The organism is Saccharopolyspora gloriosae (assembly GCF_014203325.1).
GTDB lineage: Bacteria > Actinomycetota > Actinomycetes > Mycobacteriales > Pseudonocardiaceae > Saccharopolyspora_C > Saccharopolyspora_C gloriosae.
On record NZ_JACHIV010000001.1, the window covers coordinates 2,409,234 to 2,524,576 of the forward strand.

The 115,343-nt window shown below is 71.7% G+C and carries 89 protein-coding genes and 2 riboswitches (2 of these 91 cut by a window edge); of the genes, 54 read left to right on the forward strand and 35 right to left on the reverse strand.

The window, feature by feature from the left end; genetic code table 11:
• From BJ969_RS10730 to BJ969_RS10755, 6 genes are all read left to right on the forward strand, one after another.
• Nucleotides 1-4,343, forward strand: partial view of an SDR family NAD(P)-dependent oxidoreductase gene (locus BJ969_RS10730; RefSeq protein WP_184478798.1) — the 3' end only. Its footprint begins 19,681 nt before the window's first position; the window shows 4,343 of its 24,024 coding nt (coding positions 19,682-24,024); the start codon falls outside the window, past its left edge; its stop codon occupies nucleotides 4,341-4,343.
• The gene (locus BJ969_RS10735; protein ID WP_184478799.1) at nucleotides 4,340-10,231 is read left to right on the forward strand and encodes an SDR family NAD(P)-dependent oxidoreductase; all 5,892 of its coding nucleotides are present in this window, start codon (nucleotides 4,340-4,342) and stop codon (nucleotides 10,229-10,231) included. Before BJ969_RS10730 ends, BJ969_RS10735 begins: the two co-directional genes overlap by 4 nt.
• Nucleotide 10,232: 1 nt before the next feature.
• Complete coding sequence (gene fabD / locus BJ969_RS10740) at nucleotides 10,233-12,659, forward strand: ACP S-malonyltransferase (RefSeq protein ID WP_184478800.1); 2,427 nt, start codon at nucleotides 10,233-10,235, stop codon at nucleotides 12,657-12,659.
• A 36-nt stretch (nucleotides 12,660-12,695) separates the two neighbouring features.
• The gene (locus BJ969_RS10745; protein WP_184478801.1) at nucleotides 12,696-13,712 is read left to right on the forward strand and encodes an NADP-dependent oxidoreductase; all 1,017 of its coding nucleotides are present in this window, start codon (nucleotides 12,696-12,698) and stop codon (nucleotides 13,710-13,712) included.
• A gap of 272 nt (nucleotides 13,713-13,984) precedes the next feature.
• Complete coding sequence (locus BJ969_RS10750) at nucleotides 13,985-14,806, forward strand: methyltransferase domain-containing protein (protein WP_184478802.1); 822 nt, start codon at nucleotides 13,985-13,987, stop codon at nucleotides 14,804-14,806.
• A gap of 341 nt (nucleotides 14,807-15,147) precedes the next feature.
• A complete protein-coding gene (locus BJ969_RS10755; RefSeq protein ID WP_184478803.1) occupies nucleotides 15,148-16,359 on the forward strand; it encodes a cytochrome P450 in 1,212 nt (403 codons plus the stop codon).
• A gap of 124 nt (nucleotides 16,360-16,483) precedes the next feature.
• Here the strand turns inward: BJ969_RS10755 and BJ969_RS10760 are convergent, their stop codons facing one another.
• The 4 genes from BJ969_RS10760 to BJ969_RS10775 all read right to left on the reverse strand — a co-directional run bounded on the left by BJ969_RS10760 (nucleotide 16,484) and on the right by BJ969_RS10775 (nucleotide 21,745).
• Nucleotides 16,484-17,350 carry a hypothetical protein gene (locus BJ969_RS10760; protein ID WP_184478804.1) on the reverse strand — a complete coding sequence of 289 codons (867 nt, stop codon included), beginning with the start codon at nucleotides 17,348-17,350 and terminating at the stop codon, nucleotides 16,484-16,486.
• Nucleotides 17,351-17,570: 220 nt separating this feature from the next.
• Nucleotides 17,571-18,635 carry a hypothetical protein gene (locus BJ969_RS10765; RefSeq protein WP_184478805.1) on the reverse strand — a complete coding sequence of 355 codons (1,065 nt, stop codon included), beginning with the start codon at nucleotides 18,633-18,635 and terminating at the stop codon, nucleotides 17,571-17,573.
• A 170-nt stretch (nucleotides 18,636-18,805) separates the two neighbouring features.
• Nucleotides 18,806-21,010 (reverse strand): DEAD/DEAH box helicase, encoded by a 2,205-nt coding sequence (locus BJ969_RS10770; protein ID WP_184478806.1) that lies wholly within the window; start codon nucleotides 21,008-21,010, stop codon nucleotides 18,806-18,808.
• 213 nt (nucleotides 21,011-21,223) lie between these two features.
• On the reverse strand, nucleotides 21,224-21,745 hold the full coding sequence (locus tag BJ969_RS10775; RefSeq protein WP_184478807.1) for a MarR family winged helix-turn-helix transcriptional regulator: 522 nt from the start codon (nucleotides 21,743-21,745) through the stop codon (nucleotides 21,224-21,226).
• Nucleotides 21,746-21,890: 145 nt separating this feature from the next.
• Here BJ969_RS10775 and BJ969_RS10780 point away from each other — a divergent pair, with 145 nt between their 5' ends.
• The 10 genes from BJ969_RS10780 to BJ969_RS10825 all read left to right on the forward strand — a co-directional run bounded on the left by BJ969_RS10780 (nucleotide 21,891) and on the right by BJ969_RS10825 (nucleotide 34,524).
• Complete coding sequence (locus BJ969_RS10780; protein ID WP_184478808.1) at nucleotides 21,891-22,820, forward strand: NAD(P)/FAD-dependent oxidoreductase; 930 nt, start codon at nucleotides 21,891-21,893, stop codon at nucleotides 22,818-22,820.
• A gap of 222 nt (nucleotides 22,821-23,042) precedes the next feature.
• Nucleotides 23,043-23,414, forward strand: coding sequence for an effector-associated constant component EACC1 (locus BJ969_RS10785; RefSeq protein WP_184478809.1), 372 nt, complete (start codon nucleotides 23,043-23,045; stop codon nucleotides 23,412-23,414).
• The gene (locus tag BJ969_RS10790; RefSeq protein WP_184478810.1) at nucleotides 23,411-24,811 is read left to right on the forward strand and encodes a caspase, EACC1-associated type; all 1,401 of its coding nucleotides are present in this window, start codon (nucleotides 23,411-23,413) and stop codon (nucleotides 24,809-24,811) included. Before BJ969_RS10785 ends, BJ969_RS10790 begins: the two co-directional genes overlap by 4 nt.
• Nucleotides 24,812-24,953: 142 nt before the next feature.
• Complete coding sequence (locus tag BJ969_RS10795; RefSeq protein WP_184478811.1) at nucleotides 24,954-26,144, forward strand: cytochrome P450; 1,191 nt, start codon at nucleotides 24,954-24,956, stop codon at nucleotides 26,142-26,144.
• A gap of 276 nt (nucleotides 26,145-26,420) precedes the next feature.
• Nucleotides 26,421-26,551: riboswitch (cobalamin riboswitch) on the forward strand.
• Between the two features lie 83 nt (nucleotides 26,552-26,634).
• Nucleotides 26,635-27,651 carry an ABC transporter substrate-binding protein gene (locus BJ969_RS10800; protein WP_221315774.1) on the forward strand — a complete coding sequence of 339 codons (1,017 nt, stop codon included), beginning with the start codon at nucleotides 26,635-26,637 and terminating at the stop codon, nucleotides 27,649-27,651.
• Nucleotides 27,648-28,682, forward strand: coding sequence for a FecCD family ABC transporter permease (locus BJ969_RS10805; protein WP_343071332.1), 1,035 nt, complete (start codon nucleotides 27,648-27,650; stop codon nucleotides 28,680-28,682). Before BJ969_RS10800 ends, BJ969_RS10805 begins: the two co-directional genes overlap by 4 nt.
• On the forward strand, nucleotides 28,679-29,437 hold the full coding sequence (locus BJ969_RS10810) for an ATP-binding cassette domain-containing protein (protein ID WP_184478812.1): 759 nt from the start codon (nucleotides 28,679-28,681) through the stop codon (nucleotides 29,435-29,437). The genes BJ969_RS10805 and BJ969_RS10810 overlap by 4 nt, the downstream gene beginning before the upstream one ends.
• A 236-nt stretch (nucleotides 29,438-29,673) precedes the next feature.
• Entirely contained in the window at nucleotides 29,674-30,069 is a 396-nt protein-coding gene (locus tag BJ969_RS10815) for an effector-associated constant component EACC1 (RefSeq protein WP_184478813.1), read from the forward strand.
• A 7-nt stretch (nucleotides 30,070-30,076) separates the two neighbouring features.
• The gene (locus BJ969_RS10820) at nucleotides 30,077-32,035 is read left to right on the forward strand and encodes a caspase, EACC1-associated type (protein ID WP_184478814.1); all 1,959 of its coding nucleotides are present in this window, start codon (nucleotides 30,077-30,079) and stop codon (nucleotides 32,033-32,035) included.
• 461 nt (nucleotides 32,036-32,496) lie between these two features.
• The gene (locus BJ969_RS10825; RefSeq protein ID WP_184478815.1) at nucleotides 32,497-34,524 is read left to right on the forward strand and encodes a caspase, EACC1-associated type; all 2,028 of its coding nucleotides are present in this window, start codon (nucleotides 32,497-32,499) and stop codon (nucleotides 34,522-34,524) included.
• A gap of 149 nt (nucleotides 34,525-34,673) precedes the next feature.
• Here the strand turns inward: BJ969_RS10825 and BJ969_RS10830 are convergent, their stop codons facing one another.
• Entirely contained in the window at nucleotides 34,674-35,570 is an 897-nt protein-coding gene (locus BJ969_RS10830) for an SDR family oxidoreductase (protein WP_184478816.1), read from the reverse strand.
• Nucleotides 35,571-35,655: 85 nt separating this feature from the next.
• Between BJ969_RS10830 and BJ969_RS10835 the strand changes: the two genes are divergently transcribed.
• Complete coding sequence (locus BJ969_RS10835; RefSeq protein ID WP_184478817.1) at nucleotides 35,656-36,210, forward strand: TetR family transcriptional regulator; 555 nt, start codon at nucleotides 35,656-35,658, stop codon at nucleotides 36,208-36,210.
• A gap of 59 nt (nucleotides 36,211-36,269) precedes the next feature.
• Nucleotides 36,270-37,070, forward strand: coding sequence for an SDR family NAD(P)-dependent oxidoreductase (locus BJ969_RS10840; RefSeq protein WP_184478818.1), 801 nt, complete (start codon nucleotides 36,270-36,272; stop codon nucleotides 37,068-37,070).
• A gap of 178 nt (nucleotides 37,071-37,248) precedes the next feature.
• On the opposite strand, the gene BJ969_RS10845 is transcribed toward BJ969_RS10840, so the two are convergent.
• The 3 genes from BJ969_RS10845 to BJ969_RS10855 form a co-directional block, all read right to left on the reverse strand.
• Nucleotides 37,249-37,686, reverse strand: coding sequence for a nitroreductase/quinone reductase family protein (locus tag BJ969_RS10845; protein WP_184478819.1), 438 nt, complete (start codon nucleotides 37,684-37,686; stop codon nucleotides 37,249-37,251).
• 70 nt (nucleotides 37,687-37,756) lie between these two features.
• Nucleotides 37,757-39,115, reverse strand: coding sequence for an MFS transporter (locus BJ969_RS10850; protein WP_221315775.1), 1,359 nt, complete (start codon nucleotides 39,113-39,115; stop codon nucleotides 37,757-37,759).
• Nucleotides 39,112-39,984 (reverse strand): alpha/beta hydrolase, encoded by an 873-nt coding sequence (locus tag BJ969_RS10855; RefSeq protein ID WP_184478820.1) that lies wholly within the window; start codon nucleotides 39,982-39,984, stop codon nucleotides 39,112-39,114. The genes BJ969_RS10850 and BJ969_RS10855 overlap by 4 nt, the downstream gene beginning before the upstream one ends.
• Before the next feature lie 142 nt (nucleotides 39,985-40,126).
• On the opposite strand from BJ969_RS10855, the gene BJ969_RS10860 reads away from it, so the two are divergent.
• The 4 genes from BJ969_RS10860 to BJ969_RS10875 all read left to right on the forward strand — a co-directional run bounded on the left by BJ969_RS10860 (nucleotide 40,127) and on the right by BJ969_RS10875 (nucleotide 44,064).
• Complete coding sequence (locus BJ969_RS10860) at nucleotides 40,127-41,035, forward strand: LysR substrate-binding domain-containing protein (protein WP_184478821.1); 909 nt, start codon at nucleotides 40,127-40,129, stop codon at nucleotides 41,033-41,035.
• 182 nt (nucleotides 41,036-41,217) lie between these two features.
• A complete protein-coding gene (locus BJ969_RS10865; protein ID WP_184486149.1) occupies nucleotides 41,218-41,367 on the forward strand; it encodes a hypothetical protein in 150 nt (49 codons plus the stop codon).
• Nucleotides 41,368-41,472: 105 nt separating this feature from the next.
• Complete coding sequence (locus tag BJ969_RS10870; protein WP_184478822.1) at nucleotides 41,473-43,260, forward strand: gamma-glutamyltransferase family protein; 1,788 nt, start codon at nucleotides 41,473-41,475, stop codon at nucleotides 43,258-43,260.
• A gap of 129 nt (nucleotides 43,261-43,389) precedes the next feature.
• On the forward strand, nucleotides 43,390-44,064 hold the full coding sequence (locus BJ969_RS10875) for a VOC family protein (RefSeq protein ID WP_343071333.1): 675 nt from the start codon (nucleotides 43,390-43,392) through the stop codon (nucleotides 44,062-44,064).
• A 72-nt stretch (nucleotides 44,065-44,136) separates the two neighbouring features.
• Here the strand turns inward: BJ969_RS10875 and BJ969_RS10880 are convergent, their stop codons facing one another.
• Complete coding sequence (locus BJ969_RS10880; protein ID WP_425503543.1) at nucleotides 44,137-45,126, reverse strand: tyrosine-type recombinase/integrase; 990 nt, start codon at nucleotides 45,124-45,126, stop codon at nucleotides 44,137-44,139.
• A 233-nt stretch (nucleotides 45,127-45,359) separates the two neighbouring features.
• Nucleotides 45,360-45,713, reverse strand: coding sequence for a beta/gamma crystallin domain-containing protein (locus BJ969_RS10885; protein WP_343071334.1), 354 nt, complete (start codon nucleotides 45,711-45,713; stop codon nucleotides 45,360-45,362).
• A 523-nt stretch (nucleotides 45,714-46,236) separates the two neighbouring features.
• On the opposite strand from BJ969_RS10885, the gene BJ969_RS10890 reads away from it, so the two are divergent.
• The 8 genes from BJ969_RS10890 (at nucleotide 46,237) to BJ969_RS10925 (ending at nucleotide 54,535) form a co-directional block, all read left to right on the forward strand.
• Entirely contained in the window at nucleotides 46,237-47,352 is a 1,116-nt protein-coding gene (locus BJ969_RS10890) for an AI-2E family transporter (RefSeq protein WP_343071335.1), read from the forward strand.
• A 98-nt stretch (nucleotides 47,353-47,450) separates the two neighbouring features.
• Complete coding sequence (locus BJ969_RS10895; RefSeq protein ID WP_343071336.1) at nucleotides 47,451-48,434, forward strand: glycoside hydrolase family 183 protein; 984 nt, start codon at nucleotides 47,451-47,453, stop codon at nucleotides 48,432-48,434.
• A gap of 140 nt (nucleotides 48,435-48,574) precedes the next feature.
• Nucleotides 48,575-49,444 (forward strand): TIGR03560 family F420-dependent LLM class oxidoreductase, encoded by an 870-nt coding sequence (locus BJ969_RS10900; RefSeq protein ID WP_184478826.1) that lies wholly within the window; start codon nucleotides 48,575-48,577, stop codon nucleotides 49,442-49,444.
• A 74-nt stretch (nucleotides 49,445-49,518) separates the two neighbouring features.
• Nucleotides 49,519-49,890, forward strand: a complete 372-nt coding sequence (locus BJ969_RS10905) for a nucleotide pyrophosphohydrolase (RefSeq protein ID WP_184478827.1) — start codon at nucleotides 49,519-49,521, stop codon at nucleotides 49,888-49,890.
• 67 nt (nucleotides 49,891-49,957) lie between these two features.
• Nucleotides 49,958-50,620, forward strand: a complete 663-nt coding sequence (locus BJ969_RS10910) for a trimeric intracellular cation channel family protein (RefSeq protein WP_184478828.1) — start codon at nucleotides 49,958-49,960, stop codon at nucleotides 50,618-50,620.
• 81 nt (nucleotides 50,621-50,701) lie between these two features.
• A complete protein-coding gene (locus BJ969_RS10915) occupies nucleotides 50,702-51,967 on the forward strand; it encodes an amidohydrolase (RefSeq protein ID WP_184478829.1) in 1,266 nt (421 codons plus the stop codon).
• A gap of 40 nt (nucleotides 51,968-52,007) precedes the next feature.
• A complete protein-coding gene (locus tag BJ969_RS10920) occupies nucleotides 52,008-53,192 on the forward strand; it encodes a TerC family protein (RefSeq protein WP_184478830.1) in 1,185 nt (394 codons plus the stop codon).
• 485 nt (nucleotides 53,193-53,677) lie between these two features.
• The gene (locus BJ969_RS10925) at nucleotides 53,678-54,535 is read left to right on the forward strand and encodes a 3-hydroxyacyl-CoA dehydrogenase family protein (RefSeq protein ID WP_184478831.1); all 858 of its coding nucleotides are present in this window, start codon (nucleotides 53,678-53,680) and stop codon (nucleotides 54,533-54,535) included.
• 57 nt (nucleotides 54,536-54,592) lie between these two features.
• Here BJ969_RS10925 and BJ969_RS10930 read toward each other — a convergent pair whose 3' ends face one another.
• From BJ969_RS10930 to BJ969_RS10940, 3 genes are read right to left on the reverse strand one after another with little or no spacing between them, the layout of a single operon-like run.
• On the reverse strand, nucleotides 54,593-55,495 hold the full coding sequence (locus BJ969_RS10930) for a sensor histidine kinase (protein WP_184478832.1): 903 nt from the start codon (nucleotides 55,493-55,495) through the stop codon (nucleotides 54,593-54,595).
• Nucleotides 55,495-56,241 carry a response regulator transcription factor gene (locus BJ969_RS10935; RefSeq protein ID WP_343071337.1) on the reverse strand — a complete coding sequence of 249 codons (747 nt, stop codon included), beginning with the start codon at nucleotides 56,239-56,241 and terminating at the stop codon, nucleotides 55,495-55,497. Before BJ969_RS10935 ends, BJ969_RS10930 begins: the two co-directional genes overlap by 1 nt.
• Nucleotides 56,242-56,277: 36 nt before the next feature.
• On the reverse strand, nucleotides 56,278-57,624 hold the full coding sequence (locus tag BJ969_RS10940) for a LuxR C-terminal-related transcriptional regulator (protein WP_184478833.1): 1,347 nt from the start codon (nucleotides 57,622-57,624) through the stop codon (nucleotides 56,278-56,280).
• A gap of 216 nt (nucleotides 57,625-57,840) precedes the next feature.
• Between BJ969_RS10940 and BJ969_RS10945 the strand changes: the two genes are divergently transcribed.
• On the forward strand, nucleotides 57,841-60,471 hold the full coding sequence (locus BJ969_RS10945) for an AAA family ATPase (protein WP_184478834.1): 2,631 nt from the start codon (nucleotides 57,841-57,843) through the stop codon (nucleotides 60,469-60,471).
• Nucleotides 60,472-60,544: 73 nt separating this feature from the next.
• Here BJ969_RS10945 and BJ969_RS10950 read toward each other — a convergent pair whose 3' ends face one another.
• A complete protein-coding gene (locus tag BJ969_RS10950) occupies nucleotides 60,545-61,228 on the reverse strand; it encodes a helix-turn-helix transcriptional regulator (RefSeq protein WP_246456740.1) in 684 nt (227 codons plus the stop codon).
• 470 nt (nucleotides 61,229-61,698) lie between these two features.
• On the opposite strand from BJ969_RS10950, the gene BJ969_RS10955 reads away from it, so the two are divergent.
• The 4 genes from BJ969_RS10955 to BJ969_RS10970 all read left to right on the forward strand — a co-directional run bounded on the left by BJ969_RS10955 (nucleotide 61,699) and on the right by BJ969_RS10970 (nucleotide 67,399).
• The gene (locus BJ969_RS10955) at nucleotides 61,699-62,637 is read left to right on the forward strand and encodes a metallophosphoesterase (RefSeq protein ID WP_184478835.1); all 939 of its coding nucleotides are present in this window, start codon (nucleotides 61,699-61,701) and stop codon (nucleotides 62,635-62,637) included.
• 806 nt (nucleotides 62,638-63,443) lie between these two features.
• Nucleotides 63,444-63,926, forward strand: a complete 483-nt coding sequence (locus BJ969_RS10960) for a (2Fe-2S)-binding protein (protein ID WP_184478836.1) — start codon at nucleotides 63,444-63,446, stop codon at nucleotides 63,924-63,926.
• A complete protein-coding gene (locus BJ969_RS10965) occupies nucleotides 63,919-64,899 on the forward strand; it encodes an FAD binding domain-containing protein (protein ID WP_184478837.1) in 981 nt (326 codons plus the stop codon). The genes BJ969_RS10960 and BJ969_RS10965 overlap by 8 nt, the downstream gene beginning before the upstream one ends.
• A gap of 217 nt (nucleotides 64,900-65,116) precedes the next feature.
• The gene (locus BJ969_RS10970; RefSeq protein WP_184478838.1) at nucleotides 65,117-67,399 is read left to right on the forward strand and encodes a xanthine dehydrogenase family protein molybdopterin-binding subunit; all 2,283 of its coding nucleotides are present in this window, start codon (nucleotides 65,117-65,119) and stop codon (nucleotides 67,397-67,399) included.
• 97 nt (nucleotides 67,400-67,496) lie between these two features.
• On the opposite strand, the gene BJ969_RS10975 is transcribed toward BJ969_RS10970, so the two are convergent.
• Nucleotides 67,497-68,618: an oxidoreductase gene (locus BJ969_RS10975; protein WP_184478839.1), complete on the reverse strand. Its 1,122-nt coding sequence runs from the start codon at nucleotides 68,616-68,618 to the stop codon at nucleotides 67,497-67,499.
• Between the two features lie 108 nt (nucleotides 68,619-68,726).
• On the opposite strand from BJ969_RS10975, the gene BJ969_RS10980 reads away from it, so the two are divergent.
• The 3 genes from BJ969_RS10980 to BJ969_RS10990 all read left to right on the forward strand — a co-directional run bounded on the left by BJ969_RS10980 (nucleotide 68,727) and on the right by BJ969_RS10990 (nucleotide 70,790).
• Nucleotides 68,727-69,092 carry a MerR family transcriptional regulator gene (locus tag BJ969_RS10980; RefSeq protein WP_184478840.1) on the forward strand — a complete coding sequence of 122 codons (366 nt, stop codon included), beginning with the start codon at nucleotides 68,727-68,729 and terminating at the stop codon, nucleotides 69,090-69,092.
• 52 nt (nucleotides 69,093-69,144) lie between these two features.
• Nucleotides 69,145-69,984, forward strand: coding sequence for an SDR family NAD(P)-dependent oxidoreductase (locus BJ969_RS10985; protein ID WP_221315776.1), 840 nt, complete (start codon nucleotides 69,145-69,147; stop codon nucleotides 69,982-69,984).
• A 299-nt stretch (nucleotides 69,985-70,283) separates the two neighbouring features.
• Complete coding sequence (locus BJ969_RS10990; RefSeq protein WP_184478841.1) at nucleotides 70,284-70,790, forward strand: hemerythrin domain-containing protein; 507 nt, start codon at nucleotides 70,284-70,286, stop codon at nucleotides 70,788-70,790.
• A 155-nt stretch (nucleotides 70,791-70,945) separates the two neighbouring features.
• Here the strand turns inward: BJ969_RS10990 and BJ969_RS10995 are convergent, their stop codons facing one another.
• The 5 genes from BJ969_RS10995 to BJ969_RS11010 form a co-directional block, all read right to left on the reverse strand.
• Nucleotides 70,946-72,310 (reverse strand): NtaA/DmoA family FMN-dependent monooxygenase, encoded by a 1,365-nt coding sequence (locus BJ969_RS10995; protein WP_184478842.1) that lies wholly within the window; start codon nucleotides 72,308-72,310, stop codon nucleotides 70,946-70,948.
• Nucleotides 72,307-73,530 carry an LLM class flavin-dependent oxidoreductase gene (locus BJ969_RS11000; RefSeq protein WP_184478843.1) on the reverse strand — a complete coding sequence of 408 codons (1,224 nt, stop codon included), beginning with the start codon at nucleotides 73,528-73,530 and terminating at the stop codon, nucleotides 72,307-72,309. Before BJ969_RS11000 ends, BJ969_RS10995 begins: the two co-directional genes overlap by 4 nt.
• Before the next feature lie 93 nt (nucleotides 73,531-73,623).
• Nucleotides 73,624-73,716 (reverse strand): putative leader peptide, encoded by a 93-nt coding sequence (locus BJ969_RS30795; protein WP_343071338.1) that lies wholly within the window; start codon nucleotides 73,714-73,716, stop codon nucleotides 73,624-73,626.
• A gap of 542 nt (nucleotides 73,717-74,258) precedes the next feature.
• Complete coding sequence (locus BJ969_RS11005; RefSeq protein ID WP_184478844.1) at nucleotides 74,259-75,878, reverse strand: APC family permease; 1,620 nt, start codon at nucleotides 75,876-75,878, stop codon at nucleotides 74,259-74,261.
• A 350-nt stretch (nucleotides 75,879-76,228) separates the two neighbouring features.
• Nucleotides 76,229-76,996, reverse strand: a complete 768-nt coding sequence (locus BJ969_RS11010) for a class II glutamine amidotransferase (RefSeq protein ID WP_184478845.1) — start codon at nucleotides 76,994-76,996, stop codon at nucleotides 76,229-76,231.
• A gap of 267 nt (nucleotides 76,997-77,263) precedes the next feature.
• Here BJ969_RS11010 and BJ969_RS11015 point away from each other — a divergent pair, with 267 nt between their 5' ends.
• Together BJ969_RS11015 and BJ969_RS11020 are read left to right on the forward strand one after the other, a co-directional pair.
• Nucleotides 77,264-77,860, forward strand: a complete 597-nt coding sequence (locus BJ969_RS11015) for a DUF3887 domain-containing protein (RefSeq protein ID WP_184478846.1) — start codon at nucleotides 77,264-77,266, stop codon at nucleotides 77,858-77,860.
• Nucleotides 77,857-78,822 (forward strand): CPBP family glutamic-type intramembrane protease, encoded by a 966-nt coding sequence (locus BJ969_RS11020; RefSeq protein WP_221315777.1) that lies wholly within the window; start codon nucleotides 77,857-77,859, stop codon nucleotides 78,820-78,822. Before BJ969_RS11015 ends, BJ969_RS11020 begins: the two co-directional genes overlap by 4 nt.
• Before the next feature lie 50 nt (nucleotides 78,823-78,872).
• On the opposite strand, the gene BJ969_RS11025 is transcribed toward BJ969_RS11020, so the two are convergent.
• Both BJ969_RS11025 and BJ969_RS11030 read right to left on the reverse strand, forming a co-directional pair.
• On the reverse strand, nucleotides 78,873-81,098 hold the full coding sequence (locus BJ969_RS11025) for a terpene synthase family protein (protein ID WP_184478847.1): 2,226 nt from the start codon (nucleotides 81,096-81,098) through the stop codon (nucleotides 78,873-78,875).
• Between the two features lie 280 nt (nucleotides 81,099-81,378).
• Nucleotides 81,379-81,675, reverse strand: a complete 297-nt coding sequence (locus tag BJ969_RS11030) for a hypothetical protein (protein WP_221315779.1) — start codon at nucleotides 81,673-81,675, stop codon at nucleotides 81,379-81,381.
• 788 nt (nucleotides 81,676-82,463) lie between these two features.
• On the opposite strand from BJ969_RS11030, the gene BJ969_RS11035 reads away from it, so the two are divergent.
• From BJ969_RS11035 to asnB, 8 genes are all read left to right on the forward strand, one after another.
• On the forward strand, nucleotides 82,464-83,870 hold the full coding sequence (locus tag BJ969_RS11035; protein ID WP_184478848.1) for a class I SAM-dependent methyltransferase: 1,407 nt from the start codon (nucleotides 82,464-82,466) through the stop codon (nucleotides 83,868-83,870).
• Nucleotides 83,871-84,176: 306 nt separating this feature from the next.
• A riboswitch (cobalamin riboswitch) is annotated at nucleotides 84,177-84,345 on the forward strand.
• 150 nt (nucleotides 84,346-84,495) lie between these two features.
• Nucleotides 84,496-85,338 (forward strand): Rossmann-like domain-containing protein, encoded by an 843-nt coding sequence (locus BJ969_RS11040; protein WP_246456744.1) that lies wholly within the window; start codon nucleotides 84,496-84,498, stop codon nucleotides 85,336-85,338.
• The gene (locus tag BJ969_RS11045; RefSeq protein ID WP_184478849.1) at nucleotides 85,335-86,438 is read left to right on the forward strand and encodes a PLP-dependent cysteine synthase family protein; all 1,104 of its coding nucleotides are present in this window, start codon (nucleotides 85,335-85,337) and stop codon (nucleotides 86,436-86,438) included. Before BJ969_RS11040 ends, BJ969_RS11045 begins: the two co-directional genes overlap by 4 nt.
• The gene (locus BJ969_RS11050) at nucleotides 86,435-87,700 is read left to right on the forward strand and encodes an MFS transporter (RefSeq protein ID WP_184478850.1); all 1,266 of its coding nucleotides are present in this window, start codon (nucleotides 86,435-86,437) and stop codon (nucleotides 87,698-87,700) included. Before BJ969_RS11045 ends, BJ969_RS11050 begins: the two co-directional genes overlap by 4 nt.
• A 66-nt stretch (nucleotides 87,701-87,766) precedes the next feature.
• Nucleotides 87,767-89,161 (forward strand): selenium-binding protein SBP56-related protein, encoded by a 1,395-nt coding sequence (locus tag BJ969_RS11055; protein ID WP_184478851.1) that lies wholly within the window; start codon nucleotides 87,767-87,769, stop codon nucleotides 89,159-89,161.
• A 175-nt stretch (nucleotides 89,162-89,336) separates the two neighbouring features.
• Nucleotides 89,337-89,981 (forward strand): GOLPH3/VPS74 family protein, encoded by a 645-nt coding sequence (locus BJ969_RS11060; RefSeq protein ID WP_184478852.1) that lies wholly within the window; start codon nucleotides 89,337-89,339, stop codon nucleotides 89,979-89,981.
• Between the two features lie 196 nt (nucleotides 89,982-90,177).
• Nucleotides 90,178-91,017, forward strand: a complete 840-nt coding sequence (locus tag BJ969_RS11065; RefSeq protein ID WP_184478853.1) for a patatin-like phospholipase family protein — start codon at nucleotides 90,178-90,180, stop codon at nucleotides 91,015-91,017.
• A 230-nt stretch (nucleotides 91,018-91,247) separates the two neighbouring features.
• Nucleotides 91,248-93,077, forward strand: coding sequence for an asparagine synthase (glutamine-hydrolyzing) (gene asnB / locus BJ969_RS11070; protein WP_184478854.1), 1,830 nt, complete (start codon nucleotides 91,248-91,250; stop codon nucleotides 93,075-93,077).
• A 56-nt stretch (nucleotides 93,078-93,133) separates the two neighbouring features.
• Here asnB and BJ969_RS11075 read toward each other — a convergent pair whose 3' ends face one another.
• The 9 genes from BJ969_RS11075 to BJ969_RS11115 form a co-directional block, all read right to left on the reverse strand.
• Nucleotides 93,134-93,763 carry a hypothetical protein gene (locus BJ969_RS11075; protein WP_184478855.1) on the reverse strand — a complete coding sequence of 210 codons (630 nt, stop codon included), beginning with the start codon at nucleotides 93,761-93,763 and terminating at the stop codon, nucleotides 93,134-93,136.
• Nucleotides 93,742-94,851 carry a polymorphic toxin type 44 domain-containing protein gene (locus tag BJ969_RS11080; protein ID WP_184478856.1) on the reverse strand — a complete coding sequence of 370 codons (1,110 nt, stop codon included), beginning with the start codon at nucleotides 94,849-94,851 and terminating at the stop codon, nucleotides 93,742-93,744. The genes BJ969_RS11075 and BJ969_RS11080 overlap by 22 nt, the downstream gene beginning before the upstream one ends.
• A gap of 10 nt (nucleotides 94,852-94,861) precedes the next feature.
• Nucleotides 94,862-95,233: a hypothetical protein gene (locus BJ969_RS11085; RefSeq protein ID WP_184478857.1), complete on the reverse strand. Its 372-nt coding sequence runs from the start codon at nucleotides 95,231-95,233 to the stop codon at nucleotides 94,862-94,864.
• A 192-nt stretch (nucleotides 95,234-95,425) separates the two neighbouring features.
• Entirely contained in the window at nucleotides 95,426-96,877 is a 1,452-nt protein-coding gene (locus BJ969_RS11090) for a flavin-containing monooxygenase (protein WP_184478858.1), read from the reverse strand.
• A gap of 152 nt (nucleotides 96,878-97,029) precedes the next feature.
• Nucleotides 97,030-98,511 carry a CoA transferase gene (locus BJ969_RS11095; RefSeq protein WP_184478859.1) on the reverse strand — a complete coding sequence of 494 codons (1,482 nt, stop codon included), beginning with the start codon at nucleotides 98,509-98,511 and terminating at the stop codon, nucleotides 97,030-97,032.
• The gene (locus BJ969_RS11100) at nucleotides 98,498-100,294 is read right to left on the reverse strand and encodes an acyclic terpene utilization AtuA family protein (RefSeq protein WP_184478860.1); all 1,797 of its coding nucleotides are present in this window, start codon (nucleotides 100,292-100,294) and stop codon (nucleotides 98,498-98,500) included. The genes BJ969_RS11095 and BJ969_RS11100 overlap by 14 nt, the downstream gene beginning before the upstream one ends.
• Nucleotides 100,295-100,388: 94 nt before the next feature.
• Nucleotides 100,389-101,309, reverse strand: a complete 921-nt coding sequence (locus BJ969_RS11105; RefSeq protein WP_184478861.1) for an SMP-30/gluconolactonase/LRE family protein — start codon at nucleotides 101,307-101,309, stop codon at nucleotides 100,389-100,391.
• A 41-nt stretch (nucleotides 101,310-101,350) separates the two neighbouring features.
• Entirely contained in the window at nucleotides 101,351-102,691 is a 1,341-nt protein-coding gene (locus BJ969_RS11110) for a phosphotransferase family protein (protein WP_184478862.1), read from the reverse strand.
• A 39-nt stretch (nucleotides 102,692-102,730) separates the two neighbouring features.
• Nucleotides 102,731-103,984 carry an acyl-CoA dehydrogenase family protein gene (locus tag BJ969_RS11115; protein ID WP_184478863.1) on the reverse strand — a complete coding sequence of 418 codons (1,254 nt, stop codon included), beginning with the start codon at nucleotides 103,982-103,984 and terminating at the stop codon, nucleotides 102,731-102,733.
• Between the two features lie 270 nt (nucleotides 103,985-104,254).
• On the opposite strand from BJ969_RS11115, the gene BJ969_RS11120 reads away from it, so the two are divergent.
• The 4 genes from BJ969_RS11120 (at nucleotide 104,255) to BJ969_RS11135 (ending at nucleotide 108,568) form a co-directional block, all read left to right on the forward strand.
• Nucleotides 104,255-105,085: a crotonase/enoyl-CoA hydratase family protein gene (locus tag BJ969_RS11120; RefSeq protein ID WP_184478864.1), complete on the forward strand. Its 831-nt coding sequence runs from the start codon at nucleotides 104,255-104,257 to the stop codon at nucleotides 105,083-105,085.
• Nucleotides 105,078-105,851, forward strand: coding sequence for an SDR family NAD(P)-dependent oxidoreductase (locus BJ969_RS11125; RefSeq protein ID WP_184478865.1), 774 nt, complete (start codon nucleotides 105,078-105,080; stop codon nucleotides 105,849-105,851). Before BJ969_RS11120 ends, BJ969_RS11125 begins: the two co-directional genes overlap by 8 nt.
• A gap of 205 nt (nucleotides 105,852-106,056) precedes the next feature.
• Nucleotides 106,057-107,268, forward strand: coding sequence for an AGE family epimerase/isomerase (locus BJ969_RS11130; protein WP_184478866.1), 1,212 nt, complete (start codon nucleotides 106,057-106,059; stop codon nucleotides 107,266-107,268).
• A 274-nt stretch (nucleotides 107,269-107,542) separates the two neighbouring features.
• Nucleotides 107,543-108,568: an NAD-dependent formate dehydrogenase gene (locus BJ969_RS11135; protein ID WP_221315780.1), complete on the forward strand. Its 1,026-nt coding sequence runs from the start codon at nucleotides 107,543-107,545 to the stop codon at nucleotides 108,566-108,568.
• A gap of 458 nt (nucleotides 108,569-109,026) precedes the next feature.
• Here BJ969_RS11135 and BJ969_RS11140 read toward each other — a convergent pair whose 3' ends face one another.
• The 3 genes from BJ969_RS11140 to BJ969_RS30540 form a co-directional block, all read right to left on the reverse strand.
• The gene (locus tag BJ969_RS11140) at nucleotides 109,027-110,523 is read right to left on the reverse strand and encodes an aldehyde dehydrogenase family protein (protein ID WP_184478868.1); all 1,497 of its coding nucleotides are present in this window, start codon (nucleotides 110,521-110,523) and stop codon (nucleotides 109,027-109,029) included.
• Between the two features lie 15 nt (nucleotides 110,524-110,538).
• Nucleotides 110,539-111,681 (reverse strand): acyl-CoA dehydrogenase family protein, encoded by a 1,143-nt coding sequence (locus tag BJ969_RS11145; protein ID WP_184478869.1) that lies wholly within the window; start codon nucleotides 111,679-111,681, stop codon nucleotides 110,539-110,541.
• Nucleotides 111,682-111,941: 260 nt separating this feature from the next.
• Nucleotides 111,942-113,159 (reverse strand): TetR/AcrR family transcriptional regulator, encoded by a 1,218-nt coding sequence (locus BJ969_RS30540; RefSeq protein ID WP_184478870.1) that lies wholly within the window; start codon nucleotides 113,157-113,159, stop codon nucleotides 111,942-111,944.
• Between the two features lie 221 nt (nucleotides 113,160-113,380).
• Here BJ969_RS30540 and BJ969_RS11155 point away from each other — a divergent pair, with 221 nt between their 5' ends.
• A complete protein-coding gene (locus tag BJ969_RS11155) occupies nucleotides 113,381-114,334 on the forward strand; it encodes an oxygenase MpaB family protein (RefSeq protein WP_184478871.1) in 954 nt (317 codons plus the stop codon).
• On the forward strand, nucleotides 114,331-114,927 hold the full coding sequence (locus BJ969_RS11160; RefSeq protein ID WP_184478872.1) for a sigma-70 family RNA polymerase sigma factor: 597 nt from the start codon (nucleotides 114,331-114,333) through the stop codon (nucleotides 114,925-114,927). The genes BJ969_RS11155 and BJ969_RS11160 overlap by 4 nt, the downstream gene beginning before the upstream one ends.
• 72 nt (nucleotides 114,928-114,999) lie before the next feature.
• On the opposite strand, the gene BJ969_RS11165 is transcribed toward BJ969_RS11160, so the two are convergent.
• Nucleotides 115,000-115,343: the 3' end of an aldo/keto reductase gene (locus tag BJ969_RS11165; protein ID WP_184478873.1), read on the reverse strand. 697 nt of this gene lie beyond the right edge of the window; the window shows 344 of its 1,041 coding nt (coding positions 698-1,041); its start codon lies beyond the right edge, outside the window — the gene reads right to left on this strand; the stop codon is at nucleotides 115,000-115,002.

The window sequence follows — 115,343 nt, forward strand, 5'->3', positions numbered from 1 at the left end:
CCCCGCCGTGGCGGGCGGGCGGTACCTACCTGATCACCGGTGGCGCGGGCGGTCTCGGCGCGGTGTTCGCCCGCGAGATCGCGGCCCGAGCTCCCGGCGCGCACCTGGTGCTCGCCGGGAGCTCGCCGGAAGGCCCCGCGCAGCGCGCCCTGCTGGACGAGCTCGTCGACGCGGGGGCTCGGGCGAGCTACCGCGCGCTCGACGTCACCGACCGCGCGGCGGTCGAGCTCCACGTGCGCGAGGTCGTCGCCGAGCACGGCGGACTGCACGGCGTGCTGCACCTCGCCGGGGTGCTGCGGGACGGCTACCTGGCGCAGAAGGACGACGCCGAGGTCCGCGAGGTGCTGGCCGCGAAGGCGGCCGGGTTCGCGCACCTCGACGAGGCGACCGCGGACCTGGACCTGGACTGCTTCATCGGGTTCTCCTCGTTGTCCGCGTTCGGCAACACCGGGCAGGGCGACTACGCGGCGGCCAACGCCTTCCTGGACGCCTACGCCGCGCACCGCCACGACCTGGTCGCCCGCGGGCAGCGGCGCGGACGGACCCTCGTGGTCGGCTGGCCGCTGTGGGACGGCGGCGGCATGCACGTCGACGCCGCCACCGCCGACCGGATGCGCGGCGAGACCGGCATGGTCGCGATGCGGCCGGAGCACGGCGTCGAAGCGCTGCACCGCGCCTGCGGCAGCGGCGAGCCGCACGTGCTCGCCGTCTACGGCGACCGCGCCCGCATCGGCGCCACGCTGCTCGCCGCCCCGGCCGAAGCCCCGGCCTCGGCGGAATCCCGCGCCACCGGCGAATCCCCTGTGACGGAGTCGATTTCCGGAACCGCACCCGACCGGGCGGCGGTCCGCGCGGTCGTGCTCGACCGGCTCACCGCCCACACCGCCGACGTGCTGGGCGTGCGGGCCGAGGAGATCGACCCGGCCGTGGAGCTCGGCGACTACGGCTTCGACCGGGTGTCGCTGACCGCGCTCGCCGGGAAGGTCGAAGCCGAGCACGGCATCGCCATCGCCCCGAAGTCGCTCATCGAACATCCAACCCTGGGAGAGGTCGTGGATCACCTCCTCGATGACCACCCCGCCGAATTCGGGCTGCCGACCACGGAACCCGCCGCGCGTCCCGCGGAGCCGGAGGACCGGCGCAAGGCGCTGATCAAGAAGCTGATCCAGCGGGTGGCGGTGCTGCTGGACGTGCCCGCGAAGCGGATCACCGCGACCGCCGAGCTCACCCGCTTCGGCTTCGACTCGCTGTCGCTGACCGGGTTCGCCAACGAGCTCAACGCCGAGTACGGGCTCTCGCTCGCGCCGACGCTGTTCTTCGAGTACCCGACGCTGGGCGAGGTCGCCGACCACCTGCTGACCGAGCACGCCGACGCGGTCGCCGTCGAACCGGAAGCGGCTCCAGCCGAACAGGAATCGGCTCCCACCGCACCGGCCCCCGCCGCACCGGCCCGGCCCGCCGACCCCGAGCGCCCCGTGAACGAGCCGATCGCCGTGATCGGCATGAGCGGGCGCTTCCCGATGGCCGACGACATCGCCCAGTACTGGGAGAACCTGCGCGCCGGCCGCGACTGCACCCAGGAGGTCCCCGCGGACCGCTGGGACTGGCGGGAGCACTACGGCGACCCGATCAAGGACCCGAACAGCACCAACGTCACCGCAGGCGGCTTCATGAGCGGCGTCGGCGACTTCGACCCGTTCTTCTTCGACCTCTCGCCGAAGGAGGCCGAGCTGATGGACCCGCAGCAGCGGCTCCTGATGCTGCACGTGTGGAAGGCGCTGGAGGACGCGGGCTACTCGGCACAGGACGTCGCGGGCACCAACACCGCGCTGATCGCGGGGACCACCAGCACCGGCTACAGCACGCTGGTCACCCGCTACCAGCCGATGATCGAGGGCTACGACATCACCGGCGCCGCCCCGTCGATGGGGCCGAACCGGATGAGCTACTTCCTCGACCTCAACGGGCCGAGCGAACCGGTCGACACCGCCTGCTCCAGCGCGCTGGTCGCGATGCACCGGGCGATCCAGGCCCTGCACGGCGGCCAATCGGACCTGGCGATCGCCGGGGGCGTGAACACGATGGTCAGCGTTGACGGGCACATCAGCATCTCCAAGGCGGGGATGCTCAGCCCGGAGGGCAAGTGCAAGACGTTCGGCGCCGACGCCGACGGCTACGCCCGCGGTGAGGGCGTCGGGTTCCTGGTGCTCAAGCGGCTTTCCGCCGCCGAGCGCGACGGCGACCACATCTACGGCCTGATCCGCGCCACCGCCGAGAACCACGGCGGGCGCGGCAACTCGCTGACCGCGCCGAACCCGAAGGCGCAGGCCGCGCTGCTGCGCGAGGCCTACACCAAGGCGGGCGTCGACCCGCGCACCGTCGGCTACGTGGAGGCCCACGGCACCGGCACCAAGCTCGGCGACCCGGTGGAGATCAACGGGCTCAAGGCCGCGTTCCGCGAGCTGTACGCGGACGCGGGCGCCGAGGTGACCGAGGCGCACTGCGGAGTCGGCTCGGTGAAGACCAACATCGGGCACCTCGAACTCGCCGCCGGCGCCGCCGGGGTGATCAAGGTGCTGCTGCAGCTGCGGAACCGGACCTTGGTGCAGGGCGTGCGGTTCGACGCGATCAACCCCTACGTCGACCTGGAGGGCAGCCCGTTCTACCTGGTCCGGGAGAGCCAGGACTGGGTCGCCCAGCGCGACGCGGACGGCCGGGAGCTGCCGCGCCGCGCCGGGGTGAGCTCGTTCGGGTTCGGCGGCGTCAACACGCACGTGGTCCTGGAGGAGTACGTGCCGGAGCCCGTGCGGGAGCGCCCGGTGACCGCGCCGGTGCCGGTGGTGCTCTCCGCGAGCCACCCGGAGGTGCTGCGCGAGCTCGCCGCCGACTGGCTGGCGGCGTTGCGCGGCGGCGAGTTCACCGACGCGGACCTGGCCGCGATCGCCCGCACCTCGCAGACCGGCCGCACCCCGATGCGGGAGCGCGTCGCCGTGTCGGCGCGGACCTTGCGGGAACTGCGCGACGGACTGGAATCGTGGCTGCGCGGCGAAAACCACGTCATCGTCCACAGTGGACGAGTGGAGCGCGGTGCCGAGCCTCCGGAGGTCCCGGCGGACCTGGCCGCGCGCACCGGCTTCGATCAGCTCACCGGTACCGACCTGGCGCGGCTGGTGGAACTGTGGGTGCGGGGCGCCGAGGTCGACTGGGAGCGGCTGCACACCGGGCACCGCCCGCGGCGGCTCCCGCTGCCGACCTACCCGTTCCGGCTGCGGCGCTACTGGGTCGACACCACCCGTCCGGCCAACGGCGGGGCACCGGCCCCGCTGCACCCGCTGGTGCACGCCAACACCTCGGAGCTCGCCGAGCACCGCTACACCTCGCACTTCACCGGCCGCGAGTTCTTCCTCGACGACCACCGCGTGCGCGACCAGGTGATGTCGGTGGTCTCCGGCTGGCGGCCCGGCACCGACACCGCCGGTGGCGGGGAGGCCGCGACTCCGGTGCTGCCCGCCGTGGCGCACCTGGAGATGGCCCGAGCCGCCGTCGTCCGGGCCGCCGGTGGTGACGAGCGGACCTGGTCGGTGCGGCTGGCGTCCTGGCTGCGACCGCTGACCGTCCGGGACGGCACCGACGTGCACGTGGCGCTGGCGGCCCGCGCCGACGACGGCGCGGACTACGAGGTGTACGCCGCGAACGAGGCGGGGGAGCGCACCGTGTTCGCCCGCGGTCAGCTCCGCCGCCGCGAGGTGGCCCCGGCGCATCGGCTCGACCTGGCCGCCGAACGCGCGGCTTGCGACGGGACGGTGCTCGACGCCGCGGCCTGCTACGAGCGCTACGCCGGGTTCGGCATGGACTACGGGCCCGCGCTGCGCGCCATCACGACCCTGCACGCCGGATCGCGGCAGGCGGTGGCGCGGCTGGAGCTGCCCGCCGCCGCCCGCGACGAGGCGTTCGTGCTCAACCCGAGCATGCTCGACTGCGCGCTGCAGGCCACGGCCGGACTGTTCCTGGACCAGGGCGACGCCGCCGGTGCCGCGCTGCCCTACGCGCTGCGGGAGCTGGAGGTGCTGCGGGCCACGCCGGACACCGGCTGGGTCGTGGCCCGGTTCGCCGAGGACGACCACGGCGGTGAGGTCCGCCGCATCGACCTCGACGTGTGCGACGACGACGGCGAGATCTGCGTGCGGCTGCGGGGATTCAGCGTGCGCAGGGTCGGCGGCGCCGCCCAGCAGGAACCGGCGGACGCGGCGGACTCCGACGACGACGCCCACCTGCTGGACCTGATCGAAGCCATCGGCAGGCGTTCCCTGAGCGCCGACGAGTTCAAGAGGAGCCTCGCATGAGCACCCCGATCGAATCCCTGGACGACCTGCACCGGCTGATCAGCGAAGGCCGGGTCGGGCAGGACGAGGCGCTCCGCTTGCTCCGCGCCTGGAAGCGGGGCGAGCGGCCCCAGCCCGCCGATGTTCAGCCCGCCGCGGCTCAGCCCGCCGCGGCTCAGCCCGCCTCGGCTCAGCCCACCTCGGCTCAGCCCGCCTCGGCTTCGGGCGGACCGGACGCCGACGACCTCGCGGAGCGGGTGTGCGAGGTCGTGGTGGAGAAGGTCTGCGGGCTGCTGAAGGTGGACCCCACGGACCTCGACGTCGACGTGGAGCTGTCCGAGTACGGCCTCGACTCGCTGATCATCAGCCAGCTGGTGAACATGGTGAACGAGTCCCTCGGCCTGGACCTGGTGCCGACGGTGCTGTTCGAGCACCCGACGCTGCGCGCGTTCAGCGCCTTCGTCGCCGCCGAGCACGCACCGGAGCTCGCGACCGCGTTCGGCGTGGCGCCCGCCGCTGCGGCGGAGCCGGTGAATCCCGTTGCGGCGCAACCGGTTCCGCGCGCTGAGCCCGTGGCCGCCCAGCCCGCCGCTCCCACCCCGGTTCCGGCCGCACCCGCACCCGCTCCGAACGACGACCCGATCGCCATCGTCGGCATCAGCGGGAAGTTCCCGATGGCCGACGACCTCGACGAGTACTGGGCCAACCTCCGCGACGGCCGCGACTGCATCGGCGAGGTCCCCGCCGACCGCTGGGACTGGCGCGAGTACTACGGCGACCCGCTCGCCGAACCGGGCCGCACCAACGTCAAGCACGGCGGCTTCATGGACGGCGTCGCCGACTTCGACCCGCTGTTCTTCGGCATCGCTCCGAAGGACGCGGTGCACATGGACCCGCAGCAGCGGCTGCTGATGCTGTACGTGTGGAAGGCCCTCGAAGACGCCGGGTACTCCGCCGACGACCTCGCCGGGTCGGACCTCGGGCTGTTCGTCGGCACCAACGACACCGGCTACGGCCTGCTCTCCGACCGCAGCGCCGCCCGCGGCCGGAGCGTCACCCCCACGGGCAGCGTCCCCTCCGTCGGCCCGAACCGGATGAGCTACTTCCTCGACGTGCACGGCCCGAGCGAGCCGGTGGAGACGGCGTGCTCCAGCTCGCTGGTGGCGATCCACCGGGGCGTGGCGGCGATCGAGCGCGGCGAGGCCGACATGGCCGTCGTCGGCGGCATCAACACCATCGTCGTGCCGGACGGGCACGTCAGCTTCAGCCGCTCCGGGATGCTCAGCGCGGACGGGCGCTGCAAGACGTTCGCCGCCGACGCCGACGGCTACAGCCGCGGCGAGGGCGTCGGGATGCTGGTGCTCAAGCCCCTGTCGGCCGCCGAACGCGACGGCGACCACGTGCACGGGCTGGTGCGCTCCACCGCGGAGAACCACGGCGGCCGGGCCAACTCGCTGACCGCGCCGAACCCGAAGGCGCAGGCCGCGGTGATCCGCCGCGCCTACGCCAAGGCCGGCATCGACCCGCGCACCGTCGGCTACATCGAGGCGCACGGCACCGGCACCAAGCTCGGCGACCCCATCGAGATCAACGGGCTCAAGGACGCGTTCGCGGAGCTCTACGCCGGTGCGCCGGTCACCGACGCCCACGTCGGCATCGGCTCGGTGAAGACGAACATCGGCCACCTGGAGCTCGCCGCGGGCGTGGCGGGCGTGCTCAAGGTGCTGCTGCAGCTGCGGCACCGGACGTTGGCGCGCAGCCTGCACTCCGAGCAGGTCAACCCGTTCATCGACCTCGAAGGCAGCCCGTTCCGCCTGGTGCGGGAGAGCCAGGAGTGGGTGGCACCGCGCGACGCCGACGGTCGCGAGTTGCCGCGCCGCGCCGGGGTGAGCTCGTTCGGCTTCGGCGGTGTCAACGCGCACGTCGTGCTGGAGGAGTACGTGCCGCGCGCCGAAACCCCGGCGCCCGCCGCCGGGCCGGTCGCGGTGGTGCTCTCCGCCGCCGGACCGGAGACCTTGCAGGCCCGCGCCCGCCAGCTCGTGGAGCGCATCGACTCCGGCGCGCTCGCCGAGACCGACCTGCCGAACCTCGCCTACACCCTCCAGGTGGGCCGGGCGGCGCTGCCGGAACGCCTCGCGTTCCTCGCGCACTCGCTGGCCGAGGTGCGCCAGCGGCTCACCGCCCACCTCGACGGCACCAAGACCCACGGCCTGCACCAGGCCCGCGCCGAACGGCAAGGCCCGTGGGGCGAGCTGGTCGGCGACGACGACATCGCCGTGGCCATCGACAACTGGATCGCCAAGGGCAAGCTCGGCCGGTTGCTGAAGCTGTGGGTCACCGGGTTCGACTTCGACTGGCGGCGCCTGTACGCGGACCGGCCGATGCGGCGGCTGCCGCTGCCGACCTACCCGTTCCGGTTGCAGCGCTACTGGATCGCCGACGGCACCGCCGCGCAGGTGCGGCCCCGCGCGCCGCACGTGCGCGAGCTCAACGGGCAGGACTTCTTCCTGCGCGACCACCGCGTGCAGGACGCGCCCACCCTGCCCGGCGCCGCCTACCTCGAATTCGTCCGCGAAGCCCTCGCCACCACCACGGGCGTGCGGCTGCGCGACGTGACGTGGCTGCGCCCGCTGGCGATCGCCGACACCGCAGCGCTGCACGTCGAGGTGGACGCCGCGCACGCGTTCCGGGCCTACGTCGAGGAATCCGGCACCCGCGTCGTGCACGCCAGCGGCACCGCGCACGTCGATCCCGACCTGACCGCCGACACCGAAGTGCACGACATCGAGGCGCTGCGGGCGATCTGCTCGGCCCGCCACGACGGCGCCGAGATCTACGAGCTGTTCGCCCGCATCGGCATGGGCTACGGGCCTGCGTTCCAGGCGATCGAGGAACTGCACCACGGCGACGACATCGCGGTGTCCCGGCTGCGGCTGCCCGCGTCGGCCGCCGGTTCCTTCGCGCTGAACCCGAGCATGCTCGACGCGGCGCTGCAGACCACGCTCGGCCTGGTCCTCGGCGAGCAGGGCGGCGACCTCTCCGAGGCGGCGCTGCCGTTCGCGGTCCGCGAGGTGCAGGTGCTGGCGCCGACCCCGAGCCAGGGCTTCGCGCTGGTCCGCCGCGCCGCCGACGACCGCCGCGACTCCGGGGTGCGGCGGCTCGACGTCGACCTGTGCGACGACACCGGCGCGGTGTGCGTGCGCATCCTGGGCTTCAGCACCCGCGCCCGGAAGCGGCGCGCCACGGCCCCGGAGGTCACCGCGCCGGAGGCGCCCGCGCTGCTGATCGAACCGGCCTGGAGCCGCGCCGCGGCGCCCGAAGCGGCCGCCGAGCAGGTCAACCACCACGTGGTGCTCTGCGAACTGCCCGCGATCGACGCCGGGGAACTCGGCGGACTGCTCGGCGGCGGCGGTGAGCACTGGCACGGCACCGGCGAGGTCGAGGACCGCTACACCGGTTACGCCGAACGCCTCCTGGAGCTGGTGCGCGATCAAGCGCGCCAGCCCGCGCCGCGCCTCGTCCAGGTCGTCACGCCCGCGGGCTCGCCGTGGCTGGGCGGGCTCAGCGGCATGCTGCGCACCGCGCGGCTGGAACACCCGAAGCTGCTGACCCAGTGGATCGAGATCGACGACGCGCCCTCGGCCGTGGCGCTCGCCGACCGGCTGCGCCGCGACGCCGCCGACTCCGAACAGGAAGTGGTGCGCCACGCCGGCGGCGCGCGGCAGGTCTCGCGCTGGCGCGAGATCCCCGCGCCCGCGCCGGAACTGCCGTGGCGCGACGCCGGTGTCTACCTGCTCACCGGCGGTGCCGGTGGCCTCGGCGCGCTGGTCGCCGAGGAGATCGCCCGGCGCGTCCAGTCGCCCGCGCTGGTGCTGTGCGGGCGCAGCCCCGCCGGACCGGAGCAGGAAGAGCTGCTGCTGCGGCTGCGCGCGGCCGGGGCCAAGGCCGACTACCGCGCGCTCGACGTCGCCGACCGGGACGCGGTGTTCCAGGCGGTGCGCGAGGTCGAGGCCCGGCACGGCGCGCTGCACGGCATCGTGCACGCCGCCGGCGTGCTGCGCGACGGCTTCCTCGCCCGCAAGAGCGCGGCCGACGTCCGCGACGTGTTCGCCGCGAAGGTCACCGGGCTGCGCCACCTCGACGAGGCCAGCGCGCACTCGGCGCTGGAGTGCTTCATCGGGTTCTCCTCGATGGCCGCGTTCGGCAACGTCGGCCAAGCCGACTACGCCGCCGGGAACGCCTTCATGGACGGCTACGCCGCGCACCGCGAAGCCCTGGTGGCGCGCGGGGAACGGTCCGGCCGGACGCTGGTGGTGAACTGGCCGCTGTGGGACAAGGGCGGCATGGGCGGCGCCGCCTCCACGGTGGACCTGCTCGAATCCGTGGGCATGCGCCCGATGCGCGCGGACGTCGGCATCGACGCGCTGCACCGGGCGTGGGCGGCCCGGCTGCCGCAGGTCATCGCGCTCGACGGGGACCACGCGCGGATGCGCGAGCAGTTCGTGCCCGCCCCGGTCGCCGAGCCGGAACCGGTGCTGCCCGCGGTCTCCGCGCCCGCACCGGTCGCTCAGGCACCAGCCGCTCCGGCACCGGTCGCTCCCGCACCGGCGGCTCCCGCACCGGTCGCCGCCGCACCGGCGGCGAGCGACGTGCTGCCGGTCGTCGCGGACCTGATGGCCTCGCTGCTGGAGATCGACCCGGCGGAGCTGCCGCACGACGCGCCGCTGATCGACTACGGCTTCGACTCGATCTTCATGATGCAGTTCCTCACCCAGGCGCAGACGCACGTCGACGCGAACCTCACGCTCGACGTGATCGCCGACTGCGACACCCTCCAGGAGATCGCCGCCGCGATCGCCGGTGCCTCCGCGCCGGAATCCGCGCCCGCGCCCCGCGAACCCGTCGCGGCCGTCCCGGAACCGGTGGTGATCCCGGAACCGCGCCGCGAACCGGTCTCGGCGAACGAGTTCCCCGAACTGGTCAGGATGAACGGCGTCACCGAGGGCCGCCCGGTGTTCTGGGTGCACCACGGCAACGGCGGCGTCGAGTCCTACGCGCCCGTCGCGGCACGCACCGCGCGGCCGTTCTACGGCATCCAGCCCAAGGGGTGGATCGACGACACCGAGATCCTCACCGGGCAGGTCGCGATGGCCGAGTTCTACGCGTCGCTGATCCTCGCCGTGCAACCCGAAGGCCCCTACGACATCGGCGGGTTCTCCCTCGGCGGCCTGTTCGCCTACGAGGTCGTGCGGCAGCTGCAGCTGCGCGGCGCGGAGGTGAACACGCTGGTCATGCTCGACACGCTCGACGCGGCGGCGACGAACAAGGCCAACGACATCATCGTCGGCGGCGACTTCAGCCCCGAGGTGGTCTCGAAGGTCAGCGACTACCGCGCGGTGAACCTGATCCTCGGCAACAACAGCTTCGAGTCGCACGGCGGCAACACGCCGATCCTGACCCGCGAGGAGGTCGACACCACCCTCGACGGCCCGGCGTTCCTGGACTCGCTGATCGAGGCGGCGTTGGAGCGGGGCATCAAGAAGACCGAGGCGCAGCTGCGTTCGCGGGTGCGGCAGCTGTCGCGCTACCTGGAGGCCACCCAGCTGGAGCGCTACGAGCTGCGCCCGCTGCCGAAGCCGGACGGGTTGCGCTGCTACTACCTGCGCAACGCCAGCGGCGAGTTCTTCGGCGCGTTCCGCGAGTTCATGGTGCTGTTCCCGAACCCGGAGCTGCCCGAGGTCGACGGCAGCGGTTACTGGCAGGGCTGGCCGGAGCACATCGACGACTTCTTCACCATCGACGTCGACACCGCGATGCACTCCGAGGTGATGACGGCCCCGGCGTCGCTGGAGAAGCTGATGCGCCTGGTCGACCGGCTCTACGCGCCCGAGACCGAAGGTGGTCGCTGACATGCGCGCGGTGATCTTCCCCGGCCAGGGCGCCCAGCGGCGCGGCATGGGACGGGAGCTGTTCGACACCTACCCGCAGGCGGAGCGGGAAGCCTCCGAGGTGCTCGGCTACTCGATCCGGCAGCTGTGCCTGGAGGATCCGGACAAGCGGCTCGGCGACACCCGCTACACCCAGCCCGCGCTGTACGTCGTCGGGACCCTCGCCTACCGCAAGTGGCGCGAGGACGGCGCCGCCGAACCGGACCGGTTCGCCGGGCACAGCCTCGGCGAGTACTGCGCGCTGCACGCGGCGGGCGCCTTCGACTTCGCCACCGGGTTGCGCCTGGTCCAGCGGCGCGGCGAGCTGATGTCGCAGGCCCGCGGCGGTGGCATGGTCGCGGTGCTCGGGCTCGATCCGGCGCGGCTGCGCGGATTGCTGGACGAGGGCGGGTTCGGGTCGCTGGCCGTGGCCAACGACAACGCGCCCGCCCAGCAGGTCGTCTCCGGCGAGGTCGACACCATCGCGGAACTGGTGCCGCACCTGGAATCCCGCGAGATCCGGTGCGCCCGGCTCAACGTCTCGGGCGCCTTCCACTCGCCGCTGATGCTGGAGGCCAAGGATGAATTCGCCTGCTACCTCGGCGAATTCCGGCTCGGCGACCCGCGCGTCCCGGTGATCGCGAACGCCACCGCCGCGCCGTACCGGGCGGGGGAGACGGCGCGGGTGCTCGCCGAGCAGATCGTGCGGCCGGTGCGCTGGACGGAGAGCGTGCACCACCTGCTCGACGCGGGCGTGGCGGAGTTCGTCGAGCTCGGCGGGAAGGTGGTGGGCAAGCTCGTCGAGCAGATCCGCTCGGCACCGCGCCCGGCACCGGCGGCGGTCGAGGGGACGCCGGATCGTGTCGCCGCACCGAATCCGGTCGTCGCGCCGCGCGCGTCCGTCGTGCCACCCGCGCCGGTGGTGTCGCCGCCCGCGCTCCCGACCGTTCCGGCCGCACCCGCTCCGGCGGTGTCGGGCGCACCGCCGGGCCCGGTCGCCGCGACTCCGGCGAACTCCTTGGGAAGCCAGGTGTTCCGCGACCGGCTCGGCCTGCGCTACGCCTACGCGGGCGGTGGCCTCTACCGCGGCATCGCCTCCCCCGAGATGGTCGTGCGGTTCGGCCGTGCCGGGATGCTCGGCGTCCTCGGCACCGGCGGGCTCCCGCACGCCGAGGTCGAACGCGGCGTGCGGGAGATCCAGCGCGGCCTGCCCGACGGGCAGGCCTACGGCGTGAACCTGCTGGCCGACCACGACGATCCGGCGGCCGAACGCGACGTGGTGGAGCTGCTGCTGCGGCTCGGCGTGCGCATCGTCGAGGCGTCGGCGTTCATCCGGATGACCCCGGCGCTGGTGCTGTTCCGCGCCAGCGGACTGCGGCGCGGACCGGACGGGAATCCGGTGTGCGACCACCGCATCGTCGCGAAGGTGTCCCGGCCGGAGATCGCCGAGGAGTTCCTGGCTCCGCCACCGCCGCGGATTCTGGCGAAGCTGCGCGCGGAAGGCGCCCTCACCGACGAGCAGGTCCGGCTGGCCGCGCAGGTGCCGATGAGCCACGACCTCACCGTGGAGGCCGACTCCGGCGGGCACACCGACGGCGGCATCGCCTCGGTCCTGATGCCCGCCATGCTCGAACTCCGGCAGCGCGCCGCGCGGCGCCACGGCTACGCCGAACCGATCTGCGTGGGCCTCGCCGGTGGCATCGGCACCCCGTCGGCGGTGGCCGCGGCGTTCGTGCTCGGCGCCGACTACGTGGTCACCGGCTCGGTGAACCAGTGCACCGCGGAGTCGGCGATGAGCGGCACCGTCAAGGACGACCTGCAGGGCATCGGCGTCGACGACACCGGCTACGCCCCGGCGGGCGACATGTTCGAAATGGGCTCCCAGGTGCAGGTGCTGCGCAAGGGCGTCTTCTTCCCCACCCGCGCGAACAAGCTGTTCGCGCTGTACTCGCACTACGACGGCTGGGAGGAGATCCCGGCGAAGACCCGCGCGCTGCTGGAACGCACCTACTTCCACCGCAGCGCCGAGCAGGTGTGGGACGAGGTGTGCGCCTACCTGCGCTCGCGCGGCCGCGCGGAGCAGATCGTCCGTCTCGAAGCGGAACCGAAGCTGAAGCTGGCGCAGCTGTTCCGCTGGTACTTCCACTACAGCACGCGCCTGGCCATGACCGGCGACGAGCAGGACAAGGTCAACCGCCAGGTGCACACCGGCCCCGCGCTGGGCGCGTTCAACGAGTGGGTGCGCGGCACCGAGCTGGAGTCGTGGCGCAACCGCCACGTCGACGAGATCGGGCTGCTGCTGCTCGACGGCGCCGTCGAGGCCATCGGCGCCGCGGTCCGGACCTGGCAGCGCACGCTCGGCCTCGAACCGCTCGCCGCCCCCGCCCGCGAACCCGCCGCCGCCGGTTGAAAGCCGCGCCGCACCAACGCTTCCGAGGAGATCGTGATGACCGTCCCGACCACGGGCACCGAAGTCCGGCTGGCCGCCCGGCCCGACGGGTGGCCGACGCCGGAGAACTTCGCCGTCGTGCGAGCCGAAGTGCCCGCCGTCGGACCCGGCCAGGTGCTGGTGCGCAACCTGGTGATGAGCGTCGACCCGTACATGCGCGGTCGGATGAACAACGTGCGCACCTACGTGCCGCCGTTCCAGATCGGCAAACCCCTCGAAGGCGGCGCGGTCGGCGAGGTCGTCGAGTCGCGCTCGCCGCAGCTCGCCGCCGGTGACGTGGTGCTGCACGGCCTCGGCTGGCGCGAGTTCTCCGTCGTCGGCGCCGCCGGCGCCACCAAGATCGACACCGGGGTGGCGCCGCCGGCCGCCTACCTCGGCGCGCTGGGCATGCCCGGTCACGCCGCCTACGCCGGACTGCTGGAAGCAGCGGAGTTCCGGCCGGGCGACGTCGTGTTCGTCTCCGGCGCGGCGGGCACCGTCGGCTCGCTGGTCGGCCAGATCGCCCGGTTGCGCGGCGCGTCGAAGGTGATCGGTTCGGCGGGCAGTCCGGAGAAGGTCCGCTACCTGACCGAGGAGCTCGGTTTCGACCGCGCGTTCAACTACCGCGACGGCCCGATCTGGCAGCAACTGGTGAAGGCGTCGCCGGAAGGCTTCGACGTCTACTTCGACAACGTGGGCGGCGACCACCTGGACGCGGCTTTGCTGCTGGCGAAGATGGGCGCCCGCTTCGCGCTGTGCGGAGCGATTTCCCAGTACAACGAAAAGGGCGAGGTGATAGGCCCGCGGAACCTGATGCAGGCCATCGGCAAAGGAATCACGATGCGCGGATTCCTGGTGGGCCACTACGAGAACGTGAAGGACCGGTTCCTCACCGAGATGGGCGGCTGGCTCGCCCGCGGCGAAGTGTCCTGCCGGGAGACCGTGGTCAAGGGCGTCGAGCAGGCCCCGCGGGCCTTCCTGGACATGCTGAGCGGCGCGAACACCGGGAAAACCCTCATCAAGATCGCCGACTGAGCCGACGCGGAAAAGCAAAGACCAATGATTTCCCCAGTGCCTGTTTCCGCATTCGCGGAAGTGTTCACCGCCGGACCGCGAACGTGTACTTTGCGGGCAGGGGACACGCGCACCCGACTCCCGTATTCGCCCTTTCGGTGAGAATCCACCGCGATTCCGCCGAAAGCGGCCAGCTGATCGCGCAGAAAACCGGCGCCGCGCGATCCCGCGATACCGGCCAGGCCGGTGCTCGCCGACATCCCCGTCAAGCAGCGAACAGAAGGAAGGCCCCCATGTCCGCCCAGAACGCCACCCTGTCCGTTCCCGAAGAGGTCGGTCTGCTCTACGACCGCCTCACCGCCCTCGACACCGAAGGCACCGGCGGCAGCCTGCACCTCGGATTCTGGGACCTCGACAACACCGAGGTGCCGCTCGTGGAGGCCGCCGACCGCCTCACCGACATGATGACCGACCGGTTGCGCCTGGAGGCCGGGCACAAGGTGCTCGACGTGGGCTGCGGCCTCGGCCAGCCCGCCGGCCGCATCGCCCGACGCACCGGCGCGCACGTCACCGGCATCGCCATCAGCCGCGACCAGATCACCCGCGCCACCGAGCTCGCCGAAGCCGAGGGCCTGGCGGGCCAGGTGGAGTTCCAGCACGGCGACGCGATGAACCTGCCGTTCCCCGACGCGTCCTTCGACGCCGTCATCGCCATCGAGTCGATCTTCCACATGCCCGACCGCGAGCAGGTCCTCAGCGAGATCCAGCGGGTGCTCAAGCCCGGTGGGCGCCTCACGCTGACCGACTTCTTCGCCCGCGGCCCGATTCCCGCCGACAAGCAGGAGCACGTCGACCGCTGCCTGCGGGACTTCATCATGACGCTGGCCGACGGCGACGACTACCTGCCGATGCTGCGCCGCGCCGGCCTGCGCATCGCCGAGTTCTTCGACATCACCGAGCAGAGCGTGCGCCCCACGTTCCAGCAGATGAGCCAGGCCAACGACCAGCTCGACCCGGTCTTCGAGGAAGAATCCGACAAGAAGTTCAGCCCCGCCGACATGGTGGACGTCGACGAGTTCGGCTCCGTCCTGCTGACGGCGGAAAAGCCTCGGTGAGGTCGCTGTGATGGTCGGGTAGCGGAACCTCAGCGGATTCCTCGCCGCGGGATCTTTACCCCGAGTGGCTCAGCCACGAGGGGAAAATGCCGTCCTCGCGGGGAATCCGCTGAGCACCCGCCGGTTGTCGGCCCGGTGACGTGGGCTGTGCGCTTCGCGCATCCAGGCACGGCCGCAGGGCGGGTTTCGCTTCGCTCGCCCCGACCGCCTGCACGACCGACAGATCTCGCGCACGCGCTGCGGCGGTCTTCTCACGGCGGGATCGACTTCGCCGGTTTCCTTCCGCACACCCGATCCCGCCCCGGCGCTGCCGCGCCTCGTACTGAACAGGAACGATTTTCGTGGCCGAACTCGTCGAAGAAGACACCGCACTGTCCTTCCCGCCGCCGCGCAAGTGCCCGTACCGGTTGCCCGAGCAATACCCGGACCTGCGGGAGAACGCGCCGGTGCGGCGGGTGCTGCTGCCCACCGGGCGGCACGCGTGGATCGTCACCCGCTACGAGGACGTCCGCAAAGCGCTCATCGACCCCCGGCTGAGCTCCGACCGCGGTGACCCGGACTTCCCGCACATGGTCGAGCTAGCCAAGAGCGACAACGACTCCACGCTGTCGCTGGCGGGCATGGACCCGCCGGTGCACACCCGTGCCCGCCGCGCCGTCGTCGGCGAGTTCACGGTGCGCAAGACCGAGGCGCTGCGCCCCCGCATCCAGCAGATCGTCGACGAGGCCGTCGACGCGATGCTGGCGGGCCCGAAACCGGCCGACCTGGTCAAGGCGCTGTCGTTCCCGGTGCCGTCGCTGGTGATCTGCGAACTGCTCGGGGTCTCCTACGACGACCACGAGTTCTTCGAGGACCGCACCTCGACGATGCTCAACACCACCGAACCGCCGCTGGCCCGCCAACAGGCGTTCTTCGACCTGCAGTCCTACTTGGACGAACTGGTGACGAGCAAGGAGAAGGAACCCGGCGACGACCTGCTCAGCCGTCAGGCCGCCAAATCCCCCGAGGAACGCTCCTACGACCACGCCGAACTGGTCGACCTGGCGTTCCTGCTGCTCACCGCCGGGCACGACACCACCGGCAACATGATCTCGCTGGGATCGCTGGCGCTGATGCAGAATTCGCAGCTGCGCGACCGGATCGTCGGCGACACGAGCAGCACCCTCGACGTGGTCGACGAACTGCTGCGCTACTTCAGCATCACCGACCTGATCACCGTGCGGATCGCCAAGGAGGACTTGGAGATCGGCGGCCAGCCGATCAAGGCGGGGGAGGGCGTGTTCGCCCTCGGCGGCGCCGCCAACCGCGACCCGGCGGCGTTCGACAACCCCGAGGAGATCGACGTCGAACGCGGCGCCCGCCAGCACGTCGCCTTCGGCTACGGCCCGCACCAGTGCCTCGGCCAGAACCTCGCCCGGATGGAACTGGAGATCGTCTACGAGACCCTGTTCCGCAAGGTCCCCGACCTGCGCCCGGCGTCGTCCCTCGACGAGATCCCGCTGAAGAACGACGCCGCCATCTTCGGCCTCCACGCCCTGCCCGTGACCTGGTAGGCCGGTGCCCCCGGCCCATCGTCATAGGCGACGGTGGGCCGGGGAGCGCGGTGGCACCAGTGCAGCGCTTCTCCGTTGTCGGTTCTGCGGGTGTCCTGTTCGTGCCTCTGTTGTGTGCATGCCATCAGGTGTCCCAGCTCAATGCGGTGATGTCCAAGTGCACTCCGAGCGGCCGGTTCTCGGACACCCGGGTGATCTCCTCTGCGTCATCGGCGAGACCCGTTGTGAAACTCGGGACCACGTGGAAGGCGTTCTCACTGGGAGCCAACGTGACGAGCTGCCCGTAGTCGCCCGCTTCTGCGGCGGCTTGCATCATCTCCAGCACGTAGCCGTACGAGAAGAGCTCGTGCTTCGATGTGAAGTATTTCTGCGGAACTCTGATCAGCTGTGGCCAGTCTCGGTATCCGCACCGTTCCAGCACCGTCCAGAACTTCCGCCACGGTACGGGATTCGGTTTCGGGGTCGCCGCGACATGCCACCGTGGCGTGGGGTCGTTCGGCGCGAAGCTGACGAGCGTGCGGGTTGCGTCGCGGCGGGTTCGAGCGTAATCACGAAGCTCCGGCCGGAACACGTTGGCCACCTGGGCGGCGGTGAGTACCACCATCCACTCGGCGAACCACCACCGGCGACCGCTGCGGGAGAATCCCAGCTCGGTGACCTTGCGATGTGCGGCGGAGGCTGCCTTGTGCAGTTCACCTTCCCAGAAGGGGCAAGGGAAAACGTAGAAGGGCTGATGCCCTTGTGGAAGCTGCTGATACTTCCAGAGTTGGCGAATATCGATCTTCACGGCGTGCGAGCCCGATGGGCTGAGCGTCGTCGTCTTCAGTTCCAGCCGTACGCTTTTTCCCGGTTTCGGGGGTAACCATCCCAGTTCGAGATCTTCGCCGGTGGTGGGCCACCACAGTGCTGCTTTGGACGCGTACCGGTAGGTGACGTACTGGCTCGCCCAATGTTCAAGCGTCTTTTCGGGAACTGATACCGACGATGACATGGGTTCATCATAAGGTCAACGCGGTGATCCGTGTGAAAGTTGGATCTCTTGTTCTTCAGCCTAATTCGAACAGAATCCTTTGTGGACGAATTCGCGCAAGAGGGCGCGAGAACCGGCGATCGCTCCACTGCGGTGTGCGGGAAGTACGCGGGGAGGTCGGTTCGAGACGCACCACCGGTCCAGCGTTCCGGGCGGAACGCTGGACCGGAACGGGCGGGTGTCACTCGTGGTAGGTCGCGGTGTACGGATTCAGCGCGTCGCCGGAGCCGGTGTAGCCGACGCCGAGCACGGCACCGTCGTCCTGCACGGCCGCGCCTTCGACGCGGACCATCGGCGGTGCGAGCCGGCCCAGCCACTCGCCGTCGGTCCACGCGTACCAGATCGGTTCGAGGTTCGGGCCGATCGCGAAGAGCTGTACCTCGTCGCCGACCTGGATCAGGTCGGTGACGTGGCCCGATTCGGGGAGCTCGAACACCTCCCAGCCGGTGCCGTCCCAGTGCGCGGTGTACGGGATCTGGTGCTGCGACTCGCCGGTGTGGCCGCCGACCCACACGTCGTCCGCCGCGAGGGCGAGCACGTTGGTGAGCGCCTCCGGAACCTCGGGGTTCGGATCGAAGTCCGGGGCGGGCACCTCGGTCCACGCCGCGCCGTCCCAGTGCAAGGCGACGCCGCGCGAGGTCGACGGGACGCTGCCGACCGACCACAGGTCGTTCGTCGCCGCGCCGTCCACGTCCACCAGGGAGTAGCCGCCGCTCTCCAGCACCGGGACCGGGACGTCGGTCCACTTCGCGCCGTCCCAGTGCTGCGCCAAGCCGCGCGTGGAATAGGCGTGGCCGACCGTCCACACGTCGTCCGGGGCGAACGCCTTCAGCGCCAGCGGCCGCACGTACTTGCCGGGCAGGGGATCGAGCTCGATCGGAGTCCACTCCTGGCCGTTCCAGTGCGCCGAGCTGCCGGACCCGGTGCCGGGCGACGTTCCGATCGTCCAGGCATCGCCCGGTGCGAGGACCGCGCCGTCCGTCAGCGGCCCGATGTCGTCGAGCGGCACCGCCTGCCAGCCCTGCTCGTCCTTCCGGTACACCGCGCTGGTCTGGAACTTGGGGTTCGCGCCGTCGTAGCCGAAGGCCCAGGATTCGCCCTGGGCGCTGCCCGCGGCGGTCAACGTGGCGCTCTCGGCCGTCGTCGGCACCGGTTCCTCCGTCCAGCTGCCGACCGCCGCGGCCTGCCCGACCGAACCCGCGAGGAGGCCGGTGGTCGCGATCAAGATCGCTGCTGTTCGTCTCATCTGCTGTGGCTCCCAGCTCGTTCAACGGGTCAGCCGGTCGACGTGATCAGTGCGCTCGCGGTTGTCCGGCAGGCGCCGAGCCGGGACGGGAGGGCACGAAGCGGTGCGCCAAGGACTCCTGTTCGGCCGAACGGGTAACGCGGCCTTCCGGGCCCGCGAGCCGTTCGGGCTCAGCCGAGGCCGAGGCGGTGGCGTTCGGCCGCGACGATGCGCCGTTCGGCGGCCGTGCCGTCGTGCTGCGCTTCGGCGAGCGGTGCGGTGTTCAGCGCCTCAGGATCGGCGAGCTTCGCGGTGCTCTCGCGGGCGTAGGCGTCGAAGATCTCGGACTTCGCCACCAAGGTCTCGGTGAGGCGTTCGTCCACGCTGTCCTTGGCGAGGATGCGGTGCACGTGGACCTTCCGCGTCTGGCCCATGCGGTGGCACCTGGCGATGGCCTGGTCCTCCGTGCTGGGTTTGAGCTGCGGCTCGGCGAGGATCACGACGTTCGCCGCCTGGATGTTGAGCCCCGTGCCACCGGCGAGGATCTGGGCGAGCAGCACGGCGTGACCTTCGCGTTCGGTGAACTCGTCGATCAGGTCCTGCTTGCCGCGGGCGGACAGCGCACCGGTCAACGCCAGCGGCATCACGGCCGGTCCGAGGGCGGCGCGCACGGTGTCGATGACGTCGAGGAAGTTCGTGAACACCACGACCTTCCACTGCTCGGCGGCGGCGTCCTCGACGATCTCGCGCAACCGCTCCAGCTTCGCGGAACGCGAGGACGCGTAGGCGGCGCGGCGCATCGCCATCATGTTCCCGTCGCGCACCCCGGCCAGGTAGGCGCGGGATTCGGCGGTGCCGCCGAGCTCCACCCAGTCCTCCAGCTCGATCAGCTCGGGTAGTTCGGTGAGCACGTCCTGCTGGTTGCGCCGCAGGTACGCCGGTGCCACCGCTCTGCGGAAACGGTTGGGGGACAACGCATCCCGCGCGTCCAGCTGCCGCGCCACCTCCGGTTGCAGGTAGCCGACCAGGGTGCGGAACTCCTCCACCCGGTTCTCCATCGGCGTGCCGGTGAGCAGCAGCGCGCGGCCGGCTCCGGCCACGACCGAGACGACCGCCTGGGACCGCTTCGCCTGCGGGTTCTTGATGTAGTGCGCTTCGTCCACGACGACCATCGCCAGCGGCGCCGAGTCCAGCCGCAGCCGCTGCAGGGTGTCGAACGTGGTCACCGCGACACCGCCGTCGCGCAGCCACTCGCGCGCGTCCGCGTCCCGGGTGGGGCCGTGCAGCGGGTGCGGGACGAGCGCGCTGTGCCGGGCCGTCTCCTCCACCCAGTTGATCAGCACGCTGGCCGGGCACACCACGAGGAAGTGCCGCGCGCCGCCGGCCGCGAGGTGGGCCATCGCGGCGAGCGCCTCCACGGTCTTGCCCAGCCCCATCTCGTCGCCGAGGATGCAGCGCCGCCGGGCGAGCGCGAACTTCGCCCCGAACGCCTGGTAGCCGCGCAGCGCGACCCGCATCAGCCGGGTGTCCAGCGAGGTCGAGGTGACCTGCCGTTCCTGCTCCGGCGGCAGGTGACCGGTCGCCGACCGCGCGTCGGTGCTCGCGTGGCCGGTCAGCTCGCTGAGCAGCGTGTTGTACGTGGCGGCACGCCGCTGGTAGTCCCGCCACAGCTCGTCGGGAACCTGCCGCGCCTCGGCGCCGACGGCTTCGTCCGCGGCCGCGCGCACCCGGTCGGCGCTCGGGTCGGCGAGCAGGTCTTCCAGGCGCCCCAACGCTTCCCGCGCGGTCGCCTTGCCGCGACGGCCGGTCAGCAGCATCCGGAACCTGCTGCCGGTGCGGTGCGCGACCGGTTCCAGCTCGTCCAGCTCGCCGACCCCGCGGCGCGCCGCGTCCCGCTGGGCCGACGCCTGCTCCCCGGCGACCTCCCACGCCCGCAGCGTCGCGAGCAGCCCGGTGTGCGCCGAGTCGCGCCGATCCGGGTCGAGGCGCACCACGGTGTCCTGCGCCGTCACCTGCGAGATCCGTTCGGCGGCGGCCACGGCGTCGCGCGCGGTGGCGGGGCCGACGCCCGGCACGGCCCGCAGCCGGTCCGGCCCGGCATCGGCCACGTCCGCGACGGTCCGGAACCCGGACCGCTCCAGTTCGCCGAGCCGCAACCGGCCGGTAGCGGCCTCGCGGAGCCTGCTCACCGGCATTTCCCGCAGCCGCCCGCGGACCTCGTGGCGCCGCGCGGCCTCGTACTGCTCCCGCGCCGAGTCGCGCAGCCGGTCCGGCTCCGCCAGCAGCGCCGTCGCCGCCGCGCGCCACGACCGCGCGGCCCGCAGCACCGCTGCCGCCGCCCGCGCCGTCCTCGGCTCGATCGGCACGGCACGCTCGTCGGAGCCCGTCGGTCCCATGCGTCGCCTCCCCAGAACGTCGGCGCCCGTCACCGATACCGGCCTCGGCACCCGCGAACATCCGCCGGACGGGTGGTCATCTCGGGGTGCTGCTCGCGCGATCGTCCAGGACAGCTTGCCGGACGATCGACGATCACCGGTACGGGGCTCGGCGCTGCGTGTCGGACGGCGGAAGGTCGTAAGGCTCGCCGATCCGCACGGGCGCATCGCTGATCAGGTCGACGTCGCTCGTCGGGGTGCGTCGGAGGCGTGGGATTCCATCGTGTCGGCGAGGCGGTGCAGGGCGGTGAGCACCGCGTCGCGTTCCTGGCCGAGGCCGGCGAGCAACCGCGCGTGGGCGTCGAGCTCGCGGGGGAAGACGTCGTCGATGGTGCGCTCGGCTTCCGGCGTGATGCTGATGTGGGTGGCACGGCGGTCGGCCGGTTTCGCGGTGCGCGTGATGAATCCGCGCCTGTCCAGCTTGGCCAGGGTTTTGCTCACGCCCGCGCGCGACATGCCGAGTTGCGCCGCCAGGTACGCCGCGGTGACGGGTTCTTCGAGGTGGCGCAGCGGTACGAGCAGTTTGACCTCGGCCGGGGTGAGCGCGGCGCTGTCGTAGAGCTGTTCCGTGGCCTGTTCCAGCACGGCGGCGATGCGGTTGATCAGCGCGACGACCGCCATGGGGGAGGTGTCGAGGTCCGGGTTCCCGGCGCTCCACGACTCCTGCGCGCGCTCTTGGAGGAAGGACAAGGCCATCCCATTTCGTTAACCGGTGAACTACTTGTTACGTTTCGAGTGTAACCGCCTCCGGACGGTGAACATCAGGGCGGCCCGCTCCGGAGCGGGCCGCTGACCGCGTGTTCGCCCGGGGCGACGGCGATGGAGATCCGGGAGGGCGAACATGCTGGACGAGGACGTTGTGATCATCGGCGGCGGGGCCGCGGGCCTGGCCGCCGCGATGATGCTGGGCCGATCCCGGCGGCAGGTCGTGCTGCTCGACGCGGGGGAGCCGCGCAACGCGCCTTCCCGCCACCTGCACGGTTTTCCGTCCAGGGACGGTGCGGACCCGGCCGAGCTGGTCGCGGCCGGGCGGGGGGAGGTCCGCCACTACGGCGGCGAGATCCGCGACGCGCGGGTCTCCGGTCTCGAACGCGCCGACGGCGGATTCGCGATCCGCCTCGACGGCGGCGACGTGCTCACCGCCCGCGCGGTGCTGGTGGCCACCGGGTTGCGCGACGAACTGCCGGAGATCGCCGGACTGCGCGAGCGCTGGGGCCGCGACGTGCTGCACTGCCCGTACTGCCACGGTTTCGAGGTGCGCGACACCCCGCTGGCCGTGGTCGGCGGCGACAACCGGCCGTTCTCGCTGCACCAGGCGCAGCTGATCCGGCAGTGGTCCGACGACGTCGTGTTCCTCCCGAACCGGATCGCGCTGACCGACGACGAACGCCACCGCCTGCTGGCCCGCGGAGTGCGGATCGTCGACGGGGAGGTGGCGCGCGTCGTGGCCGAGGCGGACGCGGTGTCCGCCGTGGAACTCGCCGACGGCCGGATCGTCGCTCGCAGCACCGTTTTCGTCGGCCCGAGGTTCGTACCGCGCGACGAGCTGCTGACGTCGCTGGGCTGCGAGGTCGGCGACGACGGCTGGGTCCGCGTCGACCCCTCCGGCCAGACCAGCGTCGCGGGAGTGTGGGCGGCGGGCAACGTCTCGGACAGCCCCGCCCAGCTCGTCAACGCGGCAGCCGCCGGTTCGAAGGCCGCCATCGCCCTCAACCACCACCTCCTCGCCGACGACATCGACCGAGCGATCGCCGCCCACGACGCGAGATGAGGGGTCGCGCTCCGCCTGCGCACGCTCGTGCGGTGGGCAGGTGCGCGCACTGCGAGCGGCATCGGCGGTCCTGGATCTCCGCCGCCGGAATCAGAGAACCCCTACGTGATCGGTGCAAGCCGGGAGAGTGCGTCTGAGAGATCCGGTCTCGAGCAAGCGGCCGCAGCAGGGGCTTTTCCGAATCGGCTCTGCTTTCGGCGTGGGCCGGTGCAAGATGGTCGTATGGCGGAGTCGGCGACCGGGCAGTTGTGGATCAGGACCTTCCAGGATGATGACGAGCTGAGGTCGCTGCTCGACTGGTTGCGTCGTGAAAGCGCGCTGCGCGGTCAGGTGAGCACGTCGCACGCCGATGTCGAACCCGGGCAGATGGGTGGTGCGCTGGACGCGCTCGTCGTCGCGGTCGGTTCGGGCGGCATGGGCGCGGTGCTGGCCGGCGCCCTGTCCACGTGGATATCGCAGCGGCATTCCGACGTGAAGCTGACCATCACCGACGAGGACGGCCGGACGATCGAGCTGGACGCGCATCGCGTCGACTCCCACGCCCTGTTGCAAGACCTTCGGGGGTTTCTCGATTCGCGGGAGCCGCCGCCGTGACGCGTTTCCCCGACCCCGCCGCGTCCAGGGCTGTACTGATCGGGTTCAGCCGGTACGACGATGTGCGCGCCCTACCGGCGATTCCTGCGGTGCGGACCAATCTGGCAGATCTCCGGAAAGCCTTGGTGGGCGCTGCCACCGGCACGATGAAGCACTGCGTCCGGGTCAGCGGGTCGGCTGTGACCACCACCGAGATCGGAAGCACCCTTGGATCCGCCGCGCAGGCGGCGACCGACGTGCTGCTGGTCTATTACGCCGGACACGGACTGGTCGACGATTCCGGGCAGCTCTACCTCGCGCTGCCCGCCACCGACCCGGCCCGCTTGCGCTGGACCGCGCTGTCGTTCGAGCTGCTCCGCTCGGAGATCCTCGACAGCCCGGCGAAAACCCGGATCCTCGTGCTGGACTGCTGCTTCTCCGGTCGTGCGATCGAGACGATGAGCGAGCCGCGGAACGTGATCGCGGGGAAGGTCGACATCGCCGGTACGTACATCATGACCTCGACCACGGCCACCTCGGTGTCGCACGCGCCCGCGGGGCAGCGGCACACGGCGTTCACCGGCGCGATGCTGGAGGCGCTGGGCACGTCCGGCCCCGTGAGCCTCGACGAACTGTTCCGCCACGTCGACCGCCGACTCTCCTCGCACGGACTGCCGCGCCCGCAGCGTCGCGCGGTGAACGCGGCAGGAGATCTGGCGCTGTGCAGGAGTTCGCCGTCGGACGCGCGTGCCGAACTCGCCGGGCGCTCGGAGCCGGAATCTCCAGCAGTGGCGACGGTCAAGCCATCGACGCGGCGGAGCGCCGCGGTGGACGTCGCCCGCCATGAGCACGCTGCCCGGGATGGTGCGGCCACGATCGGTTCGAGGACGCACGATGGGCACAAGAGCTACAAGATCCCCAAGACGTACCGCATCGCGAGGCCGCAGCGCAAAGCGGTTCGAACACCCTGGCAGCGGGTAGGGATCTTCGTGATCCTGGTGCTCGTCCTGATCTTGGCTGCCATCGGTCTGAGGTGGGGCGACATCCCCGCGGAGTGGGATCCCGTCGGGCGAGCGATCCGCTCCGATCCCGATTCCATCGAAACGGGTGTCCAAGGATTCATCCTCCTCCCGTCGGTGTCCGCCGCCATGATGGCTTCGATCGCCTACTTCTTCGTGGGACGAGATGTACTGCTGTCGCGTGCTGGTGCGACTGTTTCCGCGCTGGGGGGAGTCGTCGGGCTCCTAGTTGGTCCGGGTGCTGTCCTGTTCGCGCTCTCCGGAGGAGTGGTCGTGCTAGGTCAGTGGATGTCGCCGCTCATCGCGTTGTGGACTTCCGCGCTGGTGAACTTCGTCTTCATGCTGCTCGTGTTCGGGTGGGATCATGAAAGCGGTCATCACTTCACGTTTCGGCGGTGACCGTCCGGTCCGGATCGAGTGCGGCGTCCGCTGCCGGCGCCGAGGGCCGACCCGCTCCCGCGGTGTGGTCTTTTCCCCAGCGAATGGGGCCTAACGTCGGCGGCACGCCCATGATCGCTGCCCCGCCGCGGAGGACACATCCATGACCGTCGACGAGCTGCCGCTGCTGAAGTCCGAAGGGTCCGTGGTCGGCAGGCTGAGCCCGCTGATGCGGCAGCTGCGCGAACGCGGCCCCGTCGTCAAGGTGCGCACCCGCGCCGGTGATGAGGCGTGGCTGGTGACCCGGCTCGCCGAGCTCAAGCAACTGCTCAAGGACCGCCGCATCGGCCGCTCCCACCCCGACCCGGAGAACCGGCCCCGCTACCTCGACAGCCCGCTGCTGGACACCCTGGTGCGCAGCGACGATCCGGAGGTGGCGCGCGAGATCCACGTGAAGACCCGCGCCGCGCTCACCCCCCACTTCTCCGCGAAGCGGATGGTCGCGCTGCGGGAGCGGGTCGCCGCGCGCGTCGCCGCGCACCTGGACCGGATCACGGCGTCCGCGCCGCCGGTGGACCTGCACGCGGAGCTGTCGCTGCCGCTGTCGTTCGAAGTGCTCTGCGATCTGCTCGGCGTCGCCGAGCACGACCGGTTCATGGCGATGCTGGCCGGGGCCGGACGGCTCGACGAGTCGGAGAAGGTGGCCGTCGGAGCCCAAGAGCTGTTCGCCTACCTGCAGGAACTGGTCGAGGAGAAGCGCCGCGAACCGGACGAGCACCTCATCTCCGCGCTGTGCGAGGCGGAGATCGACGACGGCACGGTGTGCGAACTGATCTCCACGATCAGCTTCTCGTACCTGGTGACGCCGACGAACCTCAGCGCGGGCATCGCCCTGTTCGCCTCGCACCCCGAGCAGCGCGAACGCGTCGTGCGCGACCCCGGCCTGCTGGAGACCGCCGTCGAGGAGGTGCTGCGGCTGAGCAAGGTCGACGAGTCCTTCCAGCCCCGCTACGCCGGCGAGGACATCGAGATCGGCGGTGTCGTCATCAAGGCCGGTGACCTGGTGCTGTGCGACCACTACTCGCCGTCGTTCGACGACCGCGTCTTCGACGACCCGGAGACCTTCGACGTCGGCCGCAGCCCCAACCCGCACTTGGCGTTCAGCCACGGCCTGTCGCACTGCATCGGTGCCCCCCTCGCGCGCATCGAACTCCAAGAGGTCTACGGAGCGCTCCTGCGCCGCCTGCCCGACCTCACCCTCGCCGTCCCGATCGAAAAGGTCGGCATGCCCACCGATTCCGAAGACGACGAACAAATGGGCAACGGAATCGCAAGACTCCCCGTCACCTGGTGACGTCTGTGTCTTGTCAGCGACGAAGTCGCTGAGCAGCGACCACGCACGCAGCCGGAACACCCGCGGGTTCTCAGTGGCTTCCTCGCGAGGACGGCCTTTTCCCTCGTGGCGGAGCCACTCGGGAAAAAAGATCCCGCAGCGAGGAAGCAACTGAGGTTCCGCCACCCGACCACCTATGCAGGCCGCCCACCCCTGCTCACGGCGAGGAACATCACCTTGATGGAGTAGTGGGATGTCCGGTTAGGGTGCTCGGGAGCCTGTCGCGCCCGTGAGGGCAGGGAATCCGGTCGGAAGCCGGAGCTGACGCGCAGCGGTAGGGGCGATGGGCGAGGACGGCCACGGCCGGAACCACTGGACCTCCCGGTCCGGGAAGGGGCCTCGCCCGGTGAGCCCGAGCCCGAAGACCTGGCCGGCTCCCCGGACCGCAGGCGGTTCCGGGTCGCAGCCTGCCGGACTCCGCGCCTGGGTCCGGGGTGAGGAACCTCGTGCCATGCCGTTCTCGCAAGCCCGCTCGTTACGCCTCGGGCTGGTGGCGCTGGCCGCCGCTGTGCTGGTCTCGTGCGCCGCGCCCGCCGACGACACCATCCGCGGCGAGGCCGCGACGACGGTGCGCAACTGCGACACCGACGTCACCGTCGAAGCGCCGCCGCGGCGCGCGGTGTCGCTGAACCAGTCCACGACCGAGATCATGCTGGCCTTGGGGCTGGCGGATCGGATGGTGGGCACCGCGACCTGGACCGACCCGGTCGATCCGGCGCTGGCGGAGGCGAACTCGCGGGTGCCGCGGCTGGCCGACAACAACCCGTCGTTCGAGTCGGTGCTGGGCACCGAACCGGACTTCGTGCTCGGCGCCTACAAGGCCGTGTTCACCGATGAGGGGGTCGCCGACCGCGAGCGGTTCGGTGAGCTGGGCGTGCCGACGTACCTGTCGCCGAGCAACTGCTTCCCGGAGGAGGCGCCGCTGCCGAAACCGGTGGAGCTCGACGACATCTACCGCGAGGTGCAGGAGATCGCCGACCTGTTCGGCGTCCCCGAACGTGGTCACGCGCTCACCGAGCAGCTGCGCGGCCGGGTCGCGGCGGCGCAGCGGAAGGTCGCCGGGCTCGACTCCCGCGCCGAGACCTCGGTGCTGTTCTGGTTCGCCCGCACCGAATCGCCGTACATGGCGGGTTCCACCGGATCACCCGCGGTCATGACCCGCGCGCTGGGCGTGCGCAACGCCTACGCGGACATCAGCTCGATGTGGCCGCAGGTGTCCTGGGAGGACGTCCTCGCGCGCGACCCGGACCTGCTGGTGCTCGGCGACCTCACCCGCGACGGCGAAGGCGACGGGCTGGCGGCGAAGACCCGGTTCCTGCACGAGGATCCGGCGGTGTCCCGGCTCGCGGCGGTGCGAGACGGGCACCTGATGGGCATGACGGGCACCGAGCTCAACGTCAGCATGCGCACCGTGCGGGGCATCGAACGGCTCGCGGATCGGCTCGTCGAGATGGACCGGCAGCGGTGACGGCAGCGCCGTCAGCGGGGAGACTGCCGCCGGTCGCGATCGTGCTCGCCGGGATTCCGGCGCTGCTGCTGTCGATCGCGGTCGCGGTCACGCTCGGGCCGGCGCACCTCACCGTCGGCGACGTCGGCAGCGTGGTCGCCGATCGGCTGGGCCTGCTCGACACCGACGTCTCCCGCATCGGTCAGGGCATCGTGTGGCAGCTGCGGCTGCCGCGGGCGCTGCTGGCCGCGATCTGCGGAGCCGGGCTCGGCGTGTGCGGGGCGGTGCTGCAATCGCTGCTGCGCAACCCGCTCGCCGATCCGTTCCTGCTCGGCGTGTCCGCCGGAGCGTCCACCGGCGCGGTGTCGGTCGTGGTGCTCGGGCTCGGCGCGGGTGCGATCGGGCTCACCGCGGGCGCGTTCGCCGGGGCGCTGGTGGCGTTCGCGCTGGTGATGCTGCTCGCCTCGGTCGCGGGTGGGGCGGCCGGGCACACGGTGCTCGCCGGGGTCGCTGGCACCCAGCTGTTCTCCGCGCTCACCTCCTACATCGTGATCACCTCGGCGGACGCGGAGCAGACCCGCGGGGTGCTGTTCTGGTTGCTGGGGTCGTTGTCCGGCGCGCGGTGGAACGACGTCGCGATCTCCGCGGCGGTGTGCGCGGTGTGCCTGGTGCTGTGCCTGTCGCGGGCGGGGGCGCTGGACGCGTTCGCGTTCGGGCAGGACGCCGCGGCCTCCCTCGGCGTCCGGGTGGCACGGTTGCGGGCGGTGCTGCTGGTGGCGACCGCGCTGCTGGCCGCGACGCTGGTGGCCGCCGCCGGTGCGATCGGTTTCGTCGGGCTGGTGCTGCCGCAGGCCGCGCGGCTGCTCGTGGGTCCGCGCCACCGCGCGCTGCTGCCGGTGACCGCCGTGCTCGGCGCGGTGCTGCTGGTGTGGGTGGACGTGCTGGCCACGACCATCGCCGCCCCGCAGGAAGTGCCCGTCGGCGTCGTCACCGCGCTCGTCGGCGTGCCCGCGTTCGCCGTGCTGCTGGCCAAGCGGGGGAGGGTGTCGTGAGCCTGTCCGCGCACGACGTGTCCTGGTCCGCCGGAGGCGCGCTGATCCTCGACGGGGTGGGCCTGCGCGTCGACGAGGGCCGCACGGTGGGCCTGCTCGGGCCGAACGGGTCCGGGAAGTCCTCGCTGCTGCGGCTGCTGGCCGGACTGCGGCGACCGAGCTCCGGGGCCGTCGAGATCGGCGGGCGCGCGGCGCCGCAGTGGCCCCGGCGCGACCTGGCTCGCCGGGTGGCGGTGGTGGAGCAGCAGGTGGGCACCGACGTCGATCTCACCGTGACCGAGGTGGTCGCCCTCGGCCGCACCCCGCACCGCAACGGCTGGGGCGGCGCGAACCCGGCCGACGCGGAGATCATCCGGCGGGTGCTGGCGCAGACCGGGCTCGACGCGCTCGCGAACCGGCGCTGGCACAGCCTTTCCGGTGGGGAACGGCAACGCGCGCAGATCGCGCGGGCCTTGGCGCAGGAACCGGCGGAACTGATCCTCGACGAGCCGACGAACCACCTCGACATCGCCCACCAGCTGGAACTGCTCGCGCTGGTGCGGCGACTGCCGGTGACCAGCGTGATCGCCCTGCACGACCTGAACCTGGCGGGGATGTTCTGCGACGAACTCGCGGTGCTCTCCGGCGGTCGGGTGGTGGCCACCGGAACCCCGGCGGAGGTGCTGACCGAGCAGCTCGTGGCCGACGTGTACGGCGTGCGGTGCTCGGTGTCCATTGTGGATGGAAATCCGCACGTGCGATTCCGCGCCGGGTGAAAATCGGCGTTCTGTCGGGTTCGAGCTCGAATTGATCACCGTGCGTGTCGTCGAGCTCGACTCCGTTGGTTCGATCGGACGACCCGAACGTGCGCCCATGCGGGTTTTTCGTGAATGTGCGGCGAAAAGGACCCACCGCCTTCGCGCGCGTCGTGACTCGCGCTAACGTGGCTCCGCGGAATTCGCTGATTTCCGGACGCGTTTCGCCGTTTCGAACTCGACAACAGGGGGTCGACGTGGACCTGGAGATCTCGCTGACCGGGGACGATGCGGCGGACGACTTGCGCGCACTGCGGACGTGGCTGGCCGAGGAGCCGGAGCTGCGAGGGCGCGTGCAGCTCGTCGAACGTCCTCCCGAACCAGGTCATCTCGGCACCGTTCCGACGTTGATCCTGGTGGCGCTGGGAACCGGGGCGACGACGTCCGGAGTCGTCACCGCCGTGAGCACGTGGTTGCAGCACCGGGCCGCCGAGGTCGCCTGCACCGTCACCAGGACCGCCGACGGCACCGGTGGCACGTTGTCCGCCGGGCAGCTGCGAGCAGCGGACCTGACCGCTCGCGGGCGGCTCGCGAACGAACTGTCCACGGCGCTCGCCGCGACCACGTCCGATGCGTCGCGCCTGGAGGGATGATCCGGCGATGGCCGAGTTGCGCTCGCCGGGTAGCAGGGTGGTCCTGGTCGGCACGCAGAGCTGCGCGAACGACGTCGCGGCGCCGCCGGTTCCCGCTGTCGAGTCCACTATGGACGATCTGGCGGGCGTGCTGGCGAAGCGGTGCGGGGTGCGTTCGGAGCAGATCATTCGGATCTTGGATTCGGCCGATCCGATGCGGATGGGGCTCGCGGTGGCGGAAGCGGCGGATCAGGCGACGGATGTGCTGCTCGTGCACTACGTGGGGCACGGGTTCGTCAGCGCCGACGGTGAGCTGTACTTGGCGACGAAGGCGACGGACCCCGAGTCGTACCGGCTGGAGCACAGTTCCGTCGCGTACTCCTCGATCCGGCGGAGCCTGCTCAACAGCCGGGCCCGCGCGATCGTCGTGGTGCTGGACTGCTGCTTCTCCGGCCGCGCGATCGGCACGCTCAGCTCGCAGGACCCGATCGATCTCGCAGATGTGCACGGTGGGTACGTGCTGACTTCGGCGGCGCGTGATCAGGTCGCGCTGGCGCCTCCCGGGGCCCGGCACACCGCGTTCACCGGTGAGCTGATCCGGCTGCTCGACCGCGGCGATCCCACCGGTCCGGCGCTGCTGAGCATGCGCGACGTCTTCCGGAGTTTGGACCGGGAGCTGCACCGGCGCGGACTGCCCCGGCCCCGCCAGCGCGGCAGCGAACGCATCGACGACCTGGTGCTGGCCGCGAATGCCGCGCACTCCGCGACCACCGTCCCGCCGCGAACGGCTCCACTGCCTCCTGCGCCGCCGAAGCGGAGTGCTTCCAGGAAGCGGGGTGCTCTCGGGAAGCGGGGTGCTCTCAGGTGGCCTGCCGTGCCTGGAAGACGATTGCTCGTTGCTCTCCTGGCGACTGGAGCGGCGCTTGCGGTGGCGGTGCAGTTCGGGTCCTCCGATCCGGTCTCGCCCACGCCACCGCCGAGCGGATGCGCGAGCCGGTCCGCTCCGGCCGACTGCGACGCCCCCGCGCCGTCGACCGCTCTTGACAGCCAGGGCAGGTTCGTGACGCTGCACCAGGATGCGGCGGGCGTCGTCCGGTACCAGCAGCGGCCTGACGGTTCGCTGGCTCAACCGGAGGAGCTCGGGGACGCGGTCGCCCACGGTGCCGTCATCCTGCCGGATTCCAACGAAAAACTGATCGCGTTCGGGGTCGACGAGAGCGGCAAGCTGGAGTACAACCTGGCGATCGGCGGTGATGTCCGTGCCGCGAAGGGCAACTGGCGGCAGTTGGCGCACGTCGGCGATGCGCGCGGAAGACCTGCGGCGGCCAAGGACGGCACGGGGAAGATCACGGTGTTCTTCCGGGACGCCGGCGACGAGCTCTGGAGCATCAGTCAACTCGAAGCCGGGGAGGACAAGTGGGGCGGCGCCGTCCTGATGGGCGACAAGAACTCGGCCGCGCCGATCTTCGGGGACCCCGAGGTGCACATCGACCGCAACGGCACGCTGCGGGTCTTCGCGTTGGACAAGGAGACCAGGACTCTTCGCGCCTGGGCGCAGAAGCCCGGCCAGAGCTTCAAGGAGAATCCGCAGAACCCGTTCCGCGACAGGCCGCTCAAGGCGGCGCCGACGGTGGCTCTGCAAGGGGACGGGCGGATGCACTTGTTCGCCCTGGACGAATCCGGAGCGCTGTGGCAGACCATAGAGGGCGCCCCCAACAGCTGGCCGGCGAGCTCGAACCCCGTTCCAGGGCTCGAAGGCGTCCACACGGGCTCGCCGGTGGCGGCGACGAACGCCGACGGCGGCGTGACGGTGTTCGCCCAGCTCGCGGAGAAGCCCGGCCGCGTGGTCTACGCCTCCGGCGGCGGCCCGGTGCCGGGAACGCTGGAACGACCCATGGACGTCCTGTGGTCCGTCACGCCGGACGAGTCGGGCCGGTTGACGGTGCACGGGGAGAAGGACGGCGCCATGGTCGCGGACGTGCTGTGATCACGTGAACGCGCGTCCGCGGCGGCTGCGGTGCACCGCCCGTGGCCGGACCCGTGTCCACTGTGGATGAACATCGGAGCGTGCGGCTCCGAGCCTGGCAGTCGGGGTCGGTCGACCGTTGATTTCGAAATGCGCGGAGATACCGTATCTCCGGTGTTGAGGTATCTCAACCGGATTCGCAATGCTCGATCGTCCGAATCAATCCGCATTCTTGCGGAGTGCTCGCGAAATGATGGCAGAATGAGCCACGTCGCCCTCGTGGGGATCGCGTCGCGCGCTAACGTGTCGCCGTAGCTTTCGAAATGCGCCACGAGTCTCGTCGCATCGAACTCGAAAATAGGGGGTTCCTGTGAATTTGGAAATTTCCATCACCGGTGTCGATGCGTCGGGGAAATTACGTGCACTGCGGACGTTTGCCGGCACGGTGAATCCCGGTACTCCACGGCTGGAGGGGCGCGTCGATGACTGAGTTGAAATCACCGGGTAGCAGGGTGGTCCTGGTCGGCACGCAGGCCTGCGCGAACGACGCCGCGCCGCCGGTTCCCGCCGTCGAATCCACCATGGAAGATCTGGCTCACGTCCTGCGGAACCGGTGCGGGGTGCGTTCGGAGCAGATCATTCGGATCTTGGATTCGGCGGATCCGATGCGGATGGGGCTCGCTGTCGCGGAAGCGGCGGATCAGGCGACGGATGTGCTGCTCGTGCACTACGTGGGGCACGGGTTCGTCAGCGCTGACGGTGAGCTGTACTTGGCGACCAGGGCGACCGACCCGAACGCCAACCGGCTGGAGCACAGCTCCGTGCCCTTCACGACGATCCGGCGGAGCCTGCTCAAGAGCCGGGCCCGTGCGATCGTCGTGGTTCTGGACTGCTGCTTCTCGGGCCGTGCGATCGGCACGCTCAGCTCGCAGGACCCGATCGACCTGGCCGACGTGCACGGCGGGTACATCCTGACCTCCGCTGCTCGTGATCAGGTCGCCCTCGCGCCTCCTGGAGCGCCGCACACCGCGTTCACCGGTGAGCTGATCCGGCTGCTCGACCGCGGCGACCCCACCGGCCCGGCGCAGCTGAGCATGCGCGACGTCTACCGCGGTCTGGACCGGGAGCTGCACCGGCGCGGACTGCCCCGGCCCCGCCAGCGCGGCAGCGAACGCATCGACGACCTGGTGCTCGCCCCCAACGCCGCGCACACCTCGGCTCCCGCGCTGCTGCCCGCGAGTCCGGCGGAGCGGGCCGTGATCCGTCAGCGGAAGCGGATGTTCGCCGTCCTGGCGGCGACCGCAGCCGTGCTGGTGGCGGCCGTCGCGACTCCGGCGCTGTGGTCCGGGGACGGGCCTGAATCGCAAGGTCGACCGGATCCGCCGTCTGCTTCGGGCCTTTCCTTGCCCGTGCCCACGAACCCGACGGGCACGGAGGCGTCCGCCTCGCCCGAACCTCCGCCGTCGAGCCCGATGCCTTGCGTGGAGCGCGCCGACGAAGCCGGATGTGATTTTCCAGCCGGCTCCACGGCCCGGGGCGCCGACGGAAGCCTGGTCACAGTGCAGCGAGCCGGGACCGACGTCCACCGATACCGGCAGCAGGCGAACGGCTCGTGGGCCGGGCCGGAGAACATCGGCGGCGGGGTCAGCGAGGTCCCCGTCATCGTGCCGGATGCCAACGGAAGGATGGTGGCGTTCGCGGTCAACAAGGATGGCAAGTTGCGGTACAACCTGTCGGCCGGTGGTGCCGTGCGAGCCGCGAAGAGCGCCTGGAGAACAATGGGGAAGGTCGACAACGTGCAAGGGCGGCCGGCGGCGATCCAGAACTCGGACGGAAAGCTCGAAGTGTTCTTCCGCGGCAAAGCGAACACGCTGTGGCACATCACCCAGCGGAATCCCGGCGAGGACCGGTGGGTCGGTCCGGAACCGATGCACGGCGCGGGGGATGAGATTCCGTCGATCTTCGGAGACCCGAAGGTCCACATCGACCAATACGGATACCTGCGGGTCTTCGCGTTGGACCTGGAGACGAAGCGACTTCGCACCTGGGCGCAGCACGGAAGCGAAAAGGACCAGTGGGGCGAGCATTCGGATCAGCCGTTCGGCGACAAGCCGCTGGCGGCTCCGCCTACGGTGACGCTGGGAGGTGACGGGCTGCTGCATCTGTTCGCATTGGACGAACTCGGCGTGTTGTGGCAGGTCAGCGAGAAGTCCGAGGCTCCCAATACCTGGCCTGGGCGCTGGCTCCCCGTCCCCGGTTTCAACGGTGTCTACACTGGACAGCCGATGTCGGCGACGAACGAAGCCGGTGAGGTCTTCGTGTTCGTCCGGCCGAAGGAGCCGGCGGACCGGGTGGCCTACGCGTCCCTCGATCGCGCAGAGCCGGACGGGCGGAATCCCCTCATGCTGAATCGGCACATGAACGTGCTGTGGTCGGTCACGCCCGACCGGAACGACCGTCTGGTGGTGCAAGGAGAGCTCAACGGCGAGCCGGTCGCCGACTCGCCGTGATGGTTCGGGAAGCGAATCCCGTGCTGTTCCGAGTTGCGGGTCCTTCCGGAATGACCTGTGTAGCTGGTCGCTCAGCGGCTCCGCCACTGACAAGGCAACGATCGCAAGATCATTCCGAAAGGACCCCTCGGAACGGAGCAACGGGGGTGTCACTCCGGTAGTGCGTAGGCCCCGGCGGCGATGTCCTCAAGGAGGGTCGGGCCCGTGGGCGTCCAGTCCAGCAGCTCCCGCGTGCGCTCGTTCGTCGCGTCGGCGTCCATGCCGAAGAAGCCGCCGATCCAGCCGAAGTGGGCCTCGGCGTCCTCAGGGGCGACCGAGATCGCGGGCACGCCGAGCTGTTCGCCGATCGCGCCCGCGATGTCGCGGGAGGGGATTCCGCCCTCGGCGACCGCGTGCAGCCGCGAGCCCGCCGGGGCCTTCTCCAGGCCGAGCCGGACCATGCGCGCGGCGTCGGCGCGGTGCACCGCGGGCCAGCGGGTCGAGCCGTCGCCGATGTAGCCGGCCGCGCCGCGCTCCTTCGCGATCTTCGTCAGCACGGAGGTGAAGCCGGGGTCGCCCATGCCGTGCACGGTCGCGGAGAACCGCAGCGCAACGGCGCGGACACCGCGGTCGGCGTAGGACAGCGCGAGGTTCTCGCTGCCACCGCGAGCCGCGTCGGCGCCGTGCTGCGGCAGGACGTCGTCCTCGGTCAACGGCCGGTCCAGGTCGCCCTTCATGAGGCCGGAGGCGAGCAGGAACGGCCGGTCCCCGCCCATCGCCTCCAGCATCCGCTGGACGGCGGTGCGCTCGCTGCGGCCAGCCCCGGCGTAGTCGGAGAAGTCGTGCTTGAAGGCGAGGTGGATGACGCCGTCGGCCTTCGCGGCGGCCGCGGCCAAGCCGTCCGGGTCGTCGAGATCGCCGCGGTGGGTGGCGGCGCCCTTGGCTTCCAGGGCCGCGGCCGAGGCGTCGGAGCGGGCCAGGCCGGTGACCTCGTAGCCGTGGGCGAGCAGCTCGTCGGTGACGGCCGAGCCGATCCAGCCGGAGGCGCCGGTGATGAAGACGCGCAACGCGATCTCCCTTGTTCGTTATGTCAGTTGCTGACATCAACGGTAGCAGCCGATGGCAGCGGCTGTCATCGCTACTCTTCTGGGCATGGCTCGATGGGAACCGGACGCGCAAGGGCGGATGATCCGCGCCGCCTTGGAGCTCTTCGCCGAGCGCGGCTTCGAGCAGACCACCGCTGGCGATATCGCCGCCCGCGCCGGCGTCACCGAGCGGACCTTCTTCCGGCACTTCGCCGACAAGCGCGAAGTCCTCTTCGACGGCTCCGGGACCATGCAGCGGACCGCCCACGACGCGATCCTCGCCGCGCCGGAGGAGCTGTCCCCGCTGGACGCGGCGTTGGCCGGCGCGGTCGCGGGCGGCGAGCTGCTGCGGGACCGCCGGGACCGCACCGTGCGGCGCTCCGCGATCATCGCGGCGAACCCGAGCCTGCAGGAACGCGAACTGCTCAAGCTCGCCTCGATGACGGACGCGACGATCCGGGCGCTGCACGAGCGCGGGGTCGACGAACCCACCGCGAGCCTCGCCGCGCACAGCGCGGTGACGGTCTTCCAGGTCGCGTTCGCGCGCTGGATCTCCGACGACCGGCCCGGTTTCGCCGACTGCGTCGCCGACGCGGCGGCGGCGCTGCGCGCTCTGGAGTGACCGCGCCGCCACGGCTCGCGTAGGTTCGACGATGATCGACCAGCGCTAGGAGGACGACCGTGGAGACGTTGCGGGACAAGGTCGCGGTGATCACCGGAGCGGCGAGCGGGATCGGCCGGGCCACCGCGTGGTCCCTGGTCGACCGGGGCGCGCGGGTCGTGATCGCCGACATCGACGCGGCGGGCGCCGAGCAGGTGGCCGGTGAGATCGCGGCGGCGGGCGGGTCCGCGCTCGCGGTGCCTTGTGACGTGGCGGCGGAGGGCGCGTTCGAGGCGCTGCGGGACTCCACTGCGGACGCGTTCGGCCGGGTCGACGTGGTGATGAACAACGCCGGAGTGCTGACCAGGGGGCTTCCCGAGCACATCCCGGTCGCGGAGTGGCAGCGGGTGCTCGACGTCAACCTGATGTCGGTGGTGCGCAGCAATTCCGCGTTCCTGCCGCTGCTGGTGGAGCAGGGCTCGGGGCACCTGGTGAACACCGCGTCGTTCGCCGGGCTGTTCACCTACTCCTACGACCGGTTGCCCTACGCGGCCTCGAAGGCGGCGCTGATCCAGCTCTCCGAAGGGCTCGCGCTGTACCTGCGACCGCAGGGCATCGGCGTCACCGTGCTGTGCCCCGGACCGGTGGTGACCGGTATCGCCGGGTCGATCCGCTCGTTCGGTCCGGAGACCACGACGCGCGGGCCCGGCCCGGAATTCGAGGCGCTGCAACCGGAACAGGTCGGCGAGCAGGTGGCGGAGGCGATCCTCGCGAACCGCTTCATGCTGCAGACCGACGACAACGTCCGCCCCCACCTGCGCAACCGAGCCGACAACTGGGACGCCTACCTCAACGACCGCATCACCGCCCTGGACGGATGAGGATCGTTGGTCTTGGCCTGCGCAGGAGTCGGGTGGCGGAACCTCAGCGGTTTCCTCGCTGCGGGATCATTTTTCCCAATGGCTCCGCCACGAGGGAAAAGCCGTCCTCGCGAGGAAACCGCTGAGGTTCCGCACCCGGACTCCTGCGCAGGCCGTTCCGAACGGGGCCTGCGTCAGGTCACTTGGGGTCGAGCACGAAGACCGGGATGTGGCGGTCGGTCTTCTCCTGGTACTCGGCGTAGGACGGGAAGGCGGCTACGGCGCGCTCCCACCACTCGGCGCGTTCGGCACCCTCGACCTCGCGGGCGACGTAGTCCTTGGTCGTGGCGCCGTCCTGGAGCGGGAACTCGGGGTGGGCCTTGATGTTGTAGTACCAGGTGGGGTGCTCCGGCGCACCGCCCTTGGAGGCGACGACCGCGTAGCTGCCGTTGTGCTCGACCCGCATCACGGGGGTGTGGCGCAGCTTCCCGGTCCGGGCGCCGCGCAACGTGAGCAGCACGATCGGTGAGCCCTTGATGTCCAAGCCCTCGGTGGTCCCGGTCTCGCGGATCTTCTTCGTCTGGTCCTGAACCCAGTCGGTCGGGCTCAATTCCACTGCTTCGTCGCTGTTGCCCACTCGCTGCTCCTTGTGCGGTCGGTTCGAGAACCTCGATCGCGATGCCGGCGCACGACCGAGGCTGAAACGTTCAACGTCGCACGCGCAGTGCTATTCCCGCGGTGCACAGGAACACTGCCGCCTCGTAGGCCATGGCGTGCCCGAAGGACTGCCCGGCCGTGAAGTACGTCGCACCGGCCAGCGCCACGCCGAGCGAACCGCCGAGCTGCTGGGCTGTCGGCAGCAATCCTGCGGCCGAGCCCGCCGCCGCGGGCTCCACTCCGGACAGCACCAGGGTGAATGCCGAGGCGGTGAACACCCCGAACGCGGCCCCGGCAGGCACCAGCAGCGCGAGGGTCGCCCAGGTCGAGGAGATTCCGAGGATGAGCGCTGAGGCCGCCGCGGCGAACAACGCCGCCGCCACGGCGAGCAACCGGGGACCGAAGCGGGCGGCGAGCCGGGGAGCGACCCGGCTGCCCGCGATCGCCGCGATCGGATAGGGCGCGTTGAGCAGCCCGGCCGCCAGTGCGCTGTGGCCAGCGGAGATTTGCAAGTGCATCAGCAGCAGGTAGTTGAATGAGGGGAGGCCTGCGTTGAACATCAGCACCAGCAGGATCCCGGTGCGGGTAGTGGGGTCGCGCAGCACGCTCGGGTGCAGCAGGGGATCGCGGGCGCGGCGCTGAGTCAGGGCGAACGCGCCGAGGACCGTCCCGGAAACCGCGAAGCAGGCCCACGTCGACCAGGGCGCGAGATCCCGGCCGAGCGCGACCGGCAGGATCAGCGACCCGAGTCCCGTCGTGGCCAGTACGGCGCCCAGCCAGTCGACGGTGACTCCTGCGGCGGTCCGGCCACGAGGCAGCAGGCGGCTTCCGGCCAGCGCTAGCAGGCCGACCGGGACGTTCACCAGGAAGACGAGCCGCCACCCGAACTCGTGCGGGGCGGCGGCGAGCAGCACGCCGCCCAGCGCCGGACCGATGAGCGAGGCGATGCCCATCGTCGCGGTGAGCAGGCCCAGCGCGTGCGGACGGCGCGCGACGGGCACCTCGGATTGGAGGATCGACAGGACTTGCGGCCCCATCAGCCCGCTGCCCACGCCTTGCACGAGCCGCGCGAGCACCAGCAGCTCACCGGTGGGGGCGGCCGCGCAGGTCGCCGACGCGAGGACGAACAGCACTACACCGGTGGTGAACAGGCGCCGATATCCGTATCGGTCGCCCAGCCGCCCCGCCGGGACCAGCGTGCAAGCGTAGGTGAGCGTGTACCCGGCCAGCACCAGTTGCGCGGCTCCCGGCCCGATTCGCAGGTCGCGTTGGATGGCGGGGAGTCCGACCTGAGCGATCGTGACGTCGAGCAGCTGCATGAACGTCGCGGTGAGCACGATCGGCAGCACCAGCCGGTTCGCGAGCCCTGGCCGGGCCGCGGTGGCTTCGCCGCTACCTGTGGAGATCACTCGGCGGCCCGCGGGCGGCGCAGCACCGACATCAGCGCGGCGGCCAGGTCGTCCGGACGGGCGGCGAACGGGGTGTGCCCGCCCGGCAGCGTGCTGACCGCGAAGGGGTGCTCGGGCATGGCCGCGTCGGCTTCGGCGATCATCAGGTCCTGCGTGGCGGGAGCGAGGGCCCGGTCCGATGCGCAGCGCACGAAGGCGCGCGGCACGGCTCCCCAGCGGTCGGCGGTCACGGTGACCGCGGTGGTCGGAATCGCGATCGGCAGGTCCGGGCTCAACGCGTGCCGCCAGCGGGTGAACGCGGCCGCCGGGGTGTCGCTGTAGTGGGTGCGGCGCAGTTCCTCGACGTAGTCGGGGTCGGTGGACAGCGGGTTGATCCGCATCGCGCCGAGGGCCTCGGAATCGCCGATGTACAGGCTCGCGCCGAGCGCGTCGGCGTTCTCCGGTGCGGTGATGTAGTCGGCGAACCGGGGCCGACCGGCCGGGACGAACGCCGACAAGTAGACCTGCAGGTCCACCAGTTCCGGCGCGAGTTCCGCCGCGAGCGAGGCCGGGCCGCCACCCGCGCTGTGCGAGACGAGCACCACCTGCGAATGCCGGCGCGCACCGCGCAGCACCGCGACGATCGCGGCCGCGGCCTCGTCCATCGTCATGCCGGCCAGCGCGGACTTCTCGGTGTCCAGTCCGGGCTGGCCGGGTTCGGCGTAACCGCTCGGCAGCGGCGCGTCGAAGCCGTGTCCGGGCAGGTCGACGGCGACGCTCGCGGCGCCGCGAGCGGTGAGGGCGCGCTGCGCGGCCGCCCATTGCGCGGACGAGTGCCAAGCTCCGTGCACGAGCACGAACACGGCGTCCACTGTGGATGAATCAGTCATGGTGCTGCTCTTCCTGCTGGGCGTGCGCCCGTGATCCCGAGCGCACGCCCAGTCCAGCCGCCGATCACGCGCCGATCCACCGGGATATCTCGCAAGCGCGTTCGTGATATCTCACCGGAATGAAGGGGCGTAGGCTCGCCAGGTGGAAGCCCGGCACCTGCGCTACGCGCTCGCCCTCGCCGAACACCAGCACTTCGGCCGCGCGGCCACCGCCATCGGCATCGCGCAACCCCCGCTGTCCAAGCAGATCGCCGCCCTGGAACGGGAAGTCGGCGCCCCGCTGTTCGACCGCACGCCGCACGGCGTGTTCCCGACCGCGGCGGGGGAGGCGTTCCTGGACCGGGCGCGGCGGGCGCTGGCGGAGATGACGGCCGCAGCAGGAGACGCCGGACGGGCCGCGCGCGGCGAAACGGGTCGGCTGCGGCTGGGGTTCATCGGCTCGGCGCTGCTGGAACTGCTGCCGCGGCTGCTGGGCCGCTTCGGTCGCGAGCACCCCGACGTGCGGATGCAGGTGCAGGAACTGTCGACCGCGCACAGCGCCGCCGCGCTGCTGGCCGGGGACCTCGACCTCGCCATCGGGCGCGGCGCCCCTCGCGGCGCGGGAGCCGAGAACCTCACCTCGGTCACCGTCGGCACCGACCGGCTCGTCGCCGTCGTCGGCTCCGCCCACCCCTACGCGGGGCAGGCCGCGGTGCGCGCGGAACAACTGCGCGAGCAGGCCCTGATCATCACCCCGGCCGACGAGGAGCCCTACGTCCGCGCCGGCCTGCGCCAGCTGCTCGGCGAGGACGCGCCCGCGCTCCGCCGCGCCACCGAGGCCCGCGACGTGCACACCATCGTCGGGCTCGCCGCGTGCGGCCTCGGCGTGGGCCTCGTCCCGGCCTGCGTGCGCGCCGCCCCCCGCCCGGACACCTGGATCAGCGAAGTGCGCCCGCGCATCGACCTGCCGGAACTGGTGATGTCGTTCCGGACGCGGGACCGCTCCCCGGTGCTCGCCGCGTTCCTGGACACGACCCGCGAACAGTGCCCCGAAGTCGGCGGGAGGATCTGATCTCGTCCGGCGCAGCGGGTCGGGTGGCGGAACCGCAGCGAGAAGAACGCTGAGAACCCGCGGCGGTGCTGGTGGGCATGGTGGTCACTGCTCAGCGGCTTCGCCGCTGACAGGACAAGGATCAACGACGCCGTCCACCTGGAAGGACAGGATCAAAGGTAGGAGGTCAGCGGATTCAGGTCATGGCGGCACTCCGTGAGGAGGCGGTTGCGGAGCACCGAAGTGGACCGAGCCGGTGGCTGACCGCGGCGCTCGTGCTCAGCAGTGCAGCGATCACGGTGCTCGGCGTCTACACCGTGCTGGAGGTCTTCGGCATCTCGCCGGGAGGTTGACCGGCGCGGAGGTCGTGACGGGCGGGGATGCCGGTGCATCCGTGCTTGGATCTCCGACCGGTCGTGGTGTTGACTGTCCCGGACCCGACCGGCGGAAGGACCAGGTTGTTCACCACCCGACCGACCCTGCAGGGCACGCACGGCATGGTGTCCTCGACGCACTGGCTGGCGTCCTCGGCCGCGATGGCGGTGCTGGAGGACGACGGCAACGCCTTCGACGCGGCGGTGGCGGCCGGGTTCGTCCTGCACGTCGTGGAACCGCACCTGAACGGTCCGGCCGGTGAGGTCCCGATCATCTTCGCCCCCGCCGGGGGTGCGCCGACCGTGCTGTGCGGGCAGGGCCCGGCGCCCGCCGGGGCGACCATCGAGCACTACCGCGACCTGGGGCTGGAACTGGTTCCCGGCACCGGGCCGCTGGCCGCGGCCGTGCCCGGCGCGTTCGACGCGTGGCTGCTGCTGTTGCGCGACCACGGCACGAAAACCCTCGCCGACGTGCTCAAGTACGCCATCGGCTACGCCGAGAACGGGCACCCGGCGGTGGAGCGCATCGGGCAGACCGTGCGCACGGTGCGCGAGCTGTTCACCTCGGAGTGGGCCGCCTCCGCCGAGCTCTACCTGCCCGGCGGTGAGCCGCCCGCGCCCGGTGCGCTGCTGCGCAACCCGGCGCTGGCGCGGACGTGGCGCCGCGTGCTCGCCGAGGCCGAGGCCGCCGGGGCGTCCCGCGAGGCGCAGCTCGACGCGGCCCGGCGGGTGTGGCGCGAGGGGTTCATCGCCGAAGCTCTCGCCGACGCCGCCGCTCAGTCCACGATGGACAGTTCAGGGGGGCGGCACGCCGGCACCCTCACCGGTGATGACCTCGCCGGATTCACCGCCACCTACGAGGAACCCGCCACCTACGACTGGAACGGCTGGACCGTCTGCAAGGCCGGGCTGTGGAGCCAAGGTCCGGTGCTGCTGCAGCAGCTCGCGCTGCTGCCCGACGCGCTCGACCTCGACACCCCGGAATACCTGCACACCCTCATCGAAGGCACCAAGCTCGCGATGGCCGACCGGGAGGCCTGGTACGGCGACAGCACCGACGTCACCGTCGACGACCTGCTCGACCCCGCCTACAACGACCAGCGCCGCGCCCTCATCGGCGAGCGGGCCTCGACCGAGCTCCGCCCCGGCAGCCCCGGCGGACGCGTCCCCAAGCTCAGCGCGCACGCCCAGCGGGTGCAGCACGGGCCGCTGGACCTGATCGCGCCAGCGGGCGCGGGCGAACCCACGGTGGCGCGCAGCGGTGAGACCCGCGGCGACACCTGCCACCTGGACATCGTGGACCGGTGGGGCAACATGATCGCCGCGACGCCCAGCGGCGGCTGGCTGCACTCCAACCCGGTGATCGGCGAACTCGGCTTCCCGCTGGGCACCCGCTTGCAGATGGCGTGGCTCGACCCGGACCTGCCGAACTCGCTGGCCCCCGGCAAGCGGCCGCGCACCACCCTGACCCCGTCGCTGGCGTTGCGCGGCGACGAACCCGTGCTCGCGTTCGGCACTCCCGGCGGCGACCAGCAGGACCAGTGGAGCACGCACTTCTTCCTCTCCGTCGCCCTGCGCGAGCAGGTGCGCGGCGGCTACGACCTGCAAGGCGCCATCGACGCGCCGAACTGGCACTCCGAGAGCTTCCCCGGCTCGTTCTACCCGCGCGCCATGCGTCCCGGCGCCGTCACCGTGGAGTCCCGCATCGGCTACTCGGCGATCGCCGAGCTGCGGCGCCGCGGGCACGACGTGGCCGTGGGGGAGCCGTGGTCGGAGGGCAGGCTCAGCGCGGTCGCGCGCGACCCGGAGACCGGCATCCTCTCCGCGGCGGCGAATCCGCGCGGCATGCAGGGGTACGCGGTAGGCCGTTGACGCCGGAGTGTGATCGAAAAGTCCGATCACGCCGAACCATAGGGCCGAATGGAGCATTGTCCGTTCCACGTTCGGAGGACAGGATGGAGCCTCAACGGCTCTTGCCCGACCTCGAAGGACGACCCCGCTGTGCCCCAGCCCACCGCCGTGCGCGGTCTGCGTCGCGTTGAACTGATCACCACCGACCTGGATGGTGCGGCGCTGTTCCACCAGAACCTGCTGGGCTGGCGGGTGTGGGACTCGGCGGCGGGCGGTTTCGAGTGCTGGGTCGGCGAGCGGCACTGCGCCTCGATGCGTCCCGCCACGCACGGTGTGCGCCCCGGCTGGTACGTGGTGTTCGCCGGCGCGCGCCACGACGGTGATCTCGTCGGACCCGACGAGGTCACCGCGCGGATGGTGACCGGCCGCGCCCAGCACGGCCCGTGGGCGCCGGGCCCGCGCCGCGGCGAGCCCTGCTGGTTGGACCTGTGCACGGGTGCCCCGGAACGGGCGGACGCGTTCTGGGCGCCGACGCTGGGCTGGGCGGTGCAGGACGGGCGCTACCTCACCGGTGGCCGCCTGCTCTCCGCGCGTTCCGGGCGGTGCGTCGACGGCCGCTGGGACTGGCTGTGCCACTTCGCCACCGAGGACGTGGACTTCGCGGCGAACCGCGCGGTCCAAGGCGGCGGCCGGGTCGTGGACGGCCTGCACCACCCCGTGCTCGGCGAGGTCGTCGTCATCGCCGACCCGCAGGGCGCGGTCTACGGCCTCGCCACCGACATCGGCCGCTGGGGCGGCTCCCCGGCCGAAGGCTCCGGCCGTTGAGGGCGCTCGCGGACTGATCGTTCGATCCGCTTCGCGCCCGCGGAGGAACCACGGGCACCTGTTCGGGCCGCCTCACCCCTCGCGGGGTGCGAGTTCGCCCAGGACTCGGTGGGTGCGGTTGGCGCGGACCGAGAGGCGTTGCTCCCGGGCCGTGACGTCGATGTAGGTCTGGCTGGAGTTGATCGACGCGTGGCCCAGCAGCTTCGCGATCTCCGCCGCGTTCGCGCCGTCCTCGGCCAGCCGGGTCGCGAAGGTGTGCCGCAGCGCGTGCACCATCGCGCCCCGCTGCACCCGGTCGGAGATTCCGGCGGCGCGCAACGACTGGCGCACCAGGTACTGGAGCCCGCCGCGGCGCAGCGGTTCGCCCCGGTGGTCGACGAACAGCGGCTCGGCACCGGGCAGCCGCTCGCCGAACCGCACGCGCCGCGAACTCAGGTAGGCGCCGACGACCTCGTCGAGCGCGCCTTCGATGGGGATGGAGCGGTTCTTGCCGCCCTTGCCGTGCACGTGCAGCCGCCGGTCGCCGGGCCGCCCGGCCAGGGACGCGACGGTGAGGTCGAGCAGCTCCGCCGAGCGGACTCCCGTGCACAGCAGCACGGCCAGCACCGCCAGGTCCCGTTCCGGCCACGGGTTCCGGGCGCGGCGCCCGCCTTCGGCGACGAGCCGCAGCAATCGCTCTGGGGTGTCCTCGCCCTGCAGCGGTTTCGGCGTCGACGGCGCGCTGCGGGGTTTCGGCACCACCTGCATCGGATTGCCCCCGACGGCGCCTTCGACGACGAGGAAGCCGAAGAACCCGTTCCACGTCGACCAGGCCCGCGTCACCGACGACGCCGAGCGGGCGGCGGCGTGCCGCGCGAACGCGGACCGCAGCTGCGACGCCGTCACCGCCGCCATCGCCAGCTCGCCGACGCGCGCGCCGGTGACCTCCGCGAGCGCCCCGCCCACCGAGTCGAGATCGAGCCGGTAGGCCCGCAACGAGTTCGCGGCGAGCTTCCTGGCCTGCAGGTGTTCCAGGTACACCTCCATCCAGCGCGCCACCGAACCCCCGGTCGCCTCCCGCACGTCCGCACCTCCACCCGAGCAGAATGATCATCCGCCCCCGATGGAACCAGACACCACCGACAACCACGCCCCGACAGGGTCCCGAGCGGAGCGCGGCATCGACGATGCCGGCCACGTCCCGGAAGACGTGGCCGGCGAACGCGGGCGGTGCGGGAATCCGGTTCCCCCGCGAACCGGAGCGGCCGCGATCGGTCAGCCGCAGCGACCGTGCCGCCCGCCGACCCGCCGATCCGTCACCGGATCTCGATCGCGTTGACCTTCGGCTCGTTGTTGAGCTTGACGTTGTTCCACTTGTCGATCTTCAGGACGTCGCCGTTGTCGTCGTAGTAGACGAAGGTGTTGTTCCCCGTGGAGACCTTGCTGATCCACCGGCCGCCGAAGTCCATCTTCCCGCCGTTCGCGTAGCAGGTGACCTTCTCGGGACCGTTGCTCGCGTGCGACCAGATCTTCAGGAAGTTCTCGCCCGGAGCGCAGGCGACCTGGTTGATGGCGAACGCGGTTCCGACCGGCCCGACCATGGTGAAGGCGGCGGCCGCGATGATTGCGGCGGCCGCGCCGCGGGCGGTCTTCTTCGTCTTGGTGATCACGATTTCCCCTTGGGTCGAATGATGGATCCGCTCCGCTGACCCCTCGTTGCGGCGCGTTCCGGAATCATCGCGATCGGCGCTGTTGTTCGGCAATTGTTCTGGTGCTCGCGAGTACGTTGGGGCACACAACAATGCCCGCTCCGAGCTCGGGCGATTTGACGCGATTACATCGGTCACCTGCTGCGTCACCTGCGCGTTCTTCGCGGAGTATGCGGCTGAGGGGAGTTCTGATCGATTTCGTCGAGAGGTTTTCACGGGTCCTGAACGGTCGCGGGAAGTCCGCATTCCCCGCCTGCTGGGGCATTCGGTGCGATGAGGACGTCTCGATGAGGAATATTCAACTTGGGCGGTGGTGATCGTAATTCACGGAGAAGGAATATGACGAGCGCTGTTGGAATTGGGAAACTGCTCCGTCGTGCTTCGTTCGCGAGGGTGGAGCGTTCGCGCGGCACTCGTCACCCCGATCGAGCGGCCGGATGTTTAAACGCGGCACCGTTCGGCCGATCACGTGCTGGTGGAAGAAGTGGGGAAGGAACGGGACGGACCGGCCGTGCCGCGAGGGCTGCGCGTCGCCGGGGCCGTGAGCTGGCGGCTGCTGGCGGTGGCGGCGGTGCTCGTGGTGCTCGGCCGGATCGCGCTGGTGCTGTCCGAGCTGGTGATCTCGCTCGGCATCGCGATGCTGCTCGCGGCGTTGCTCGCGCCCCTGGTGGACCGGATGGACCACGTCGGGGTACCGCGGACCCTCGCGACGGTGCTGGCGCTGCTGCTGGGGCTCGTCGTGGTGGGCGGGGTGCTGACGCTCGTCGTGCTCACCGTGATCAACGGACTGCCCGGGTTGCAGGAGCAGGCCGCGCACACCGTGGAGAGCGTCCACCAGTGGCTCCGGACCGGGCCGCTGCGGCTCAGCCAGGGACAGCTCGACCAAGGGGTGCAGCGCGTCACCGACTACCTGCGCGGCAGCCAGAACAGCCTCACCGCGGGGGCGTTGAACACCGCGAGCACCGTGCTCAGCGTCGGCAGCGGGTTGCTGATCGCCCTGTTCACGCTGATCTTCTTCCTGCGCGACGGCCGGTCGATCTGGCGGTTCGTCCTCGATCTCACCGTGCCCGCGCACGTCCGGGACCGCGTCGACGTGGCCGGGCGGCACGCGTTCGAGTCGCTGGTCGCTTACGTCCGGGCGAGCGCGGCGGTCGCGTTGATGGACGCGGTGGGCGTCGGCGTCGGCTGCGCCATCGTCGGCGTGCCGCTGGCCGCGGCGCTGGCGGCGCTGGTGTTCATCGGCGCGTTCGTGCCCTACGTCGGAGCGATGATCGCGGGCTCGATCGCGGTGCTGATGGCGCTGGTCACCACCGGCCCGCTGCCCGCGCTCATCGTGCTCGCCATCGTCGTCGGCGTGATGCAGCTGGAGGGGCACGTGCTGCAGCCGCTGATCCTCGGGCACGCCGTGCGGCTGCACCCGCTGGCCGTCGTCCTCGGCATCACCGCCGGTTTCCTCGGTGCCGGGGTGGCGGGCGCGGTGTTCGCGGTGCCCGCGATCGCCCTGCTCAACGCCGGAATCCGGGCGCTCATCGACCCCCCGGCGGAGCTCGGCGAAACCGAGGACGCGGGCGAGGAGACCGTCGCCGACGAGCACGCGTGAGCCCGGCTCCCGGCGTGCGATCACTGGGGCGGGCGCACTTACAGTCGGACCCGTGGCGCCGGAACGGCCGGTGCGAACGCGAGAGGACCGTGACGCTGGTGCGCAAGGTGAAGGACCTGACCGGCCCCGGAGTGACCGACCGGTTCGGCATCGGAGGTACCGACCTCGGCGTGATGGCCACCGCGCCGGACGGGCGGATCGTGTCGGTGTTCGGCGACACGTTCGAACGGGCCGGCGTCGGCGGGCCGGGCTGGCGGTCACCCGTCGTGCTGTTCGCGGACCCGTCCACCGCCACCGCGGGCCTCGGGTGGACCGGGTCGATCGGCCCTGATTCCTACGCGGGCCAGGCGCTGCCGTACGAGCACGACACCGTGATCCACGGGCGCCACGTCAGCACCGTCATCCCGACGGACCTGATCACCGTCGGGGACACGATGTACCTGCACGTCATGGTGTGCCAGGGCATCGGCAACGTGCACTGGACCGAGGTGCACAGCTCCACCGACAACGGCGAGAGCTGGCAGCACACCGGCACCACCTGGCCCGGAGACCTGCACGGCGGCCTGTTCCAGATGCTGACCTGGGGACTCGGCGACGACGGTTACGTGTACGCGTTCACCACGGGTTTCCGCCGCGACCAGGGGCTGCTGCTGCACCGGGTGCCCGCGGACCGGCTCACCGATCCCCGTGCGTGGGAGGGCTGGGGGTTCCGCGACGGCGCGTGGGCGTGGGGCAATCCGCCGACGATCGCGCTCACCGGTGCCTACGGGGAGCTGTGCCTGCGCCCGGTCGGCGGCCGGTGGCTGTTATCTCTGTTCAACGCCGGGGACTACCGGATCGACGTGCTGAACATGGACGTGCCCACCGCGAACCTGTACGAGACGCCGCGGGCGACCGCGGTGCAGGGCTCCGCCTGGAACGGCGAGGACCACGCCCGCGGTCACGTGGCGCAGCTCTACGGCGGCTACATCGTGCCCGGCTCCACGCTCGACGACCTGCACCTGGTGGTCAGCCAGTGGAACACCGAGCACAACTGGCCGTACAAGGCGATGCAGTTCGCCGGAGCAGCACCCGGCGCGTGACGGGTCGGTGGACCGCTGATCCTCGGATCGGCGGGGCCACTTCGAACGGCGACGCTCCCGCCCGGGTGGTGTTCTGAACTCGGTGGCCGTCCGCGGACGGCCACCGAGCCGCTCACCCGAGATCCGTGAGGAGTTCCGCCGTGCAGCTCGGCATCCACTTCGCGAACTTCACCCTCCCCGGCGAGCCCGACTCGCTCGCGGAGGCGCTGTCCGCCACCGCGGTCGCCGCCGAAGGAGCCGGGTGCACCCGGTTCAGCCTGATGGACCACTGGTTCCAGATGGAGCACTTCGCGACGTCCCAGGACCCGATGCTGGAGGGCTACACCTCGCTCGGGTTCCTCGCGGGCAGGACCAGCCGGATGGACCTGGGCCTGCTGGTGACGGGCGTGACCTACCGGCATCCCGGGCTGCTGGCGAAGATCGTCACCACGCTGGACGTGCTGTCCGGGGGTCGCGCGCTGCTCGGCATCGGCGCGGCCTGGTACGAGCGCGAGCACCGCGGGCTCGGCGTCCCGTTCCCGCCGCTGGCGGAACGGTTCGAGCGGCTGGAGGAGACGCTGCAGATCTGCCGCCGGATGTGGAGCGACGAAGAAGGTCCCTACACCGGCAGGCACTACGAGCTGGCGGAGACGATCTGCCGCCCGCGCCCCGTCCAGCATCCCGGCCCGCGGGTGCTCGTCGGCGGCGGCGGTGAGCGCAAGACGCTGCGCCTGGTGGCGCGCTACGCCGACGCCTGCAACCTGTTCGCCACCGGCCCGGACGAGGTCCGGCACAAGCTGGAGGTCCTCGCCCGGCACTGTGAGTCGGAGGGCCGCGACCCGGCGGAGATCCAGAAGACCATCATCGCCGCGGGCGATCTCGGCACCCCGGACGAATTCCTGGCCCGGATGGACGACTACGCCCGCCTCGGCGTCGAACTCGTCGAGATCGTGCCCACCGGCCCGGACCCGGCGGCGATGGTCGGCGAGTTCGCGGGCGCGGTCGTCCCCCGCCTCGCCGAGCTCGGCTGAGCGGTGGACCGGCCGTCCGGCTCCGGCCGCCCAGGGGGAAGGCGTCCGCGCCTCCGCCGCTACCGTGACCGGCCATGGACAGCATCGCCGAGCTCCGGTCCCGGTTGCGCGCCTTCGCGCAGGAGCGCGACTGGGGGCGGTTCCACAGCCCGAAGAACCTCGCGATGGCGCTCAGCGGTGAAGCGGGCGAACTGATCGCGGAGTTGCAGTGGCTCGACGACGCCTCCGTCGCCGACGGCCTGGAACAGGGCGCGCTGAAGGAGCGGCTGGCCGACGAGGCCGCCGACGTCCTGCTCTACCTGGTCCAGTTCACCGAAGCCGCGGGCATCGACCTGGTCGACGCCGCCCACGCCAAGATCGACCGCAACGAATCCCGCTACCCGGTCCACCTCGCCCACGGCACCGCCACCAAGCAGACCGAGCTGCACCGACCGCACCAGGACTGACGCCCGCGCAGGCAGGTGCCGCCCAGGGTCGGCCGCTGCGCAGACCATTCGGAAGGACACCGCTGGCATGCCGGAGCCGTCGTCGTTGTTCCTCGTGCTGGACCTGGTCGGGACGTTCGCGTTCGGGCTCAACGGCGCGCTGACCGCGGTGCGGGCCGTGCGGGTCGACCTGGTCGGGGTGCTGACGCTGGGCATGACGACGGCGCTCGGTGGCGGCATCATCCGCGACGTGCTGATCGGCTCGCTGCCGCCCGCGACGTTCAGCGACCTCAAATACCTGGGGGCCGCCGCCGCGGGAGCGCTGGTGGCGTTCTTCCTGAGCATGCCGCTGGAGCGGTTCACCACGATCATCGTCGTGTTCGACGCGGTGGGGCTGAGCGTGTTCTGCGTGACCGGCGCGACGAAGGCGCTGGAGTTCGGGCTCGGCGGGGTGCAGGCGGTGCTGCTGGGCGCCGTCACCGCCGTGGGCGGCGGCACCTTGCGCGACGTGCTCATCCGGCGGGTGCCCGCGGTGCTGGTCAGCGACCTGTACGCGGTGCCGGCGCTGGTGGGCGCCGCGATCGTCGTGGTCGCCTCCTACGCCGGGCTCGGCTCGCTGCTGGGCGTGCTGCTGGCGTCGGTGACGTGCTTCGCGATCCGGATGCTGGGCGTGGTGTTCGAACTCCAGGTGCCCTCCGCGCTGGGCCGGCGGGGCACCGAGGACGACGGTCCGGAGCCGGGCGGGCGGTGACGGGGCGGCTCCTCGACCGAGCGAGCGGGCGCCGGACTCAGCACAATTCCGGTACCGACCGCCGACCCGAGAGGAGCGCACGTGGCGACCGAGTCACCTGCCCAAGCGGTGCTGGACGGCGGAGGCACCGGCTGGCTGGAGGAGTTCTACCAGGACCTGCACCGCCACCCGGAGCTGTCCCACCAGGAGCACCGCACCGCCTCGAAGGTCGCCGAACGCCTCGGCGAATGGGGTTTCGAGAAGCACACCGGCGTCGGCGGCACCGGGGTGATCGGCGTGCTGCGCAACGGTTCGGGGCCCACGGTGCTGCTGCGCGCCGACATGGACGCGCTGCCGGTGCGGGAGGCGACCGGCCTGCCGTACGCCAGCACCGCCACCACCGACGGGGACCCGCCGACGCCGGTGATGCACGCCTGCGGGCACGACGTGCACGTGACCTGCCTGCTCGGCGCGGCGCAGCTGCTCGCGGCGGGCGCCGGGCACTGGAGCGGCACGGTGATCGCGCTGTTCCAGCCCGCCGAGGAGACCGCGGACGGCGCGCGCGGCATGGTCGAGGACGGGCTGAGCTCGCTGATCCCCGCGCCGGACGTGGCGCTGGCGCAGCACGTGCTGCCGCTGCCCGCCGGGCGGCTCGCCACCGGCAGCGGTCCGGTGCTCGCCGCCGCCGACAGCATGCGGATCACCGTGCACGGCTCCGGTGGGCACGGGTCGATGCCGCACACCACGATCGACCCCGTCGTGGTCGCCGCGATGATCGTCGTCCGGTTGCAGACGGTGGTGGCCCGCGAAGTCCCGCCCGGTGAGCAGGTGGTGCTGACGGTGGGGAGCGTGCAGGCGGGGACGAAGAGCAACGTCATCCCGGACAGCGCCGTCATCGAGCTCAACATCCGCACCTACGGCGAGCAGATCCGCACCCAGGTGCTGGACGCGATCGACCGGATCGTCCGCGCGGAGTGCGCGGCCTCGCGCTGCCCGCAGGAACCCGAGTTCGAGATGTTCGCGCGCTTCCCGCTGACCGAGAACGACCACGACGTGACGGAGCGGGTCACCGCCGCGCTGCGGGAGCACTTCGGGGCGGACCAGGTGGGCGAGATGGGCCGGTGGTCGGCGAGCGAGGACTTCGGCGATCTGCCCGCCGCGTTCGACGCCCCCAGCACGTTCTGGGCGCTCGGCGGGATCGACCAGGAACTGTTCGAGCGCGCGGCCCGCGAGGGGCGGGTCGCGCAGGACGTTCCCGGCAACCACTCGTCGAAGTTCGCGCCGGTGCCGCAACCCACGCTCGACGCGGGCACCCGGGCCATGGTGGTGGCCGCGCTGGCCTGCCTGAGCGCGGGGGCGGACCGCTGAGGAGCCTTTCGGAACTCGTCGTCGGCCGAGCGGAGCGATCATGAACGTACCGGGGTTCGTGTGGGTCCTGACGATCATCGCGGTCGTCGGGTTGCTGCTGTTCGACTACGTGTTCCACGTGCGCAAGGCGCACACGCCGAGCATCAGGGAAGCCGCGGTCTGGTCGGCCGGGTACGTCGGCGTCGCCGTCCTGTTCGGACTCGGAGTGTGGGTGTTCGGCGGCACCACGATGGGCACGGAGTACTTCGCCGGGTACGTGACGGAGAAGGCCCTGTCGGTGGACAACCTGTTCGTCTTCCTGATCATCATTTCGAGCTTCAAGGTGCCGCACGCCGATCAGCAGAAGGTGCTGCTGTTCGGGATCGTCTTCTCGCTCATCGCCCGGACCGGGTTCATCTTCCTCGGCGCCGCGTTGATCAACTCGCTGGCGTGGGTGTTCTACATCTTCGGGTTCATTCTGCTGGTGACCGCGGGGAACCTGCTGCGGCCCGCCGGTTCCGAGGACCGCACCGCCGACAACGTCATCATCCGGATCGCCGAACGCCTCTTCCACACCACCGACGAGTACGACGGGGACAAGCTCACCACCTGGGTCGACGGCAAGCGGGTGCTGACCCCGATGCTGCTGGTGATGGTGGCCATCGGCGGGACCGACGTGCTGTTCGCGCTGGACTCGATCCCGGCCATCTTCGGGTTGACGCAGAACGTGTACCTGGTGATCACCGCGACCGCGTTCTCGTTGCTGGGCCTGCGGCAGCTGTACTTCCTCATCGACGGGCTGCTGGACCGGTTGATCTTCCTGTCCTACGGGCTCGCGGTCATCCTCGGGTTCATCGGCGTGAAGCTGGTGCTGCACGCGCTGCACGAGAACAACGTGCCGTTCATCAACGACGGCAAGCCGCTGCACATCGTCGAGATCAGCACCGGGCTCTCGCTCAGCGTGATCATCGGCGTGCTGGTGATCACGGTGATCGCGTCGCTGCTGAGCCCGAAGGGGCGGGCGCAGAACGCGGTCTCCGGTGCGCGCAGGCACGCCACGGCCTACCTGGACGAGGGCTACGAGACCGATCCGGCGGTCCGGGAGCAGACCTACCGGAAACTGCTCTCGGAGGAGGAGCAGATCAAGAAACTCCCGAACCGGTATCGCGCCGCGATCCGCGACGAGTGGGAACTGATGGACCTGCTGCGCCGCGCCCACGACAAGCACCGCGAGTCCTCCGGCTGAACCGCGGATCGGCGTGTGGAATCCGCCCTCCGAAGTCGGCCGTTCCGCTTCGAATCGGAACGCGTCGGCGGTGCGCGCGGAGACGGCGGCGGAATCGGCGTGTGGCAAGACGAACCGGGCGTTTCACCGATCGGTTCGGGGGCGGAGCTCAATGGGGGATCTCCGGCGGTTCCTTCGGGTGAGCCGGTCTCGGGAGTTCTGCGCAACGGGGTTGGGCCGTCCAGTCGTCGCAGATCACCGCTTCGCGATGCGTCCATTGCTCTTTTCGGGTCATGTGCGCGAGGTGCATTCAGGGGTACCTGCTTGATCGCCGACCGAATGGACGGTTAAAAATGGGTGCCTGCCGACGCGAGTGGGCGAGCCGGGCAAGAGGGCCTCCGGATCGCGAGTGCGATCCGGAGAACCGCGACGCCCTCGGTCCGCGGCGGCTGTTCGACGATGCCGATGCCGGGAGCGGACTCCCGGTTCTGGAAGCGGAGGAAGTCATGACCACGTCAGCAATCCCGGCGAAGGTCGCCGTGATCGGTGGTGGCCGAATGGGCTCGGGAATCGCGCAGACCTTCGCCATCGGCGGCGCAGAAGTGTCCATTGTGGAAAGCAGCGAGAGCGCTGCGGGCGCCGCGAGGGAGAAGATCTCGGCCGCCGTCGCCAGGGCCGCCCAGCGGGGCAAGCTGGCCGACCCGGACGAACTGCTCGGCCGCGTGGCGGTGCTGACCGGAATCGCGGCGCTGCCCGGTGATGCGGAGCTGGTCGTGGAGGCGGTGCCCGAGCTGGCCGAGACCAAGGTCGAAGTGCTCTCCGGCGCCGAGCGGGTCGTCGGCCCCGACGCCGTGCTGGCCAGCAACACGAGTTCGCTGTCCATCGCCGGTCTCTCCGCGGCGCTGCAGCGCCCCGAGCGGTTCCTCGGGATGCACTACTTCAACCCGGTTCCCGCTTCGAAGCTGGTGGAACTGGTCGCCGGGCCGGACACCACCGACGCCGTGCTCGGCCGGGCCCGCGACTGGGTGCGGGGGCTCGGCAAGGCGGAGGTGATGGTGCGGGACTCGCCCGGTTTCGCCACCAGCCGCCTCGGCGTGCTGCTGGGGCTGGAGGCGATCCGGATGCTGGAGGAGGGCGTCGCCGACGCGGCGTCCGTGGACAGCGCGATGGAGCTCGGGTACCGGCACCCGATGGGCCCGCTGCGCTCCACCGACCTGGTCGGCCTCGACGTCCGCTTGGCGATCGCCGAACACCTGCACGCGACGCTGGGCGAGCGCTTCGCCCCTCCCCAGCTGCTGCGCGACAAGGTCGCGCGCGGCGAACTGGGCCGCAAGACCGGCCGCGGCTTCCACGACTGGGAATGAGCGGCGGAACTCCGAATTCCACGCGGTGGCGGCGTTTCCGGCTCCACGCCGGTGCCGTCAGGTCCGGGGGAGGCGGATGTGGGAGTGGTGGCCGCGCGGGAGCCGGCGGGCGGTGAGCGCACCGCCGTGGGCGCGCACGATCTCCTCGGCGAGGGCGAACCGGATGCCGTCGCGCCTGCCGGGCGGCTCGGTGTCGTCGGCGGCGGGGCGTTCGGCGTCCACGGACGCGGTCGCCCAGGCCGCGTCGCCGCCGAGGGTGATCGTGACGGAGCCGCCGGGACCGCAGTGGTGCACGGCGTCGGTGACGAGCGTGGTGAGGACTTCCGCCAGCAGCGGCCGGTCGGCGCGCACCAGGACGGGCTCGGCGTCGACCCGCACCGTCGCGGTGCAGGATCCGAACTCGGCGGCGACGTCGCGGGCGAGGCCGGCCAGCTCCACCTGGTCGGGGCGCGGGTGCAGCCCGCCGGACTGGAACCTGGACAGCCGCAGCAGCTCGTCGAGCCGGTCGCCGAGCCGGTCCAGGTCGGCGCTGATCCGACCGAGGTGGTCCCGCTGATCGAGGGGTGCGTCGGCCTGGGCGGACTCGACGGTCGCGCGCAGCCTCGCCAGCGGCGCCCGCAGGTCGTGCGAGGCGTGGGCCACGATGTCGCGCCGCGGGAGGTCGTGGCCGGGCCCGCCGCCGGTGACGCGCGGCCCGTCGGCGCCGTGGATCCCGACGTTGAGCGAGACCAGCGCCGCCACGCAGGCCGCGGACAGCTCTACGGCGGCCTGCGCGGGGGAGAACCCGAACAGCACGACCACCACGCCGGTGCTGGTGATCATCGCGACGAGCGTGATCAGCACGACCCCGAGCAGCGGCTGGGCCAGCGGGAAGCGCCGCAGCAGCACCGAACCGAGCAGTCCGATGCCGGTCGCTTCGCACATCGCGACCAGGATGATCAGCAGCGGGTTCGCGTCCATCACCGCGCGGCGCCCGGCGGGTCGAAGCGGTAGCCGACGCCCCACACCGTCATCAGCATCGCCGGATCCGAAGGATCGTCCTCGATCTTCTCCCGCAACCGGCGCATGTGCACCGTGACGGTGGAGGCGCCGCCGAAGTCGTAGTCCCACACCTCACGCATCAGCTCGTCCCTCCGGAGCACCCGGCCCGGGTTCCGCAGCAGGAACACGAGCAGGTCGAACTCCCGGTTGGTCAAGGTGAGCGGCCGTCCGCCCTTGGTCACGACCCGCGAGGACTCGTTGACGACCAGGTCGCCCGCGGTGAGCTCCGGCGCCGCCGGCGCGGGTGCCGAGGCCGCCTCGGTGCGCCGCAGCACGGCCCGGATGCGCAGCACCAGTTCGCGCCCGCTGAACGGTTTGGTCAGGTAGTCGTCGGCGCCCGCGATGAGGCCGCGCAGCCGGTCCTCCTCCTCGGCCCGGCCGGTCAGCATGATCACCGGGGTGCTGGTCTCCGCGCGGACCCGCTCGCAGAACCGGATCCCGTCCAGGCCGGGCAATCCGACGTCCAGCACGATCAGGTCCGGCCGGGCCCGGTGGAACAGCTCCATGCCCGTCGGCCCGTCGGAGGCGACGATCGAGGTGTAGTCCGCGCGGTGCAGGTACCCCGTGATCACCTCGACGACGTCGGGATCGTCGTCCACCAGCAGGATGCACCGGCGCGCCGCCGTCGGGTCGTCGTGGACGGATGGCAGGTCCGGCGGTGTCACCGGGCCAGCCTATCGACGACCCGATCGCGGCTGCGGTCATGAGGCGCGTCCCAGCCTTTCCTCCGGTGCGGCCCCGCGCAGCCGCGTCGTCACCAGCTCGACGCGGGATCGGCAGCCCGATTTGGTGAACAGCCGGGTCAGGTGCTTCTCCACGGTCTTCTCGCTCACCCCGAGTGCGGTGGCGATCTGGCGGTTGGTGCGCCCGCCGCCGATGAGGTCGACGATGCGGTGCTCGGTGCGGGTCCACGGCCGCGCCCCGGACTTCGGGGGCGCCGCCGCGACCGGGCGCAGCGGCGCGACGGGCGCGGCGGTGCCGAGCGCGCGGATCCCGCGCACCGCGTCCGGGTGGGCCGCCGCCGCGGAGTCGGCGAGCGCCGCGCACAGGCACGACAGCCGCCCGTCGACGTCGGCCACGAGCAGTTCGGCGTCGACGAGCCGGTCCAAGGTCCGGCCGCAGGTGGCGAGCTCGGTGCCGAGGACGTCGGCCACGGCGGGCAGGTCGTCCATGTCGAGCGCGACCACCGCGGCGACGGCCGCCAGCAGCCGCGGCGCCACGTCCCCCAGTTCGCGGGCGCGGTTCACCAGGTCGTGGTCCTCGGGCAGCGGCACGGGAGAACCGGGGTCGCGCAGCCGCGTCCGGCCGGGGCTCGTGGTGAGCCGCCGGTCCCGGTGCAACCGTTCCAAGGTGCCGAGCACCGTGCCCGGGTTCCCGTACAGCGGCCCCAGCGCGGTGCGCAACGAGCGCAGCAGGTCCGGGTGCACCCCGTCGCCGGCGGTGGCGGCGACGGCGTGCTCGTCGAGCGGGCCGAGGTCGATCACCTCGTCGGCCAGCGCCGCCAGCTCCGCGCCCGCCGGGGTGGCGGGGTCGCGCACGGCGGCGACCACCAGGCAACCGGGGCGGCGCGCGGTGATCAGCAGCAGCGCCGGGTCGACGATGCGGTCGACGTCGTCGAACAGCAGCGCCGTCGGCCCGAGCCTGCCGAGCCGGTCGAACACCTCGGTCAGCTCGGCCACCACGGCCGGTCCTTCCGCGGGGTCCTCGGCCGCGCGGGCGCGCAGCCGCGACAGCTTGCTGATCCGATCGATCAGTCCGGGGTCGGCGAAGCGGTCGAAGTGCGCGCGCAGCGTGTGCAGCACCGCGTCGAACCCGTCGATGAGGGTGCCGCTGACCGGCCGCACCGGCGCCGCCCGCACGCCTTCGGCGATCCAGCGCCGCGCCGTGGTGCGCAGCAGGGTGCTGCGCCCGCTGCCGGCTGCTCCTCGCACGACGACCAGCCGCCCGCGCGGCGCGGACTCCCGCAACGCGCCGCGCAGGACGGCCAGCGCGCCCTCCCTGCCTTCGAAGCCCTCCCCGGCTTCGAAGGCCATGTCCTCCCGAATCACGTCCGCTCCCTCGCGTCGCATCCCCCGATGACCAGCTGTTGATCTTCTGTTTAGCACCGATCGCGGGCCTCGTGAGGGCCGGGAAGAATGCCGAACGGATGATTTAAGGAATGCGTAATCAATCGCATAATCCCTGGTGATGGCCTTCACGGATCAATGGGTGATCTCCCCGTGAAATCCGGGAGTGCGACGGGGGCCACCCGCGATAATGGGGGCATGAGCAGTCCTCGATCGCTGTCCGCGTGCTGTCCGGAGCCGCCCCTGCCCACGGGGGCGGACGGCAGGATTCACGGCCGGGCCGAGGTCGTCGCCCGGATCGTCGAGTCCTGCGCGGGGCCCGGCGCGGTGCCGCTGGTCCTGGTCACCGGACCCGCCGGGATCGGGCGCAGCGCCGTGCTCGCCCAGGCGCGCGCCCGCGCCGACGACCTCGGGATGTCCACCGCGGACGTTCCGGTGGTGTTCGCGGGACTGGACGTGCGGGAGGTCGCGGGAGGCATCCCCGGCGCGCTCGGCGCCGAACCGGAATCCGGCGAATCGCCGTGGGCGACCTTGCAGCGCGTGCTGTCGGGCCGGCGGACCCGCGCGGTCGTCTTCCTCGACGACGCGCAGCGGCTCGACGCCCGCTCGACGAGCAGGCTGCTGGGCGCGGTGCGGGGACTGGCCAACGTTCCGATCACCTTCGTCTGCGCGGTGCGCACCCCGGCGGACACGACCGGTCCGCTGGCCGAGCTCGTGGCGGCCGGGCTGGCGCGGGTGGAGCGGCTGCGCCCGCTGCCGGTCGCGGCGGTGCGGGGGATTCTCGTGGACCGGTTGGGCGCGAAACCCGCCGGGGGACTGGCCGAGTCGCTGCGCGACCGGTGCCGCGGCACGCCCGCGCTGGTGCACGCCGCCGTGGACGGCTACCTGCGCGGCGGCGTGCTGCGCGTGGTCGACCAGCACGCGCACCTGGTGGGCGACCGGTTCCCGGCGCGGCCGAGCGGTGAACCCGCGCCCGCGCTGCCGGGCGGCGGTGCCGACGCGGACGGGTCCGCACCGGAAGTGCTGCGCGCGCTGGCGGTGCTGCACCCGCTGCGGGAGGCGGCACCGGGGCTGATCGCGCGCAGCCTCGGGCGCGGCGAGGGGCGGATTCGGCGGCTGCTGCGCGAGTGGTGCGCGCGCGGAGTGCTGCTGCCCGATCGGCGCGGCGGATTCCGGTTCCGCGTTCCGATGCTGGCGGCGGTGCTGGCCGGGCGGCTCGGGCTGTTCGAACGCCGGCGCATCGCGCAGCTCGCGGTCGCCGCGCTGATCGAGGGGACAGCCACCGCGCCGGACGAGCACTACCTCGCCGACCGGATGGCGGAAGCGGGCAACCTCGTCGACCGGGACCGCGCCGTCGCCGAACTGCACCGCCGGGTCGACGAGGTCGCCGCCGTCGACGGCGACCGCGCCGAGCGGTGGTCGCGGGCCGCCGCGAAGTTGTGCGCGGACCCGGCGGCGGGTGCGGTGTTGCTGCACCGCCGAGCGGTGATCTGCGCGCGCCATCGGCGTTTCCGCCGCGCCGTGGAACTCGCCGACGCCGCACTGGGCGCTGAATCGCTGCCCGCCGCGTCGGCGCAGGAGCTGCGGATCATCCGGGGGCTGGGTTGGGCGGGCGCGGGGGAGCTGGCCGCGCTGCGCGAGCTCGCCGACGACGGCGCGGCCGGGGTCGTCGTGCGCGCCGCCGCGCGGTGCCTGCTCGGGCGCTGGAGCGACGCGCACGACCTGCTCGTCGGCAACGCCCCGGAGTGGGAGCGCGATTCCGCGACCATCCATTTAGGACGCTTGTTGCGCGGGACGTCCGGCGCGCTGCTCGGCCGCGCCGACGAGGAACCGCCCCGGCCCGAAGACGAGGTCGCCGAGCTGCTGGTGGACGCGCTCACCTTGCACACCGGAGCGCACCGGACGCCGGCCACGAGCGCGCCCCGGCGGGCGATCAGCTCCGCGCGGGCCGGGAACTGGGACGAGGCGCTCGACCGGTGCCGCGCCACGCTCGCCGCGGAACCGGTGCACGGCGCGGTGCCCGGCCTGACGGTGCTGTTCCGGGACATGGCCACGATGCTCAGCGCCCGCGGCCGGTTGAGCCGCGCCGACGCGGTGCTCGCCGAAGCACGTGCCAGGAACGCGCCGATGCCGCACCTGCTGCTGCTCGCGGAGGCCGAACTCGCCGGGCTGTTCGGCGAGCGCGACCGGGCCCGCGCCTTGCTGGAGGAGGCGTTGCGCAGCGCCGCCGACCTCGGCGTCCTCGGCGCCACCGCGCCGGTGTGGCGCCGGTTGGCCTGCTGGGAAGCGCGCCACGGCAGCCCGGCCACCGCGTCGCGCTGCGCCGACCGGGCCGCGGACGGCGATCCGGTGCCGGTGTCGGCGCGCGGGGAGCGGGAGCTGGCGCGGGCCGTCGCCGACGAGGATCGGGACGCGGCCACCGCGGCGATCACGATCGCCGCGGACCTCGGCGACCCGTTCGGCTACGCCGGCACGGTGCTCGCCGTCGCGGAACACGGCCTGGCGGACCGGGAATCGGCGAGCGCGGCGTACCGGATCTTCGGTGAGCTCGACGCGTTGGTCCCGCGAGCCCGGATGCGCGCGCTGCTGCCCGCGAAGGAGCTCGGAGAGCAGGGGCAGGCGGCGACGGTCGAGGAGAACGAACGGCTGCTGGCCCGGCTGGTCGCGGAGGGGCTGAGCAACCAGCAGCTGGCGGCGGTGCTGGCCACCACCGAGAAGAGCGTGGAGGGACGGCTGTCCCGGTGCTTCAAGCGCGCCGGGTACCGGTCGCGAGCCGAGTTCGCCACCGCCACCGTCAACGCCGAGTTCTTCGGCGCCGGCGCGATGTGAGGCGCCGCTCGGCTCCCGGCGCCGGGCCGATCCCGCACGGCACCTGATCCCGCCGGGCGCCGGCGCCTGCCCGTCAGATGACCCCGGAACGGACCGCGTAGGCGACGAGGTGCGGGCGGTTCCGCATCCGCAGCCGGTTCGTCATGGTGTAGATGATGTTCTTGACGGTGCGCTCCGAGTAGCACAGCCGGTTGCCGATCTCCTCGGTGTCGCAGCCGTCCGCGATCAGCCGCACCACGTCGATCTCGCGCGGGGTGAGCCCGGAGGAGTTCAGGCCGCGCGGGGTCAGCACGTCCTGCTGCAGGGTCTGCACCTGCCGCAGCAGCTCCCCGAGCAGCTTCGACGGGAGCGCGGCGCCCCCGTCGGCGGCGGAGAGGATGGTCTCCTGCAGCCGAGCCGCGGTGGCGACGTTGCGGTGCAGGATCGCCACGACCTGGCACTCCGTCACGCTCAGCAGCTGGGAGCTGTCGAACTCCCCGGTGACGAGCACGATGGGCACGCCGAACTCGCCGGCGGCGCGGCGGAGTCCGGCCGCGGTCGTGGCGGTCACCGCGTCGGCGGCGTAGACGAGCACGTCCACGTCCGCGGCCTGCGACGTCGAGTCCACCTGGAGCTGCGGCCGTCCCATCAGCGTGCAGGTCAACCCGGTGAGGGTGATGGGGTCGGCCGCGCGGACCGCGATCCGCACCGGTTTCCGGGAGGGCCGGCTCGCCTGGTCGTCGACCGGCGGTGCTTCCCGTTCCATCTGTGTGGTCATCGCGCATCCTCCGAACCTGAACTGCGAGTGGTGGACGGGATCCGCGCGGCTGGACGCGGCACCGGATCCGTACGTGCACCACCGAGTCTCCGATGAGGTCGGCGTGGAAGTGGCTCGCGGCGGGGAGGCGGCGGGGTTTCCCTCACAGCTGTTCGGGCAGAGGGGTCAGGCGACAGTGCACCGGTCGCGCGGTGCCCCCGGCAAGGAACCCGCGCCGGTGCGGCCCTTCTGGTCCGGTGGTGTGCCCGTTCGGTCATCCGTCCGAGCCGATGGCGGTTGATCGCGAGGCTCGGCCGCCTGGACGATCCGATCGAGGCCCGGAGCCCGTCCGCATTCCCGGTGGGGCCGCGGAAATCCGGCAATTCACCCGAGTTCAACGGCAGTTCACCGGCCGGACGGTGGGGTGTCGGGTCGACTCCACGCCGCGCGGAAACGATGTCGCCGGTCGAACGTCGAATCGAGGAGCCGTAGTGAAGCCTGACCGTCGCCTGCTGTTCGCACTGGCCGCCACCAGCCTGACCGCCGCGACCGCGATCGCGGCGCCGAGCGCGCTCGCCGGACCGTCGGCCCGTGCGAACGAGCTGCCCGACCCCGCCACCTACGATGCCGCGATCGCTTGGCTGCCGGACACCCAGTACTACTCCGAGAGCCACCCGGAGCACTTCGACGCCCAGACGCGGTGGCTGGTCGACAACGCCGCCGAGCGCAAGATCGGGTACGCGACGCACACCGGTGACATCGTCGACGACTCCGACGACGAGGACCAGTGGAACAACGCCGACGCCAGCATGAAGACGCTGGACGACGCGAAGTTCCCGTACGGCGTCGTCGAGGGAAACCACGACGTCGAGGGCCTCTACGGCGACTACTTCGGCGACGAGCGGTTCGCCGGCTCCCCGGTGCGCGGCGAGTCCTACGAGAACAACCGCCAGCACTACGACCTCGTCGACGTCGCCGGCAAGCAGGTCATGATGCTGTCGCTGACCTGGGACATGCAGGAGGAGGACTTCGCCTGGGCGGAGAAGGTCCTCGCCGAGCACCCGGACACCCCGGTGATCATCAGCGTGCACGCGTACCTGAACACCGACGGCTCCTACAGCGAGCAGGGCCAGGACATCTTCGACCGCGTCGTGGAGCCGCACCGCAACGTGAAGGCCGTGCTGTGCGGGCACAACCACGGCGCCACGCACAACGTGCAGGAGACCGCCGACGGCCGGAAGGTGCCGGAGATCCTCGCCGACTACCAGAGCGCGCCGGAAGGCGGGCTCGGTTACCTGCGGCTGCTGCAGTTCGACATCGACGCGGGCAAGATGATCGTCGACACCTACTCGCCGTCGAAGGACGACTCGGACTACTTCGACGGCGAGGACGACTTCACCGTCGACGTCGACCTGAACACCACGAAATGACCCGCTGATCCGGCAACCCGGATTCCGCCGTCCCCAGGGGCGTCCGCCGTTCGGCGGGCGCCCCTGGCCGTGTTCCGGACACATATCGTGCGCAGGTCCAACGGCCGTGTTCCGCGCGTTCGCCGAGCTCCTAATGTGGAAAGCAATCGCACTGGGCGTGGCCCGACGGCGACCACCCGGCGCGTACGGGGCCGGACATCACGACTCCCTCGAACTCCGCAGAAACGATCGTCGAATCGACCGGTGGACGGAGCGATTTCGCCTGCCGGGTTCATGGGAAGAAGGTGCAGATCATGCGCATCAAGAGCATTTTCGTCTACTCCGGCGGCGGCTGGGGCTGGGGCCACGGCTGGGGCCACGGCTGGGGCTCCGGTTGGGGCTGGGGCAATGGCTGGGGCTGGGGTTGGGGCCACTGGGGCGGTTGGGGCTGGGGCAGGTAACCGGCACCCGTCCGCCACGGCTCCTCCCGGGCACGCGCCACGGCGTGCCGGGAGAACTCCGGCCATGACGGCCCGAAGGTGAACGCATTGTCGAGGTGGCTCCCACCTGTTCGGCGTTTTTTCGTCGCAACGGTGGGAGCCACTGGTGCGCGCACCGGGAAAGGGACTACGGAAACAAGAACGGGAAAACCGACCCGCGAACGGGCTCTGGTGCCGTCGAAGATCACCGATGTATAACGGGGGCGTCGCGACATTTCGGCCCCGGGGCCGCGAACCGGGGTTTCGTTCGCGCTGGAACGCGGGTCGCGGTGGCCCGGCCCGTCGTGCGGGAGCCGCCGGTGATCGCACCGACGAGGATGGAGCCACATGGCAACCACGGCCGACGACCGGGTTTCGGTCTCGCTCACCGTCAACGGCACCGACCACGAACTGGATCTCGATTCACGGGTCACGCTGCTCGACGCGCTGCGCGACGAACTCGGCCTCACCGGCACCAAGAAGGGCTGCGACCAGGGCGCGTGCGGAGCATGCACGGTGGCGCTGGACGGGACGCGCAGGCTGTCCTGCCTGACGCTGGCCGCGCAGTGCGACGACCGCGAGGTCACGACCGTCGAAGGTCTCGGCACCGACGGCGAGCCGCACCCGGTGCAGGAGGCCTTCGTGCGCCACGACGCCTTCCAGTGCGGCTACTGCACGCCAGGTCAGATCATGTCCGCGGTGTGCCTGCTCGACGAGGGGCGCACCGGTTCGGACGAAGAGATCCGGGAGCAGATGAGCGGGAACCTGTGCCGCTGCGGCGCGTACTCGAACATCGTGGCCGCCATCCGGGAGGTCGCGGAGAATGCGTGAGTTCCGGTACCTGCGCCCCGGTGACGTCGCCGAAGCGGTCGCCGCGGTCGGGGCCGACCCGGAGGCGTCCTACCTCGCGGGCGGCACCACCCAGCTGGACCTGATGAAGGACGGGGTGCTCGCCCCGCGGACCCTCGTCGACGTGACCCGGCTGCCGCTGCGCGGGATCAGCCGGGACGGCGAGGTGCTGCGCGTCGGCGCGATGACCACCATGGCCGAGCTCGCCGCCGACCCGCTGGTCGTCGAACGGGCTCCGGTGGTGTCAGAGGCGCTGCTGGCCAGCGCCTCCCCGCAGCTGCGGACCATGGCGACCATCGGCGGGAACCTGTTGCAGCGCACCAGGTGCCGCTACTTCCGGGACCCGTCGGTGGCGGCCTGCAACAAGCGGGCGCCCGGCAGCGGCTGTGCCGCGGTGACCGGTGGTGCGCGGATGCACGCGATCCTCGGCGCGAGCGCGGACTGCATCGCGGTGCACGGCTCGGACCTGGCGGTGGCGCTGACCGCGCTGGACGCCGTGGTGCGGGTGCAGGGCGCGGCGGGGCCGCGTTCGGTGCCGCTCGCCGAGTTCTACCGGGTCCCGGGGGCGACTCCGGACGTGGAGAACGTGCTCGGCCACGACGAGCTGATCACCGGTGTGGACGTGCCGCTGCCCGCTCCCGGCGTGCGCTCCGGCTACCTGAAGGTGCGCGACCGCGCTTCCTACGAGTTCGCGCTGAGCTCCGCCGCGGTGGCCGTGCGGGTGGCGGACGGCGTCGTGCGGGAGGCGCGCATCGCGCTCGGCGGCGTCGGTACCGTGCCCTGGCGCGCGAGCGAGGCGGAACGGGCGCTGCTCGACCAGCCGTCCACAGTGGAGTCCTTTGCGGCGGCGGCGGAACTCGCCGTCCAGGACCCGTTCACCGTGGAGGGCACCGAGTTCAAGGTGGAACTCGCCCGCCGCACCCTGATCCGCGCGCTGCGCGACGCGACGAGCTAGGAGCCTTCGCCATGGTCTGCCCGGCGCAATCCCGGCGGCCGTCGTCCAACCCGGCCGGCGCGGCGGAACAACCGTGGCCCGCTCGCCGCGGGTTCGATGCCTCCCGCCCGTCTTCCCCCTCGGCGTCGCGCAGCGGTGCCGGTCGCTCGAACCGGCCGCCGCTGGGCGGCTGCCCGGTCCACGATCGTTCCGCACGGATTCGTTAGAGAGGCGCTCGATGGAGATCTCCCGCCGTTCCGCGCTGCGCGCGGGCGTGCTCGTCGCCGGAGCCGGACTGCTGCCCGCGACCGCATCCGCTCGCACCGCCACCGCCGCCCCGGCTCCCGCCGCACCCGCGCTGGCCGGCGCCGGGATGAACCGGGTCGACGGGTGGCGCAAGGTCAGCGGTACCGCCGACTACCCGAACGACGTGGCCGAACCCGGCATGGCGCACGCCGCGCTCGCGTGCAGCACCATTGCCTCCGGGCGCATCACCGGCATCGACACGAGCGGGGCCGAGTCGGCGCCCGGCGTGCTCGCGGTGCTCACCCACCTCAACGCGCCGAAGGTGCAACGGCCGCCCGGTGAACCGCCCGCGCCGCTGCAGGGCGACGTCGTCGACCACCACGGGCACTACCTCGCCGTGGTCGTCGCGCGGACCCCGCAGCAGGCGGCGGAGGCGGCCTCGCTGATCGAGGTCGACTACGAGGTGCGCTCGCCGGTGGTGGCGATCGACGATCCGCGGGCGCCGCGCGCTCCGGCGGGCACCGGCACCACCCGCGGCGACGTGCCCGGCGCGCTGGCGGACTCCGCGGTGCGCTACGACGCCACCTTCACCACCCCGGCGAACACGCACAACCCGATGGGCCTGTTCAGCGCGGTCGCCGGCTGGGACGGGCCGCGGCTCACCGTGCACAGCAACAGCCAAGGCCCCAGCGCGATGCAGGAGTCCCTCGCGGCGGCGTTCGAGCTGCCCGCGGCCGACGTCACGGTGGTCGCGCCCTTCGTCGGCGGCGGCTTCGGCTCGGCGCTGCGGACCTGGCCGCACGTGCAGCTGGCCGCGCTCGCGGCGCGCGAGGTGGGGCTGCCGGTGCGGCTGGTGCTGACCCGCCCGCAGATGTTCACCGGGGTCGGGCACCGCACCGGCACGGTGCAGCGGCTGCGCATCGGCATGGACCGGGACGGGACGCTGCGCGCGATCGAGCACCGCTCGACGCAGACCGCGGCCGTGGACGACGACAACGTCGACCCCGTCACCAGCGGCACGGCCGTCCGCTACGCGTGCGCCAACGTCGCCACCCACGACGAACAGGTGCGGCTGACCATCCCCGGCCCGTGCTCGATGCGCGCGCCGGGGGAGGCGCAGGGCAACTTCGCGCTGGAATCGGCCATCGACGAGCTGTCGTACCAGGTCGGCATCGACCCGATCGAGCTGCGGCTGCGGAACTTCGCCGCGACGGACCAGGAATCCGGGCTGCCGTGGTCGAGCAACGCGCTGCGCGAGTGCTACCGGCGCGGCGCGGAGCTGTTCGGCTGGAGCCGCCGACCCGCGCAGCCGCGTTCGCTGCGGGAGGGCGACGAACTCGTCGGCTACGGCGTCGCCACCGCGTCCTTCCCGTTCTTCGGGTTGCCGTGCGAGGCGTCGGTGGCGGTGCTCGCCGACGGCACCGCCGTGGTGCGCAGCTCCACCGCCGAGATCGGCACGGGTTCCCGCACGGTCATCACCCAGCTCGCCGCGCAGCGCCTCGGCCTGGAGGTCGGATCGGTCGGGTTCGAGATCGGCGACTCGCGGCTCCCGACGGCGCCGCTGGCCGGTGGCTCCGGGCTCACCGGGTCGCTCGGAGCGGCCGTGGACGCGGCGGTTCTCCGGCTGTGGCAGGGATTCCTGGACCTCGTCGCCGACGACCCGGCCGCGCCGCTGCGGGGCGCGCGGGTGGATCAGCTCGCCGCCACCGGCGGCAGGCTGCACCTCGTCGACGATCCGGCCACGGGGGAGACCTACGCGGCGATGCTGGCCCGGCACGGGCGCGGCGACCTCGCCGCCGACGGTGCCTTCGACTCGTCGTCGCACGACGTGAACGGCCTCTCCCGCGCGGGGGCGTTCGGGGCGCAGTTCGTGGAAGTCCGGGTCGACGCCGACCTCGGCGCGGTCCGGGTGGCGCGGATCGTCTCGGCCATCGACGGCGGACGGATCCTCAACGAGAAGACCGCGCGCAGCCAGATCATCGGCGGCGCCGTCGGCGGCATCGGCATGGCGCTGTTCGAGGACACCGCCACCGACCCCGGCACCGGTCGCATCACGAACGCCACGTTCGCCGACTACCTGATCCCCGTCAACGGCGACGTCCCCGACCACCAGGTCGCCTTCGTCGGCACCCCGGACCGCTTCAACCCGGTCGGGGTGAAGGGCGTCGGCGAAGTGGGCCTCACCGGGCTGCCACCGGCCATCGCCAACGCGATCCACCACGCCACGGGCAAGCGGCTCCGGTCGCTGCCGATGACGCTGGACCAGCTGCTGTAACCGCACGCGGGCCGTGCGGCGGCCCACCGCGCGGACCCGGGCGAACGCCCCCTCCCGGTCCGCGGTGCGGGATGGAGGAGGCGTCCGGCGGGAGTCCTCAGCGCAGGGTGGTGAGCTGCTCGGAGGTGAACGGGACCAGTTCGTCGTGGCGGCCGTGGAGGACCTTCTCGGCCCATTCCGGGTCGGCCAGCAGCGCGCGGCCCACGGCGACCACGTCGAACTCGTCGCGCTCCAGCCGGTCCAGCAGGTCGTCGATGCCGGTCACCGCGGAGGTCTGGCCGCTGAAGGACTTGAGGAACTCCTGGTCGAGCCCCACCGAGCCGACCGTGATGGTGGGCTTGCCGGTGATCTTCTTCGTCCACCCGGCGAGGTTGAGGTCGGAACCGTCGAACTCGGGCTGCCAGTAGCGCCGGGTGGAGGAGTGGAAGGCGTCGACGCCGGCCTCCACGAGCGGGCTCAGGACCGCTTCGAGCTCCTGCGGGGTGGCGGCGAGCTTCGCCTTGTAGTGGTTCATCTTCCACTGCGAGGTGCGGAACACGACGGGGAAGTCCGCGGCGACCTTCCGGCGCACCGCGGCGACGATCTCGGCGGCGAACCGCACGCGGGACACCGCGTCGCCGCCGTAGCCGTCGGTGCGGTGGTTGGTGCCCTCCCAGAGGAACTGGTCGATCAGGTAGCCGTGCGCGCCGTGCAGTTCCACGCCGTCGAACCCGAGGCGTTCGGCGTCGGCGGCGGCCTCGGCGAACGCCTCGACGACCGCGTCGAGGTCGGCCTGGGTCATGGCGTGCCCGGTCGCGTCGCCCTCCAGGGCGAGCCCGGAGGGGCCCATCGGCGGGGCGTCCGGGAACGGCGGGGCTCCGGCGGTGCGGGCCATGCCGACGTGCCAGATCTGCGGCATGATCTTGCCGCCCGCGCGGTGCACCTCGGTGACGACGTTCTTCCAGCCCGCGAGCGCGTCCTCGCCGTGGAAGCGCGGCACCCGGTCGCTGAGCCCGGCGGAGGCGTGGTCGACGTAGGTCCCCTCGGTGATGATCAGGCCGGTGCCGGCCGCCGCGCGGCGCGAGTAGTAGGCGGCGACGTCGGCGCCGGGAACACCGCCGGGCGAGAACTCGCGCGTCATCGGGGCCATCGCGATGCGGTTCGGCAACGTCGCTCCGCCCAGCGCGAACGGGCGGGACAGGACCTCGGCGGCGCGGGCGGCGGGGTGGGGGCTGGACACGGGGGACTCCTAGCGGCCTGGTGGCGTGCGATGTACTTGCGCTAGGCTAAAACCTGACGTTGACGTCAGAGGCAAGAAATGTGTTCCGGATTACTCGCGGGAGGCGCGATGCGGATCGGGGAGCTCGCCGCGAACACCGGCGTGAGCGTGCGGGCGTTGCGGTACTACGAGGAGCAGCACCTGCTGCGCGCCGAGCGCAGCGCCGGTGGGCAGCGCACCTACCCGGACTCCGCCGTCGACCGGGTCCGCCTGATCCAGCAGCTCTACGGCGCGGGACTGTCCAGCAAGACGATCCTGAGCCTGCTGCCGTGCGTGGAGACGGGCGAGGTCACCCCGGACCTGCTGGGGCGGCTCACCGCCGAGCGCGACCGCATCGACGGGCAGATCGACGAGCTCGTCGCGACCCGCGACCGACTCGACGCGGTCATCTGCCACGCGGCGAAGGCCGAGTCGTCCGGATGTCCCGCCGCCTGATTTCGACGCCCCGCTGACAGGATGCGGGTCGACGCGGGTTCGAGGAGGAGCGGTGTCCGAAGATCTGACCGGCAAGACCGTGGTGATCACCGGGGCGAGCGCCGGGATCGGTGCCGCCGCCGCGCGGGAGCTCGCGGCGCGCGGAGCGACCGTCGTGCCGGTGGGGCGGTCCGCGGACAAGACCCGTGCGGTGGCGGCGGAACTCGGCGTGGAGCCGCTGATCGCGGACTTCGCCTCGCTGCGGCAGGTGCGGTCGCTGGCGGACCGGCTGCTGCGGCGGTGCCCGGTGATCGACGTGCTGGCGCACAACGCGGGCGGCGTCGTTCCGCGGCGCGAGGTCACCGAGGACGGTTTCGAGCTGACCTTGCAGAGCAATTACCTGGCCCCGTTCCTGCTGCAGGCGTTGCTGCACGAGCGGCTCAGCGCCTCGCGGGCCCAGGTGATCGTGACCAGCAGCATGGGGCACCGGTTCGGCCGGATCTCGTTGGCGGACTTGAACTTCGCGCGCCGCCGGTTCTCCTCGCTGCGGGTGTACGGCTCGGCGAAGCTCGCCGACCTGATCTTCGCGCGGGAGCTCGCCCGGCGCGCCCCGGAGACGGGGATCAGCGCCGTCGCCTTCCACCCCGGAACGGTCGGTTCCAGCTTCGGACGCGACAGCAGGGGACCCGTGTCGCTGGTGTACGGCACCGCGGCGGGACGCACCCTGCTGCTCGGCAACGAGCAGGGCGCCGCTCCCCTGGTGCACCTGGCTTCGCTGGCGGATCCGCGCAGCGTCAACGGCCAGTACTTCCACCGCATGCGGGCGAACGCCCCCACCTCGAAGCAGGCGCGCGATCCAGCGCTGGCGCGGAACCTGTGGGACACCACCGAAGCGATGCTCGGATTGACCTGAACCGGGCGGTGATTGCCGGGCGATGCGGCGGCGTTGTAGTCTTTCGCCGCGCCCCGGATGGGCCCGACGCTGGAGGTAGTGGCTTCCGCCATTTCTTGAGTTCGACGCGGTTCTGAGAGTTGCGCGCACGCACGCGCGATCCTCCGTGCTCTCCGGGTCTTCTCGTCACATCGATCGTGGTCGCCCCGTGTGCCGGGGTGCGATCGGCGTGCTCCTCCGCGCGTTCGACCCGGCCTCCGCGCGCCCTCCTCCGGCGGAATCCGCCCCTCCGGTCCGATGGATCGAATGGGAAGGAATCCATGACTCCCGAGAGCGAATCCCCTGCAGACGTGCCCGATTTCCGGCACTCACCCGCCACCGGCGGTGGGACCCGCGGCCTGGGTGATTTCCTGGTCGAGGCGCACGACTGGCTGCGCGCGGAACTCACCGCGCTGCGCGACCGCCTCGACCACGACGCCACCGAGGACCTGGGGGAGCAGCTGCGCGCGCATTGCCGGACGTTCTGCTCCGCGCTCACCGAGCACCACGCCGGCGAGGACGGCGGCGCTTTTCCCCTGCTGGCGCAGCGGTTTCCCGCACTCGCTACGACGCTCACCGAGCTCGGGGAGCAGCACCGGGAAGTGGACCGGATGCAGGCGGAGCTCGGCGAACTGGTCCGCGCACACCGACCGGGGCGGTCCGACTCGGAGGCGCTGCGCGACGAACTGGACCGGCTGGCGGCGGAGCTGGAAGAGCACTTCCGGTACGAGGAGCGGACGATCGTCGCCGCGCTGAACTCGCTGGGACCGGCCCCGGACTTCGGGTGACCCCGGCGCGCGCACCGCGGTCGGCGACGAGCCGAGCTCGCGCTGACCGACGGCTCCGCACCCGGTCGCAGGGACGGTAGGGCTGGTTCCGATTTCACGGGTGACGTGCACGGCCTCTTCGCCCGACCCGCTCGGACGAAGAGGCCGTTGCGCCGTCAGGCCGAGGCCGGTTCGCCGAAGCGCTCGGCGGGCTCCAGGCCGAGGTTGTCGCGCAGCGTCGTGCCGGTGTACTCGGTGCGGAACACGCCGCGGTCCTGCAGCAGCGGCACCACCCGGTCCACGACTTCGTCGAGCCCGGACGGGCTGACGTGCGAACCGAGGATGAACCCGTCCACCGCCTCCTGCTCGACGTACCGCTCGATCTCGGCGGCCACCTTGCCCGGAGTGCCGACGAAGACGTTGCGGTCGAAGACCTTCGTCACGACCTGCCGCAACGACAGTCCTTCGGTGCGGCCGAGTTCCCGCCAGGCTTCGGCCGTGGCGTGCGCGTCCTGGGTGAGCGGTGCCCGCCCCTTGATCCACTTCGGCGCGTCCGGCGTGGGCTCGAGGTCCGGGACCGGGCCGTCCGGGTCCACATCGGACAGATCCCGGTTCCACACCATCTCGGCGAGCACGATCGAGGTCAGCGGGTCCACCTGGCGGCTGCGGACGTCGGCGTGCCGGTCGTGCGCCTCCGCCTCGGTGTCGCCGAGGATGACCGCGGCCGACGGCAGGATCTTCACCTCGTCCGGGTTCCGCCCGGCCTTGGCGACCCGGGCCTTGACGTCGGTGTAGAACGCCCGCGCCTCGTCGAACTGCTGGTACCGGGAGAAGATCGCGTCCGAGTGCTTCGCGGCGAAATCGCGCCCGGCCGGGGATTCACCGGCCTGGAGCACGACCGGATGCCCCTGCGGGGAGCGCGGTGTGGAGAACCTGCCCGCGATGTCGAACTGGTTGCCCCGCACGGCGAAGTCGCCGACGTGCTCGTCGCGCAGGAACCGCCCGCTCTCCCGGTCGGCCACCACCGCGTCCGAGCCCCACGAGTCCCACAGCCGGCGGACCGCCTCCAGCGTCTCCCCGGCCCGCTCGTAGCGCTGCGAAGGAGCCAGGAACCCGCCGCGCCGGAAGTTCTCCCCGGTCGGCGCGTCGAAGCTGGTCACCACGTTCCACGCGGCCCGCCCGCCGGAGAGCAGGTCCAGCGACGCGAACTTGCGCGCCAGCTCGTAGGGCTCGTTGAACGTCGAGTTGATCGTGCCCGCCAGCCCGATGTCCTCGGTGATCGCCGCCAGCGAGGCCAGCACGGTGAACGTGTCGGGCCGCCCCACCACGTCCTGGTCGAAGATCGCGTCCCCGCGGGTGCGCAGCCGCAGCCCCTCGGCGAGGAACAGCAGGTCCAGCTTGCCGCGTTCCGCCGTGCGCGCCCAGTGCTCGAAGGACGCGAAGTCGATGTGGCTGCCCGAGGCCGGGTCGCTCCACACCGTGTCGTGGTTGACGCCGGGGAAGTAGGCGCCCAGGATCACCTGCTTGCGGTCCGCGCTCATCGGGCCACCTCCTCGTTCGTCGCGTACCGGCTGGCCGGGCGGGGCAGCCCGAACCGCTCGCGCAGGCTGTCGGTGTCGTAGGCGGAGCGGAACGCGCCGCGCCGCTGGAGTTCCGGCACCAGGCCGTCGGCGATGGCGTCCAGGTCGGTGGGCAGCACCGCGGGCCGCAGCCGGAAGCCGTCGAGCTCCGGCGAGGCCGCCCGCCACTCCTGCACCAGGTCGGCGAGTTCGGTCGCGGAACCGGCGACCACCGCCGCGTCCGAACGCAGCGGCTGCTCGGCGAGCTCGTCGAGGCGCCGCACCCGGTCCTGCGCTTCCTGCCCGTCGTCGTCGACCGACACCACGAGGTCGGCCAGCACGCGCAGCGGCGCGCCCGTGCGGCCCACGGCCTGCTCCGCGGCCCGCACCTCGGCCACGATCCCCGGAACCTCGGCGGCGTTGCGCGGCGTCGTGAACACCACGTCCGCCGACCTGGCGGCGAGCTCGTAGGCGGCCCGCGCATGCGCCAGCGCCACGACCAGCGGCTGCCCCTGCGGCGGACGCGGCACGATGCTCGGCCCGCGGACCGAGAAGAAGCGCCCGCTGAAGTCGACGTGGTGCAGCTTGTCGCGGTCCAGGAACCGGTTCGTCGCGGCATCGCGGATCTCGGTGCCGTCCTCCCAGCTGTCCCACAACCGCCGCACCACCTCGACGGCGTCGGCGGCCTCCTCGAACAGGTCGGCGACCGCCGCGTCCACCTCCGGAGTGCCGAGGGCCTCGCGCCGGATCTCCGGCAGCGCGCGCCGGCCGAAGTGCGCGGCCTCGTCGGTCCGGACGGAGGTCTGCACCCGCCACCCGGCCCGGCCCAGGCTGTTGTGGTCCAGGGTGGCGAGGGCGGAGGCGATGTGGAACGGCTCGGTGTGCGTGGTCGTGACCGTCGGAACCAGGCCGATCCGGCTGGTCAGCGGCGCGGTGAAGGCGGCGATCAGCTCGGCGTCGAGCCGCCCGCGCACCCGGTCGGTGCGGCGGTCGGTGCGACTGAGGTGGTCGTCGGACTGCAGGCCCAGCGCGTCTTCGATCGTGGCGAAGTCGAGCAGGCCCCGCTCGGCCGCCTGGACCAGCGCGGTCCAGTAACCGGGGGTGAACAGGGCTTCCGGAGTGGCGTTCGGATCGCGCCAGGCGGCGGGATGCCAGCCTGCGCCGTCGAGCGCGACGGCCAGGTGCAGCGGGTTCTCGGACATGCGAGGGCAGACCTCTCCTGCGGTGGGAACGCGCCGGACGGGCCGGGACGAGCGGCCCTCCGGCTGCGCGGCGGTGGACGCGGGGTCTTCCGTTCAGCGCGGACAGCTCGCGCTGCTCACGCGCTGCAGGTCGACGTGGCGCCGCCTGGCACCGCGGAATCCGGGGCCGTGCACCGGTGCCCGCATCGATCCCTCCTCGCCGCCGCGCGGGGAGCCACCGCCACCGGCGTTCGCCGAGGAGGCGGGATTTCTCGCCCACCGCACAGAGAACTCTACGTTCGCGCGGCCATCCCAGGTCAAGCTCGCGCCCCGATGGCCACGATGCGGGACGACGAACGCGAGCCGGGAATTCTCCCGGCCGGCTTCTTGTTCGTCACGTCCCGCGCTCGCGTGCGGGAAGCACCAGGTCGCGAAGCCGGCCACCGGCGAGTGCGCAGCGGCTTCCTCACGGGGACGGCGATTCGTCGTGTATCCCGGAGCTACCTGAGAAATCGATCCCGCGGCGAGGAAGCCGCTGACCGCCTGTCTTTGATCTTGTCGTTCGAGGTGAGCGGCGTTCGTGGTCGCTGTCCTGTCAGCGGCGGAGCCGCTGAGCGGTGACCAGCCAGAGCACAACGACACCGGCGGGTTCTCAGCGGCTCCCTCGCGAGGACACGCTGCTGCACGAGGAATCGATCCCGCAGCGAGGAAGCCGCTGAGGTTCCGCGGCTCGATGATCTACGCGGGCATCAGTCGGTGATCTCGCGCTCGTCGGAGTCGGCCTCGGAGTTCGCCAGATGCCGGACGCCGGAACGGGCTCCCCAGAAGAAGATCAGCAGCGCGACGACCGCGACCAGCGCGGTGTCCACCGGAGCCGGAATCAGCCCGGCGCCGCCGAAGCCGCCCAGCGCCGAGATCGCGAACAGCACCACCAGGTAGGTGATCAGCCACGCGCTCTGGCGCAGCTGACCGAGGTAGGCCCCGCGCTGCTTGGTGACCAGTGCGAACAGCGGCACGGCCAGCACCGCCAGCGGCAGCACCACGCTCAGCTTCTCCCACTCCGACCAGTAGATGATCTCGGCGGAGACCACGAAGCTCAGCGGCGTGATCCAGCGCATCCCCGGCACCCAGCCGGACACGGCGTCGGGGCGAGCCCGGCGGAACGCCGCCGCGGACACCGCCGCCACCGAGTAGTTCAGCAGGAACAGGCTGCCCGCCACGCCGATGATGTCCTGCCAGCCGTCGAACGGCGCCAGCAGCACCAGCGCCAGCAGGAAGTTCACCAGCAGCGCGGCGCGCGGCACCCCGGAACCGGAGTGCACCCGGGTGACCGACTGCGGCAGCACTCCGTTGCGCGCCATCGCGTAGGTGACGCGGCTGTTGCCCGCGATGCCCACCAGCAGCGCGCCTCCGGGCGAGACCACGGCGTCGGCGTAGAGCAGCGCGGCCAGCCAGCCCAGGTTCAGCAGCAGAGCGAGCTCGCCGAACGGGGAGCTGAAGTCGATGCCGTGCCAGCCGCCCGCGGCCAGCGTGCTCTCCGGGACCGCGAACAGGAACGCGAGCTGCAACCCGAGGTAGAGCAGCACCGCCAGGCCGATCGCGGTCAGCACCGCGCGCGGGATGTCCCGGCGCGGGTCCTTGGCCTCGGCGGCCAGGTCGATCGTCGGCGCGAAGCCGTTGATGGTGTAGACGATCCCGGCGGTGGCCACGGCGCTCAGCGCCGCCGACCAGCCGTACGGCGCGAAGCCGCCGCCCGCGTTCACGGTGTCGTTGCCGTCGCTGAACCCGGAGATCAGCAGCGCCACCAGGGTGATCACCGGCACGCTGAACTTGATGGCGGTGAGCGCGAAGTTGATCCGGGCGAACAGCCGCACGCCGAACCAGTTCAGCACCATCACCAGCGCCAGCAGCGCCGCCGAGAGCAGCACGCCGGGCGCGGTCAGCGCGTCGTCCTCGTACAGCCACGGCAGGTAGTGGCTGGCGTACTGGGTGATCGCGGAGGCCTCGGCCGCGGTCGCGCTGCTGGTGGCCAGCAGCACCGACCACCCGACGATCGCCGCGGTGAGCGGGCCGTTGGACAGGAACGGCCACCGCACGATCCCGCCGGCGACGGGGCGGGACGCGCCCAGTTCGATGAGCACCAGCGCGATGAGCGTGAACGCGCCGCCGCCGACGAGCCAGGACAGCACGGACGCGGGCCCGGCGGCCTGCGCGGCGTACTGCGCGCCGAACAGCCAGCCGGAGCCCATGATGCCGCTGAACCCGATCGCGGTCAGGCTCCAGAAGCCGAGATCCTTGCGCAGGCGTGGTTCCGGGGCGGGTGCCTCCGATGTGGATGGTGGGGGTGCTGCGGGCGCGGGGCTGTTCATGTTTCGGCTTCCCGGAAGAGGTGGAGACGCGCGGGGGCACCGCGCTGAGGCGGGGAGGTGCCCGCGGCGTCACGAGCGAGAATCGGTCCACCACAACGATGTTGGCGGGCGCGAGCACTTGCTGATCAAGTGCGTGATCGTTTCTACCGCAGCGCACGATTCGACGGCAAAATCCGCCCAGGACAGTCCGCGCACATGTCCGAATCGTGTCGAATAGTCGGTATTTTCGTATCGCATCGTGAGAACGGGCGAGTTCGCCGGTGCGCGAGCGGAGCGTCCACTCCGGTCAGGACGATGGCGAATCGCCTTGTGGCGCAAGGCAGTGTGCGCCATCCGGCCCATCCCGATGACTACGAGGCGGCGGCGACCGGAGGAAGGGGCGGGTGCGCGGAGACCCGGAGGTCGCCGCGCCGGATCTCCAGGACGTGGCGCTCGGGCAGCTCCGTCCACGACCGCTGCGCGCGCGGCATGCCGCTGGATCCGACTACCACCCGGTCCTCGGTGATCTGGTAGTGCAGCCGGAAGAACTCCGGTCCGCGACGCCGGGCGACCTCCGAGTCCGGGTTCTGCTCGGAGTATGCGTAGAGGGCGTCGTCGGTCAGCAGCAGGCAGTTCAGGCTCGCGAACGCGGTGGCGCGCAGGCGGATCCGCTCGGCGGCCAGCGCGAGCGCCGCCGCCGGTTCGTGCTCCCGCAGCAGGCCGCGCAGCAGCAGGAAGTACCGCTCCGAATCGGTGTCGCCGGTCGCGGTCGCCAGCAGATCGGCCGGGATCAGCTCGTCCAGCGCGTCGCGGGGGCTGAAGAAACCGTTGTGCGCGAAGGCCATTCGCCGGCCGGTGAACGGGTGCGTGTTCTGCGCGGTCAGCGGTGATCCCGCGCTGGCCATCCGGATGTGCAGCAGGCCGGCGTCGGTCGTGGTGCGCCGGACCATGCCGAACCGCGCGGAACGGTGCGCGGCCTCCACATCGCGCGCCACCGCCGGGGCGGTGCCCGACCACGACGCCACGCCCCAGCCGTCGCCGTGCTCGCGGGAGAGCGCGACGAATTCGGGGATTTCCTCCGCGAGCAGCTCGCCCAGCGGCTCCGGGCGCCGAGCGACGACACCGAGCAAACGACACATGAGGACTCCTGATCCGGCCCGAGAACGACGAGGTGCCGGGAATCCTGCTCGGAACTCCCGCTCCGGGAACGAAACTACTGCACACCCCGGTCGTGCGGCGTCTTCGGAGCGCCGCCTGCGTGCCACGTCCTGGGATTCATGGTGAAGATCACGGGAGCGGGAGGGGTGGCGCGAAGTCGTGATCGACGCGGCTCGGGCCGGTGGTCGCGTGCCACCGCCTGGCGTGCGCCGTGCGTGTCAAGGTAAGGTTTACATGTGCAGGAAAACTTGACAGCTGCGCTGCGGGAGTTGGCGGCGCGCACGGAGGCGCTGCTCGCGTCGCGCGTCCTGACGGCTCCCGACGGCGGGGCCGACTCGATCGAACGCGCCGTGCGCATCCAGGCGGCCGCCGACGACGTGGTGCGCGCCGTCGTGCAGCAGGCTCGGCGCGACGGAGCCACGTGGCAGGTCGTCGGCGACGCACTGGGCGTGAGCCGGCAAGCGGCGTTCCAGCGCTACGGCAAGCCGACCGATCCGAGAACAGGGGAACCCATGAACACCACGCCACTGCAGGGCGCCGCCGAACTGGCCGTCGCGGTGATCGACGATCTCGCGGCCGGGAAGTGGTCGCACGTCACCGAGCAGTTCGATCCGACCATGCGAGAGGGCCTGCCGGAGGAGGCGCTCGCCGCCGCGTGGGCGCAGCTCGTCGGACTGTCGGGCGAGTTCGAAGGGCACGGCGAACCGGAGGTCGCCAGGGCGAGCGACGTGACGATCACGAACACGCCGCTCTCGCTGGAGGCGGGCGACTACACGGCGCGGATCACCTTCCGCGACGACCGGACCATCGCGGGCCTGCACATCGTCGAGGGGCGGACGCCGTGAACGTCGAACCTCCCGCCGTGGCCGAGAAGTCCGCGCCCCGAGGACGGGTGAGCAGCAGCGACCTGCGGGCCATCGGCGCGTTCGTCGCCCTCGCCGTCGTGTCGGCCTGGTTGGTCGCGCTCCCGCTCTGGTTCGGCGACGGGCTCGCCGACCCCTGGTTCCCGCTCGTGTCCGTGGCGATGATGACGACCCCGGCGATCGCCGCGCTCGTCGTCGTGCGCTTCGTGGAACGGCGGCAGCGCCCGGCCTGGGCGCTCGGGTTGTGGCCGTTGCGCCCCGTCCGGAGGGTGCTCGGCTTCGCGGCGCTGGGGATCGTCACGTCCATCGCGCTCGTGCTGGCGGCGCTCCCGGTCGGTGCGCTGCTCGGCGTCTACCCGGCCGACTTCGCGAACTTCTCCGCGTTCCGGCAGGTCCTCGGCGAGCAGACCGGAGGGGCTGAGCTTCCGGTGCCGGTCGGTGCGCTCATCGCCGTCCAGCTCGCCGCGCTCCCCTTGGGAGCGTTCGTCAACCTCCTCCCCGCGCTCGGCGAAGAACTCGGCTGGCGCGGATGGCTGCTGCCGAAGCTGATGCCGCTAGGTCCGCTGGCGGCCGTGCTGATCTCCGGCGTGATCTGGGGCGCTTGGCACGCTCCGCTGATCCTGCTCGGGTACAACTACCCGGACGCGCCGGGCCTGCTCGGCGTGGCCGCGATGGTCGGCATGTGCGTCCTCGTCGGCGCGGTCTTCGGCTGGCTGCGGCTGCGCTCGGGATCGGTGTGGCCCGCCGCCCTCGCGCACGGCGCGTTCAACGCCGCGGGCGGCACCTACCTGCTGTTCGCGCAGGCGGGGGAGAACGTCGACACCACGCAGGCGACGATCCTCGGCTGGAGCGGGTGGATCGTGCCGCTCGTGCTCGTCGTCGTCCTCGTCGCCACCGGGCAGTTCGCCGCCGCGAAGCACCCGTCCGGCCCGCCGGAACGCTGAACCTCAGGCCGGGCGCGGCGACCAGCACCGCGCCCGGTCGAACAGGGTTCCTACGCCCGGCTCAGCGTCGTGGCGATGCGCGCCGCCGAGGTGCCCAGGCCGGTCGGTCCGCCGAGCACCGCCGCCGCCACGATCGGAGCCGCCGCGGGCTGGTGGCGCAGCACGGACTCCTCGTAGCGGTGGCAGCCGTCGTGCCACACGAGGATGCCGGAGAGCCAGTTCCGCAGTTCCTCCACGTAGCCGAGCAGCACCTCGCGGGCACCGGCGTCGAGGTCGAACTGCTCGAACAGGGCGGGCAGCTCCTCGGCGACGACGTGCTGGAACTGGCTCATCCGCGCGTTCATCAGGTCCACCACGACGGCGACGGCGCGGTCCTTGTCGCAGTCCAGGAAGTTCTGCACCACGAGGATGCAGTTGTGCAGCTCGCCTTCGAACTCGATCTCCTTCTGGTACGAGAACACGTCGTTGAGCAGGCAGGCGTAGTCGGCGGCCGAGTTCTCGATGGAGCGCAGCGTGCGAGTCCGGTAGATCTCCGGCGGAACCGCGTTGCCGTGCGAGAGGCGGCACAGGCTCATCGTCAGGTCCGAACCGAAGGTGCGCCGCCGCATCTCGATGTAGTCCACCGGGTCCGGGATCCGGTTCTGCACCTGGTTGCCGAGCTCCCACAACCAGCTGTCGATCATCACTTCGATGGTGCGGCGGAAGGTGCGGCGCGCGTCGACGCCCATCGACGCGGTGGTGCGCTGCCACAGGTCGGCCAACGACACCTCCAGCGCGTTCGCCGGCGCCGGTGTCGGCTCGTCCTCGACCGGCATGAACAGCGGCAGCCGTTCCGTGCACACCTTGGCGGCCGCGACATCACCGGTGCGGCCGAACATCACCGGGTAGAAGTCGTCCCCGTAAGTGCCCCACGCCAACCAGCCCGTGCTCAAGTCCAGCTGCTCGGCGGCGGCGTCCGGGTGGATGCCCGCGGCGCACAGCGCCAAGTCGAAGTCGCGGATCAGCCGCTCGTTCCAGACGACACCGTCGAGAATCCCCACGCGGTGCGCCCATTCCACGACGTTCTCGCGGGCCCGCTCCAGGTGCGGGCTGGACTTCGCGGTGAACGGCATGTGCATGTCCTGGCGGGGCACCGGGCCGACCCGCCGGTACGGCTCGTGGCGGAACGAGCGGGCCCGCTGCGGTGCGGTGCGCAGCACCGACGTCGCGATCTGCGCGGCGGAGGTGCCCAGGCCCGTCGGTCCGCTCAAGCCGTTCGCGGGCACGGGTTCGTCGCGCGTCCCGCCGTTCATGTACCTGCTGGACCGCATGTGCCACTCGTGCCCGCCGGACTGCCAGTCCTGCAGGCCCTTGACGTAGGCGAACACCCCGGCGCGCGAAAGCGGGTCCACCTGGTGCTCCTCGAACAGCGCGGGCACCTCGGTGAGCGCGGTGTGCTCGAACTGGTGCAGGCGGGAGGTCAGCAGGTCGTTGACGGCTTCGGCGGCCTCCTGCGTGGTGCAGTCGAGGAACCGCTCGAAGACCAGCACCCCGTTGGAGAGCTCACCTTCGTCGAGCACTTCGCGCTCGTAGGAGAACAGGTCGTTGCGCAGGTGCACCGCGTCGGAGAAGGTGTCGCGCAGCACCTCCATCGGCCGGGACGCGGCGATGCCCGCGGGCACTTCGGCGTTCACCGCGTGCTCCACCAGGTTCGCCGACCACGGCGCTCCGCCGACCTTGCGGCGCATCTCCACGTATTCGATCGGGTTGGACAGCCGGTTGCGGTTGATGTTGTGCAGTTCCCACAGCGACTCGTCGAGCAGGTGGCGGGTGTTCTCGGCGAACCGCCGCCGCCAGTCCTCGGAGCGCGCGGGCACGGTGCGGTTCCACAGGTCGGCGAGCCCGCCTTCGACCGGGTTGCGCGGGGTTTCGGTGATCTCGCCGTCGATCGGCATGAACAGCGTCAGCCGGTCCAGGTGCTCCTGTGCGGCGGCCATGTCGTGGCTGCGCTTGTAGAGCTCCAGGAAGTGGTCGTCGAAGTAGAAGACCCACACGTACCAGTCGGTCACCAGGTCCAGTTCGGGGCCGGGCGAGTCCGGGTGGGTGTAGGCGCACAGCAGCGCGTAGTCGTGCGAGTCGAAGTCCTGCTCGTCCCAGATCGGGACGCCCTGCTGCGGGACGTCGATCATGTCCTGCTCGTAGGCCCATTCCTTGGTGTGTCGACGGGCGCGTTGCAGGTGCTGGTTCAGCCTCGCCGGATGAGCCACGTAGAACTCGGGCAGCTGGAACGGTTGCACGTGCGCACCTGTCCTAACTCCGCCGGTCCGGCGGGGATCGTTCCGCTCGGGCCCGCGATCCGCGGCGGATCGTCCTGACGGCCCAGCGGGGGATGGTCTCGATGGAGCAGGCAACCAGAGTTCGCGGCGGCGGCCAAGATCGCGAACACAGGTGCACTCGATCGAGAGGCACGGCTGCTCGCCCGGCCCAGCGCTCCCTTCGGAGCGTGTCCTGAACCGGACCACCGCTGGGCCGATCGGGTGGCACCGCACGCCTGCGTCGCTGTTTCGAGGTGTCGTGTCAGCGGTCGAGGTTCTGGGGGCCGCCGGACTCGGGGGAGGCGGCGCGGGCGAGGAGGACGGCGAGCTCGCTCAAGGTGTGGTCGTAGACGCCCCACAGGTCGAGGTCGATGCGGTGGCGGCTGCGCAGTTCCAGTTCGAGCTCGGTGATCTCGGCGGGGTCCAGTTCGAGGTGGTCGCGGATGCGGTCCTCCGGGTGGCGCGCCGTCGAGCCGAAGCAGAGGTCGCCGAGGATCGCCTGGGCGCGTTGGATCTCGCTGCTCAGGTCCGCGCCGTCCCCGCGGCCGGCGCCGGTCATCGGACGGCCGCCCGTCGCGCGTTCCGCGTCGACGGCTCGGGTAACCGTTCGCGCATCGTGATCGCTCCCAATCTGTCCACAGTGGAATTGCGGGGAAGTGCTCCGGAGCGACGACGGGCGAGCAGCCTGCCCGCGCAGGAGGCCGCTGAGGTGGATTCCGGAGCGGATGTCGCGCGGTGGCGGCGAATGCCGGCCGCGTCCCGTTGATCGGCTCGGATCCGGGAGAGCACCTGCCGGGAGATCGGGCGTCGGAGGTGCGCGGCCGAGCGTGTCAGCGACGGTCCGCTCCTGACAAGGAAGATCCGGCACCACAACCCGTTGGTGGCGGGCACGTCCCGCCGGTCTCGCGTGGACTCCGATCCGAGTTCGACCGTCCGTGATCGAGTGCGCGCTCGCGATCACTCAACGCGGGGACGCAGGAAAACGCTTTCGGTGGTCGTCGTGGCGGGACCCGCTCGTCCATGATGGATTCATCGCGGTCTTCCCGGACCGGCGTCCGCTGCGGATCGCCGGGCACCGGGTGCTTCCCGTTCGGACGAGGAAGTCCGGGCGTCCCACCGGCGCTGTGCGAATCTCCGCCGGCCGCGATTCGGCGCAACGACGCGCCTGCCGCCGCGATCCCGTCTCGGACTCCGCGGACCTGCCAGTGCCCCGCGCTCGCCGACGTCCTCCAGCGGGACCTGCTTCTCCAGCGGGACCGAGTTCCCCGGTCACCCCGAATTCGACTGCGCCGAGCCGGATTCGCCCGGCACGGCCGGTCCCGGTGCAACAGCGAAGGAGTCGAGCAGATGCGTGCTCAAGAGCAACCGGGCCTCCCGCGGGTCACAGCCCAGCCGGACCCGGCGCCGGATACGGCGAGGTGGGGAGGACTGCGCGCCGCGCTCGTGCACCACGACCCGCAGGTGTCCGACGTCGCCTTCGCCCGGCTCGCCCGCGAGCTGCTCGACCCGGCGGCGGCCGGCCCGGCCGACCTGGTCGGCCCGGTCGAGGTCCTCACCGGCTCCCCGCACCCCAACCGGGCGCGGGTGGCGCTGCTGCTGGGCGTGCTGCTCGGCGACGACGAGAGCAGTTCGTACCTGCCGGGACAGATCAAGGGCGTGCTCGGCGACCGGCTCGACGCGTCGATGCGGCTGCTGGAGCGGGCCGACACCGAGCCGTGCCTGCGCACCGCGCTGCTGCACCTGCTGATGCACCTGCCGGAGCAGCGCGACCGGATCTCGCCGGTGCTGCCGGCGGATCTGGACGAGCACGACGCCGCCCGGCTCCGCCGCTGCTTGACCGTCCCCGACTTCACCGATCCGAGCTGTGCGGCGGGAATCGGCCGGGCCTGGCCGTCCCCGGCGCACTGGGGGAGCCTCGCGCCGATCACCGGTCCGGTCCGAGCCGGTGCGGAGCTCGCCGAGCTGTGGGACGCCGAGACCGCCGCGCTGCGCGCCTACCAGGGCGCGCGCGCCGAGCACGAGATCCACCACGCGTTCGGCTGGCCGGAGCTGCCGGAACCGCCGGAACCCGTCACGCCCGCGTCCGGCGCCTACCGGCGGCTGCTGGAGCAGGAGTCGACGGCGGGCCAGCGCATCGAATTGCTGCGCGCGGAGTCGGGCGCGGTACCGGGCGGGAACTGGGACCGGTCGGTCACGGCGTGGGACGAGGACGCCTACCTGCGGCGGAACCTGCGCCCGGCGCCGGGGCCGGTGCTGGACGTGGCCTGCGGCACCGGGCGCTGGACGCGGGTGCTGGCCGAGCAGGTCGGCCCGGACCGGGTGCTCGGCCTGGACTCGGCGGCGCCGTTGCTGGAGGTGGCGCGCGCGGCGGTCCCGGGCGTGCTGTTCACCGAGGGCGACGCGCGGGCGCTGCCGTTCCCGGACGCCTTCCTCGGCGCGGTGAACTGCTCCGACGCGCTGCACCTGCTGCCCGAGCCGCAGCGGGTGATCGCGGAAGTGGCGCGCTGCCTGCATCCGGCGGGCACCTTCACGGCGACCACCTACCGGCCGGGGACGCGCGCGTTCCAGCGCTACTTCCAGCGCTGCCACGAGCGGGTGTTCGGGCTGCGGTCGTTCGAACCGGAGACGATCGCCGAGGCGTTCGGGTCGGTCGGATTGGACGTGGTGGATTCCAGCGGGCCCGGCTCCTTCCTGTACCTCACCGCCCGCCGCCGGGCCGTCGGACGCGGCGGAATGGGGGCGGTGGCGGTCTGATCCGCGCTCCGGCGGAATTTCGCCCGGTTTTTTCCAGAATTGCCGGGAACCAATCCGGCCGACTATCCGACGGTCTCGGGCGCCTCGTTCCGCGGAGGCTCGGCCGAACGTCGCGCACGGCCCTTGCCGGAACACCGCGCGAGCATCCGCTCCGATGTTCCGGCAAGGGTCATCGACGTCATAGTTCTTTCGGCGGCGCCGGTTTTCCGGCGCTCATACCTGCGCGGACGCAGTTTCCGCGTGTCGTCGCTGCTGCGTTCCGACGTCCGGCGCACTTGACATTCCTCAGCGGGACTGCGAACTTTTCACCCGTTCAAGCGACGGTGTTCAGGAAGCCGGTGTGACTCCGGCGCGGTCCCGCCACTGTGAGTGGGGAGCCCGCCTCCACCCGTGCCACTGCCCGACAGGGTGGGAAGGCCGGAGGCCAGGGTTCTGATCCACGAGCCAGGACACTGGCATCGTCGTACCGATTCGTACGGGGTCGCGGAGCTCCGGAGGAGGTACGTGGTGCTGCGCATCGACGCATCGCGCCCGACGGGCGCAACTTTCCCCTCGGACCCTTGTGGTCTCCCCCGGGCGTAGCCCGCCTTCGATCGTCGCTGACCGGACCGGCTTCGGGAGACACGTGCGTCCTGTTCCTGCCACCACTGATCAGTCCTATTCGGACTCGTTGATCGAGTCCGCTCTGGCCGGCGCGTTCTGCGGCGCCGACGGGGGAACACCGCAGCAGACCACGGCCGCGGTGGCGTTCCTGACCGTGCAGGCCGCCCGGCACACCGGTCGCGGCACCGGCTACGTCAACACCGTGCTCAGCGTGCGGGTCGGCCCGGCCGTCGGTTCCTGCGCCGTGGAACCCGGCGCGCTCGACGAGGACGCGGTGCGCGACACCGTCGGGCGCAGCGTCGCCGAACTGCTGGCGCACCCGCTGCGCCCGGTCCGGGTGGCCGCGCTGGACGCCTACCTCGCCGCGACCACTCCGCACGGCGCGCACCCGCTGGCCCGCCAGGTACGGGTCCCGGCGGGGGATTCGCTGGCGAAGTCGATGGCGCGGGCCCGCGCGGTGGCCGCGATCACCCGGGCCCCCGAGGGCGGCCGGGTGGCGGTGATCGGCGTGGTGAACTCGCTGCTCGCCGCGTTGCGGGAGCGCGGGCTGACCTGCGTTCCGTGCGACCTCAAGGGTGGCCGGACCGAGTGGGACGAGCCGATCCTGACCGACCACGCGGCCGCGATCGAGGGCGCCGACGCGGTGCTGGCCTCGGGAATGGTGCTCGGCAACGGCACGTTCGACGAGATCGCCGCGGCCTGCGCGGCGCGCGACCTGCCGCTGACCCTGTTCGCCCAGACCGGGGCCGCGGTGCTGCGGGAACTGCTCGGCGGCCCGGTGCAGGCGCTATCGGCGGAGCCGTACCCGTTCTTCTGGCTCTCCGGCGAGGAGACCACGATCCACACCTACGAGGCGCCGCGATGACCGGTCGGGCACCGGCCCGGTCCGAGTCGCCGCTGGACCTGATAGGCAACACCCCGCTGCTGCGCGTCACCACCCCGATCGCCTTCGAGCACCCGGGTTTCTGGGCGAAGCTGGAGGGCGTGGCGCCGGGCGGGATGAAGGCCAGGGCGGCGCACGCGATGCTGGCGGGCGCGCGCGAGCGCGGCGAGCTGCGCCCCGGCGGCACGGTAGTCGAATCCACCAGCGGCACCTTGGGGATCGGCCTGGCGTGCGTCGGGGTGGCGTGGGGGCATCCGGTGGTCGTCGTCGCCGACGACGAGCTCGACGACATGACCCGCGCCCTGCTCACCGCCTACGGCGTGCGGGTGGAGCTGGTGCGGTCGCCGCACCCGGTGGGCGGTTGGCAGCGCGCCCGGCTGGAGCGGGTGCGGGAGCTGATGGCGACGCTGCCCGACCCGTACTGGCCGGACCAGTACAACAACCCGGACAACGTCACCGGGTACCACGGGCTGGGCCGCGAACTGCTCGACCAGCTCGACGACGTCGAGGTCGTGGTGTGCAGCGTCGGCACCGGCGGTCACAGCGCCGGGATCGCGCAGGTGCTGCGCGAGCACCGTCCGGAGGCCCGCCTGGTCGGGGTCGACGCGGCGGGCTCCACGGTGTTCGGCGATCCGGCGGTGAAGCGCCTGATGCGCGGTCTGGGCAGCAGCATCCACCCGGGCAACGTGGACTACGCGGCGTTCGACGAAGTGCACTGGGTCGGGGCGGCGGAGGCCGTCGCGGGCTGCCGGCGGCTGGCTGCGGGGTCGTTCGCCACCGGTGGGTGGAGCACCGGCGCGGTGGCGCTGGTCGCGTCCTGGTGCGCGCGCGAACTGGGCTCAGACCGAGTCGCCGCCGTGTTCCCCGACGGGCCGCACCGGTACTGGCGGACGATCTACGACGCGGACTTCCACGCCGCCCAGAACCTGCCCGATCCGGTCACCGAACCATCCGAAACGGACGGAATTCCGTCCGAAGTGGACAGCAAGACGAGTTGGAGGAGGTCGCGCAAGGTGGTCGATCCCTGCGCCCATCGCACCGCCGGTTCGGCGGGCTGCCCGGTCTGCGAGGTGCGGGAATGAACCGCGCCGCGTTCGCCAGGCTGTCCCCGGCCGCGAAGCTGCTGGTGATCAACCAGTTCGGCATCAACGTCGGCTTCTACATGCTGATGCCGTTCCTGGCCGCGTACATGAGCGGGAACCTCGGCTACGGCGCCGCCGTGGTCGGCCTGGTGCTCGGTGTCCGGAACCTGAGCCAGCAGGGCATGTTCCTGCTCGGCGGGACCGCCGCGGACCGGCTCGGCTGCCGCCCGATGATCATCGCGGGCTGCGCGTTGCGGGTGGTGTCGTTCGGCTTGTTCGCCGTGTTCACCTCGCTGCCGGGCCTGTTCGCCGCGGCGATCCTCACCGGGCTGGCCGGTGCGCTGTTCAACCCGGCGGTGCGCACCTACCTGATGCACGAGGCGGGGGAGCGGCGAGCCGAGGTGTTCGCCGTGTTCAACGTCTTCCAGCACGCGGGCACGCTGGTCGGGCCGCTGCTCGGCGCGGCCCTGCTGGCGGTGGACTTCCGCGTCATCGCGCTGGTGGCGTGCGTGGCGTTCGCGGTGCTCACCGCCGCGCAGCTGCTGGTGCTGCCGCACCGGGAGGTCGAGCCGCAGCAGCAGAGCGTGCTGGGCAGCTGGCGGGAAGTGGTGCTCAACCGCCGCTTCCTCGGCTTCACGCTGTCGTTGTCGGCGTACTTCGCGCTCTACAACCAGCTCTACCTGACGTTGCCGCTGGAGGCGCAGCGCGTGTCCGGCGCGGCGTGGTCGATCGCGGTGGTGTTCGGGGTGTCCACCGCGATCGGCGTGTTCGGCCAGGTCCGCATCACCGAGTGGTGCCGCCGGCGGTGGAGCTCCGGGCGGTCGATCGTGCTGGGCCTGTGCTGCATGGGCGGTTCGTTCGTGCCGCTGATGCTGGCGGCCCCGGTGCTGCCGGAGCGCCTCCCGGTGGCGGGCGCGCTCGGCACGGCGCTGGCGTTCGTGCCCGTGGTGATCGCGATCGTGCTGTTCACCGTCGGGCAGGCCATGACGAACCCGTTCGCGATGGAGCTGTTGCCCGAGATCGGCAGCGAACGGCTCGCGGGCACCTACTACGGCTTCTACTACCTGGTCTCCAGCCTGGTGGCGGCCGGGGTGAGCTGGCTGGCGGGTGCCCTGCTGGACGCGTTCGCCGAGCCGGGCGTGCGGTGGTTGCCGTGGCTGGCGCTGCTGCTGGTCGGCTTGGCGGGAGCCGGGGGCACCGCGCTCATGGAACGGCGCGGAGCGCTCGGCCGGGCGCGCCAGGAGCAGCCCACGACCGCGTGACGCGCTGGCGACCTCCCGTGCGGCGGTGTATCCCGTGGGCACCAGCCGACCACGGGAGGTCCCGGCATGACCGATCCGACGTTCTACCGCAGCCCCGCCGACGCGATCGCGGCGCCGCGCGAGGAAGTGGCCTACGTGGCGGCTTTCGACCGTTCCGCGAGCCGCCCGGACGCGATGGCGGTGCTCGACGTGAACCCGTCCTCGCCCGAGTACGGCCGGGTCGTGGGCTGGACCGAGATGCCCGGCACCGGTGACGAGTTGCACCACTTCGGGTGGAACGCGTGCAGCAGCGCGCTCCAGCACGAGGGCCACGACATGGCGGGGCTGGCGCGCCGCTACCTGATCGTGCCGGGCCTGCGCTCCTCGCGGTTGCACGTGCTCGACACCGTCCCGGACCCGAGGGCGCCGCGCCTGGTCAAGACGATCACGGCGGCGGAGCTCTCCGCGAAGGCCGGGTACTCCCGCCCGCACACGCTGCACTGCGGTCCGGACGGCGTGTTCCTCACCTGCCTCGGCGGCCGGGACGGCGCCGACGGGCCGGGCGGCATCGCGCTGCTGGACCACGACTCGTTCGACGTGCTGCGCGCGTGGGAGACCGATCGGGGCCCGCAGCGCCTCGCCTACGACGCCTGGTGGCACCTCAACCGCAACACCCTGATCAGCAGCGAGTGGGGAGCGCCGTCGCTCATCGAGGACGGTCTGGTGCCGGAGCGGCTGCTGGCCCACGAGTACGGCCACGCCCTGCACTTCTGGGACCTCGCGGCCGGCGCGCACCGGCAGCGCGTGGACCTGGGCGAGCAGCACCAGATGGTGCTGGAGCTGCGCCCGTCGCACGACCCGGAAGCGACCTGGGGCTTCGCCGGAGTGGTGGTCTCCACCGAGGACCTGTCGGCGTCGGTGTGGCGCTGGCACCTCGACGGCGAGAAGTGGCGGGCGGACAAGGTGATCACGGTGCCCGCCGCGCCCGCCGACCCGGACGCGCTGCCCCCGGCGTTGCGCCCGTTCGGCGCGGTACCACCGCTGATCACCGACATCGACCTGTCCGTCGACGACCGGTTCCTGTACGTGTCCTGCTGGGGGACCGGCGAGCTCAAGCAGTTCGACGTCACCGATCCCGCGTCCCCGCGCGAAACCGGTTCCGTCCGGCTCGGTGGCATCACCGCCCACCACGAGCACCCGGCCGCGCCCGGCGAACCGCTCTCCGGCGGACCGCAGATGGTGGAGGTCAGCCGCGACGGCCGCCGGGTGTACGTGACGAACTCCCTCTACGGCGCCTGGGACGACCAGTTCTACCCGGACGGCGTGGGCGCCTGGATGGCCAAGCTCGACGCCGACCCGGCGGGCGGGCTCGCCGTCGACACGGGTTTCTTCCCGCACGGCGCGGATTTCCGCGGTCTCCGCACCCACCAGGTCCGCCTCCAAGGCGGCGACGCCTCGTCGGACTCCTACTGCTACCGGTGAGCGCCGCCGGGCACGGGGCGACGCGGGGACGGCGACCTCCCCAGCGTCGGCGCATGACTTGAGCCACTTCCGCGGATCTTGTTCCGGATCGGATTTGACCATGCCGCGTCGGCACGGTTTTGACTGACCTCGTCCACGCCGGGGAACCGCCCCGGCCGAGTCGCGAGGGAACGCCATGAACCTGCCGCTGCCGCACGAGATGTACCTGCTCTGCTACGACGTGGAGAAGGGCCGGATCGAATCCAGCAGCGCCCTGGTGCGCGGTCAGCTCGTGCGCGCCGCCGCTGTGGCCGACCTGGCCCTCGCCGGATGGTTCCGGGACGAGGCGGGCAAAGCCGCCCGTACCAGCACCGAAACCCCGGATGATCCGTTCCTCGCGGAGGTCCTGGACCACGTGTCCCCGGATCGGCCGCGCCGGTGGTTCACCGTCGTGGACCACAGCTGGCACACGGCGGAAGCGACCATGCGAGACCTGCTCGCCGCCACCGGCGTCATCACTGCCGACCGCCGCCGGGCGCTGGGCCTGTTCCCGGTCCACGACATCGCCCTGCCCGACCCCGAGCGGGTCCGCCTCCTGCAAGGGCGGGTGCGCGACGCGGTGCTGGGCGGCCACGACCCGGCCGGGATCGCGATCGAGGACGCGGTGCTCGCCACGTTCGCCCTGCAAGGAGACGTGCGCACCGCGTTCAGTCCGAAGGAGCGCCGCGCGCACCGCGACGTGGTCCGGTCCCTGGCCGATCGCGTCGACTCCGACCTCCCCGGCCTGCGCAAGGCGCTTGACTACTCCATCGCGGCCCGCCGCGCGGGCGCGACGAGCTGAGCGAGTATCGACCACCGCCGAGTACCTGCGTCACCGCCGTGTTCGTCCGCGCGTCGGCGCAGGACGTCGAGCGGTGGCCGGCCGACCAGGACCGGTTGCCCGCCGGCCCGCCCCCGGCGGCATTCGCCTCGCCGGGCTCGTTTCCCGGACCACGACGTCGTTCCGACCGATGCCGAGCGGCGGCTAGATTCGGGGGATGGACGATGGTGGACGAGGTCTTGTTCTCGGTGGTGGCGGGGTCACGGGCATCGCGTGGGAGACGGGTCTGCTGCGGGGGCTCGCCGAGCTCGGCGTGGACCTGTCCGCGGCCGGTCTCGTCGTCGGCACCTCGGCGGGTTCCGTCGTCGCGGCGCAGATCACCAGCGGTATCGGACTCGACGAACTCTTCCAGGACCAGCTGCGCGAGGCCTCCGGCGAGATCGCGGCCCGGATGAGTCCGGCGGCGCTGGCGCGCTTCGCGGCCGCCGCCGCGTGGCCCGGTGATCGCCGGCGCGCTCGGGCCTGGCTCGGGCGAGCGGCGCTGCGCGCCGAGACCGTGCCCGAATCCGAACGCCGAGCCGTCATCGAGCAGCGGCTGCCGCACCACGACTGGCCGCGGCAGCGGTTGTGCATCCCGGCCGTCGACGCGGAAACGGGACGCGTCCGGGTCTTCGAGAACGACGGCGGCGTGGCACTGGTCGACGCCGTCGCCGCCAGCTGCGCGGTGCCGCTGGTGTGGCCGCCGGTGACCATCGACGGGCGCCGCTACGTCGACGGCGGGGTGCGCTCGGTGACCAACGCGGATCTCGCGGCGCACTGCGAGCGGGTCGTGGTCATCGCCCCCACCACAGCGGCCGGGCGCCGCGCGGATCGGCCCGCGGCGCAGGTGGCGGCGCTCGGTGGCGCGGTGCGGTCGGTGGTCGTGAGCCCCGGCCCGGCGGCGAAGCAGGCCATGGGCCGCAACCCCCTCGACCCCGCACGGCGACGGGCCGCCGCGCTCGCCGGGCGAGCTCAGGCTCCCGAGGTCGCCGACCAGGTGCGCGCCGCGTGGACGTGACGGCGACAGGGAAGGTCACTTGTCGTAATCGCGGCTTTGATGTGCGAAGTGGCCGCGCCGTCCCGTTCATCCAGTTCACGGGGTTGCGCAACACGCGCTCAATACCCGCAATCTGTGCGTGACGTCACACTGCGTCACGCTATCGCTCTATCGTTGATCAACAACCCGGGGAATAGCGTGCTGGTGCCTAGTTAGTTTGGGTAGCTATCTACATGGGTTGAGGTGGTCGTATGTGTGGCATCACCGGTTGGGTCTCCTACGCACGTGATCTCGGCACGCGGGACGGCGTGCTGCGGGACATGACGGAGACGATGGCCTGCCGCGGACCGGACGCCGCCGGTACGTGGATCGCTCCGCACGCCGCGCTGGGGCACCGGCGGCTCGCCGTCATCGACCTTCCCGGCGGCGCCCAGCCGATGAAGGTCGACACCCCGGACGGCGCGGTCGCGATGGTGTACTCGGGGGAGGCGTACAACTTCACCGAACTGCGCGACGAACTGCGCAGGCGCGGGCACCGGTTCGACACCGACTCCGACACCGAGGTCGTGCTGCGCGGCTACCTGGAATGGGGCGAGCGCCTCGCCGACGAGCTCAACGGCATGTACGCCTTCGCGATCTGGGACGAGCGCACCGAGAAGCTCGTCATGATCCGCGACCGCATGGGCATCAAGCCCTTCTACTACTACGAGACCGACGACGGCGTGCTGTTCGGCTCCGAGCCGAAGGCGATCCTGGCGAACCCGGCCGTCGAGCCCGTGATCGGCCTCGACGGGATGCGCGAGATCTTCTCGTTCGCCAAGACGCCCGGTTTCGCCGCGTGGGAGGGGATGCGGGAGCTCAAGCCCGGTCACCTGGCGATCGTGGACCGCAACGGGCTGCGCGAACGCTGCTACTGGCAGCTGGAGGTCGGCGAGCACACCGATGATCGCGCGACCACCGTCGGGCGCGTCCGCGAACTGCTCGACGACATCATCGCCCGCCAGCTGGTCGCCGACGTGCCGCGCTGCACGCTGCTGTCCGGCGGGCTCGACTCCTCGGCCATGACCGCCATCGCGGCGCTGCAACTGGCCGAGCAGGGCGAGAACGTGCGCAGCTTCGCCGTGGACTTCCCCAACCAGGCGGAGAACTTCCGGGCCATCGACGTGGCCCCCACCCAGGACACTCCGTTCGTGAAGGCCGTCGCGGAGCACGTCAAGAGCGACCACGAGAACATCGTGCTCGACGGTGCCGCGTTGTCCGACCCGGCGGTGCGCGGTGCGGCCGTCGGCGCGCGGGACCTCCCGATCGGCCTCGGCGACCGGGACAACTCGCTGTACCTGCTGTTCAAGGCCATCCGCGAGCAGTCCACGGTGGCGCTCTCCGGCGAGTCCGCCGACGAGATCTTCGGCGGCTACCCGTGGTTCCACGACGAGCGGCAGCGCACGGCCGACACGTTCCCGTGGCTCGTCGACTCCCCGCTGAACCCCGGCGGGCTGCTCGACGACGGGCTGACCCGGCAGCTCGACCTGGGCGCCTACATCGGTGACAACTACTCGGCCGCGTTGAACGCGGCTCCCCTCAAGGACGGGGAGACCGGGCTGGAGAAGCGGATGCGCCAGGTCAGCTACATGCACCTGACCCGCATGGTGCAGACGCTCCTGGACCGCAAGGACCGGATGAGCATGGCCGTCGGGTTGGAGGTCCGGGTGCCGTTCTGCGATCACCGGCTGGTGCAGTACGTGTTCAACACGCCGTGGTCGCTCAAGACCTACGACGGCAGGGAGAAGAGCCTCCTGCGCGGCGCCACCCGCGACACCTTGCCCGACGAGGTGGCGGACCGGAAGAAGAGCGGCTACCCGGGCAGCTTCGACCCGAACTACCTCGCGGCCATCCAGTCCCAGGCCGCCGAGCTGATCTCGTCGAACCACCGGGTGCTCGACTTCTACGACAAGGGCCAGCTCAGGGCCGCCACCGAGGCCGACGGGAAGACGATCGCCAACGAGCAGCGCAACGCCATCGAGCGGGTGCTCGACATCGCCACCTGGCTCGACCAGCGCAACCCGACGATCAAGCTCGCCTGACGGGCCTCAGCGGTTTTCTCCGCTCTGGCGGGGAAAACCGCTGCGGAACGCCGTCGTCACCGGCCGGCGGTCGTCGTGGTGAACGTCCGGTCCGCCTCGGCGAGGATTCGCTCCAGCCGCGCTCCGGTGCGGTTCGGCGTGGTTCCGTCGTCGAGCGGGTCGGCCGTCACCGACACGATGTACTGGCCGTACCGGATCCACGCGTACCAGCGCGTGCATTCCTCAGGACGCCCGTCGAAGCGGGCGCAGTAGAACCGCGCCTCGTCCGCTTCCGGCGGCACCGGTGCCGGGACCTCGGTGATGCGGTCGTACTTCTCCGCGTACCGGTCGCTCGGATCCCCGAGCCGGAACGTCAGCCACGCCCAGGTGGGGGAGGCGAAGCGGTGCGCGGTCTCGTCGAACCCCGGCTCGTGGCCGTCGGCCGCCGAGTCCTTCCAGACGCGGGTCCAGCGGTCCCGCAATCCCGTCATCGACGGTGCGGCGGGCGCGAAGTCGGCGGATCGCCGCCACTGGCCGGGAGCGCCGGGTTCGGCGGGCAGCAGTTCCGCCGCGGCGCGGGTCTCCCGCCACTGCCCGGCGAACGGCAGATGCCAGCTCGCGACCGCGATCAGGAGCAGCACCACCACCGCGCCCGCGACCAGGGCGAAACGGCGGCGCCGCGCCGTCAGTACTCCCGAGGTTTCCATTCCTGCACCTGTTCGACGTTCTGCGCTTCCATCTCGTCGATGGTCTTCATGACCTCGGTGGGGAACTGCTCCGGCGTGAGGTCGTCGCCGTACTTCTCGTAGATCTCGATCCCGGCGCGCATGGTGAGCTGATCGCCTTGGTCGTCTTCGCCGACGCCCTCACCGATCGACGCGCCCTCGATCAAGGTCTCCGCGTCGATCCCAGCGGCTCGGCCGACGTAACCGTAGTGGATGTTGGACCAGATGTCGTAGCTCGCGGAGCGGTCCTCACCGGGGACCTTGAACTGGAACTCCTCCTTCGCGTCGAGCCCGAACTCGTCCTCCAGCAGGGGTTTGTGGTCCCACTCGGCGCCGGGGCGGACCTGGTTCGCCCACATGGCCAGGGCGGCGATGGTCTCCCCGGCGGGGTCGCGGCCGAACTCCCACCACTCCTTCGGCCGGAGCAGGTCCTTGATCATCGCGACGGTGTCCGAGCCGCTGTTGCGCATCATCTCGTCGTAGATGTACTTCTCCGATTCGCGGAACCGCGCTTCGCTCTCCGCCGCTTCCGCTGCGGCCAGCGTCGATTGCTCCGGGGCGTTGAAGTCGTGCTTCTCGTCGACGTTGGACTTCAAGGCGAACGCCGCGTTCTCGTCGGCCTCGGTGGCCGAGACCAGGGCGCGTTCGATCTCCTTGTCGACCTCATCGATCTGGTCGCGATGCGCGACATCCGCACCGGGTCCTGCCGATTTCGGGCGGACTTCGCCCTTGTCGTTGACGACGAGGTCCTTCGCGGGTGCGTCGACGTCGGCGATCTCGACGAGTCGGTCGCGCGCCTTCGCGATCGCTTCGTGCGCTTCGCGGAGGATGTCGCGGATGCCGGTCGCCTCGGCGGTCGCGTCGCCGAACTCCCTCGCCGTCTCGTCGGCGAACCCGATCGCCACCCGTGCGTCGTCACCCTGCCACCCGGCGGTCTGCACCGGCTTCAGCACCGTTTCGTGAATGTCGTCGTCGAGGGTCTTGAGCTTGCCGATCAGGTCGGTCCAGTCGGACACGCAGCCCGCGAGCGCGTCGAGCGGGGCGTGGCGGACGTCGTCGTAGCTGAGCAACTGCCGCTCCTCACTCGAAGTGCTTCGCGATCTCGGCCATCGTCATCTCGTTCTCGGCTTCGACGGCCTCGTGACCCCGCGCCGTCGCGTGCAGTTCGGCGTCGAGCTTGTCGCAGGCGAGCACCAGCGTGTCGACCTGGGAACGCCAGGTCTCCGTCGCGTTCGTCAGCGCCCGGCCGAGCACGAAGTTCTCCCGGGACAGCGCCGCGCCCGCCGAGGTCCCGCTCGTCTCGACGCCCTCGCGCGCGCCGTCGAGCCGGTCCCGGATGTCGGCCGCCGCGTCACCGCAGGCCTTGAGCACGGCGGTGTTCACCTGCAGCACGCCGCCGTCGTCATCCGGCGAGTCGTCGCCGGGATTGAGCTGTTGCCTGATGCCGCCCACCGCATCCGTCCCCTCCACCGCGTCCGCGCTTCCGCGCCGTCCGACCGGACGGGGAGCGGGGCGGATCTGCTAGGACGCTAGACAGTGGCGGGGAAGTCGCGGAGCGGTTCGGTGCGAATGTGCCCGATCGGATCAATGGTACATCCGATCCGAATCGCGATCCGGTTCGACGGCATCGGCTCCCGAACCGGCTCAGCCGACGGGTTCGTAGTCGGACGGCCGGAAATCGGCCGTGCGCCTGCGGTATTCGACGCCGGTGCCGGGCCAGTTGGTGCTGATCCGGCCGCTGGCGTCGCGGTACCAGCTGGCGCACTTCGTCCAGACGCCGTCGACGAGCCGGCCCTGCACCTCGGCGTCGAACGCCGCCGCCACCTCCGGGCGGACGGCGATCGGACTTCCCACCCGGGCGCTGTGCAGGATCGCGCTCGTGAGGTGCTTCGCCTGCTGCTCCAGCATGAAGACGATGGAACCCGCGCCCACGTTGGTGTTCGGCCCGTACATCACGTAGAGGTTCGGGAAGTGGGGAACCGAGATGCCGAGGTAGGCGCGGGACCCGGTTCTGGACCACTCCTCGCGCAGATCGCGACCGCCGGCACCGGCGACCCGCAGCGGTGCGAGGAAGTCCGACGCGGTGAAGCCGGTGCCGTAGATGATGACGTCGACCTCGTGGAACTCGCCGGAGCCGTCCCGGACGCCTCCGGCGTGGATCGACTCGATGCCGGTGTCGACCACCGCGACGTTGGATTCTCCCAATGCCGGCAGGTAATCGTTGGAGAACAGGATGCGCTTGCACCCGACGGGATACTGCGGCCACACCTTCTCGAACAGGGCCGGGTCGGGGACCTGCTTGCGCATGTGGCGGCGGCTGAACGCGGTGAGGATGCGGGACAGGACCCGGGAGTAGAGGAAGGAGACGGCGATCGCCTCGCCGACGGCCCACCACGCGGCACGTCTGACGCGCAGCAGGCCGGGCAGCGCGCCGAGCACCCGGCGACGCCAGGAGCCGAACTCGGTGTCCGGGCGCGGCACGATGTAGGGCGGACTGCGCTGGAACAGCGTGAGGTGCGCGACTTCGGGCTGTATCTCGGGGATGAACTGGACCGCGCTGGCGCCGGAACCGATGACGGCCACCCGCTTGCCGTCGAGGTCGACGTCGTGATCCCACTGCGCGGAGTGGAACGAGGCGCCCTGGAACGTCTCACGTCCGGGGATGTCCGGCCACGAGGGGCGCGACAGGAGTCCGACCGCCGATACGAGGGCGTCGACCTCCACCACTCCGCCCTGGCCGGTGCTGATGCGCCACTTGCGGGTGGCTTCGTCGTATTCGGCGGCCGTCACCTCCGTCCCGAAGCGGATGTACCGGTGCAGGTCGTACTTGTCCGCGACCTCCCGCAGGTACTGGAGGATCGCCGGTTGGCGGGAGTACCGCCGCGGCCAGTTCGGGTTGAGCTCGAACGAGTAGGAGTAGAAGGGCGACGGCACGTCGCAGGCCGCGCCCGGATACGTGTTCTCCCGCCACACGCCCCCGACGTCCTGGCCGCGTTCGAAGATCACCAGGTCGTCGATCCCCGCGCGGGTGAGTTCGATCGCCGCGCCGAGGCCACCGAACCCGGTTCCGATCACGGCGACTGACGGTTGCCTCATCGCAACTCCTCAGTTCGTCGGGGCACCCCGAGTTCCGCGGTTCCGCCCCTGGGGCCGATGTCGACTGTGGGCGAGCGGTCGTGCCGTTCACAACCGGCCGCACGGGTGGAAATCCTCGATCAGACGCGGTCGACGAGCGTCCGCAGGCCGTGCTAGCGCTCCAGCCACTCCGGCCGCGACGAGCCGCGCGGCACCAGCACCGTGCGGTAGTGGCCCGGTGTCGCCGACATCCGGACCTGGTCGGTGACGCCCTGGTAGTGGCCCAGCGGGGTGTCGGCGGTGAAGATCTCCGGGTCGAGGTAGGCGTGCCGGGCGTCGCTGCCCGCGGTGGCCTGGGCGTACTGCTTGTCGAACACGCCCATGCTGAGGATCCACAGCGCGGCGCGGGTCAGCGAGACGTGCACCCGGTAGCTGCCGCCCTCGGTGGCGCGGCGGGCCAGCGCCTCGGCGACGCCGGTGGTCAGCAGCCAGGACACGATGTAGTCGTTGACCACGAGGATCGGTGGCAGCGCGGGGGTGTCGCCGTCGCCTTCGAGGTGCATCATGCCGGTGAGGCTGCCCGCGGTCTGGTCGAACCCGACGCGCCCCGCCCACGGGCCGTGCTCGCCGTTGAGCGTCGCCGTGGCGTGGATGATGCCGGGGCGGGTCTCGGCGGCCTGCTCCGGGGACAGGCCGATGGAGTCGAGGTAGCCGGGGCGGCGGTTGGCGAAGAACACGTCCGCGTCGGCGAGCAGCCCGCGGATCCGTTGCGCGCCTTCCGGCTTGTACGGGTCGATGGTGGCGGAGCGGGTGCCGACGTTCGCGGTGACGTAGGTGGTGTCGTGCTCCAGTTCGTTGGGGCGCCACAGGTTCAGCACGTCCGCGCCGTGCAGCGCGAGCGCTCGGCCGACGCCCGCCCCGGCGATCACGTGCCCCATGCCCAGGGCGCGGATGCCGTCGAGCGGGGAGGTGCCGCCGGACAGCGGCTCCGGCTCGCTCTCGCCGATCTTGGTGATCTCCACCAGCGGCATGTCGGCGAGCGCGTCGCGGTAGTGCGGTTCGGCGAGCAGTTCCTCGGTGCTGCGCAGCATCGGCAGCACGGTGCCCGCCGCCACGGCGGCGTTCTCCAGGTCGAGGCCGTTCCAGCCGGAGATCGCCTTCGCGACGGCCTCGGCGTCGTCGGGCACGCCGAGCAGCTTCTGCGCCGCGATCTTGATCTTCGGGTAGGGGTTGAGCGGCATCATCCACCGGTCGTCGGCGGTGCGGTAGAAGGCGAAGCCGAGCGCGTTGGAGGGGTTCGCCGCCGTCGCGGGCGGATAGCCGTTGAGCAGTTCCCACTTGCGGTCGTAGAACGGGCACAGCCGGTGCGGCGCGGACCGCAGGTCCACGTCGATGTCCTGGCCGGCACCGCCGCGCGACCGCCACAGCTTGGCGATCGCCGCCGACTTCGCGGCGAGCGCGATCGCCGACCCGCCGCCGAGCCGCAGCGTGCTGGGCACCACCGGGTCCGCGCCGTGGAAGGTGATGGAACCGCCGGTGTCGCCGGAACTCATCCCGACACCGGCGAGCACCTCGTCGAGCTCGGCGTGCGGGTCGAACGCGTCCGAGGTGGCCGGTTCGGCCACGGCCGCCGCGACGCGGTCAGTCAGCGACATGGTTGCCTCCTTCGTCCGGTAGCAGTTCCACCGGGATGGTCACGTGCTTCGCCCGCAGGTACTCGCCCACGGCTTTGCCGACCTGGTCGACGCGCAGGTTCGACGAACCACCGGTGCCCAGCAGGCCGCGCAGCACGAAGTGCACCGCGCGCAGGTTCGGGAATTCGTGGCGCACGACGGCCAGGTCCGCGCACTCGGGCACGAGTGCGCGCAACGCTTCGGTGGAGAGGGTGTCGCGCAGCCACGGCCAGGCGCGGTCGTCGCTCACCCAGACTCCGACGTTGCTGTTGCCGCCCTTGTCCCCGCTGCGCGCGTGCGCCAGCAGGCCCAGCGGTGCCGAGCGGGTTTCCCCGGTGGCGACGGGCTTTCCGGGCTCCGCGTGCACGGGTTGCGGTGCCACCGGCTCGGTGTGCACCGGCGGCTTCACGTCCACGGTGGACCCGTCGGGCAGCGCGAGCCGGTGCGGGACCTCGGACATCGGCAGCAGCGCGGGCCAGTAGTCGATGCGCGGGCGCGGCGTGGACGTGAGCCCGGCGCCGCCGTCGTGGAAGTAGCCGGGAATGCTCTGCAGGTACAGCGATCCGAGCCGCGCCGCCGCGTCGAACCGCTCCAGCGGAGCCTTCTCCGCGGCGGTGGCCATCACCCGCAGGCCCACCGTGGCGTCCCACTGCGTGCCCGGGTTCGCCGCGGCGGTGCCGATCCGGGTGATGTCGAGCTCGGTGACGCCCTCGGGCACGTCGCGGCCGATCTGCGCGCGCAGCAGGTCCACCTTCGCGTCGACGTCCAGCCCGGTCACGAACACGGTGTTGACGACCTGGTGGCCGAGCTGCCCGAACACCGCGACCTTCGTCGTCGGCGGCGGGGGAGAACCGGTGGTGCCGGTGACCCGCACGCGGTCCGGGCCGTCGAGTTCCAGCGCGACCTCGTCGAGGTGCACGGTGACGTCCGGGTTCAGGTAAGCCGGGCCTTGGATCTCGTAGACGATCTGCGCGGTGACCGTGTCGGTGGTGACGGTGCCGCCGTCGTGGTCGTGCTTGGTGATGACGCTGCTGCCCGCGGCGTCGATCTCGGCGATCGGGAAGCCGGGCACGAGCATGCCCGGAACGCGGGTGAACCCGGAGAAGTTGCCGCCGGTGGCGTGCGGACCGCACTCGATGATGTGCCCGGCCAGCACCGCCCCGGCCAGCGCGTCCCAGTCCTCGCGCCCCCAGCCGTGCCACCACGCCGCGGGCCCGGAGGTCAGCGAGGCGTCGGTGACCCGCCCGCACACCACGATGTCGGCGCCGCTCGCGAGCGCCTCCGCGATGCCCCAGCCGCCGAGGTAGGCGTTCGCGGCCATCGGCTCGGCGTCCCACTCGGCGAGCGCCGCACCGGAATCGAGGTTCTCCAAGCGGTGCCCGGCCCGCTGGTAGGCGGGCAGCCGGTCGAGGACGTTGTCGCCTTCGACGTGGGCCACGCACAGCGCGACGCCTTCGGCGGCGATGAGCTCCCGCAGCGCGGACGCGAGAGCGGCGGGGTGGAAACCGCCCGCGTTGGTGACGACCTTGACGCGTCGTTCGGCCAGCGTCGCCAGGTGCGGGCGCAGCTGGTCGACGAAGTACTCCACGTAGCCGCGCGCCGGATCCCGCCGGTAGCGCACCGACAGCGCCGCGAGGGTGATCTCCGCGAGGTAGTCGCCGATCAGCACGTCCACCGGATCACCGGCCAGCACTTCGTCCACGGCGCTGAACCGGTCGCCCAGGTAGCCGGAGAAATCGCCGATGCGGATGGCTCGTTCACGCACTGTCGAACACCTCGCTGTTTGTCATGTTCCACGCTACGGCCGGGACGGGATCCGGGGCACGACCGTTCGGCGAAGGCCGGCGTGATCGTGCTGGTCACGCGGTGAACCGCGGCGCGAGACCGGGGCGCGGCCACTCGGTGCGGTAGAGCACGCCGCGGCCCGAGGACGTGATGTGGGCCGTGCGCAGCTCGGGGCCGCCGAAGCAGATGTTGGTGACCAGCGGGTCCGGAACCGGGACTCCGACGACGTCCACGATCTCGCCGTCCGGGCTGAGCACCGTGATCGCGCCGGTGTTCAAGGTCGCCACGCACACGTTGCCCGCCGAGTCCACCGCGAGCGAGTCGAGCATCTGCGCCCCGGCGAAACCGTGCAGCAGCTGCGCGCCGCGCGCCCCGGAACCGCGCCCGCGCAGCCGGCCGGGGCCGGTGACGTCCCAGCACCACACCCGGCCCGGCCCCGTTTCGGCGACGTAGAGCCGGTCGCCGTCCGGGGACAGCCCGACCCCGTTGGGTTGCTGCAGCGGGTGCACGATCTCCTCGACGCGGGAACCGTCGGGCAGCGCGTAGTACAGCCCGCCCAGGTCCATGTCCCGCTCGCGGGTCTTGCCGAGGTCGGTGAAGTAGAACCCGCCGTCGGCGTCGAACACGATGTCGTTGGGGCCGCGCAGCGGATGGCCGTCGACCTCGGTGTAGAGGTCGGTCACGGTCCCGTCGAAGGTGACGCGCTGGATGCGGCCACCGGAGTAGTCGTCGGGCTGGCGGCCGGGCAGCACGAGCCCTTCGCGGTCGTGCCAGGCGAAGCCGCCGTTGTTGCACACGTACACGGCGCCGTCCGGCCCGATGGCGGCACCGTTCGGGCCGCCCCCGCAGCCGGCGAGGACGGAGACCGCGCCGTCCGGCGTCACCCGGGACAGGGTGCCACGCCGGATCTCCACCACCAGCACGGAACCGTCGTCGAGCGCGATCGGTCCTTCGGGGAAGCTCAGCCCCTCGGCCACAGCGGTGAGTTCGGGCATGGTCGGAACTCCTTTCACGGTGTCGTGCACATCGGCGGGTCTCACGGATTCCCGAGGTAGCGGGGGTTGGCGACGAGCAGGCGGTCGGTGACGCCCTCGCGGACGGCGGCGAGCACGTCGTCGCCGTCGGCTCCGGCGCGGATCGCGGCGGCGAGCTCGGCCTCGTCCCGGTGGCCGAGCGCGGCCAGCCGGTCCGCACGGCGCCGCCGCTGCCCGGGGCCGAGGCGCAGTTCGCGCTCCACCGCGCCGAGCACGTTCTCGGCCACCAGCGCGTGGAACCGGGTGCGCCCCTCCAGCGCGGGCCGCGCGTCGGCGCGCAGGAATTCCGCCACCGCCTCCACCAGTTCGGCGGCAGTGGGGCGTCCGTGCAGATCGGGGGCGGGCGCGTCCGGTTCCGATGGATCTTCCGATGACGGTGGAATTCCCAGCGCCAGCAGCAGATCGTGCTCCTGCTCGCACACCCGCCTGCCGATGGCGGCGAGCTCCACCGAGCGGTCCGCGCCGGTCAGGTGCCGCCGGGCCATGTCCCGGCAGCCGACCGCCCACTTCGCCGTCCCGTACACCTCCCACCAGTGCACCGCCGCCGGATCCGGCGCCCAGCCCGCGACCTCCGCGTACCCGGCGAACAGGTCCGCGCGCCGCCCGAAGCCGCCCACCGGTGGCGCGGCGGCGAACCGCCACGCCTTGACGCACAGCCACCCCAGGTCCTCCAGCGGATCACCGCGGTGCACCAGTTCCCAGTCGAGCACCGCGCGCAACCCGTCGGGGCCGACGATGAGGTTGCCGTTGCGGAAGTCGCCGTGCACCACCACGTCCCCGGCGGGCGGCGGCCGGTTCTCCCGCAGCCACCGGAGTCCGAGCTCCAGCGCGGGCAGCGGTTCGTCGTGCCGCGCGTGATCGGCCTCCAGCGCCGCCAGCGGATCGGGGTGCGCCAGACCGGGCACGTCTCCGACCGGGATGCGGTGGATGCGGGCGAGCACCCTGCCGAGCTCCGCGGCCAGCGTCGGGCGCACCTCGTCGAACTCCGGTTCCCGCAGCAGGCGCCGGGGAATCGTCTCGCCGTCGACGTGTTCGCTGATCAGGTACGGCGCGCCGAGCACCGCCGGGTCGGCGTCGTGGTCCAGCAACGCGGGCACGGGCACCGCGCAGCGAGCGGCGGCTGCGATCACCGACGCTTCCACGCCCATCGACTCCGGCCGGTCGTAGCCGGGCGGGTCGCGGCGCAGGACCAGCCGCCGCGCGTCCGTCGCGGTCGTGGCGCGGAACGTCCAGGTCTCGCGGCTGGCTCCGCCGGTGAGCCGCTGCGGAGCGGACACTTCGACGGGTTCACCGCGCAGGCCGGCGAGGCGGGCGGCGAGCCGCGCGCGCAGCTCCTCGCTCATCGGCACCACCTCGGACCCTCGATGACCAGCAGCAACGCCTCACCTCTTCCGCGGGCCGGCGTAGCCGAACAGGTACCCGGCGATCTTGCGCAGCTGGATCTCCTCGGCCCCCTCGGTGATCCGGTAGCGCCGGTGGTGGCGGTAGATGTGCTCGAACGGTTCGTGCCGCGTGTAGCCGAGCCCGCCGTGCACCTGCATCGCCCGGTCGGCGGCGTCGCACACCAGCCGGTTCGCGCGGTAGTTGCACATCGAGACGCGGTCGCTGATCTCGTGGTGCGGCACGCGGTCGAGCTCCCACGCGGTGCGCCGCACCAGGTTGCGCACCAGTTCCGCTTCGGTGTGCAGCTCCACCAGCGGCCACTGCACGGCTTGGCGCTGCGCGAGGGGCTGCCCGAAGGTGACGCGGTCGCGGGCGTAGGCGACGCTGCGGTCGAGGCAGAACTGCGCGGCCCCCACCCCGGAGGCGGCCTGGCGGATCCGGTTCTCGTGCACGAAGTGCTGGGCCAGCGCGAGCCCGCCGCCGACCTCGCCGAACACCGCGGTCCCGGGGACTCGCACGTCCCGCAAGGTCACCTCGGCGTGATCGGTGGGCATGTTGAACGTCCACCAGTGGAAGTCCACGGAGAATCCCGGCGCATCCGTGGGCACGATGAACGCGGTGATGCCCCGCGCGTCGCCGCCGTCGCCGGAGGTGCGGGCGAAGATCACGTCGTGGGTCGCGGAGTGCAGCCCGGAGTTGAACCGCTTGCCGCCGTTGATGATCCAGTCGTCGCCGTCGCGCACGGCCGTGGTCTCCAGCCAGGTCGCGTCGCTGCCGTGGCCGGGTTCGGTGAGCCCGAACGCGACCCGCTTGCGGTGCGTGATCATGCCTTCGACGAACTCCTGGCGCTGCGCTTCGGTGCCGAACTCCAGGAACATGTGCACGAACGGGAAGTTGCCGACCACTGAGGACTCGTTCTGCAGGTCGTTGTGCAGCCCGAGCCCCTTCGCGGCCAGGTGTTCGCGGATCACGGCCATGGCGAGGTTGCCGCCGCCGCTGCCGCCGACGGACTCCGGCAGTCCGTAGCGCAACCAGCCGGCGGCGTCCGCGCGGCGGAACATCTCCGCCAGCAGCGCCTCCCACTCGGGGTGCGGAGTGCCGCCCGCTTCGACGTCGGTGCGGGCGAATTCCCTGCGGTGGTCGAAGAAGCGCGTGTTGTCGTCCTGGTCTTGCAGCGGCCGGATCTCGGCGTCGACGAAGGCGTCGAGCTCGCCGAGCACTCGCACCAGCTCGTAGGGCAGGGTGAAGTCCATCGCTCTCCTCGGTGCTCGGTCAAGCAGGCGGCCGACCGTGGCCGCGGTGGCGGAGGACGGCGGCGGGGACCGTCCCTGGAGCGAACGGGCACTGACGATACGACTACCGCACGCCGCCGACAAGGACGCCACCGCGACCGTCCGATGTGGACTGAAAAGCTCTAGCAGTCAGTCTTGACTGCCCGTGTGGAGTGGGCTTACGGTGGCGCGGAGCCGTGCGCAGCCGCAGGTGGTGGCCGTGCTGGGTGGCCCCGCACGCGAGGAGGAGCCTTGACCGATCCCGCGCAGCAGCGCGTATCCTGCGCCATCGCCGACGGGGTGGCGCAGGTGCGGCTGAATCGGCCGGACAAGCTCAACGCCCTCGACCCGGAGATGTTCAGCGCCCTGGCCGAGACCGGGCTGCGGCTCCGCGAGGAACCGCGAGTGCGAGCCGTGGTGCTGAGCGGCGAAGGCCGGTCGTTCTGCGCGGGCCTGGACTTCGAATCGTTCCGCGCCATGGCGGGCGGCGACGGTCTGAGCGGCCACGCCCCGCACCCGCCGATCGGACCGGCGAAAGCGCTCGGCCAGCAGGCCGTGCACGTCTGGCGCCACCTGCCGGTACCGGTGATCGCCGCCGTGCACGGCGTGGCCTACGGCGGTGGGCTGCAACTCGCGCTGGGCGCTGACATCAGAGTGGTCGCGCCCGACTCGCGGCTGTCCGTGCTGGAGATCAAGTGGGGCCTGGTGCCGGACATGACCGGCACCCAGGTGCTGCCCGAGCTCGTCGGGCGCGACGTGGCCAAAGAGCTGACCTTCACCGGGCGCGTGGTCGGGGGAGCGGAGGCCGTGTCGCTCGGCCTGGCCACCAAGCTCGCCGACGACCCGGCCGCGGCCGCCCGCGAGCTGGCGGCGGAGATCGCGGGCAAGAACCCGCACGCGGTGCGGCACGCGAAGCACCTGCTCGACGCGGCGGGCCAGGTCGATCTGGCGGAGGGCTTCGCCGCCGAGCAGCGGGCGCTGGCCGCGCTGCTCGGCACTCCCAACCAGGTCGAAGCCGTGCAAGCCGCCTTCGGCGACCGCGTCCCCGAGTTCAGCGACCCGGACGGAGCCGTCGATGCCTGAGCCCGCCCCGTTCGACCTCAGCGGTCACGTCGCCCTCGTCACCGGCGGCAACTCCGGGATCGGTCTGGCGATGGGCGACGCCCTCGCCGCGGCCGGCGCGGGCGTGTGCCTGTGGGGGACCAACGAGCAGCGCAACGCCGAGGCCGCCGAGCACCTGGGCCGCCACGGCACCGAGGTGCTGGCGCTGCGCTGCGACGTCGCCGACGAGGACCAGGTCGAGCAGTCGATGAGCAGGCTCATCGGCCACTTCGGGCGGCTGGACTCGTGCTTCGCCAACGCGGGCGTGGGCGGTGCGGGAACCCGCTTCATCGAGACCGATCTGACCGAGTTCCACCGCGTCACCAGGGTCAACCTGGACGGCGCGTTCCTCACGCTGCGCGCCGCCGCCGCGCGGATGGTCCAGCAGGGCGAGGGCGGCAGCCTCATCGGCACGGCCAGCCTGGCCGCGGTGCAGGGCCAGCCGCGCGGGCAGGCGTACTCGGCCAGCAAGGGCGCCCTGATCGCGATGATCAAATCCATCGCGATCGAACTGTCCCGGCACCGGATCCGCGCGAACGCGGTGCTGCCCGGCTGGGTGAGCACGCCGATGGCCGACCCCGCGCTGAACTCGGAGCCGTTCCAGCGGCGCGTGCTGCCCCGGATGCCCGTCGGCCGGTGGGGCGAACCCGACGACTTCGGCGCCGTCGCGGTCTACCTCGCCAGCTCGGCCAGCGCCTTCCACACCGCCGACACGATCACCCTGGACGGCGGCTACTCGGCGTTCTGACCTCCGCCGGGCGCGACCCTCACCCGCGGTCGTCGCCTCCGCGCGGACAGTGGCGTCCACTGTGGACTCGATCGCGCCTGCTCCGGGCGTGCGAGGCACGTGGTGCCGCGGCGATTCCCTGTGCAAAGCTGGTCGACCGGACCGCCGGCCGCCCTGGCCGGACGGAGGGCGGGCAGCGCGCCCGAATCGTCGGAAGGTAGACGTCGTGACTGAGCAATCGCAGGCGTTCGTGCCGCAGTGGGTGCGTGCCGAGCCGGACCGGGTACTCGCGTTCGCCGGGGACGCGGCGCACCCGGACGGTGGTTTCGCCTGGCTGGACTCCGCCGGTGCGCCGGTGCCGGAGCGGCCGGTGGAAACGTGGATCACCTGCCGGACCACGCACGTCCTCGCGCTCGCCGTCGCGCAGGGGCGGGACGAGCTGCGCCCGGGGGTCGAACACGGCGTCACCGCGCTGCGCGGCCTGCTGCACGACGACGACAACGGCGGCTGGTTCGCCTCGGCCACCGCGGCCGGGCCGGTCGCGGACCACAAGGGCGCCTACGAGCACGCCTTCGTCCTGCTCGCCGCCGCCAGCGCCGCCGCGATCGGCGCCGACGGCGGACGCGCCCTGCTCGACGAAGCGCTGGAGGTGTTCGATTCCCGCTTCTGGCAGGAGGAATTCGGCCTCGTCGCCGACTCCTGGGACCGCACCTGGAGCGAGCTGGAGCCCTACCGGGGCGTCAACGCCAACATGCACACCGTGGAGGCCCTGCTGGCCGCCGCAGACGTGACCGGCGACCGCCGCTGGTCCGACCGCGCCGCCCGCATCGTGGCGAACGTGGTGCACGGCTTCGCCCGCGAGCACGACTGGCGGCTGCCCGAGCACTTCGACCCGGGCTGGAACGTGCTGCTCGACTACAACCTGGACAAGCCCGCCGACCAGTTCCGCCCGTACGGGGTGACCATCGGGCACCTGCTGGAGTGGTCCCGGCTGGCGCTGCACGTCCGGCACGCGCTGGGCGACGAGGCTCCCGGCTGGCTGCTCGACGACGCGCGGGAGCTGTTCGCCACCGCGGTGCGCGACGGCTGGAACGTGGACGGCGCGGAAGGCTTCGTCTACACGACTGACTTCGACGGCGCCCCCGTCGTGCGCAACCGCCTGCACTGGGTCATCGCCGAATCCCTGGCCACCGCGTGGGCGTTACACCAGGCGACCGGTGATGAGCAGTACGCCCGCTGGTTCGCCACCTGGGCCGAGCACGCCGAGAGCCACTTCGTGGACCGCGAACTCGGCTCCTGGCGCCACGAGCTGGACGAGCGCAACCGTCCCGCCGCGACGGTCTGGGAGGGCAAGCCCGACCTGTACCACGCCTACCAGGCCACCCTGCTCCCGCAGCTCCCGCCCGCGGCGTCGTTCATCGGAGCCGTCACCGGCTGAGCCCCTGACCGGTGAGCCGCGGAACCTCAGCGGCTTCCTCGCGACGAGATCGACGCGAGTGAGCCACCCGTCCCCGCGGAGGGCCCGCTGAGGTTCCGCTCCGACCGGTGAGGTGCTGCGCGCTCCGAGTGGTCGGTTCTCCAAATTACTTCAGTGTCGAGTGAAATCAATCCTGGCGCGCACGACGAAGACCCGCTGCGGAGCGGGCCGGTGTCGATCGGCGAGGTGCGGGTAGCCGGGGGAGGCGATGGCATCGACTCCGAAGGAGGCGGCCGTGAAATTCGTTGCCGTGCTCTACCCCGGACCTGCTGAACAGCACGTCGACCACTCCGGCCTGGAGCTGCTCGGCAGCACCGAGGGAGCGCTGGGCCTGGCGAAGCTGCTGGAGTCCGAGGGGCACGAACTCGTCGTCCTCAGCGACCGCGACCGCGCGCTGCGCGACCACCTCGCCGACGCGCACGTGTTCATCACGACCCCGTTCTGGCCGACGTACCTGACCGCGGACGACCTGCGCCGCGCGGAACGCCTCGAACTGGTCCTGACCGCCGGGGTCGGCTCCGACCACGTCGACGCCGAGGCGGCGGCCGAACTCGGCATCACCGTCGCCGAGGTCACCGGCAGCAACGTGGTCAGCGTGGCCGAGCACGCCGTGATGCAGCTGCTCGCCCTGGTGCGCAACTACCTCCCGGCGTACCAGCAGGTGGTGGACGGCAGGTGGGACATCGCCGACATCGCGGCGCGCTCCCACGACATCGAGGACAAGACGATCGGCATCGTCGGCATGGGCCAGATCGGGCAGCGCATCGCGCTGCGGCTCCGGGGATTCGACGTGAAGGTCCTCTACAACACCAGGCATCGACGCGGCAGCACCGACGAGGCCGTGTTCGGCGCCCGGTTCAAGCACCTCGACGATCTGGTCGCGCAGTCCGACGCGATCGTGCTGTCCTGCCCGCTGACTGCGGAGACGAAGGGACTGTTCGACGAGCGGCGGTTGCGGGCCATGCGGCCCGGCTCGTGGCTGGTGAACATCGCCCGCGGTCAGATCGTGGACACCGATGCGCTGGTGGAAGTGCTCGAAAGCGGCCACCTCGGCGGCTACGCCGGCGACGTCTGGTACCCGCAGCCCGCGCCGCCGGACCACCCCTGGCGGACCATGCCCGGCCACGCGCTCACACCGCACGTCTCCGGCACCACCCTGGAAGCCCAGCAGCGCTACGCCGCGGGAATCCAGGACTCCGTCCGCCGCTACCTCGACGGCGACCCCCTCCAAGAGGACTACGTGGTGGCCCGACCGACCTGACCCCACCAAGTGAACGGACCGTTCGCCCAATCCTGTTGGACGAACGATCCGTTCACCCCGTCCCGCCCCGCGCGGTCGCACTCCTGGCGAGGCGGCTTCGTCGAGTGAACGGACCGTTTACCCAATCCCGTTGGACGAAGGGTCCGTTCACTCACGTTGCTTCGCCCGAATCCGACCGTGCGGTGAGCGGGTTCGGATGGAGTGAACGGACCGCTTGTCCAATCCCGTTGGACGAACGGTCCGTTCACTGCGTGGCCGAAGCCGACACGCCCGGCCTTGAGGAGCGATTCGGTTGGGGTGAACGGACCGCTTGTCCAATCCGGTTGGACGAAGGGTCCGTTCACCCCGTCCAGATCGGCGCGGTCGTGCTCCTGGTGAGGAGGCTTCGTCGAGTGAGCGGACCGTTCGCCCAATCCCCTTGGACGAACGGTCCGTTCACTTCGGGAGGTGGCGCCGGGCTACTTGGCGCGGCCGTGGCGGTAGGTGACGACGCGCTTGATCGTGCGCATCGTCGAGGCGGTGCGGTCGAAGCTCATCAGCGCCATCCCGGGCAGCGCGAAGCGCTGCCGGGTCAGCGAATGCGAGCGGCTGAACTCCAACATCCCCTCCGCGCCGTGGATGCGGCCGAAGCCGGAGTCGCCGACGCCGCCGAACGGCAGCGCCGACACGCCCGCGAACCCGAGCACCGAGTTGATCGAGGTCGCCCCGGCCCGGATGCGCCGCGCGATGTCCGTGCCGTGCTTGCGGGAGAACACCGTGGCCGCCAAGCCGTACTCGGTGGCGTTGGTCAGCCGCACCGCCTCGTCCGCGGACTCCACGGTGCGCACCGTCATCGTCGGCCCGAACGTTTCTTCGCGCACTGCCGCGGAATCCTCGTCCACGTCGACGAGCAGCACCGGGTCCACGTACGGCGCGCGCACCGACTCGGCGCCGCCGACGACGGCCGTGGCGCCGTGCGCCAGCGCGTCCTCGACGTGCCCGCGCACGATGTCGACCTGGGACGGCACGGTCATCGGCCCGTAGTCGGTGCCCGCGCGCACCCGGCGGAGCCTGCGCTCCACCTCCGCCAGGAACTGCTCCCGCACGGAGCGGACCACGTAGATCCGCTCCACCCCGACGCAGGTCTGCCCGCTGTTGGACATCGCGCCCCACACCGCGGCGTCGGCGGCGGCGCGCACGTCGGCGTCCGCGGCGACGATCAGCGCGTCCTTGCCGCCGCACTCCACCAGCACCGGAGTCAGCGACTCGGCGCACGAGGCCATGATCTTCTTGCCGGTGGCGGTGGAGCCGGTGAACGCGAGCTTGTCCACCCCGGACCGGCACAGCGCGGCGCCGGTCGCGCCGTCGCCCTGGATCACGCCGAGCACTCCCGGCGGTGCCTCGGGGTTCGCCGCGGCGAACGCGTCGGCGTAGAACTTCCCCACGGCGGGGGTGTGCTCGCTGGGCTTGAACACCACGGTGTTGCCCGCGGCCAGCGCGTAGGCGATGGAGCCGTTGGGCGTGAACAGCGGGTAGTTCCACGGCCCGATCACGCCGACCACGCCCAGCGGGCGTTGCTCGATCCGCGCCGACTGGTTGGCCATCAGCAGTCCCGGCGACACCGAGCGGGACCGGAGCACGGAGCGAGCGTTCTTCGCGGCCCACCGGATGTGCTCCAAGGTGAGCGTCAGCTCCAGGTAGGCGTCGTCGTTCGGCTTGCCGTTCTCGGAGCGGGTGAGCTCCGAGAGCTCTTCGGCGTGCCGGGTCAGGTGCGCCGCCCACCGCAGCAGGTGCCGCTCGCGGTCCCGGAAGCTCAGCCCGCTCCACCAGGTGGCGGCCTCACGTGCCCGGCCGACGGCCGCGGCCACCTGCTGCGGGCCGTCCACGTCGAACTCGGCGACGAGGGTGCCGTCGGCGGGGTTGGTGGAGCGCAGCCGCTCCGAGGTCGTGGCCGTGGACGTCGTCGTCTCGGTCATGGTCGAGCCCTTCCTTCACAGCCCGTAGGTCTTGCCGATGATGTCGCGCTGGATCTCGCTGGTGCCGCCGTACACGGTGGACACCACCGTTTCCCGCAGCAGCGCTTCCATGCCGTACTCGGTGGCGTAGCCGTATCCGCCGAGCATCTGCATGCCTTCCAGCGACACGTGCTTGGCGAGCTCCGTGCACTTGAGCTTCGCCATCGACGCCTCGCGCGGGAAGGTGCGTTCCGGGTCGGCGTCGATCTGCCGGGCCACGTCGTCGAGCAGCAGCCGGGCGCACTCCAGTTCCGTTGCCATGTCGGCGATCCTGTGCCGCAGCGCCTGGAAGCTGCCGATGGGCCTGCCGAACTGCTCGCGTTCCTTCACGTAGCCGACGGTGTCGTCGAAGGCGCGGCGCGCGGTGCCCAGCATCAGTGCGGCGAGGATCATCCGCTCCAGGTTGAGCCCCGCCATGAGCTGCTTCCAGCCCTGGTCGACGGTGCCGACGACGGCGTCCTCGGGCAGGAAGCAGTCGGTGAAGTACAGGTCGTTGACCTCGCGCCCGCCCATCGTGTCGATGCCGCGGATCTCCAGGCCGGGGGTGCCGGTCGGCACCATGAACTGGGTGAGCCCTTCGTGCTTGGTGCCGCCGGGCGTGGTGCGCGCGGTGAGCAAAATGTGGTCGGAGATGTGCGCGTTGGAGCACCACGTCTTCTGCCCGTTGATCACCCAGCCGCCGTCGCGCCGCTCGGCCTTGCAGGTGAGCGCGCCGACGTCGGAGCCCGCTCCCGGCTCGGACATGGACACCGCTTCGAGGCGGCCGGCGACGACTCCTTCGAGCACGGTGCGCTTCTGCTCCGGTGAGCCGAACTTCGCGTAGGCCGCGGCGGAGATGATGGTGGTCGCGAAGCCGCCGATCGGCGCGCGGCCGTAGGCGGTCTCCTCCAGGAACAGGCACAGCTCGGTCATGCCGAGGCCCGCGCCGCCGTACTCCTCCGGGATGTACGCGCCGAGCCAGCCCAGCTCGGCCATCTTGCCGTAGAGCTCCTGGTTGTGCGGGTGCTCACCGCCGCCGGTGAGCTCGTCGCGCTGCTGCTTGGTTCCGCACTCGCGGCGGCAGAACTCGGCGATCGCCTGGACGAAGTCGCGTCGCTCGTCGCTGAGGACTCGAGGCATGGATGTCGTTTCCTTCCGGGATGGCCTGCGCGGGGCCGGACGTAGTCCCTCGGGGAGTGGTCGGCGGCGACCGTCCGCTGGACGGCCGCCGCCTGCGAGAACTGTAAATCGCGATTAACTTAGTGGCAAGCAGTGAACCCTTGACCAGCCTAAAAGTGCCGATTCAACCGGGTTTCAGTGCGTTCGCCGGAGCCGAATCAGGCGATTATCGCTTCACAACGATTCGGCGTCAGAGGTGCCGAGCAGGGCGGGGCGGAAGATCAGGCGAAGTGCAGGACGTCCAAGGCCAGGTGGGTGGCTTGCCCGGGAGCGGCCAGCGGAGTGCTCGGCATCGCCAGGTCGTTGATCACGTTCAGCGCGGCCTGCACGGTCACCTGCGGGTGGCGCGCGTCCGGGCGCACCTGGCCGGTCAGCGTCACCCACTGCCGGATGTGGTCGCGCTGCGCTCGTCGCAGCGCGTGCCGGTCGTCGGTGGGCAGGTTCCGGTACTCCGAAAGGTAGATCGCGAGCAGATCCCGGTTGCCGAAGGCGAAATCGACGTAGGCGCCGACCAGTCCGCGCAGTGCGGTCGCCGCATCGCCCGCGTCGTCCACGGCCCGGCCGGTGGCCACCGCCAGCCGGTCGGCGGCCCGGTAGTACACGGCGGCGAGCAGGTCGGCCTTGCCGCTGAAGTGCCGGTAGACGCTGGAGGCGTTGATCCCGGCCGCGGTCCCGATCTCCTCCATGCTGACCGCGTGGAAGCCCTGCTTGCGGAACAGGGGCACGGAGGCGGCGAGCAGCTTCTCCCGGCGAGCCGCCAGTGCGGACACGGGCGGGCTGCCCGGGGCGGCCGTGGTGTCCGGTGCCGGCGGCGGATCCGCCGCCAGCACGACCGACGCCGCGGAGCGCAACGTCTCCTCCGCCGCCCGGTCGCTGAGCGCGACCCGGTGCGTGGACCAGCTGGCGATGCCGCTGAGCGCGGCGGAGGCCAGCAGTCCCGCCGTCGCCTCCGGCAGTTCCGGGCGCACCGCCCCGAGCCGGTGGGCGACCACCGCGATCAGCGTGCGCAGCGAACTCGTCAGCTGAGCGCGGTCCTCGTCGTCGAGGTGCCGGGCTTCCCACTGGTAGAGCCGGATGCTGCCGCGGCGGCGCACGACGAGCGCGGCGACCGCGCGCACGGCGGAGTCGAGCTTGGCCTCGTCGCTGCCGGGTTCGGCGTCGGCCTCCTGCGCGCAGGAGCTGAGCGCGGCGGCGAATTCGCGGGCCGCGTGCGCCAGAATCCCCTGCTTGTTGGGGAAGTGCCGGTAGATCGCGGGCCCGGTGATCCCGGCGGCCGAGGCGATCTCGCCGAGTCCGACGCCGTGGTAGCCGCGTTCGCTGAACAGCTCGGCGGCGATGGCCGAGATCTGCGCCCGGCGGTCGTCGGTGCGCAGTCGTGACGAACCGGCTCCCGTCCTGCTGTTCCCGGACCTGCCGCTGCGGGTGCCCGGAGATGCCATGAGTGATACCTCCGTTGCTCGCGGCGCGGTCGCGGGGGCGACTTTACACGCGTGCGCTTTGCCTGCCAGTGCGGGCGCTAACGTTCTTGACGGTCTTCGCCAGGGGTGCTTATGTTAATCGTAATTCGCATCGCATCGGGCGGATGAACCTGACGTCGGATTGCTCGGATGCCCGGTGCGCCGACCCTTCCCCGGATCACCGTCGATCGTGGAGGCGCGCAATGAACGACGTCTACAACCGACGACCACTCGGAGCGGACTCGGTGACGTGGCGCAGGTTCGGCCATCTCTCCGGCTTGTTCCTGGCGGGCACGGGACTTCTGCTGCAAGTGGCGCATCCCGTGGTGGGCGCGGGCGTTCTGCAGCACTCCGAGTTCAAGGCCAGGCCCTGGCGCCGCGCGGTGCGCACCCACCTCTCGACCATGCGGTTCATCTACGGCATGCGGCCCGGCCCGGCGCACGCGGGCGACCGGTTGCGGGAGCTGCACAAGGACATCAAGGGCGTCGACGGTCAAGGGCGCCGCTACCACGCCCTCAACCCCGAGGCCTACGCGTGGGTGCACTTCACGCTCGCCCGGTTCATGGTCGACACGGCGCGCGTCTTCGGCGACCCCATGACCGCCGATGAGACCGAGCGGATGTGGCAGGAGTTCCGCGAGATCGGGCGCGTGCTGCACATCAAGGACCACCACATGCCCGCCGATTGGGCCGCCGCGCAGGGCTGGTTCGACCGGATCGTCCGCGACCGCCTGGAAGCGACGGAATCGACCGGGGACGTGCTGGCCGAACTGGCCGGACCGGCCCCGCCGTCGCGGTGGATTCCGCTGCCGCTGTGGGGGCTTTTCGCGCGTCCGGCAGGGAAGCTCATGCGGCTGACCACCGTCGGCGGGCTGCCGCCGGAACTGCGGGACCGGCTGGGAATCCGCTGGAGCGCGGTCGAGGAACGCAGGCTCCGCCGCTTCGGGCGGATCGTCGGCGGCGCGATCCGGGTGCTGCCGTGGCCGCTGCAGTACACACCGCTCGCGGTGGCCGCCATCCTCCGCGACCGGTGGCGCACCGGGGCGCGGTTGTCACCGGCGCCGACCGGAATTCCGGCCGCGGAGATCCGGTCGGCGGCACCGAACCGGGCACCGGCGCCGCCGGTGGCCGACCAGCTCGCCGGGAGGGCGACATGACCGCCACGATGCGCGAACCGGAGGCGCTCTCCGGCGACGCGGCGTGGGAGCTGGTCGAGGACGCCCAGCGCGGCGACACCGTGGCGTTCGGCAGGCTCTACGAGCGGTACCGGCACCTGGTCGGGAACTTCCTGTGCGCCCGGATCACCGACTTCTCCACCGTCGAGGACCTGGTGCACGAGACCTTCGCCCGCGCGCTGCACAGCATCGCCACCGTGCGCCGCGGCAGCAACGACCCCGGCGCCTGGTTCGTCACCATCGCCCGGCACCTGCTGCTGGACCACGTGAAATCGGCGCGGCATCGGCGCGAGGTCGTGACCGGTGACTTCGACCCGAACCGGTGCGGCACCGACACGCTGGAGGACCGGGTGCTGGACCGGCTGATGGCCGACCGGTTGTGGTCGCGGGCCGGCGACCTCAGCGACGATCAGCACCGCTGCCTGGTGCTGCGCTTCGCGCTCGGGCTGAGCGTCGAGCAGACGGCGGCGCGGATGGGACGCGACGGTCCGGCGGTGCGGGCGCTGCAGTACCGCGCGGTCCGCAGGCTCGGCGCCCTGCTCAAGGCGGATTCCTGGGAGCACACGCCCGCCTGACCACCCCGAACGCGCCCGGGACCGGACCCCGTCGGCCGTGCCCGCAGCGCGGGTCGGCCGACGGGGCGGCAGTCAGCCGTGCAGCGCCCGATCGGCCTGGCTGAGCCGGTCGGTCGCCGCCGCCGACTGGTGCCAGTGCGGGTAGATCAGCCACGGCGCGCTGATCTTCTCCAGCTGCTCGAACTCCTCGTCGCTGAGCTGCACCTCGGCCGCGGCGAGGTTGTCCCGCAGCTGCTCGTCCTTGCGCGCGCCCACCACCAGCGAGGTCACCCCCGGCTTGCGCAGCAGGTACGCCAGCGAGATCTGGGCGGCCGAGACGCCGTGCGACGCCGCGATGTCCACCACGGCCTCGATGGTGTCGTAGAGCTTGTCCACGTCGCGGACCGGCGGCTCGTTCCACTCCTCGGCGGTGTGCC

Excerpts from the sequence above, each read along its gene's own strand:
- BJ969_RS10735 (WP_184478799.1), top strand. The coding sequence starts at position 4,340 with ATGAGCACCCCGATCGAATCCCTGGACGACCTGCACCGGCTGATCAGC.
- fabD (WP_184478800.1), top strand. The coding sequence starts at position 10,233 with ATGCGCGCGGTGATCTTCCCCGGCCAGGGCGCCCAGCGGCGCGGCATG.
- BJ969_RS10745 (WP_184478801.1), top strand. The coding sequence starts at position 12,696 with ATGACCGTCCCGACCACGGGCACCGAAGTCCGGCTGGCCGCCCGGCCC.
- BJ969_RS10750 (WP_184478802.1), top strand. The coding sequence starts at position 13,985 with ATGTCCGCCCAGAACGCCACCCTGTCCGTTCCCGAAGAGGTCGGTCTG.
- BJ969_RS10760 (WP_184478804.1), bottom strand. The coding sequence starts at position 17,350 with ATGTCATCGTCGGTATCAGTTCCCGAAAAGACGCTTGAACATTGGGCG.
- BJ969_RS10765 (WP_184478805.1), bottom strand. The coding sequence starts at position 18,635 with ATGAGACGAACAGCAGCGATCTTGATCGCGACCACCGGCCTCCTCGCG.
- BJ969_RS10770 (WP_184478806.1), bottom strand. The coding sequence starts at position 21,010 with ATGGGACCGACGGGCTCCGACGAGCGTGCCGTGCCGATCGAGCCGAGG.
- BJ969_RS10775 (WP_184478807.1), bottom strand. The coding sequence starts at position 21,745 with ATGGCCTTGTCCTTCCTCCAAGAGCGCGCGCAGGAGTCGTGGAGCGCC.
- BJ969_RS10780 (WP_184478808.1), top strand. The coding sequence starts at position 21,891 with ATGCTGGACGAGGACGTTGTGATCATCGGCGGCGGGGCCGCGGGCCTG.
- BJ969_RS10785 (WP_184478809.1), top strand. The coding sequence starts at position 23,043 with ATGGCGGAGTCGGCGACCGGGCAGTTGTGGATCAGGACCTTCCAGGAT.
- BJ969_RS10795 (WP_184478811.1), top strand. The coding sequence starts at position 24,954 with ATGACCGTCGACGAGCTGCCGCTGCTGAAGTCCGAAGGGTCCGTGGTC.
- BJ969_RS10800 (WP_221315774.1), top strand. The coding sequence starts at position 26,635 with ATGCCGTTCTCGCAAGCCCGCTCGTTACGCCTCGGGCTGGTGGCGCTG.
- BJ969_RS10820 (WP_184478814.1), top strand. The coding sequence starts at position 30,077 with ATGGCCGAGTTGCGCTCGCCGGGTAGCAGGGTGGTCCTGGTCGGCACG.
- BJ969_RS10825 (WP_184478815.1), top strand. The coding sequence starts at position 32,497 with ATGACTGAGTTGAAATCACCGGGTAGCAGGGTGGTCCTGGTCGGCACG.
- BJ969_RS10835 (WP_184478817.1), top strand. The coding sequence starts at position 35,656 with ATGGCTCGATGGGAACCGGACGCGCAAGGGCGGATGATCCGCGCCGCC.
- BJ969_RS10855 (WP_184478820.1), bottom strand. The coding sequence starts at position 39,984 with ATGACTGATTCATCCACAGTGGACGCCGTGTTCGTGCTCGTGCACGGA.
- BJ969_RS10865 (WP_184486149.1), top strand. The coding sequence starts at position 41,218 with ATGGCGGCACTCCGTGAGGAGGCGGTTGCGGAGCACCGAAGTGGACCG.
- BJ969_RS10905 (WP_184478827.1), top strand. The coding sequence starts at position 49,519 with ATGGACAGCATCGCCGAGCTCCGGTCCCGGTTGCGCGCCTTCGCGCAG.
- BJ969_RS10910 (WP_184478828.1), top strand. The coding sequence starts at position 49,958 with ATGCCGGAGCCGTCGTCGTTGTTCCTCGTGCTGGACCTGGTCGGGACG.
- BJ969_RS10920 (WP_184478830.1), top strand. The coding sequence starts at position 52,008 with ATGAACGTACCGGGGTTCGTGTGGGTCCTGACGATCATCGCGGTCGTC.
- BJ969_RS10925 (WP_184478831.1), top strand. The coding sequence starts at position 53,678 with ATGACCACGTCAGCAATCCCGGCGAAGGTCGCCGTGATCGGTGGTGGC.
- BJ969_RS10930 (WP_184478832.1), bottom strand. The coding sequence starts at position 55,495 with ATGGACGCGAACCCGCTGCTGATCATCCTGGTCGCGATGTGCGAAGCG.
- BJ969_RS10945 (WP_184478834.1), top strand. The coding sequence starts at position 57,841 with ATGAGCAGTCCTCGATCGCTGTCCGCGTGCTGTCCGGAGCCGCCCCTG.
- BJ969_RS10950 (WP_246456740.1), bottom strand. The coding sequence starts at position 61,228 with ATGACCACACAGATGGAACGGGAAGCACCGCCGGTCGACGACCAGGCG.
- BJ969_RS10960 (WP_184478836.1), top strand. The coding sequence starts at position 63,444 with ATGGCAACCACGGCCGACGACCGGGTTTCGGTCTCGCTCACCGTCAAC.
- BJ969_RS10965 (WP_184478837.1), top strand. The coding sequence starts at position 63,919 with ATGCGTGAGTTCCGGTACCTGCGCCCCGGTGACGTCGCCGAAGCGGTC.
- BJ969_RS10970 (WP_184478838.1), top strand. The coding sequence starts at position 65,117 with ATGGAGATCTCCCGCCGTTCCGCGCTGCGCGCGGGCGTGCTCGTCGCC.
- BJ969_RS10980 (WP_184478840.1), top strand. The coding sequence starts at position 68,727 with ATGCGGATCGGGGAGCTCGCCGCGAACACCGGCGTGAGCGTGCGGGCG.
- BJ969_RS10990 (WP_184478841.1), top strand. The coding sequence starts at position 70,284 with ATGACTCCCGAGAGCGAATCCCCTGCAGACGTGCCCGATTTCCGGCAC.
- BJ969_RS10995 (WP_184478842.1), bottom strand. The coding sequence starts at position 72,310 with ATGAGCGCGGACCGCAAGCAGGTGATCCTGGGCGCCTACTTCCCCGGC.
- BJ969_RS11000 (WP_184478843.1), bottom strand. The coding sequence starts at position 73,530 with ATGTCCGAGAACCCGCTGCACCTGGCCGTCGCGCTCGACGGCGCAGGC.
- BJ969_RS30795 (WP_343071338.1), bottom strand. The coding sequence starts at position 73,716 with ATGCGGGCACCGGTGCACGGCCCCGGATTCCGCGGTGCCAGGCGGCGC.
- BJ969_RS11005 (WP_184478844.1), bottom strand. The coding sequence starts at position 75,878 with ATGAACAGCCCCGCGCCCGCAGCACCCCCACCATCCACATCGGAGGCA.
- BJ969_RS11010 (WP_184478845.1), bottom strand. The coding sequence starts at position 76,996 with ATGTGTCGTTTGCTCGGTGTCGTCGCTCGGCGCCCGGAGCCGCTGGGC.
- BJ969_RS11030 (WP_221315779.1), bottom strand. The coding sequence starts at position 81,675 with ATGACCGGCGCCGGCCGCGGGGACGGCGCGGACCTGAGCAGCGAGATC.
- BJ969_RS11035 (WP_184478848.1), top strand. The coding sequence starts at position 82,464 with ATGCGTGCTCAAGAGCAACCGGGCCTCCCGCGGGTCACAGCCCAGCCG.
- BJ969_RS11045 (WP_184478849.1), top strand. The coding sequence starts at position 85,335 with ATGACCGGTCGGGCACCGGCCCGGTCCGAGTCGCCGCTGGACCTGATA.
- BJ969_RS11050 (WP_184478850.1), top strand. The coding sequence starts at position 86,435 with ATGAACCGCGCCGCGTTCGCCAGGCTGTCCCCGGCCGCGAAGCTGCTG.
- BJ969_RS11055 (WP_184478851.1), top strand. The coding sequence starts at position 87,767 with ATGACCGATCCGACGTTCTACCGCAGCCCCGCCGACGCGATCGCGGCG.
- BJ969_RS11060 (WP_184478852.1), top strand. The coding sequence starts at position 89,337 with ATGAACCTGCCGCTGCCGCACGAGATGTACCTGCTCTGCTACGACGTG.
- BJ969_RS11065 (WP_184478853.1), top strand. The coding sequence starts at position 90,178 with ATGGACGATGGTGGACGAGGTCTTGTTCTCGGTGGTGGCGGGGTCACG.
- asnB (WP_184478854.1), top strand. The coding sequence starts at position 91,248 with ATGTGTGGCATCACCGGTTGGGTCTCCTACGCACGTGATCTCGGCACG.
- BJ969_RS11075 (WP_184478855.1), bottom strand. The coding sequence starts at position 93,763 with ATGGAAACCTCGGGAGTACTGACGGCGCGGCGCCGCCGTTTCGCCCTG.
- BJ969_RS11090 (WP_184478858.1), bottom strand. The coding sequence starts at position 96,877 with ATGAGGCAACCGTCAGTCGCCGTGATCGGAACCGGGTTCGGTGGCCTC.
- BJ969_RS11095 (WP_184478859.1), bottom strand. The coding sequence starts at position 98,511 with ATGTCGCTGACTGACCGCGTCGCGGCGGCCGTGGCCGAACCGGCCACC.
- BJ969_RS11105 (WP_184478861.1), bottom strand. The coding sequence starts at position 101,309 with ATGCCCGAACTCACCGCTGTGGCCGAGGGGCTGAGCTTCCCCGAAGGA.
- BJ969_RS11110 (WP_184478862.1), bottom strand. The coding sequence starts at position 102,691 with ATGAGCGAGGAGCTGCGCGCGCGGCTCGCCGCCCGCCTCGCCGGCCTG.
- BJ969_RS11115 (WP_184478863.1), bottom strand. The coding sequence starts at position 103,984 with ATGGACTTCACCCTGCCCTACGAGCTGGTGCGAGTGCTCGGCGAGCTC.
- BJ969_RS11125 (WP_184478865.1), top strand. The coding sequence starts at position 105,078 with ATGCCTGAGCCCGCCCCGTTCGACCTCAGCGGTCACGTCGCCCTCGTC.
- BJ969_RS11140 (WP_184478868.1), bottom strand. The coding sequence starts at position 110,523 with ATGACCGAGACGACGACGTCCACGGCCACGACCTCGGAGCGGCTGCGC.
- BJ969_RS11145 (WP_184478869.1), bottom strand. The coding sequence starts at position 111,681 with ATGCCTCGAGTCCTCAGCGACGAGCGACGCGACTTCGTCCAGGCGATC.
- BJ969_RS30540 (WP_184478870.1), bottom strand. The coding sequence starts at position 113,159 with ATGGCATCTCCGGGCACCCGCAGCGGCAGGTCCGGGAACAGCAGGACG.
- BJ969_RS11155 (WP_184478871.1), top strand. The coding sequence starts at position 113,381 with ATGAACGACGTCTACAACCGACGACCACTCGGAGCGGACTCGGTGACG.
- BJ969_RS11160 (WP_184478872.1), top strand. The coding sequence starts at position 114,331 with ATGACCGCCACGATGCGCGAACCGGAGGCGCTCTCCGGCGACGCGGCG.